This window comes from Vibrio sp. 1-Bac 57 (genome assembly GCF_037546855.1).
Lineage (GTDB): Bacteria > Pseudomonadota > Gammaproteobacteria > Enterobacterales > Psychromonadaceae > Psychromonas.
On the sequence record NZ_JALAAC010000008.1, the window covers coordinates 1 to 115,343 of the forward strand.

General features: G+C 38.6%; 89 protein-coding genes and 1 pseudogene. 49 read left to right on the plus strand and 41 right to left on the minus strand.

Going from position 1 to position 115,343, the window contains the following annotated elements; all coding sequences use genetic code 11:
- The coding region (locus MT391_RS07030) for a hypothetical protein (RefSeq protein ID WP_499497315.1) at positions 1–487 on the plus strand (487 nt) is incomplete at its 5' end.
- 343 nt (positions 488–830) lie between these two features.
- Here the strand turns inward: MT391_RS07030 and xdhC are convergent.
- From xdhC to xdhA, 3 genes are read right to left on the minus strand one after another with little or no spacing between them, the layout of a single operon-like run.
- Positions 831–1,730, minus strand: coding sequence for a xanthine dehydrogenase accessory protein XdhC (xdhC, locus tag MT391_RS07035; RefSeq protein ID WP_499497316.1), 900 nt, complete (start codon positions 1,728–1,730; stop codon positions 831–833).
- Positions 1,720–4,098: a xanthine dehydrogenase molybdopterin binding subunit gene (xdhB, locus tag MT391_RS07040; protein WP_499497317.1), complete on the minus strand. Its 2,379-nt coding sequence runs from the start codon at positions 4,096–4,098 to the stop codon at positions 1,720–1,722. Before xdhB ends, xdhC begins: the two co-directional genes overlap by 11 nt.
- Positions 4,085–5,608: a xanthine dehydrogenase small subunit gene (gene xdhA / locus MT391_RS07045; protein ID WP_499497318.1), complete on the minus strand. Its 1,524-nt coding sequence runs from the start codon at positions 5,606–5,608 to the stop codon at positions 4,085–4,087. The genes xdhB and xdhA overlap by 14 nt, the downstream gene beginning before the upstream one ends.
- Before the next feature lie 219 nt (positions 5,609–5,827).
- Here xdhA and MT391_RS07050 point away from each other — a divergent pair, with 219 nt between their 5' ends.
- Together MT391_RS07050 and MT391_RS07055 are read left to right on the plus strand one after the other, a co-directional pair.
- Positions 5,828–6,895: a BMP family ABC transporter substrate-binding protein gene (locus MT391_RS07050; protein ID WP_166368494.1), complete on the plus strand. Its 1,068-nt coding sequence runs from the start codon at positions 5,828–5,830 to the stop codon at positions 6,893–6,895.
- A 129-nt stretch (positions 6,896–7,024) separates the two neighbouring features.
- Positions 7,025–7,714, plus strand: coding sequence for a TetR/AcrR family transcriptional regulator (locus MT391_RS07055; protein WP_499497319.1), 690 nt, complete (start codon positions 7,025–7,027; stop codon positions 7,712–7,714).
- 122 nt (positions 7,715–7,836) lie between these two features.
- Here the strand turns inward: MT391_RS07055 and MT391_RS07060 are convergent, their stop codons facing one another.
- From MT391_RS07060 to MT391_RS07095, 8 genes are all read right to left on the minus strand, one after another.
- Positions 7,837–9,216, minus strand: a complete 1,380-nt coding sequence (locus MT391_RS07060; RefSeq protein ID WP_499497320.1) for a TRAP transporter large permease — start codon at positions 9,214–9,216, stop codon at positions 7,837–7,839.
- Positions 9,213–9,779 (minus strand): TRAP transporter small permease subunit, encoded by a 567-nt coding sequence (locus MT391_RS07065; RefSeq protein WP_166368500.1) that lies wholly within the window; start codon positions 9,777–9,779, stop codon positions 9,213–9,215. The genes MT391_RS07060 and MT391_RS07065 overlap by 4 nt, the downstream gene beginning before the upstream one ends.
- Before the next feature lie 197 nt (positions 9,780–9,976).
- Positions 9,977–11,023, minus strand: a complete 1,047-nt coding sequence (locus MT391_RS07070; RefSeq protein ID WP_499439492.1) for a TRAP transporter substrate-binding protein — start codon at positions 11,021–11,023, stop codon at positions 9,977–9,979.
- 177 nt (positions 11,024–11,200) lie between these two features.
- The gene (locus tag MT391_RS07075) at positions 11,201–12,181 is read right to left on the minus strand and encodes a DMT family transporter (protein WP_499497321.1); all 981 of its coding nucleotides are present in this window, start codon (positions 12,179–12,181) and stop codon (positions 11,201–11,203) included.
- A 73-nt stretch (positions 12,182–12,254) separates the two neighbouring features.
- A complete protein-coding gene (locus MT391_RS07080) occupies positions 12,255–13,049 on the minus strand; it encodes an HAD-IIB family hydrolase (RefSeq protein ID WP_499497322.1) in 795 nt (264 codons plus the stop codon).
- Positions 13,050–13,103: 54 nt separating this feature from the next.
- Positions 13,104–14,387: a TRAP transporter large permease gene (locus tag MT391_RS07085; protein ID WP_166368508.1), complete on the minus strand. Its 1,284-nt coding sequence runs from the start codon at positions 14,385–14,387 to the stop codon at positions 13,104–13,106.
- A gap of 8 nt (positions 14,388–14,395) precedes the next feature.
- Positions 14,396–14,905, minus strand: a complete 510-nt coding sequence (locus tag MT391_RS07090; protein WP_166368510.1) for a TRAP transporter small permease — start codon at positions 14,903–14,905, stop codon at positions 14,396–14,398.
- Positions 14,906–15,133: 228 nt separating this feature from the next.
- Positions 15,134–16,162, minus strand: coding sequence for a C4-dicarboxylate TRAP transporter substrate-binding protein (locus MT391_RS07095; protein ID WP_166368512.1), 1,029 nt, complete (start codon positions 16,160–16,162; stop codon positions 15,134–15,136).
- Positions 16,163–16,475: 313 nt separating this feature from the next.
- Here MT391_RS07095 and MT391_RS07100 point away from each other — a divergent pair, with 313 nt between their 5' ends.
- Positions 16,476–17,189: a glycerophosphoryl diester phosphodiesterase gene (locus tag MT391_RS07100; RefSeq protein WP_499497323.1), complete on the plus strand. Its 714-nt coding sequence runs from the start codon at positions 16,476–16,478 to the stop codon at positions 17,187–17,189.
- Positions 17,189–17,920 carry a DeoR/GlpR family DNA-binding transcription regulator gene (locus MT391_RS07105; RefSeq protein WP_499497421.1) on the plus strand — a complete coding sequence of 244 codons (732 nt, stop codon included), beginning with the start codon at positions 17,189–17,191 and terminating at the stop codon, positions 17,918–17,920. The genes MT391_RS07100 and MT391_RS07105 overlap by 1 nt, the downstream gene beginning before the upstream one ends.
- A 141-nt stretch (positions 17,921–18,061) precedes the next feature.
- Here the strand turns inward: MT391_RS07105 and MT391_RS07110 are convergent, their stop codons facing one another.
- The 8 genes from MT391_RS07110 to MT391_RS07145 form a co-directional block, all read right to left on the minus strand.
- On the minus strand, positions 18,062–19,675 hold the full coding sequence (locus MT391_RS07110; protein ID WP_499497324.1) for a glycerol-3-phosphate dehydrogenase/oxidase: 1,614 nt from the start codon (positions 19,673–19,675) through the stop codon (positions 18,062–18,064).
- 402 nt (positions 19,676–20,077) lie between these two features.
- Positions 20,078–20,881, minus strand: a complete 804-nt coding sequence (gene phnE / locus MT391_RS07115) for a phosphonate ABC transporter, permease protein PhnE (RefSeq protein ID WP_166368518.1) — start codon at positions 20,879–20,881, stop codon at positions 20,078–20,080.
- A complete protein-coding gene (gene phnE / locus MT391_RS07120) occupies positions 20,881–21,678 on the minus strand; it encodes a phosphonate ABC transporter, permease protein PhnE (RefSeq protein WP_499497325.1) in 798 nt (265 codons plus the stop codon). The genes phnE (MT391_RS07115) and phnE (MT391_RS07120) overlap by 1 nt, the downstream gene beginning before the upstream one ends.
- Entirely contained in the window at positions 21,666–22,436 is a 771-nt protein-coding gene (phnC, locus tag MT391_RS07125; protein ID WP_028868552.1) for a phosphonate ABC transporter ATP-binding protein, read from the minus strand. The genes phnE (MT391_RS07120) and phnC overlap by 13 nt, the downstream gene beginning before the upstream one ends.
- 174 nt (positions 22,437–22,610) lie before the next feature.
- Positions 22,611–23,642 (minus strand): phosphate/phosphite/phosphonate ABC transporter substrate-binding protein, encoded by a 1,032-nt coding sequence (gene phnD / locus MT391_RS07130; protein ID WP_166368522.1) that lies wholly within the window; start codon positions 23,640–23,642, stop codon positions 22,611–22,613.
- Positions 23,643–23,895: 253 nt separating this feature from the next.
- The gene (locus MT391_RS07135) at positions 23,896–25,263 is read right to left on the minus strand and encodes a sigma-54-dependent transcriptional regulator (RefSeq protein ID WP_499497326.1); all 1,368 of its coding nucleotides are present in this window, start codon (positions 25,261–25,263) and stop codon (positions 23,896–23,898) included.
- Positions 25,250–27,127 (minus strand): ATP-binding protein, encoded by a 1,878-nt coding sequence (locus tag MT391_RS07140; RefSeq protein WP_499497327.1) that lies wholly within the window; start codon positions 27,125–27,127, stop codon positions 25,250–25,252. Before MT391_RS07140 ends, MT391_RS07135 begins: the two co-directional genes overlap by 14 nt.
- Positions 27,128–27,868: 741 nt before the next feature.
- Positions 27,869–29,452: a BCCT family transporter gene (locus MT391_RS07145; RefSeq protein ID WP_499497423.1), complete on the minus strand. Its 1,584-nt coding sequence runs from the start codon at positions 29,450–29,452 to the stop codon at positions 27,869–27,871.
- Positions 29,453–29,768: 316 nt separating this feature from the next.
- Here MT391_RS07145 and MT391_RS07150 point away from each other — a divergent pair, with 316 nt between their 5' ends.
- Genes MT391_RS07150 through MT391_RS07160 form a run of 3 tightly spaced genes read left to right on the plus strand, consistent with a single transcriptional unit; the run spans position 29,769 to position 33,324 of the window.
- The gene (locus MT391_RS07150) at positions 29,769–30,893 is read left to right on the plus strand and encodes an aromatic ring-hydroxylating oxygenase subunit alpha (protein WP_499497328.1); all 1,125 of its coding nucleotides are present in this window, start codon (positions 29,769–29,771) and stop codon (positions 30,891–30,893) included.
- Between the two features lie 14 nt (positions 30,894–30,907).
- Positions 30,908–32,356 (plus strand): NAD-dependent succinate-semialdehyde dehydrogenase, encoded by a 1,449-nt coding sequence (locus MT391_RS07155; RefSeq protein ID WP_499497329.1) that lies wholly within the window; start codon positions 30,908–30,910, stop codon positions 32,354–32,356.
- 14 nt (positions 32,357–32,370) lie between these two features.
- Positions 32,371–33,324, plus strand: a complete 954-nt coding sequence (locus MT391_RS07160) for a PDR/VanB family oxidoreductase (protein WP_166368532.1) — start codon at positions 32,371–32,373, stop codon at positions 33,322–33,324.
- Here the strand turns inward: MT391_RS07160 and MT391_RS07165 are convergent.
- On the minus strand, positions 33,319–34,209 hold the full coding sequence (locus MT391_RS07165; RefSeq protein WP_166368534.1) for a helix-turn-helix domain-containing protein: 891 nt from the start codon (positions 34,207–34,209) through the stop codon (positions 33,319–33,321). The genes MT391_RS07160 and MT391_RS07165 overlap by 6 nt on opposite strands.
- A gap of 13 nt (positions 34,210–34,222) precedes the next feature.
- Positions 34,223–35,167 (minus strand): LysR substrate-binding domain-containing protein, encoded by a 945-nt coding sequence (locus MT391_RS07170; RefSeq protein WP_166368536.1) that lies wholly within the window; start codon positions 35,165–35,167, stop codon positions 34,223–34,225.
- 87 nt (positions 35,168–35,254) lie between these two features.
- On the opposite strand from MT391_RS07170, the gene MT391_RS07175 reads away from it, so the two are divergent.
- Positions 35,255–36,340 (plus strand): tartrate dehydrogenase, encoded by a 1,086-nt coding sequence (locus tag MT391_RS07175; protein WP_499497330.1) that lies wholly within the window; start codon positions 35,255–35,257, stop codon positions 36,338–36,340.
- A gap of 156 nt (positions 36,341–36,496) precedes the next feature.
- Here MT391_RS07175 and MT391_RS07180 read toward each other — a convergent pair whose 3' ends face one another.
- Positions 36,497–37,600: an ABC transporter ATP-binding protein gene (locus tag MT391_RS07180; RefSeq protein WP_166368540.1), complete on the minus strand. Its 1,104-nt coding sequence runs from the start codon at positions 37,598–37,600 to the stop codon at positions 36,497–36,499.
- Between the two features lie 389 nt (positions 37,601–37,989).
- Between MT391_RS07180 and MT391_RS07185 the strand changes: the two genes are divergently transcribed.
- The 3 genes from MT391_RS07185 (at position 37,990) to MT391_RS07195 (ending at position 41,068) form a co-directional block, all read left to right on the plus strand.
- Positions 37,990–38,916 (plus strand): carbohydrate ABC transporter permease, encoded by a 927-nt coding sequence (locus tag MT391_RS07185; RefSeq protein ID WP_166368542.1) that lies wholly within the window; start codon positions 37,990–37,992, stop codon positions 38,914–38,916.
- Positions 38,916–39,767: a carbohydrate ABC transporter permease gene (locus MT391_RS07190; RefSeq protein ID WP_499497331.1), complete on the plus strand. Its 852-nt coding sequence runs from the start codon at positions 38,916–38,918 to the stop codon at positions 39,765–39,767. Before MT391_RS07185 ends, MT391_RS07190 begins: the two co-directional genes overlap by 1 nt.
- A gap of 71 nt (positions 39,768–39,838) precedes the next feature.
- Complete coding sequence (locus MT391_RS07195) at positions 39,839–41,068, plus strand: ABC transporter substrate-binding protein (RefSeq protein WP_499497332.1); 1,230 nt, start codon at positions 39,839–39,841, stop codon at positions 41,066–41,068.
- Between the two features lie 838 nt (positions 41,069–41,906).
- Here the strand turns inward: MT391_RS07195 and MT391_RS07200 are convergent.
- The 3 genes from MT391_RS07200 to MT391_RS07210 form a co-directional block, all read right to left on the minus strand.
- Positions 41,907–43,376 carry a tripartite tricarboxylate transporter permease gene (locus tag MT391_RS07200; RefSeq protein ID WP_166368548.1) on the minus strand — a complete coding sequence of 490 codons (1,470 nt, stop codon included), beginning with the start codon at positions 43,374–43,376 and terminating at the stop codon, positions 41,907–41,909.
- Positions 43,377–43,384: 8 nt separating this feature from the next.
- On the minus strand, positions 43,385–43,831 hold the full coding sequence (locus tag MT391_RS07205) for a tripartite tricarboxylate transporter TctB family protein (RefSeq protein ID WP_166368550.1): 447 nt from the start codon (positions 43,829–43,831) through the stop codon (positions 43,385–43,387).
- An 80-nt stretch (positions 43,832–43,911) separates the two neighbouring features.
- On the minus strand, positions 43,912–44,847 hold the full coding sequence (locus MT391_RS07210) for a tripartite tricarboxylate transporter substrate binding protein (RefSeq protein WP_166368552.1): 936 nt from the start codon (positions 44,845–44,847) through the stop codon (positions 43,912–43,914).
- A 572-nt stretch (positions 44,848–45,419) separates the two neighbouring features.
- On the opposite strand from MT391_RS07210, the gene MT391_RS07215 reads away from it, so the two are divergent.
- Positions 45,420–46,145: an IclR family transcriptional regulator gene (locus MT391_RS07215; RefSeq protein WP_499497333.1), complete on the plus strand. Its 726-nt coding sequence runs from the start codon at positions 45,420–45,422 to the stop codon at positions 46,143–46,145.
- A 323-nt stretch (positions 46,146–46,468) separates the two neighbouring features.
- Here MT391_RS07215 and MT391_RS07220 read toward each other — a convergent pair whose 3' ends face one another.
- Genes MT391_RS07220 through MT391_RS07230 form a run of 3 tightly spaced genes read right to left on the minus strand, consistent with a single transcriptional unit; the run spans position 46,469 to position 49,220 of the window.
- Positions 46,469–47,107: a 2-dehydro-3-deoxy-6-phosphogalactonate aldolase gene (locus MT391_RS07220; RefSeq protein ID WP_499497334.1), complete on the minus strand. Its 639-nt coding sequence runs from the start codon at positions 47,105–47,107 to the stop codon at positions 46,469–46,471.
- Positions 47,094–48,035 carry a 2-dehydro-3-deoxygalactonokinase gene (locus MT391_RS07225; protein WP_499497335.1) on the minus strand — a complete coding sequence of 314 codons (942 nt, stop codon included), beginning with the start codon at positions 48,033–48,035 and terminating at the stop codon, positions 47,094–47,096. The genes MT391_RS07220 and MT391_RS07225 overlap by 14 nt, the downstream gene beginning before the upstream one ends.
- A gap of 39 nt (positions 48,036–48,074) precedes the next feature.
- Positions 48,075–49,220, minus strand: coding sequence for a mandelate racemase/muconate lactonizing enzyme family protein (locus MT391_RS07230; RefSeq protein ID WP_499497336.1), 1,146 nt, complete (start codon positions 49,218–49,220; stop codon positions 48,075–48,077).
- A gap of 326 nt (positions 49,221–49,546) precedes the next feature.
- Between MT391_RS07230 and MT391_RS07235 the strand changes: the two are divergent.
- From MT391_RS07235 to dgoD, 5 genes and pseudogenes are all read left to right on the plus strand, one after another.
- Positions 49,547–50,097: pseudogene (locus MT391_RS07235) on the plus strand (aldehyde dehydrogenase family protein).
- Positions 50,098–50,488: 391 nt separating this feature from the next.
- Complete coding sequence (locus tag MT391_RS07240; protein ID WP_499497337.1) at positions 50,489–51,505, plus strand: TRAP transporter substrate-binding protein; 1,017 nt, start codon at positions 50,489–50,491, stop codon at positions 51,503–51,505.
- Between the two features lie 61 nt (positions 51,506–51,566).
- Positions 51,567–52,130: a TRAP transporter small permease subunit gene (locus MT391_RS07245; RefSeq protein ID WP_499497338.1), complete on the plus strand. Its 564-nt coding sequence runs from the start codon at positions 51,567–51,569 to the stop codon at positions 52,128–52,130.
- Positions 52,123–53,445, plus strand: a complete 1,323-nt coding sequence (locus MT391_RS07250; protein WP_499497339.1) for a TRAP transporter large permease — start codon at positions 52,123–52,125, stop codon at positions 53,443–53,445. Before MT391_RS07245 ends, MT391_RS07250 begins: the two co-directional genes overlap by 8 nt.
- 451 nt (positions 53,446–53,896) lie before the next feature.
- Positions 53,897–55,045 carry a galactonate dehydratase gene (dgoD, locus tag MT391_RS07255; RefSeq protein ID WP_499497340.1) on the plus strand — a complete coding sequence of 383 codons (1,149 nt, stop codon included), beginning with the start codon at positions 53,897–53,899 and terminating at the stop codon, positions 55,043–55,045.
- A gap of 289 nt (positions 55,046–55,334) precedes the next feature.
- Here dgoD and MT391_RS07260 read toward each other — a convergent pair whose 3' ends face one another.
- Both MT391_RS07260 and MT391_RS07265 read right to left on the minus strand, forming a co-directional pair.
- A complete protein-coding gene (locus tag MT391_RS07260) occupies positions 55,335–56,054 on the minus strand; it encodes an exonuclease domain-containing protein (RefSeq protein ID WP_499497341.1) in 720 nt (239 codons plus the stop codon).
- Entirely contained in the window at positions 56,054–57,898 is a 1,845-nt protein-coding gene (locus tag MT391_RS07265) for a DUF294 nucleotidyltransferase-like domain-containing protein (protein WP_499497342.1), read from the minus strand. Before MT391_RS07265 ends, MT391_RS07260 begins: the two co-directional genes overlap by 1 nt.
- Positions 57,899–58,234: 336 nt before the next feature.
- On the opposite strand from MT391_RS07265, the gene galE reads away from it, so the two are divergent.
- The 4 genes from galE (at position 58,235) to galM (ending at position 62,614) form a co-directional block, all read left to right on the plus strand.
- Positions 58,235–59,245, plus strand: a complete 1,011-nt coding sequence (gene galE, locus MT391_RS07270) for a UDP-glucose 4-epimerase GalE (protein WP_499497343.1) — start codon at positions 58,235–58,237, stop codon at positions 59,243–59,245.
- A 67-nt stretch (positions 59,246–59,312) separates the two neighbouring features.
- Positions 59,313–60,368, plus strand: coding sequence for a UDP-glucose--hexose-1-phosphate uridylyltransferase (locus MT391_RS07275; RefSeq protein ID WP_499439210.1), 1,056 nt, complete (start codon positions 59,313–59,315; stop codon positions 60,366–60,368).
- A gap of 18 nt (positions 60,369–60,386) precedes the next feature.
- Complete coding sequence (galK, locus tag MT391_RS07280; RefSeq protein WP_499497344.1) at positions 60,387–61,544, plus strand: galactokinase; 1,158 nt, start codon at positions 60,387–60,389, stop codon at positions 61,542–61,544.
- A gap of 11 nt (positions 61,545–61,555) precedes the next feature.
- Positions 61,556–62,614 (plus strand): galactose-1-epimerase, encoded by a 1,059-nt coding sequence (gene galM, locus MT391_RS07285; protein WP_499439495.1) that lies wholly within the window; start codon positions 61,556–61,558, stop codon positions 62,612–62,614.
- Positions 62,615–62,678: 64 nt separating this feature from the next.
- Here galM and MT391_RS07290 read toward each other — a convergent pair whose 3' ends face one another.
- Entirely contained in the window at positions 62,679–63,686 is a 1,008-nt protein-coding gene (locus tag MT391_RS07290) for a substrate-binding domain-containing protein (RefSeq protein ID WP_166368618.1), read from the minus strand.
- Between the two features lie 365 nt (positions 63,687–64,051).
- Here MT391_RS07290 and MT391_RS07295 point away from each other — a divergent pair, with 365 nt between their 5' ends.
- Entirely contained in the window at positions 64,052–66,154 is a 2,103-nt protein-coding gene (locus MT391_RS07295) for an alpha-galactosidase (RefSeq protein WP_499497345.1), read from the plus strand.
- A 257-nt stretch (positions 66,155–66,411) separates the two neighbouring features.
- Positions 66,412–67,842: a pyruvate kinase gene (gene pyk / locus MT391_RS07300; RefSeq protein WP_499497346.1), complete on the plus strand. Its 1,431-nt coding sequence runs from the start codon at positions 66,412–66,414 to the stop codon at positions 67,840–67,842.
- 68 nt (positions 67,843–67,910) lie between these two features.
- Here the strand turns inward: pyk and MT391_RS07305 are convergent, their stop codons facing one another.
- Together MT391_RS07305 and MT391_RS07310 are read right to left on the minus strand one after the other, a co-directional pair.
- On the minus strand, positions 67,911–68,978 hold the full coding sequence (locus MT391_RS07305; protein WP_499497347.1) for a LacI family DNA-binding transcriptional regulator: 1,068 nt from the start codon (positions 68,976–68,978) through the stop codon (positions 67,911–67,913).
- 247 nt (positions 68,979–69,225) lie between these two features.
- Positions 69,226–70,998 carry a solute:sodium symporter family transporter gene (locus MT391_RS07310; protein ID WP_166368626.1) on the minus strand — a complete coding sequence of 591 codons (1,773 nt, stop codon included), beginning with the start codon at positions 70,996–70,998 and terminating at the stop codon, positions 69,226–69,228.
- Between the two features lie 664 nt (positions 70,999–71,662).
- Between MT391_RS07310 and MT391_RS07315 the strand changes: the two genes are divergently transcribed.
- From MT391_RS07315 to MT391_RS07390, 16 genes are all read left to right on the plus strand, one after another.
- Complete coding sequence (locus tag MT391_RS07315) at positions 71,663–72,994, plus strand: PqiA/YebS family transporter subunit (protein ID WP_499497425.1); 1,332 nt, start codon at positions 71,663–71,665, stop codon at positions 72,992–72,994.
- A complete protein-coding gene (gene pqiB, locus MT391_RS07320) occupies positions 72,984–74,633 on the plus strand; it encodes an intermembrane transport protein PqiB (protein ID WP_499439220.1) in 1,650 nt (549 codons plus the stop codon). Before MT391_RS07315 ends, pqiB begins: the two co-directional genes overlap by 11 nt.
- Positions 74,633–75,193, plus strand: a complete 561-nt coding sequence (locus MT391_RS07325) for a PqiC family protein (protein ID WP_499497348.1) — start codon at positions 74,633–74,635, stop codon at positions 75,191–75,193. The genes pqiB and MT391_RS07325 overlap by 1 nt, the downstream gene beginning before the upstream one ends.
- A gap of 431 nt (positions 75,194–75,624) precedes the next feature.
- Positions 75,625–76,563: a LysR family transcriptional regulator gene (locus MT391_RS07330; protein WP_166368632.1), complete on the plus strand. Its 939-nt coding sequence runs from the start codon at positions 75,625–75,627 to the stop codon at positions 76,561–76,563.
- 341 nt (positions 76,564–76,904) lie between these two features.
- Positions 76,905–78,884 (plus strand): TonB-dependent receptor domain-containing protein, encoded by a 1,980-nt coding sequence (locus tag MT391_RS07335; RefSeq protein WP_166368634.1) that lies wholly within the window; start codon positions 76,905–76,907, stop codon positions 78,882–78,884.
- A 109-nt stretch (positions 78,885–78,993) separates the two neighbouring features.
- On the plus strand, positions 78,994–79,914 hold the full coding sequence (locus tag MT391_RS07340) for a siderophore ABC transporter substrate-binding protein (protein WP_499497349.1): 921 nt from the start codon (positions 78,994–78,996) through the stop codon (positions 79,912–79,914).
- A gap of 72 nt (positions 79,915–79,986) precedes the next feature.
- The gene (locus MT391_RS07345) at positions 79,987–80,943 is read left to right on the plus strand and encodes an ABC transporter permease (protein WP_499497350.1); all 957 of its coding nucleotides are present in this window, start codon (positions 79,987–79,989) and stop codon (positions 80,941–80,943) included.
- Entirely contained in the window at positions 80,936–81,886 is a 951-nt protein-coding gene (locus tag MT391_RS07350; protein WP_499497351.1) for an iron chelate uptake ABC transporter family permease subunit, read from the plus strand. The genes MT391_RS07345 and MT391_RS07350 overlap by 8 nt, the downstream gene beginning before the upstream one ends.
- Before the next feature lie 11 nt (positions 81,887–81,897).
- Positions 81,898–82,656 carry an iron ABC transporter ATP-binding protein gene (locus tag MT391_RS07355; protein WP_499439230.1) on the plus strand — a complete coding sequence of 253 codons (759 nt, stop codon included), beginning with the start codon at positions 81,898–81,900 and terminating at the stop codon, positions 82,654–82,656.
- Between the two features lie 557 nt (positions 82,657–83,213).
- Complete coding sequence (locus MT391_RS07360) at positions 83,214–83,948, plus strand: ribonuclease activity regulator RraA (RefSeq protein WP_166368644.1); 735 nt, start codon at positions 83,214–83,216, stop codon at positions 83,946–83,948.
- Between the two features lie 123 nt (positions 83,949–84,071).
- Positions 84,072–85,037, plus strand: a complete 966-nt coding sequence (locus tag MT391_RS07365) for a Bug family tripartite tricarboxylate transporter substrate binding protein (RefSeq protein ID WP_166368646.1) — start codon at positions 84,072–84,074, stop codon at positions 85,035–85,037.
- Positions 85,038–85,088: 51 nt separating this feature from the next.
- Positions 85,089–85,571, plus strand: coding sequence for a tripartite tricarboxylate transporter TctB family protein (locus MT391_RS07370; RefSeq protein ID WP_166368648.1), 483 nt, complete (start codon positions 85,089–85,091; stop codon positions 85,569–85,571).
- 3 nt (positions 85,572–85,574) lie between these two features.
- Positions 85,575–87,086 carry a tripartite tricarboxylate transporter permease gene (locus MT391_RS07375; RefSeq protein ID WP_166368650.1) on the plus strand — a complete coding sequence of 504 codons (1,512 nt, stop codon included), beginning with the start codon at positions 85,575–85,577 and terminating at the stop codon, positions 87,084–87,086.
- A gap of 64 nt (positions 87,087–87,150) precedes the next feature.
- On the plus strand, positions 87,151–88,728 hold the full coding sequence (locus MT391_RS07380) for an aldehyde dehydrogenase (NADP(+)) (protein ID WP_499439233.1): 1,578 nt from the start codon (positions 87,151–87,153) through the stop codon (positions 88,726–88,728).
- Between the two features lie 96 nt (positions 88,729–88,824).
- Positions 88,825–89,766 carry a 2-hydroxyacid dehydrogenase gene (locus MT391_RS07385; protein ID WP_166368654.1) on the plus strand — a complete coding sequence of 314 codons (942 nt, stop codon included), beginning with the start codon at positions 88,825–88,827 and terminating at the stop codon, positions 89,764–89,766.
- A 316-nt stretch (positions 89,767–90,082) separates the two neighbouring features.
- Positions 90,083–90,793 carry a FadR/GntR family transcriptional regulator gene (locus MT391_RS07390; RefSeq protein ID WP_166368656.1) on the plus strand — a complete coding sequence of 237 codons (711 nt, stop codon included), beginning with the start codon at positions 90,083–90,085 and terminating at the stop codon, positions 90,791–90,793.
- 338 nt (positions 90,794–91,131) lie between these two features.
- On the opposite strand, the gene MT391_RS07395 is transcribed toward MT391_RS07390, so the two are convergent.
- The 6 genes from MT391_RS07395 to MT391_RS07420 form a co-directional block, all read right to left on the minus strand.
- On the minus strand, positions 91,132–92,085 hold the full coding sequence (locus MT391_RS07395) for an NADPH:quinone reductase (protein WP_166368658.1): 954 nt from the start codon (positions 92,083–92,085) through the stop codon (positions 91,132–91,134).
- 183 nt (positions 92,086–92,268) lie between these two features.
- Positions 92,269–93,222: an alpha-E domain-containing protein gene (locus tag MT391_RS07400; RefSeq protein WP_166368660.1), complete on the minus strand. Its 954-nt coding sequence runs from the start codon at positions 93,220–93,222 to the stop codon at positions 92,269–92,271.
- Between the two features lie 4 nt (positions 93,223–93,226).
- A complete protein-coding gene (locus MT391_RS07405) occupies positions 93,227–94,678 on the minus strand; it encodes a circularly permuted type 2 ATP-grasp protein (protein ID WP_499497352.1) in 1,452 nt (483 codons plus the stop codon).
- A 45-nt stretch (positions 94,679–94,723) separates the two neighbouring features.
- The gene (locus MT391_RS07410) at positions 94,724–95,602 is read right to left on the minus strand and encodes a transglutaminase family protein (protein ID WP_028868041.1); all 879 of its coding nucleotides are present in this window, start codon (positions 95,600–95,602) and stop codon (positions 94,724–94,726) included.
- Positions 95,599–98,118, minus strand: a complete 2,520-nt coding sequence (locus MT391_RS07415; RefSeq protein ID WP_166368664.1) for a circularly permuted type 2 ATP-grasp protein — start codon at positions 98,116–98,118, stop codon at positions 95,599–95,601. Before MT391_RS07415 ends, MT391_RS07410 begins: the two co-directional genes overlap by 4 nt.
- Before the next feature lie 113 nt (positions 98,119–98,231).
- Positions 98,232–101,543: a transglutaminase family protein gene (locus MT391_RS07420; RefSeq protein ID WP_499497353.1), complete on the minus strand. Its 3,312-nt coding sequence runs from the start codon at positions 101,541–101,543 to the stop codon at positions 98,232–98,234.
- 957 nt (positions 101,544–102,500) lie between these two features.
- Between MT391_RS07420 and MT391_RS07425 the strand changes: the two genes are divergently transcribed.
- The 5 genes from MT391_RS07425 (at position 102,501) to MT391_RS07445 (ending at position 108,519) form a co-directional block, all read left to right on the plus strand.
- On the plus strand, positions 102,501–103,391 hold the full coding sequence (locus MT391_RS07425; RefSeq protein ID WP_499497354.1) for an SHOCT domain-containing protein: 891 nt from the start codon (positions 102,501–102,503) through the stop codon (positions 103,389–103,391).
- A gap of 69 nt (positions 103,392–103,460) precedes the next feature.
- Complete coding sequence (locus tag MT391_RS07430) at positions 103,461–104,708, plus strand: zinc-binding metallopeptidase family protein (RefSeq protein ID WP_499497355.1); 1,248 nt, start codon at positions 103,461–103,463, stop codon at positions 104,706–104,708.
- 159 nt (positions 104,709–104,867) lie between these two features.
- The gene (locus MT391_RS07435) at positions 104,868–106,241 is read left to right on the plus strand and encodes a PepSY-associated TM helix domain-containing protein (RefSeq protein ID WP_499497356.1); all 1,374 of its coding nucleotides are present in this window, start codon (positions 104,868–104,870) and stop codon (positions 106,239–106,241) included.
- 183 nt (positions 106,242–106,424) lie between these two features.
- On the plus strand, positions 106,425–107,426 hold the full coding sequence (gene gntR / locus MT391_RS07440) for a gluconate operon transcriptional repressor GntR (RefSeq protein WP_499439498.1): 1,002 nt from the start codon (positions 106,425–106,427) through the stop codon (positions 107,424–107,426).
- A gap of 208 nt (positions 107,427–107,634) precedes the next feature.
- Positions 107,635–108,519, plus strand: coding sequence for an AEC family transporter (locus tag MT391_RS07445; protein WP_499439247.1), 885 nt, complete (start codon positions 107,635–107,637; stop codon positions 108,517–108,519).
- On the opposite strand, the gene MT391_RS07450 is transcribed toward MT391_RS07445, so the two are convergent.
- Complete coding sequence (locus MT391_RS07450; protein WP_499439249.1) at positions 108,514–109,041, minus strand: gluconokinase; 528 nt, start codon at positions 109,039–109,041, stop codon at positions 108,514–108,516. The genes MT391_RS07445 and MT391_RS07450 overlap by 6 nt on opposite strands.
- Positions 109,042–109,491: 450 nt before the next feature.
- Between MT391_RS07450 and MT391_RS07455 the strand changes: the two genes are divergently transcribed.
- From MT391_RS07455 to gnd, 4 genes are all read left to right on the plus strand, one after another.
- Complete coding sequence (locus MT391_RS07455) at positions 109,492–110,508, plus strand: TRAP transporter substrate-binding protein (RefSeq protein ID WP_028868048.1); 1,017 nt, start codon at positions 109,492–109,494, stop codon at positions 110,506–110,508.
- 61 nt (positions 110,509–110,569) lie between these two features.
- Positions 110,570–111,127, plus strand: coding sequence for a TRAP transporter small permease subunit (locus MT391_RS07460; RefSeq protein WP_028868049.1), 558 nt, complete (start codon positions 110,570–110,572; stop codon positions 111,125–111,127).
- A complete protein-coding gene (locus MT391_RS07465) occupies positions 111,120–112,442 on the plus strand; it encodes a TRAP transporter large permease (RefSeq protein WP_166368679.1) in 1,323 nt (440 codons plus the stop codon). Before MT391_RS07460 ends, MT391_RS07465 begins: the two co-directional genes overlap by 8 nt.
- A 169-nt stretch (positions 112,443–112,611) precedes the next feature.
- Positions 112,612–114,114 (plus strand): NADP-dependent phosphogluconate dehydrogenase, encoded by a 1,503-nt coding sequence (gene gnd, locus MT391_RS07470; RefSeq protein ID WP_499497357.1) that lies wholly within the window; start codon positions 112,612–112,614, stop codon positions 114,112–114,114.
- A gap of 191 nt (positions 114,115–114,305) precedes the next feature.
- Here the strand turns inward: gnd and MT391_RS07475 are convergent, their stop codons facing one another.
- Complete coding sequence (locus MT391_RS07475) at positions 114,306–115,175, minus strand: DMT family transporter (protein ID WP_499497358.1); 870 nt, start codon at positions 115,173–115,175, stop codon at positions 114,306–114,308.
- Positions 115,176–115,343: the final 168 nt, after the last annotated feature.

The following is a 115,343-nucleotide window of genomic DNA, read 5'->3' on the forward strand; positions in this document are numbered from 1 at the left end:
GCTTTTACTCAAGGAGAGAGTTATCGAATACGCAGAAGAGTTCTCAAAACCGGAAAAATACAAAAGGATATTTTTATTTCTTTTGCTCGGTGTGCTGTGCCTAATAATTAATGAAAAGTGGTATCTACCTTTTCTTAATTGGTATGTAGATACTGTTCATTGTCACACACCGTTCGGTTACTCTGGAATTTCAGTTATGTGGTATTCGTTATTTGTAGGTATACCGCTCTTCGGTGCTTTCATGATTGGTATTGTTACTGTTCCAATTGGCTATAAAGGTATTATTCATAAACAGTTTCCCCCCAAGGGAATGAAAGTGTACAAGCCCACGAAAATCCTAAGAGGCTGGAAAGGTAATTTAAAATCGGTATTTCATCTATTAATACCAACCTTCTTAATATTGTTTTCTATTTGGGGCTACTTTCAAGTTGACCAAATGCCGCACGAAGTACCCGAAGATTTTGACTATAGCGTATGTAAAAGCTAATCGGGTAGCCGGAGGTATCTAACCTCCAGCCCCTACACCACCCTGTATGCGGCTTCGCACTGGGCGGTTCATCTTATGATGAATAGTGAATATTAATCCACAAGTCCTTTAATGAGATCAAACCTTGTCTGGCTAAAAACGCATTACTGACCGCTATATTGATCCCTTTGGTTTTCGAACTACGACAAGGTCCTTTACTGGTACTTTTTATAAACCCATTGACACAGGTTCCTTTGGCTAATAAAAGGAACGTAAGGCGTCACAAGGGCAGAATACCAAAGCCTACCATTAAGGTTAATGACTGGACGAGCGCAGACGAGTTATATCGAACAGCACGAAAAAATCACCCCACCTTACTTTTATTACTTTGTAATGCGCTTAATTGCACTAGGTTACTTTGTAGTGTTTTCCATTCTTTTCCTTGTTGCTTCGGTAACCCTACTTGCACACTTTGGTATAACTCAACCAACTGCCCTGCTATTGAAATGGCAACTTCCATTGGTAATTTACCTGATACTTCTTTTAGGCCAACAGGACAAACCATAGTTTGGACTTGAGCGTCAGTGAAGCCTCTTTGCGATAAACGGTATTGAAACTTCTTCGCTTTAGTCTCTGAACCAATTACCCCTAACCATAATGAATCGGCACGTTTGATAATGGCTTGCGTTAACGAAAAATCTAATTGATGGTTATGCGTTAAGATTAAAGAAGCAGTGTTTTTTACTGCATTGTTAACTTGATCCACAGGGGCTTCATCAACCACTTTTTTGACGTTGCTTGGTATATGCTCTGGAAATAGATCTGCGCGGCTATCAATCCAACGTACGCGTATTGGCAGCTGACCTAGCATAGGTATCAAGGCTTGTGCTACATGACCTGCACCATAGATATCTAAGTGCATATTGTCGCTAGCAAAGACTTCAAATAATACTAACACTTGGCCACCACAGCACTGTCCGAGACTGGCCCCTAGTTGAAAGTTTTCTACTTCCTGACAGGTTTCTCCCTGTGTTATCAATTGTCGAGCATGTTTAATCGCTTTAAACTCTAAATGCCCACCACCAATAGTCACGTAGATATTATTTTCACTCACCACCATTTTAGTGCCACTGGCACGCGGTGTTGAACCTGCCGCACCTAATAGCGTAATAATGACGTAGGTTTCGCTACCCTGCTCAAGTTCAGTGGCAGCTTGTAACCAACTATGTGTATGCAAACCTTGCATTGAAATATTAAGCATCATCAACTCCTTGTTGGCCTTGTTTACTGCCCTTTTCTTTGTGATCTTGCAACCACTCTTGCGCCACTTGCACAGCACCTAAAATACATTCAGCTGTTGCTGGCGTGTTTAAGCTTGGTGCAAATTGATAATCAGTGATACTGGCGACGGCATTTCGCAACGCACTCCACACGCTAATTCCTAACATAAAAGGAGGTTCGCCGACGGCTTTAGATTTAAACACGGTTGTCGCTGGGTTTTGTGAATCGTAAAGCGTGACATTAAATTCTGCAGGTGTATCGCCTATCGCTGGAATTTTATAAGTGGCAGGTGCGTTACTGGCCAACTGACCTTTATCATTCCAACTTAAGTCTTCAGTGGTTAACCATCCCATACCTTGAATAAAGCCACCTTCAATCTGTCCAATATCTAATGCTGGATTAATCGAGTTACCGACATCGTGCAAAATATCGACTCGTGTGACTGAGTTTTCTCCAGTTAACACATCGACTTCTACTTCACTCAATGCAATTCCATAAGCGTAATAAAAGAAAGGATTACCTTCTGCTTTTTCACGGTCGTAATAGATTTCAGGGGTGGCATAAAAGCCAGTGCTAGAAAGTGAAATACGGTTTAAATAAGCAAGATTAATTAATTCTGGAAAGCTGATTTGCCCTTTTTCATGGATCAACTGATTATTCACTAACTGTAAACTGTCGGCTTTTACTGCAAAGTGCTCGCTAGCAAAGGCGAACAATCTTTCTTTGATCGTATTCGCTGCGTTTAATGCCGCCATACCGTTTAGGTCGGTTCCACTTGATGCAGCGGTGGGCGAGGTGTTGGGCACTTTATCGGTACGTGTTGCATTGACTAATACATGTTGCATATCGATGGAGAAAGCCTGTGCCACTATTTGTGCTATTTTGGTGTGTAAACCCTGCCCCATTTCCGTACCGCCATGGTTAACATGAACGGAACCATCGGCATAAATAATCACTAGTGCACCGGCTTGGTTTAAATGCTGTACGGTAAAGGAAATACCAAATTTAACTGGTGTTAATGACAACCCTTTTTTAATGATTGGAGAATGTCGATTAAAGCTTTCAATACTGGCTTTACGAGCCCAGTAATCGGCCTCTACTTCCATTTTTGCAATCATATCCTGAAGAATAAATTGCTCTACTTTTTGTTTATAAGGAGTGATATCACGACCAGGCGTATACAGGTTAAGCTTACGAATCTGTAATGGGTCTTTACCAAGGTAGTAAGCAATATCATCAACAATTTGTTCTGCGACAATCATGCCCTGCGGACCACCAAAACCTCGGAATGCGGTATTACTAACGGTGTTCGTTTTACAACGGTTACCATTAATATGTGCGGCAGGATAATAATAAGCATTGTCAGCGTGAAACAATGCACGGTCTACAATTGCATCGGATAAATCTGCGGAGTAACCACAGTAACCATTGATATCGATATCAACACCGGTGATAAGTCCATCATCATCAAACCCTACTTGATAGGTGTTGTAAAATGGATGACGTTTGCCCGTTACTTTAAAATCATCGCCTCGTGCTAAACGAATTTTAACACTTTTACCCGTATAAAAAGCGGCCAGAGCAGCCAGACATGCCCAAGGTGCAGCCTGCGTTTCTTTTCCTCCAAAACCACCACCCATACGACGCATTTCTACGGTGACATAATTAAATGGTTTATTAAGAATTTTTGCGACTAAGTGCTGCACTTCAGAGGGATGTTGGCTTGACGATTCAATAAACATGCCACCATCTTCCGTTGGCGTGGCAGTGCTCACTTGCCCTTCTAAATAAAAATGCTCTTGCCCACCCACGTAGAGTTCACCATTAATTTGGTGCTTGGCGTCATTAATCGCTTGTTTTGGCTCACCTCGATGTAATGCATGTGGAGGGCGCACCCAATGTTGCTCAGCCATCGCTTGTTTAATATCAAGCACAGCCGCTGTCTCTTGATATTCAATTTTCACTTTTCTAGCAGCAGTGCGAGCTATTTGATAACTGCTTGCGACTACCAATAAAATAGGCTGACTATGATATTCAATTTTGTCATGTGCCAATAATATATCGCCACTAAATACAGGACTGACATCATTTTTACCCGGTATATCCTTGGCGCTATAAATATCCACCACACCTGTTACTGACAACGCATCGCGTGTATCGATGGAAACAATATGGCCACAGGTAATTGTTGATAACACAGGGTAGGCATGCAAACTGTTTATTGCTTCGGGTTTATCATCAATATAAATGGCCTTGCCAGTGACCTGTTTAAGTGCACTTTCATGCGCAAAAGATTGGCCAATCGCATTCTTTGCAAGGCCACTTGGTTTATCTGTTTTAAAGTGCCTCATGATGGATCCTTGTTTGAATGGCGCTGCTAATTTGCGTATTTTGTTTTAATTGAATTTTACCTAATGCTTGAAACCAAATACGGTCAAAGAGATTTTTACTAACTTGAAGACGGTAAGTAGAAGAAGCACGGACGTCGGATAACGGCTGGAAATCGACATCTATCTGCTGCGCAGCATGCTGTAGATTTTCTAGATTTAAGATTTGACCATTTAGTGCTTTGGCAACATTTTTAGCCAGTGCTGGCGTTGCAGCCATGCCACCCATTGCACATCTAACATTGTGCATTTTATCGTTATCCAATTGATAACTTAAAACTAAACATACAGCGGAGATATCATCTTCTATACGTTTCGATATTTTATGACAGCTTAATTGCAATGTAGTCTCACGCTTAGGAATATGGATTGCAACGATCACCTCATCATCAGCTAATTGTGTTTTGCGATAATCCATAAAGAAGTCGGCCAATGCAATCACACGTTGTCCACGACAACTCTGTAACTCAATGTTAGCGTTGAGCGCAATAAATAGCGGAGCAGGATCGCCAATGGGTGAAGCATTAGCAATACTGCCACCTAGCGAACCTGCATTTCTAATTTGTAATGATCCTAGGCGTTCAAACAGTTCATGGGATTCTGGGTAAATTTCACAAAACCGCTCTAAAAATTCGCTATAAGGTAATGCAGCCCCAATATGTAAACCTTGCTGATCTTCATTAAACTGCATTAATTCAGGACAGTAACGTACTGAGATAAGTTTATTGTTATAACTAAGGCGCTGACTGAACTCTACCGATAAATCCGTTGCACCAGCTACAAATTGAGCCTGAGGATGTGATGCTTTTAAGGCACACAACTGTGATAAATTCTGTGGTAAATAAAAATGTTGATCACCCTCTTCTAACATTGGAATTTGATTTGCTAACAGGGTTTTTTTAAGCGTTTCTGTTAATACGCTCACCTGTTGGCTAAAACGATGATCTTGGTGTGAAATATTTTGTGCAGCCTGCTTTGGATAGCTAAAGCACTTTTCTGCGGCTTTTAAAATAGGTTGATAACCAGTACAACGACATAAGTTACCACCTAGCGCTTGAATAACCGCTTCTTTACCTGGGTATTGATTATGGTTCATGTACAAAGCAAACAAACTCATAATAAAACCGGGCGTACAGAATCCACATTGAGAACCATGGCACTCGACCATCGCACGTTGTACTGGATGTAAATCTTCTAGCGTGGGATCGACTTTAGTCGTGAGCGCTTCCACCGTGATTAGATGCTTACCATGTAAGTTGCCCACCAGCATTAAACAAGCATTAATGCTTTTGTATTGCCATTGGCCATTAATGAGATCGCCAACCACTACCGTACAGGCACCACAATCTCCTGAAGCGCATCCCTCTTTGCTTCCTGCTCTCCCCATATTGGTGCGTAACCAGTCTAAAATGCTCAGACTTGGCGCAAACGATTTCAGTTCAATCATTTCGTTATTAAGTAAAAACTGAATCACGTAAACCTCCCTTTACTAACTGAGCCTTTGTTTATAGGTCCTTAGCATTATTAATTGTAGAACATTAAAAAATTTTAAATGCATTTGACCACTTGGTCAGTTTCTTGCTCTGCATACTATGTACCAACCTTGATTCGTGTTCAAAAAATGGTATTTGATATGGAACGTCATTAAGCAGTTTTTAATGCAAAACAAAAAATCGATATATGGAGAATAAATATGAAAAAGATTTTCAAAATGTTGTGTTTAACCCTGACCTTGGGTTTCTCTGCATTTAGCCACGCCGAAGAGCCATTAAAAATAGGGTTTGTTTACGTGAGCTCAACGGGAGAAGCAGGTTGGACCTACACACATGACCAAGCACGGCTTAACCTAGAAAAAGTATTTGGCGATAAAATTAAAACAACGTTTATCGAAAATGTTGCAGAAGGGCCGGATGCTGAACGAGTGATCACACAACTTGCACAAAGTGGTCATAAATTAATTTTTACCACTTCTTTTGGTTACATGAACCCAACACTTAAAGTAGCTAAACGTTTCCCAAATGTTCGCTTTGAACATGCAACGGGTTATAAACGTGCTAAAAATGTCGGCACTTATTTCGACCGTATTTATGAAGCAAGATACTTAACAGGTGTGGTTGCAGGTTACATGACTAAATCAAACACCTTAGGTTATATCGGTGCGTTCCCTATTCCTGAAGTAGTGCGTGGTATTAATGCATTTACACTAGGTGCTCGTTCAGTAAAACCTGACCTAAAAGTAAAAGTAGTATGGGTAAATACTTGGTTTGACCCTGCAAAAGAACGTGAAGCAGCAAACAGCTTGATCGACCAAAAAGCCGATGTTATTACTTTTCATACGGATTCTCCAGCAGCAGTACAAGCAGCTGAAGATGCAGGTGTTTATGCCATTGCTTACCATTCAGATATGAGCGATTACGGTCCAACAGCACAGCTCACGGCAGCGGTTCATAACTGGGACAGCTTTTACGTTAAACGTGTGCAATCAATTATGGATGGTACTTGGAAATCGGAAGATGTTTGGGAAGGTATTGGGTCAGGTATGACACAAATTGCCCCTTTCAATAAAGCTGTTCCACAGGATGTGGCAGATAAAGTAAATGCATTGTCAGCACAAATTGTCAGTGGTGCATTCCACCCATTCACCGGCCCAATCAAGGATCAGTCTGGCAAAGTAATTGTACCTGCCGGCGAAGTGATGAAAGACGGTGATTTATTACGTATGGATTATTATGTTGAAGGCGTTGATGGCAAACTAAAATAGCCCTCATTCTTCTTAACATTATAAATAGATGGGATTTAAGATTATCTAAATCCCATCATGTTAAGCATCTATTACATCTTTAAATGCGTCAGTTATTAACATAACAACCCTAAAGAGTGCTTCCTAGTTATGAACAAGACAATTAAAAAATCGGCTCAAAAAACAGGACAAAAAAGAGTAATACATGAACGAGGAAAATTAGTTGATATACGTAAAGATAATGTAAAACATATTTTAGCAGCCGCTGAAAAAATATTTGCAGAGCGCGGTTATCGAGGAACCACTGTTTTAGCAGTCGCACAGGAAGTAGGTTTACCAAAGGCCAATATTCTTTATTACTTTAAAACCAAAGAAGGTTTGTATAAAGAAGTCATGAGCCAATTATTAAAGCTATGGATGGGCAGCATGAATGAAATGAATGAGCACTCTCACCCTAGAGATGCTCTGCCGGTTTATATCGCCAATAAAATGCGTCAATCCCAGCAACATCCCAATGCATCACGTATTTTTGCTGCAGAGGTCTTACATGGTGCACATTATCTTCGTGCGCCGTTAGAGGCAGAATTAAAAGAACAATATGAACAGACCTGCCAAGTATTCCAAAGTTGGATCGATAAAAAATGGATGGATCCGATGAATCCGCAACATTTATTGTTTATGTTATGGTCCAGTACACAGGCTTATGCAGACCATGGTTTACAAATAAGTATTCTAATGAAGAAAGAACAGCTAGAAGAGCAAGACTTTGAACAAGGCGTGCAATTATTAACACAAGTGATTTTAAAGGGCTGTGGTGTTAGCAATAAAAATAACGATTAGTAGTAAAAATAACGAAGGAAAATAGACTGCTCTCTTTACGAATCAACAACAAATAAAAAAGCGCTCTTTATAAAAGAACGCTTTTAAAGTTTAAGCAGAGTGAAAGCCAGTGACTAGCTTTTTTAACCGTACACTAATTCAGGTAACCACGTTGCCAGTTGCGGGTAATAAGCAAGCAGCCCAATCACCACTATTTGAATCCCGATAAAGGGAATAACACCGCGATAAATTTGTGGCGTTGATACCGAGTCGGGCGCGACACCACGCAAATAAAACAGTGAGAATCCAAAGGGGGGTGTTAAGAACGACGTTTGTAAATTTAACGCGATCATAATACCTAACCAGACAGGATCAATGCCCATTGCTAGCAAGATAGGGGCAACAATTGGGATCACAACAAAAGTGATTTCAATAAAGTCTAAAAAGAACCCCAATAAGAACATCACTAACATTACTAAAAAGACTGCACCAAATACACCACCCGGTAAGTTAGTTAAAAACTCACGCACTAGGTCGTCACCACCAAAACCTCTAAATACCAATGAGAAGATAGAAGCGCCAATGAGTATCATAAATACCATTGAGGTTACTTCAGTAGTGCTGCGTAACACTTTCTGTAATACAGGAAAGGTAAGTGTGTTCTTAAGTTTAGCGAGAATAATCGCGCCAATAGAACCCACTGATGCAGCTTCTGTTGGTGTTGCGATACCGCCAAGAATAGAGCCTAGCACTAAAACAATTAACCCAATTGGCGGAATCAATACGGTTAGTACTTGCATCCACAGTTCTCTACTTACCTTACGTTCATCGGCAGGGATCGGCGGAACTTTTTTAGGGGCAATAATAGCAATGGCGATAATATAAAGCGCATATAAGCTGACTAATAAAATACCAGGAAGCAAAGCGCCTAAAAATAGGTCTCCTACGGTGACACTTTCAGGAGAGAAAATACCTTGGTCTAATTGCGCTTGTTGATAAGAGGATGAAATAACATCACCCAATAACACTAAGACAATAGAAGGGGGAATGATTTGTCCTAAGGTGCCCGATGCACAAATTACACCCGTTGCAACTTGTGGAGAATAACCACGCTTAAGCATGGTCGGTAATGCTAACAAGCCCATAGTTACAACCGTTGCACCAACAATCCCAGTACTAGCGGCTAATAACATACCAACAATCAGTACCGATAAGCCGAGACCACCTGGTTTGCCACCAAAAACTTGGCCCATGGTATCTAATAGCTCTTCCGCTATTTTAGACTTCTCTAACATCACCCCCATAAATACAAATAAGGGGATCGCTATTAATAGATCATTAGCGAGAATACCTTGAATACGATTAGGAATAGCCTCTAAAAAAACACTATCAAAGGTATCTGTTGCAAAGCCAACTAAAGCAAACAATAAAGCAGATCCTGCTAGCGCAAACGCAACCGGATAACCAATCAATAAAATGATGAAGGCAAAAGCAAATAACCACAGAGGAATAAATTCGATCATAGTCCATGCTCCTCTTCAGTTACATCTAATGCCAACACGTGTTGTTCATATCCTTTAATAATTAATATCGCTTTTAAGCTTTCAGCAATGCCTTGAATGATCATTAATACCGGCATTAATAAAATCGTAGACTTAAACAGGTAACGTGCATCCACTCCACCCGCTTCCTGTGAACCTTCTAATATTTCCCAAGAGGCAGCCACATATTCCCACGCGATATAGAAGATAAAGACACAGGTTGGCAGTAATAAAAATAGGAAGCCTAATAAGTTAACCCAGGCTTTTTTCTTTGCGGAGGCAGGTCGGTAAAATATATCAACACGGACATGAGCACCTTTGAGCAAGGTGTACCCCATACCTAACATGATCACATAGTTATGGAAGTAACTAATAGATTCTTGCATAAATACAGAGCCAGTATTAAAAGCATAACGCATAACAACGACGGTGAAGGTAATCAGCACAATCGCTAAAACAAACCAAGAGACAAAACGACCTAACCAATCACTGAAACGATTAATGTTCCTGATCATGGCTATTAAAGAAGGGGATGGTGTATCCATACAAAATTCTCAATCTACAAACTAAAAGAAACGGCGCAGTGTGACTATTAATCTAATGTAATCCAGTACATTACGATTCAATAAAATATCACGGCCGTTATTATGACGTTAAAACAGAAATTAATCCTATTCAATAAAGGTATTAAAAACACTTTAATGAACAGGATTAACATTGAGAGTAGTGAAATAGGGGCTAACTACTCAGGACTTCTTGCATTTAAGTAAGCTTTTTCTGAAATATCATGCCATTTAATAACTTGATCTCGATAAGCTTTATAAGATGCATAAACTTTTTTGCTCATTTCATCTTTTTCAGACTCTTCTTTAACCACTTCTTCTGACAAGGTTTTTAATTTAGCTAACACATCTTTTGGAAAAGGTAATAACTCAACACCACCTTTACTCATTAACTGTCCAAGTGCCGCATGATTACGCGTTGTGAAATCGGCTAACATATCTGCATTAGCAATTTTTGTTGCATTTAACACAATCGATTGCAGATTTTCAGGTAACCCTTCTAATGCTTTTTTATTGATCAGGATTTCCATTGATGAACCTGGCTCATGCCATCCTGGGTAGTAATAGTATTTAGCTGCTTTGTTTAAACCAAAAGCTAAATCGTTATACGGACCAACCCACTCCGTCGCGTCAATAGTACCCGATTGTAAAGCAGGGAAAATTTCGCTACCCGGTAGCAATACAGGTGTACCGCCAGCACGTTTTAAAACTTCGCCGCCTAAACCCGGTATACGCATTTTTAAGCCTTTAACATCGGCTAAACTATCGATACGTTTATTAAACCAACCACCCATTTGCACACCAGTATTACCGCCCGGCATAGGCACAATACCGAAAGGTGCATAAGCTTCATGCCAAAGTTCTAACCCACCTCCACTATATATCCAGCCATTCATTTCTTGCGCCGTTAAACCAAAAGGTACTGCGGTGAAAAACTGTCCTGCAGGTACTTTACCTTTCCAGTAATAGGCTGCACTGTGGCCTAGTTCTGCGGTACCACGAGAGACTGCATCAAACACTTCTAATGCACCCACTAATTCTTTTGCACCATAAACTTTAACTTGAATTCGTCCATCACTCATCTCATTAATGAGTTTCGCTAATTCATTTGCCCCTGTCCCTAAACCTGGAAAGTTTTTTGGCCAAGTTGTTACCATTTTCCACTTATATTCTGCTTTAGCGGCATTGGCCATAAAAGGCGTTAATAACGCCCCTGCCATCGTCATTCCGATCGCTAATTTTGTAATTATTCTTTTTAACGGCATTCTAAACTCCTTGAATGGTAACGATTGTTTATAGTGCTATATTTTCCAATGCACCACTTATCTGTAATAAAGTCTTTAGGATGTTAATGAAATGCTAACAAGTAGCAAATAAATCATCCCTTAAGTATCGATTTATTTTCAACTTTTTGACATACCTCTAGCCTGAGTATTGAATTTAAACAAAACAGCCAGTTTATTGGCTGGTAGCAGCGCGAATAACATGCCTAACAGAGAGCACACACCGCCTGCAATATGGAACCAAAATATGGATTCATCAAGAAATATAATCGCCAATACAGCCCCAAATAAAGGCATTAAGGTGATCGATAATGATGCACTTTCCGCCCCTAGTCGTAAAACCCCATTAGTCCAGAATATATAGGCAAGAATGGATGGGAACACCCACAAATAAGCAAACAAACTGATGTGTTCAAAAGAAGGTAAATAAAATTTAAAAAATACAGCTTCAATGGCATAGGCGACTATCAAGAAAGGCAGCCCCAACATGATCAATAGATACAGCACATTAATAGACGATAATTTAAGTGACAACTTTTTCAACAACACAGTAAACAATGCCCACACCACCACAGCGGCAATCATCAATAGATCACCCTGACTGAATTTAAGGCTCAATAAATGTAGCAACTGCCCTTTTGTTAAAATCAGTAACACCCCTAATATTGAGATCACCATACCAAGGAATTGCATCAAGCGAGGACGATTACCCAAGACGCGCCATGCCATCAATAAAGTGGCAATCGGAATAAGCGTATTAATAAGGGTAATATTTACTACGGTGGTAAAGTTAGCGGCCAAATAAAGTAAGCTGTTATAAAATACGATACTTAATATCGCTAGCCCTGTTAACGCCGATAAATGTGGGCGGATCATTGCCCAATTTTTTATCACTCTAGGTAAGCAAAAAGGCGTCAGCAATATAAAAACACCGAACCAACGGAATAGATTCATCGCAATAGGCGCGACTTCAGGCATATAACTTCTCGCTAAAATAGCATTAATGGCCCAAAACAAATTGGTCATTAACAAACCTAAAAAAGCCATCCATAAAATACGATTATTAGTCGTTGTAGTATTACTCGCCGCTCTGTTAGTCAATGTTTACTCCGTAGGGATGATCTATAAGTGCTATGAACCTATCAAAGCAATAATCGTAACAGTGAATGCATTGTTAAGCTAAGTTCTTTATCGCTAATAACTGTTTAGTAAACTCAGCAAAACCATAACCACCTGGTTCAGTCATAATGAATTCCGGATGATGTAAAAGCCTTTCCCAGTAATTTTTGATATTAGCGACACCCACACTTTTAGGTAAAGCAGCGAACATGAATTGATCATTTAAGGAGTCTCCCACATAACAAGCCTGTGCAAGTATCTCAGAGGTTGATAAGCCTTTTTCCTGCAAAAACTGAAACGATGTCGCTTTTTTTGAATGATCTCCATACCAGCTATTAATATGGATTGAGCTTGCCGTTGCATTAGCACCCAAGGCTTTAATTTTAGACACAACTTCTTCAATAATAGGCGTAGCAACAGGGTCGCGATTTTGACCGATATCAATCGCAACTTCACACAAGCGATAAGACTGATCCAATGTTAAACCAAGGTCAGGGTAATCCGCTAAAATGCTAGTAACTTGCTCTTTTAAGGTGGCTTGATTTTGTGCAATTTGTTGAAGAGGAAGCCCTGACTTAAGGATTAAGTTACCCGCTTCCTTTTCCATGATAAAGGCACCATTTTCGCCAATCACGGCATCAACTGGCCACAATTGTGCAATATGGTCACACCACCCCGCGCAAGCGCCTGTGACAGCAACCACTTTCAGCCCAGCCTGTTGTAACGCAGCTAGCGCGATTAAGGTCTCTGGTGGTAGTTGCCCGTGCCAGGTTAATGTGTCGTCAACATCTGTTAATACCCATTGCACCTCTTTCCAATCATTGGTTAAGGTGTTTTTTAATTGCTTCATTGTATTTCCTTAAGCATCTATAACGCTTATCTATTAATGCTTATTTATTCATGTTTACAGCAAGTTAGGTAAGAACATTACTAAACCTTCCGAGTACGTTAAAATCATTAACACGGTTAATAATGCTAATAATAAAGGTGCAACTTCTCGTACAAAATCAGTCAGTTTTACTTTAAGAATTGAGCAAACCGTAAACATCATGGAGCCAAAAGGTGGCGTAACACCTCCTATCATAATATTAACAATCACGATGATCCCAAAGTGCACGGGGTTCACCCCAAGATTAAGTACTGCCGGTAGTAATAATGGCGTAAGAATAATCATTGCAGCGCCACCTTCAATAAACATACCCACAATCAACAACAGTAAATTGATCAACATTAATAGAACTAACTTGTTATCGGTGACTAAGATTAATGCAGAGGCAACGCTCTGTGGAATTTGTTCCAAGGTCATGTAATAACCAAAGATCATCGCACCGATAATAATGAACATGACACTACTGGTACCTTGCACCGTCTCTTTAAAAATAGCAGGAAAATGTGTCAGCTTTAACTCGCGATAAACAAATAAACCAATGATTGCACACAGTAAAACTGCGATCGCACCTGCTTCTGTAGGTGTGAATAAACCAAAGCGCATGCCTAAAATAATACCGAAGGGAATCAATAAAGCTGGAATAGCTTTACCTAAATAATGAAGCCTTTCTTTGGCTGGTGCAGGCTCAGATCTTGATGGGGCATACTTTCTACGTCTCGCTATAATTGCGATCGTCACCATTAATGATAATGCCATCATAAAAGCAGGCACATAACCTGCGATGAACATTTCATGTACTGAAACATTGGCTAGCAAAGCATAAATAATCAAATTAATACCCGGTGGAATAACTGGGCTAATACTCGATGATGCCGCTGTAATTGCAGCGGTAAAGGGTAAATCGTAACCTCGTTTAGTCATTTCTGGTGCAAGTATTTTCGATTGCATGGCTGCGTCTGCATTCGCAGATCCCGAAATGCCTCCCATTAACGTACTTAAAGCCACATTCACATGCGCCAAACCACCGGTTTTATGACCGATCAATGAATCCGCCAAAGATAACAAACTGCGACTAATGCCGGAATAATTCATTACCGACCCCACCATAATAAAGAAGGGGATCGCTAATAGCGGAAATGAGGAAGCTGATGAGATGAATCGTTGCATCACTAGCGTCACAGGGATCGAGGTATTAATAAATAAAAAATAAACCAACGAAGAAGCTATTAAAGAAAATGCAATCGGTACATTTAGCAAAAACAGAGAGAACAAAATAATAATAGGAAGATAGATTTCCACTGTGTCACCTATATGTCTGACTGCGACGAGGAAGCGTCGCTAGATTGCTTAGTTTGTGCGGGTTGCCTAAGCTGCTTAATATCTTTGAAAATAAAATTGACGGTATGAATCGACATCAAAGAGAAACAAAGAAATAGCACACCATTAATAGTGAAGTAGGACATGCCCATCACCGGAGTCACTTTATTAGACAGCATCATGTAATCGTAACTTAGGTAAGCAAGGATCAAATTTATTGCCAGTAAAAAAACTGAAATGACTATATTGAATGGAATTTTTGCTTTTTCAGGCAATAGCGCAATGATCACATCTACGCCCATATGTAGCTTATGTTTGTAACAAGAACTAATACCAAAATAGACAGACCAAATAAAGCAAATAACGGCTAACTCTTCACTCCACGGAACAACAAAACCAAAACCATAACGTAGGATGACATTAATAATGACCATCAAAATGGTAATGGAGATAGCAACTGATGCTAAGATTTCTTCAAAATTTTTAAATAAGAAGCCCATGACTTCTCCTACTCGTTAACCCATTGCAACACTGAAAAGCAACTAGGTTGGTGATACTTTGTTTTGCTTAAAAACACATAACTAATGCGAATGACACAATAACTATTACAGGCAAAAAAGATGCTGCTTTATCGTTAAAACAATAAAGCAGCATTATTTTTTAATATTTAACGGTGGCACTCAGTCTTAGTGATTAAAGGCCAGTTAAATATGATGACTTCATTTCGACTATTTAGCTGCTCGAATTGTTTCCAACTCTGCACCAATTTTACTACGAATATCACTGCTCCATTCTGGGAACTGGTTATAAACGTCAGCAGTTAATTTACTAAATTCAGCGCTATCAACTTCGTTAAATTTAACACCTAACTCTTCCAGTTTTTGCGTGTATTCAGCATCAAGCTTAACTAGTTCTTTCGTATTTGAAATGGCACCAGCGGCAAACTCTTCATTAACAATTTGTTGTTGTTCCGGTGTAAATTTGTCCCATAATGTAGGTGAAATATACAGACCAACAGTACCTAAGAAATGTTTAGTTAAAGACATATTTTTAGCGACTTCATACATTTTAGTTGAGTACATTGTTAAAATTGAACCTTCAAGACCATCTACAACACCTTGTTGTACACCAGCATAGGTTTCAGGGAAAGGTAATGATGCAGGTGCAGCGCCCATTGATGCTAATGTGCTAATAAATAATTGGCTACCTGGAACACGAATACGCATGCCAGCCATATCAGCAGAGTTTTTAATCTCTTTATTAGTGATCATGTGACGGAAACCAAACATGTAATCGGCATTTAATACTTTGATCCCTTTTGCTTCTACTTGTGCTGTTAAATCAGCAACTAATTTTGTATCCATCATGGCAAGGTATTCATCGTAAGAGTTGTATAACATAGGGCCAGCTAATGCAGCAAAATCAGGCACGTAATCGCCTAGGTAGCTTAAATCTTCAACCGCAATCCAATCTGCACCATTAACAACTTGCTCAAGATTATCTTTATAAACAGGTAACTGGCCACCTGGGTAAACTTTAATATTAATGCCACCATCGGTACGTTCGCGGATTTTGTCCGTCGCTTTTATTAATTCTTGAGTTAGTAACTCATTTTGAGTAAAAACTAAACTCATGTTGATGTCGATTGGCTCAACTTTTTTTGCAACGTCTGCGCTTTTCGTTGTATCAGCAGGTTTTTCGCCACAACCAACAAGCAATGCAACAGCTGTTAATACGGTTCCGATTACCTTTATCATAAATAGTACCTTTGTTTGTAAAGTTAGTTTTAATAAATGAGTTTGTTTATTAAAACAAAAAAATAGTGAAATAGGTTATATGTGCTTTTTTGTTAACCCACACAACATTATTCATATGAACATTTGTAGAATCATATGAAAATGATTATCGTGCAAATAGTAGGTTACAAAAATGTAGACCTGAACGTATAAATACCACTGAATTGTTAAGTTAATATGACAGCCTGTTGTATTTTTAAGCCTTTTATATTTTCTAAAATACATTATCATCAACAAAGTCATTAACGTTCAAATGAACATTACAGGTGGATTTATGATTGCAGGTCATCGTGGTGCAGCGTCGCTAGCACCAGAAAATACATTAGCTGGTTTCAAAAAAGCTTTACAGTCTGGTGCAAAATGGATTGAGCTTGATACGCAATTGAGTGCCGATAACACGCCCGTCATATTCCATGATGAGACAGTGGATCGTTGTACTAATGGCAAAAATAAAGTCGCAGACTTAACGCTTGAGCAGTTACAAGCATTAGATGCAGGTAGCTGGTTTTCCAAGGAGTTTGCAGGAGAACAGATTCAATCTTTAGAGCAAACGTTAGCCTTTTTTATAGCTAATGATTTATCTATGAACCTAGAAATCAAAATTCATCATGATCATCAAGTACAACCTTTAGTCGATAAAGTGGCAGAAGTGTTGGAAAAAATGAACTTCCCCCATGACAAATTAATCATATCTAGTTTTTCAACATTAGCATTAACGCACTGTCGACAAGTAATGCCAACGATTCGCCTCGGTTATATTACCGAACATGAACCGCGAGCAACATTAGCAAAATTAAAACCGATCAATTTATACAGCCTGCATATTGATTACAAAATATTAACCGAAGAGATGGCCAAAGAAGTCATACAATCAGGTCTAAAATTAAATATTTGGACGCTTAATGATCTTCAGCAAGCGAGTAAATTTAGAGCTTGGGGAGTTGAGATGATCATCACTGACAAACCTGATCAGTTTGCTCAAGCATGATAAAAATAAATGCGCGCCAACAAAATATTCTCGCTCGTTTGAGGCAACACGAAGATATTCAGATTGATACTATGGCTGAATATTTTCAAGTTACCACTCAAACCGTTCGCCGTGATGTTAACCAACTGTGTAAAGCTGGCTATGCGCGGCGTATTCACGGCGGTGTTGGTTTGCCAGTACTACTCACTAATACCAGCTATCAACTGCGTAGCGACTTGCAGTTTAATGTGAAAGACACGATCGCGAAGAAAGTCGCCGACTCGATTCCCGATGGCGCAACCATCATGATGGGAATAGGCACCACAGTGACTCGTATTGCTTATTATTTAAAAACCAAAAATCGAGTGATCACCAACAACTTGCAAGTAGTGAAGATTTTAGAGTCGAACCCTGAAATTGAAGTTTATATTGCCGGCGGGTTATTTAGATCTCAACAACAGGATGTGGTGGGTCATAGTGTGTTAACGTTTTTTGATGGCTTTGAAGCAGATATTGGCATCTTAGGCTGTGCCGCCATCACTGAAAGTCATATTGCGATGGAACATGAAACCGCTGAAGCAGAGTTATCACAAAGTATTTTACAAAACTCACGACAAACCTGGTTAGTGGCGGATGCGAGCAAATGGTCAGGTTCCGCTTCAGTGAAAATAGCTTCATTAGTAACATTTGATCAGATCTATACTAATCAAACTAACCTACCCCAAGATTTACCTATCACTGCAATCGAATAAAATTGCATTAAACTAAGAATCATTTTTATTCTGCTAAAGTTTTTATTCTTTTAAAAAACAAAAAACCACTACGCTTGGTAGTGGTTTTATTAGCTTAAAGCTTTAGTTAATTTTCAATCTAAGAAACTAACTTTCGCGCAATTAATTTCGGTTGAATGAAACCGCGTTACGGAACTCAGTAACTTTCTGTTGTGCCTTGTCGCCAAATAAACGTTCACTAACAGCTTCCAGCCCTTCAGCATTATCTAAGAGTTCTTTACGGATCACTAATGTTGCTTTCGAGCGGCGACGTAGTAAATCATCAAGATTAACCACCATCTCATTCTCAGTAACCCAATCAATTTCAGCCCAAGTAAACTCTGTATGCTCAAGAGCAAGTTCAGCTTTACTAGGATCTTGCTTGATTGCTTCAAGTAAAACAAAAGCATCTTCACCGTAACGGCGCCAGAAACGACTTGATAAAGGCTCTAATGCACCTTTTGGTGTTAATTTATCAATCTCCACCATTGCGCTCATAAATTTAGCTTTAACTGAATCAGCTGGTTCACCATACCAAAGTGAATCATTCTTTTTCATTGGAATGGCTAGATCTTTAACGATATCAGCCACTTCATCACCAACATTAATACAGTCAGTTAATTTACCACCAAAGATACTAATGTGTTTATCTTGCTTATTAACATCTATCGCATGCTTGCGAGATAAAGCAACCCAGTCTGCCACGCCTTCTTCAGCTTCAATCGCTAATGGTCGAACACCACATCTTTCTGCAATAATATCTGCTTTAGTTAACGGTTTATCTAACTCTAATAATGTATTAGCATTATCAAGAATAAATTGACGATCTTCGTCTGTAACTTCTGTTTTATGACTCTCTACTTGGTTATCAGTGGTACCGATACAAGTTTTTGAACCCATTGGTAATACAAAGAATAAACGTCCATCGCTTGCAAAAAAGGCCAATACACGGTGATCTTTTGAAATACGTTCAACCGTTAAATGCACACCTTTTGAAAATAAGTGATGATGTGATGTTTTCTGTTTGGTGCTTTTATTTACTTGGTCAACCATTGGTCCACAGGCATTGATCAAGGTTTTTGCTTTAATCGTAAAGGTTTCATCAGTGGTGTTATCTTTAGCATCAATAACCCATTGATTATTTTCACGCACCGCCTTAATTGACTCTACATAGTTTGCAACAAGCGCTGATTTTTTGGCAGCTGCCGTTATAAAGTTAAATACAAAGCGAGAATCATTGTCTTTTAAGAAAGCATCTGAGTACTCAAAACCTGCTTGAGCGCCAGTTACCTTAATACTTGGTTCAAGTTGTTTAATAGCATTACGTGTTAGGTATTTAGGTGCCATCGTAAATAGTCGACCAAATAACCAATAAGCTAACGTCCCCATGAATACAAACCAAACAGGGAAACGGAAACCTTTTTGAATAGTGGTTAAGAAACGTACCTCAGTCACTGATGACGGGTAGTGTTTCATTAAGTTATTACGGCTCTTACAAAGTTTATTCACTAAACGGTATTCGTGACTTTCTAAATACTTAATACCACCCCATGCAAGATTTGATGAGTTAGAGCTTGTTGCGCCAGCAAAGTCGCCTTTATCGATCAGGCCAACTTTAACTCCCTTTGCAGCCAAAGATGCAGCAGCGACAGCACCGTTGATACCGCCCCCTAAAATAAGGACATCTAACTCTTCTTCAGCTAGTTGTTTAATATTATTCGTTCTATTGAGGCTCATTTCGGAATCCTTGAATTAAATGTTCGTTCGCGCCAGTTAATGTTCACATTAGAACATAATGTTTTTCTAATTAATATGATCATTCGCACTTTACGAATAAAAAAGTGATACCTGTTCCATTAATAATGGACAGACGAAGGCAGCGATTACAATAATTAGATGAAAAACTAAATAAAAAATTAAATGAAAAAAAGCCAACTTTATGGGGTCAGTTCATAATCAGTTGGCTTTTTATAGTGTTGATTTATTGATTCGTTTCAAGTGAATGCAACCTGAAAGGTCGAGCTGAATAACTACTTACATATAACAACATAAGGCCTCCCTTTCTAAGCACACAAGAAATAAAATAAATAATTTACGTAAATAATGATTGTTCTAAACCATAAACGAGATAGTACGAAACTAGATCAAACGCTTACGGATTTGAATAGCGATAATTTCAGCAACAATAACCACTGCAAAGATACTAACAAGCACCATCGCAACTTTCTGCCATTGGAATAAGTTTTGCGCATCATTCAGTACCACACCGATACCACCAGCACCTACTAAACCTAATACCGCCGATTCACGTACATTAATATCCCATCTAAATAATACAATTGAATAAAATGCCGGCATCACCTGTGGCCAGTAACCTTTTACTAAAATACTGCCCCAAGGTGCTCCCGTTGCTTTCAAGGCTTCAATGGTGCCCATATTTACTTCAGCTAATGCTTCAGATAATAATTTACCCACAAAACCAATACTACGAATCGCGATAGCCATTATCCCAGCAATAACACCTGGTCCAAACAAGGCAATAAATAACAATGCCCAAACTAACGAGTTAATAGATCGCGTTGCTACTAAAAAGAATTGTGCAATCCAATTGAGTGTTTTACTAGGGGTTATATTAGGTGCATTTAATAAGGCTAAAGGCACAGCAAAAATTAACGTAATCAGCGTACCCAGCGTAGCAATGTGTAAAGTTTCAATTAATGCATCATGAATTGAACTAGGGTAAAACGCATAATCTAGCGGTGTCATCCGTTGAAACATATCCAGCAATTGCTCTGGTGCATCGTATAAAAACTCTTCAATCACCTCTACACTTTGCCATGACCATACTAGTGAAACCACGATCACCAAATAAACAGCAAAACGCGAAATCCTTTCCTGTAACGTAAATCTTTTCCACTCTAAATCGATACTTGAAGTTGTCATTAGAAAATCCTTCTAACTAAATTTGATAGCATTTCACCAACCAGAATAATAGCGATAATGGTAATTAAAATGGCAGAGACAAAATCGTAATCAAAGCGTTGGAAGGCTGAAAATAAAGTTCCGCCTAAACCACCAGCTCCAACGATGCCAACCATGGTTGAGTTTCTTAAATTTGAATCTAATTGATAACTTGCAAAGCCGATAAAACGCGTGAATACCTGTGGCATAACGGCGTAAATAATGACACTAAAGAAACTTGCCCCAGTCGCTCTAATCGCTTCCACCGAGTTAAATGAAATCTCTTCAATGGCTTCAGCAAATAATTTAGCGATAAAACCAATTGATGCAAATATCAGCGTTAATATCCCAGCTAACGCCCCAAAACCCACCGCTTTAACAAAAATAATAGCGATGATAACGGGATGAAATGAACGACACAGCGCAATAAACGCACGTACCGGCGCAGTGATCATAATAGGCATCATATTACGAGCCGCTAAAAGGCCAATAAACAATGAAATCACGATACCAAAAAAACTAGAAATAATGGCAATCTGTAAGCTTTCTGCCACCCCATCCATCAACAAACCAACACGAGAAAAGTCTGGTGGGAACATTCTTGTTAGCAAACGCTCACTTTCACTAAATCCTAATAAAATACGTTCTAACGATAACCCTAATGAACTGGCACTATAAAAAATATAAGCAACTACAATTAACCACAGCGCACGATTTAATAACGAGGCTTTAAATGGGTTAACCGTATTTTTAGCGCTAGATTTGGCTAATCCATCCATGACTCACCTCCATAAATGACTTTCAGATCCGCCTCACTAATATCTTCAGGTGGGCCATCGTAGTGGACTTTACCGTTGGACATACCAATGATTCGTTTAGCGTAGCGTTTAGCCAAATTTACATCATGGATATTAAGCAACACAGGGATATCATTACGTTGTGCAAAAGTTTCCATTAGCTCCATGATTTCAACGGCTGTTTTTGGGTCTAATGAAGAAGTTGGCTCATCGGCTAATAATAGATAAGGCCCTTGCATTACCGCTCTGGCGATACCTACCCTTTGTCGTTGCCCACCGGATAATCCATCGGCTCGTTGATTGGCAAAGTCAGTTAATCCAACCACCTCTAATAATTCAAAGGCATGTTTTAAATCTTCCGGTTTATAATTGCGACGCCACGCATCCCAAGAGCTCATATAACCTAAGCGCCCACTTAATACGTTTTCTAAAACAGTCAATCGCTCCACAAGATTATATTCTTGGAATACCATGCCTATGTGTCTGCGCATCTTGCGTAATGCTTTACCTTGAAGTTTAGTTAAATCAGCACCGTCAAATAAGATTTCACCACTGCTAGGGTCATTTAAACGGTTGATACATTTTAATAATGTACTTTTACCGGTGCCTGAAGGGCCAATAATGGCTACGATGCCAGATTCATTAATATCAATATTTATGCCTTTAAGGACAGGTTTACCGGCGATATATTCATGATGAAGATCGTTAATTTTAATTGCGTTAGAACTTGTAGATGCCATGGTGACAATTCCTTGTATCAACAGAAATGCTAAGTAATACCAATCGAATTTAATAAAAGATCTATTTTGATGCCAAGGAAAAGTGATCAAAAAAGGCATAAATGAACGGATAATTCGTTAGATTGGTAAAATAGGCTGAAGCTCGATTTTCAGCCTATTACTTAGATAGTTTTATTATTTTTCAGCGGCTAAAGCTGCTGCTTTTTTTGCGGCTTTTTTAGCAGCATTCTGTTCTGCTAACTTTTGTAAACCAGCTTTTGTATAAGCCGTGCCAGTAGCATGCGCGATATCGCGGATCACACCCCAGTCTTCTTTATAAGTAATAGGTGCAAATCTATCTGCTCCTTTAAACGTGGCACTCATTTCCGGTGTAAAGCGGTAAGTTGAGAAGGCACTTTCTATTTTTTTAACAAGCTCAGGGTTAAGATCATTTGCGTAACCAAATGCAGAAGTTGGGAATTTTGGACTGCGGTAAATAATTTTAATGTTTTCATCATCAACACGGTCCGCAGCTACCATACGATCGTAAACATCTGAAGCGACTGGTGCAGCATCGTAATCGCCATTAAACACGCCTAAAATAGATTGGTCATGCTTACCTGAATACAACACTTTATAGTCTTTATCTGGCACGATACCTAAGGCAGGGAATAAAGCACGAGGTGCTAAGTTGCCAGAGTTAGAAGAAGCAGAAGTATGTGCAACCTTTTTACCCTTTAGATCTGCCATTTCATCAATGCCACTGTCTTTTCGAGTAATGGTGATCAAGTTATAACCTTGAAAACCTTCCGCGGTGCCTTTTACAGCGATCGGAACATAACCCGCTAGATTAACGGCATAACCTGTTGGCCCCGTAGAAAATCCTGCAATATGTAAACGCCCTGAACGCATTGCTTCAACTTGTGCAGAATTAGAGTGTACTGTGTAATAAACAACACGCTTGCCTGTCACTTTACTGAGGTGTTCTTGGAAGTCTTTGAAAGCATCTTTATAAACAGCGGGATCTTCAACAGGTGTGTAAGTAAATACTAAAGTACTTGGGTCTCGCCACTGTTCAGGATCTTTAGGAGAATCTGCCACTAAATCATTATTTTCATCACAGTATCTATCATCTAATACACCGCGGTTTGTACACTCATCAGCAATCGCTAATGTCGGCACAGTTAACGCGCCTGCGAGTAGTAATCCTTTGTATAATTTATTCATTTTACTTCCTTTTAGTTATGAGATTGTCATGCTCGTATCAGGTTATCTATTGGTCTGCTCTGAAACTTATTACAATGTCGCAGAGGTATTGGCCAGACATAAGCTATTGAGCAGGCATAACCTATAGCAAGCCAAGTGCCAATATAAAAAACAGATATTAATCAATAGCTTGAATAAAATACAAATAAAAGACTCTATTTTTTGAGTCAATAAAGTCAACTAAATTAATGCTTTCAAAGGAAGAATGGGTCACTTATGTCTCTTTTGTTGCGCTCACTCTAAAGTCAAATTTGTTGATGTTATATTTTTTTAACTTACGGTATAGGGTTTTTCTAGGCAGGTTTAATTGCTCTGAAGAAGCATTAATATTACCTTCTGATTTTGCTAGTGCTTCTAATAACAATGCTTTTTCATAGCCTTCCATTTGTAGGTCAAAATCAAATCCTTCAGGCTCTGTTTCTGAGGTTGTTTTCTGTAGGTTAAAGCCTTGCCCATCAATACCTAAAACAAACCTGTCTGCGACATTTCTCAGCTCTCGAGTATTACCTGGCCAATCATGCATATTCAGAGCACGTAATTGCTCACACAATAAAATAGGCGGTTGAGTTTGAAATTTTTGACAGGATTTTTTCACAAAATGACAAAATAGCGGGTGCACATCCTCGACCCGTTCTTTTAATTTAGGAATATTAATACTGGCCACATTTAAACGATAAAACAGATCTTTTCTGAATAGCCCTTGGTCACTGAGTTCCTCTAAATTTGCTTTACTCGCCGCTACCACCACTATGTTTACAGGGATCAATTGATTACCACCAACACGTTCAACGACCCTTTCCTGTATCACTCGCAATAGCTTTATCTGCACTGAAATAGGCATGCTTTCAATTTCATCTAAAAAAAGTGTTCCATTATTCGCTAGTTCAATTTTCCCTATTCGTTGCTTGCTGGCATTGGTAAATGACCCTAATTCATGTCCAAACAACTCGCTTTCAATAATACTTTCCGTCATTCCGCCACAATTAATGGCCACAAAAGGTTGCTCTTTTCGTGCACTAAACTGATGTAAAGCATTGGCGACAACCTCTTTCCCAGTGCCCGTATCACCATTGATAATGGTATCTACCCCTGTTTTTGCCAGCACTAATATTTGTTGTCGAATCTGCTCAATACTGCGTGATTCACCAATCACAAATTCTTCAATAGTGAGCGAAGAGTTGTTTTCAACCGCATCATCAATGCTTTCAAACTGGCGTTTAGCAAATGCATCATTCAATTTAATAATTAAATCAGAAGGCACTAGCGGTTTTTCTAAAAAGTCGTAAGCACCATTTTTTATGGCTTGCGTTGCCATCGGAATATCACCGTGTCCACTCATCAATAACACCGGCAAATTAGAGGCACGTTTATTGATAGCATCTAACAAGGTCAAGCCGTCAATATGCGGCATTTTCACATCGCACAACACCACACAATGACTGTCAGATTTTATAGAGCGCAGCGCTAATTTAGGGTCAGTAAATGGCAAAACGTCAAACCCTTCTAGTTCAAGCATTTCAGTTAATGCTTCAATTACATCGATTTCATCATCTATCAGCACCACTACTTTAGTATTTTGCATGGTTAATACACTCCCCGTTGAGTTTCTTCAATTCAATGGTGAAGGTTGCCCCTTTCCCTAGTTCTGATTGCACAGACAAGTTGCCATTGAAATCTTTAATAATATTAAACGTAATTGATAAACCTAAGCCCAACCCCTTACCGACCATTTTTTTACTGAAAAAAGGATCAAATATATACGGTAAATCTTCACTGATAATGCCAGCCCCATTATCTTTGACTTTAATGCAAAGTAACTGCTCACTTTCAGTAAGATAAATAGTAATATGTGGGTCTTTTACACCTTCCACCGCATCCAAAGCATTGGCGATAATATTAACCATCACCTGTTCCAAACGAATAGCATTAGCCCATACAAAGTAATCATCGAGTACGGTATAGCTGATCCTACATTTGCCATGGTCGATACGGCTTGATAACAGCTCTAACGCCTCATTAATCACCTCATTAACACTCACTTTTTCAAGTTTTCCATCGGATTTACGAGCAAATGACTTAAGGTGTTGAGTAATAACCGAGGTTTTAGCAATTAACTTTTCTATTTTACATAGGCTATTTTTTACCTTATCCAGTTGCTGCCTTTCCAACCAAATCGACGCGCTGTGTAAGTGGCTATTAACCGCCGTCAAAGGTTGATTTATCTCATGGGTGATACCGACACTAAGTTCACCTAATGCAGCTAATTTCCCTGATTGCACTAATTCATTTTGTAGTAATATGAGTTGTTTATTGGTCTGTTCGAGCTTCTGTGAATTGGCTTGAAATAGCAGCACATCTTTGGCCATTTCAGTTATTTCATCACGCCCTTTGATTTGTATTTCAGTATCTAATTTTCCAGATGAAATTAAGCGCATGCTCGATTGTAAGTTACGAATACGTTGTAGAATATTATTTCGAACATAAAACCAAGAGAAAAAGACCGCGGCGCCTAAACTGAAAAATGAAACCAACAGTGCTAATTTCATATTCTGTAATAGTCTTTTTTCCGTCGAATCTATTTCTGAGTCGACTTGCTGATTAACACGCTTAGCGTAACTTTCTACTTGCACCGCCAGTTGATGTAACTGTAAACGGCTGTTACCCCACAGGAATTTCTGTTGATAATGTAAATCGATCTGTTGGTTCTTTAATTCAAATAATTTACCCTGCCGAGACATCATGTTATTAATAAATAAAAGACGTTTATTAAGTGCTTGCTCAGTGACTTCTAATTGCCCTGATTGCCATAACTCCCACCAATTACTACTCACTCTTTCTAAACGTAAAATAGTGTCGTCCAATTCGTTAAATGTCAGGTCGTTATACAGTTTTTCAGCTAAGCCAAATTGGTAATGTAATAACCTTCTTAATTCGTTGTGATTAATAGCGCGCTTTTTTGTTTCACTTAACTGCGATAACCATTGATCCGTTGCAATCAAAAATGGAAATAATCCACTTAATAAATCTTTAAATCGTGTATTTAGCACCTGCATTTTGACTTCATTACTGTATAGCAGACTTAAGTTATAATTAATTTGATTGATTAGGTTTTTAAAGTATTGATTGTAATCGGGGAAGTTAACCATCAACTCACTCATAGTAGAAAGTGAACTATCTATTTCTTGCATTGCTTGGTCACGTTCTTGATCTGACTCCGCAGAAAGAATAATAAAAGAAGTAGAAATAATGACACGAGCAAGGTCATTAAGGCGTGCCGCTTCTTCTAAAGAAACCATATCTTCCTGTTGGATTTCAGTCAGCTTACTCAAGGTTTCATTAAAAGTAGAATAGGAAACACTTGATACTAAAATGGCTGAAAAAGCCAACACACTGAAAGCACAAACAAGCCTAAACCCGATACCAAAATATCTTGCTTTTGCTTTCATTAAATTTCACCTCTCATTAATTTATAAACTGTATTTATAACCCTTAGCATTTCTCACCACTTATCTTTCATTTTCCGAACACTTAATGTTTTTTGCTTTCAATAACGATTAACCAACCAAATAACTAAGTCAGTTAATAACAGCAGTCGATATAAGCAATTGCGCTTATTATACGAATCTAGGATAGGAATATTGATGCAGTTTTAACGAGGAATTAGATTGATAATTAAGACTTTTATTCGGAGAGGGTAGCGCTAAATAACAAATAAAGAGTCATTAAAACCGCACAATAAATACCTAAACACCTGACCAATATTGATCTAGGTAAACAGAGCAACTAGCAACAACAAGATTACACTTGATTAACAAAGATTAAACATCACAAACAAGAAAACACGTGTTCGAACACGTTAAATGAGCAAAAAGGAACACGAATGTGACCTAGGTTTAATGACATGCTTGTAGTCGAGCTGTAGTGGTTATTTAATGGCAGTATAATGATGATGGAGTCGCGGTTTAGCTACGTAGTTATTGTTTGAGGGCTATTACAGATTTTTAGTGTAAGTTGCTTTTCTTACTTGAATTCAAGAAGAGGAAAATAACACTGCAACGTCATTTTGATTTTTAATCATTTAAATCGAAGAGGGTATTTTTAACATCAATAGCTGATAGGTTAGGTTGTCGCTCCGCCTATTTAAATAAACGGCTTTCCTTAGAAAGCCGTCATAATGCAATAGTACTTTACACTTTTACTATAACGCAGTCTTTTTCAGCCTCACCTTTAAAGATAACGGATTTAGCTTGTAACTCATCAGGAAAGTCTTCTTTAACCATTTTAAAGAAAGCTAAAATCATCATAATAATAACGGGAACCATAGGTAAAGCGACAATAATAGTAGAGGTTTGTGCTGTTTTTAATCCCCCTACTGATAATAATCCCACCCCTACAAAGGCAAGACAAGCAGTCCAAAATAGGCGGTTAATACGACTTGGTTCTTCTGTAACATGGAGCTTTTTAGACGTCACTAACGCTAACGTATAAGCAGATGAATCAACAGTGGTCGCTAAGAAGATAAAGCACAATAATATAAATAGAGGTAATACTACTGCTCCAGCTAAGGGCAATGTATTAACAATTTGCGTCACAGCTGCGGGAATACCTTCATTATTTAAAATCCCCTCAACATCCAATATGCCATTAAAATCTAAGTGTAAAGAGTATCCACCCCAAACGGCGAAGAATACACATGTACCAGCAGAGCCCCATAAAACACCATTTAATATAAACTCTTTTATAGTGCGCCCTTTTGAAATGCGAGCTACAAAGATACCCATCATAGGCGCATAAGCAATCCACCAAGCCCAGTAGAAAATTGTCCAACTTCTTGGGAAACTGTCATGTACAACAGGAGAGGTCCATGTGTTAACACGGAAAAAGTTATCTAAAAATAACCCAAAACTATTGGCATTAAGGTTTAAAAGAAAGATAGTTGGACCAGCAATGAAAACAATAGCAAGTAATAGAAATGCTAAACCAACATTAACGTTAGACAAAATCTGAATACCTTTACCCAGCCCTTTATAAACAGACCAGCCGATCAAAATAATCCACACGCCTAAAATGGCCATTTGCAACCCAAAGGATTCTTCAATACCAAAAGCGCTATTGATCAATGTTGAAGCAAGTGGAACAGACAATCCCAACGACGTTCCTACGGCACCCACAATTGATAAAATAACAATTAGATCAATTGTTTTACCAAGAATTCCATCAACTAAATTACCTAAAATTGGTCGGCACACCTCACTAAATTTCATGATAGGAATGCGTCGAACATAAAAATTGTAGGCCATAGGAATGGCGGGCAACAAATAAATAGACCAAGGTACTATTCCCCAGTGTAATAATGGGTACATAGCTCCCCACTCAATCGCCTTTGCACTACCTTTTTCGATCCCAAAAGGTGGTGAAGACATAATATAAATAGGCTCAATAAACGCCCAATTACATAATGAAATACCGATTCCAGCACAAAAAAGCATGGCAATCCAAGAAGCTTTACTAAACTCAGGGTGATCTTCCTCTCTACCCAATTTAATCCGTCCTATACGACTAAAAGCTAGAATGAACATCACAAAAAAACAAACAAGACCAATACTCAAATAAAGCCAACCAAATTTACTCGTTGTCCAATTAAAAAGAGTATCGACTATTTGAGAGCCGGCCTCTGGTTCAATAGCGAGGTATGAGCAACTCGATATAATTATTATCATTGCGGGTATAAAGAGCGTGTAGTCAATATTGCTGGATCCATTTTTTATCATCACATTACTATCCTTTCATCAGTAGAGTTTTTGTTAACTAATACTTAACATTAAGTGTTTAAAATCTAATCCTGTCAATACAAAAAAAGGAGATAAAAAACATAACAAACTTAAAGAAACACACATAACACTATGTTTTAAAACAATTAAAAAACAAGATCAACATGTTATAAAAGTGTTAAATATGAGTTAAAATTGTTTAAATTGTGATCGACAATTGTTTCCTGCAAGTTTACATTAATATGTTATTGATCGGATTTAATTTAAGATATAGCCTTCACGTAAACCTGAAGTTAACAAAACCAATAAGGAAACAATGATGCGTCCATTAACTAAATTGAATAAAGAAGAATATACCGATATCGAAAATGCATGGACCATCCCTGCACAGTACTACACCGATGAAAGTATCTTTGAGTCTGAAAAAGAGAAAATATTCGCTAATTCGTGGGTTTGTGTAGCACATAGCAGTGAAGTAAAAGAAAAAAATTCATATATTACTCGCGAGATTATTGGCGAGAACCTTATTGTTGTTCGTGGTAGAGATAATATCTTGCGTGGCTTTTATAATGTCTGCCCACATAGAGGACATCAGTTATTATCAGGGGATTCTGGTAAAGCAAAAAATGTGATTACGTGCCCTTATCACTCATGGGCATTTAAGCTTGATGGTGAGTTAGTACATGCAAATAACTGTGATAATGTTGAAAATTTTGATAAAGATTTATCTAGTTTAGTCTCTTTCCATGTTCAAGAGTTTGCAGGTTTTATTTTTATTAATTTAAGTGAAACGCCTAAGCCGATAGAAGATCAATTAGTAGGTTTAGAAGATAAAGTATTTGAAGCATGTACTGTAGTAAAAGACCTCAAATTAGCGGCTCGTTTTGTAAGCGAAACGCCTGCGAACTGGAAAACTATCGTTGATAACTATATTGAATGTTATCACTGTCCAACTAATCACGTGAGTTTTGCTGAGTCTGTAGATGTTGGAGATTATGAGCATACCTTGCACCAGAATTGGACACTACAAGTAGGTAAAGCAAAACCTTCTGAATCCTCATACAAATTTGATGAGTCCATCGTAGATCCTCGCTTTAGTGGCTTTTGGATTTGGCCTTGCACCATGTTTAATATGCCCCCTGGTGGCGATTACATGACCGTTATTTATGAGTTTCCAATGAGCGCAGGGAAAACATTACAATATTATGATATTTATTTTCTAAATGAGGAACTTACAGAAGATCAAAAACGTTTAGTGGAGTGGTACAAAGATGTATTTCGCCCAGAGGATTTACGCTTAGTTGAGAGTGTTCAAAAGGGATTAAGCTCAAGAGGCTATCGTGGTCGAGGCCGTATTATGACAGATAAACAAAGAAGTGGTATTAGCGAACATGGTGTCGCACATTTCCATCAAATTCTTGTTCAACAACATTTAGATTAATAAAGGACTTTGCAATGAACATACTTCAACAACCAACACTTTTTAAACAGTCTTGCTATGCCGGTGGTAAGTGGATCTCTTCGAGCAATGTTATTAATGTAACAAACCCAGCAAATGGTGAATTAATAGGCACGATTCCAAAGTTATCAGATCAACAAATAATAGACACAATTGAACAATCTCAGCAGGCAATGCAAAAATGGAAACAAGAAACTGCAAAATCTCGCTCAATTATTTTACGAAATTGGTTTAATTTAATTGAAAGTAATATTGATGATTTAGCATACATTATGACCATGGAACAAGGTAAACCGTTGCATGAATCACGTGGTGAAATTAAATATGCAGCTTCATTTATTGAATGGTTTGCAGAAGAAGGTAAACGTACTTACGGTGAAACTATTCCCCAAACCATAGGAACAAACCGCCTCACAACAATTAAACAACCTATTGGTGTGTGTGGTGCAGTTACTCCATGGAACTTCCCTGCTGCGATGATCACTCGAAAAGCGGCACCAGCAATGGCTGCAGGGTGCAGTATTATTATAAAACCAGCTTCTGAAACGCCTTATACTGCTCTAGCCTTAGCAGAGTTAGCAGATCAGGCTGGGATCCCTGCAGGTATATTTAATGTAGTAACGGGCGAGTCGAGACAAATTGGTGAAATACTTACATCGCATTCTCTGGTTAAAAAGTTTTCATTCACAGGATCCACCCCTGTTGGGCGACAACTATTAAAGCAATGTGCAACAACGATTAAAAAATCTTCAATGGAATTAGGCGGCAATGCTCCTTTTATTGTGTTCGATGATGCAGATATTGATAAAGCGGTAGAAGGAGCAATGATCGCAAAGTTTAGAAACGGAGGACAAACTTGTGTTTGTGTAAACCGTCTATATATCCATGATGCTATCTATGATCAATTTGTCAGTAAATTCATGGATAAAGTTAGTAATCTTAAAGTAGGCAATGGACTTGATGAAGGCATTGATATTGGCCCGATGATCACGTCTCAAGCAATTAAAAATATGCAAAGCTTACTTCAAGATGCGCTAGACAAAGGGGCCAAACTCGCTCCTTTATCTATTTCAACACCTGACCATGCTAACTATATGAGTCCACAAGTACTATTAGATGTTGACCATAGTATGAATATTGTACATGAAGAAATTTTTGGACCTATTGCTTCAATCATCAGGTTTAGTACTGAAGAAGAAGCACTTGAACGGGCTAATGATACGATTTACGGTTTGGCTTCTTATTTCTATACCAATAATATTAAACGAGTTTACCGCATGTCAGAAAATTTAGAGTACGGCATGATAGGTATTAATACTGGATTAATTTCAAATGAAGTATCTCCATTTGGCGGTACAAAACAATCAGGCTTGGGCAAAGAAGGCTCTAAATATGGTATCGAAGATTACTTAGAGGTTAAATACCTCTGCTTAGATATAGCGTAATAACAGAGGTTTATATGGAAGAGAAAGCAAAATTAGTAGTAACGGTTACTGAATGCAAGTTGATCAGTGAAACAGTTAAATACTTTCAATTTGAGTTAATTGATGGCTCTTTACCAGAGTTCTCACCTGGCAGTCACGTGACAGTATCGATGCAAAATGGGGAATTACAACGCTCATATTCTTTATTAAGCGCACCTACAAACACACGCTTTTATGCGATTGCAGTCCACCTTAATGAAACCTCAAAGGGTGGCTCACATTATATGCATAACAATGTAAAAGTGGGTGATACTTTAGATATTTCTGAGCCTGAAAACTATTTTCCCTTAGTAGAAAATAGTACAAAGAAACATATTCTAATTGCGGGTGGTATTGGTATTACTCCATTTCTTTCATATCTACATACGCTACAAAAAGGAGCGTTTGACTTTGAATTACATTATTGTTTTCGTCAGCCAAATACCGCAGGCTTTATATCAGAGTTAAAAGAGCAGTTAGGCGATAAGCTATTCTTGTATAATGGCGCACAACAACAAAGGATTAATATAGCTGAGCTAATGTCTACTATTCCTGCAGATAGCCATTGCTATGTATGTGGTCCAGATTCTCTGATTGATGAAGTCATTGAGAGAGGCAAAAAGTCATTTGACGATGAATATATTCACTTTGAAAAGTTTACTGAAAGTATTCAAACTGGCCATGCTTTTGATGTGCATTGTAAGCGATCTAACATTACGCTTCGAGTAGAAGAAGATATGTCTATCCTCCAAGCATTAGAAGCAGATGCACGTATTAATATTGAGTGTCTATGCCGAAATGGTGTTTGTGGAACCTGCGAAACAACTATCTTAGAAGGTGAAGCAGAGCATCATGATCTTTATCTATCAGAAGAAGAGCAACAAGAGCAATCTACTATGATGGTATGCGTGTCTCGTGCTCGCTCTGCTCGACTAGTTCTCGATTTATAATTGTTCAAAAACTAACATCAAATAAGGTTGTTTATTCTGCTCATGATAACTTGCAATAATAGTTGAATGATCAAATTCGTATCGCATATTTGATGCCACTTGAAGTTGCTCCACTAGTTTTTGTTCAGCTGCAATAAAGTGATAGATTTTTGTTTGCAGTTTTAGATAGGAGATCTCTGGCTTTTTGTCATGATAGTTTGTGGCCAGAATTTCTCCTTCTTTATCGGTAAATACAACAATTTTAGGGATGTACTTCAATAGCGTATTAAAATAGTGTTGTGTTTTTTGCAAATTAATTTCAGCTTCCTTACGCACTGTATTATCAAGGCTGATACCAATCAATTTTGTTATTTTCCCGTTACGGCCCCTAACACCTGTAGCACGAGAGGTTATCCAACGAGAAAGTCCATCTTTAGATATTTTAAAATCAATTTCATGTGCCCCGCCATGCTTAATAATATCTTCATAGTTACTATTTAAGCGTTGCTTTGTATTTTCATCCATCAAACTCCAAAAATCGCTATTAGAGGTAACGTTAACACCATAAACTTTTTCAACATTGTCAGAATAAGTGGCAGTATCATTAAACAAATCCCACTCCCAAGTTACAATTTCACCAGTACTATGCAGTATATTTAACTCATTAATTTTCTTGGTAGAAATGGGGTGCATTTCCTCACTAGGCGTTCCATATTTAAGCCATATTTGATCTACTTTTAAAAAGTCAGCTAACTGTTCTAGATTATTATCATCGATTTTGCCGTCTTTAGTCCATTTGTTGACTGCAGTACGAGAAATATCTAGCATTTTAGCAACTTTTATTTGCGTTATTTTTTTATCTTTAAGTAACTTAACAAAACGTTGATTGAACTGTTCAGTGCTCATGAAAGTTATAACCTCAGGTAGCTGGTATATTTAAATCAGACTGAATTTGAGTCGCTAAAAACTGTTCAAATTCAATTAAAAATGTCCGTAGATTGGCGTTATGACTGGTTTTTTGGTGGTAAACAGCATAAACGTTTGCCTCTTGTTTCCATTGAGGTAATAGCTGAATAAGCTGTCCTGACTTCAATTCTGCTTCAACATCCCAAATTGAACGCAATATAATACCCTGCCCTTCTTGACACCATAACTTGGCTACATGGCCATTATTCACAATTAATTCAGTGTTCGGCATGATAACCACAGACTCACCATGACAACCTAATTTCCAACTCCCAAATAAGGTATCGCGCTCTCTAATACCAATGCAAACATGCTTTGACTCAAGATCTGATGGATGTATTGGTTTGCCATGTTGCTCTACATAACTAGGGCTCGCACATAGGATTCGGTGGTTATTAGCTATTTTTTTGGCGATATATTGTGGGGGAAATGAGCCACCGATCCGAATATCTAGGTGTAGATTGTCTTCTATAAGATCAGAAGGTTTGTCATTTAAATATAAATCAATATTTAGCTGTTGGTATTTTTGTTTTAAAGCTGCAATAAAATGACTTAAAAAAGTGGCCCCAAATCCTGAGCTACAACCAACACGGATTAAGCCTTTAGTTTCAATGGCTAGCTCTCGTAGTTGAGCTTGCATTTTATCCAGTTGGATTAATAGCTGTTCAGATGTGTTGAGTACAATTTTCCCCTGCTCAGTTAAGTGTACAGATCTAGGTGCACGAAAGAATAAAGTAACCCCAACATTATCCTCTAATAATTTAATGCGCTTTGAGATATATGCAGGTGATACGCCTAGTTGGTCTGCCGCAATACTAAAGCTTTCGCAATGAGCCGCAACACTAAACACTTTTAAATCTTCTAAAGAGGGTAATTTGTTTACATTTTGTAATCTCATACTTTACACCTTGGCACTCCTTAGTTAAGTCGTTTCATTCTATTATCTTTCGAACGAATAAAATCATTATATAGTAAAGGATTAATTATGAAAGAATACAATATAGCAGTAATAGCTGGCGACGGAATCGGTAAAGAAGTGATTCCAGAGGGAATTATTGCTCTACAGGCAGCAGCAAAATTACATGGCGTTAACCTGAAGTTTACTTATTTTGATTGGTCATGTGAAACCTATCATCGAACAGGACGTATGATGCCTGAAAATGGTATTGAACAATTAAAAGCTTTCGATTCTATTTATTTAGGTGCAGTTGGTTACCCTGGTGTACCAGATCATATTTCCTTATGGGGCCTTTTATTACCAATAAGAAAAGAATTTGAACAATATATAAACTTACGACCTGTGCGATTATTTGATGGAATTCCTTCACCGCTAGCAAATAAAAAAGCAGGAGACATAGACTTTTATGTGGTTCGCGAAAATGTGGAAGGTGAATACTCGGCGATTGGAGGCATACAATATGAAGGTACTGAAGATGAGTTTGTATTACAGCAAAGTGTATTTACACGAAAAGGAACAGACCGAGTTTTAAAATATGCCTTTGAACTAGCACAAAGCCGCCCTAAAAAACACTTAAGCTCAGCCACTAAGTCAAACGGTTTATTTCATTCAATGCCTTACTGGGATAGTCGAGTGAAAAATATGGGAGAACAGTACCCTAGTGTCAATGTAGATCAATTTCATATAGATATTTTCACTGCTAACCTTGTACGTATGCCCGAGTTTTATGACGTCATCGTCGGCTCTAACTTATTCGGTGATATTTTATCTGATTTAGGACCCGCTTGTACTGGCACCATCGCGATTGCCCCTTCTGCCAATATAAACCCGGACAAACGATTTCCATCAATGTTTGAACCAGTCCATGGGTCTGCACCAGATATAGCTGGCCAAGGTATTGCAAACCCTATCGGGACTATTTGGGCTGGAGCAATGATGATGAAACACCTAGGGGAAACAGATATACATGACCTCATGATCGATGCTATTGAAAAAGTAATTAAAAAACAACAGTGTTTAACAAGAGACATGGGAGGAACAGCCAGCACTCGTGAGCTCGGACAGGCAATTACAGACCAAATTAGCCAATTAAACATAACTGCATGTGCTTAAAAAAGTGTTATGACAAAGGGGTGTTAACAGTGACTTAATACCCCCCCCCCGTTAACGTAAATAAAAATGCCTCGATATAAGTAACTTATATCGAGGCATTTTTGGTAAACGGTAAAAGTAAGTTTTAAGTAAAGTACTAAAATAACAGCCTAAACATCACTTGGATTCATAATCACGCAGTGACAGCCCTTCTTGGTCAAATAAATGCAGGTCAGACTGCTCTGCGTATAAAGACATTTTATCGCCTCTATTCACTTGTTGATCCGAAGGAATGTGCACAATAAAATTATCATTGCTCTGATAATGCCCAAATAGATAAGTACTATTACCTAAGCGCTCTACGTTGTTAGCCAGAAATGATAGCGTCAGTGCGTTTGCTTCTGTAGCAGCTAGTTGCATATGTTCCGGTCTGATACCCAACTTAACTTGGTCGCCTTTTTGGCAATTGCTTGAATGCGTATTAATCAATACCGACTGCCCATCAGGTAAGCCGACGCTAACTTGAGAGCCGCTAACATCAAGTAATGTTGCACTAATAAAGTTCATTTTAGGAGAGCCTATGAATCCGGCAACAAACTCATTACCAGGACGGTAATACAGTTCCATTGGACTGCCAGTTTGCTCCACTCTACCATCTCGTAATATGACAATTCGATCTGCTAGGGTCATGGCTTCAACTTGATCATGGGTAACATAAACCATGGTATTACCCAGTTGCGAATGTAAGTTAGCTATTTGCAAGCGCATCTCAACACGTAACTCAGCATCTAGATTAGATAATGGTTCGTCAAATAGAAACACTTCAGGGTCACGAACGATGGCTCTTCCTATTGCAACACGTTGACGTTGGCCACCCGATAGTTCTTTTGGTTTACGATTTAATAATGGCTCTAATTGTAAAATATCACTGGCTTTCTTAACTTGCTTTTTAATCTCACTTATCTCAACGTTTGCCATTTTTAAAGCAAACCCCATATTCTCCTCAACCGTCATATGCGGATAAAGTGCATAGGATTGAAATACCATGGCGACTCCGCGATCAGCAGGTTCTACGTTGGTGACATCGATGTCTCCAATAGAAAGTGTGCCACTAGTAATATCATCAAGCCCAGCAATGAGACGCAATAGGGTAGATTTACCACAACCAGAGGGACCGACAAAGACAGTAAACTCACCTTCTTTTATTTCTAAATCAACACCATGGATAATTTCGGTTTCTCCAAAGCGCTTAACAACCTGATGTAATGAAATTGCAGCCATGACTAATTACCCTCTTAAGAACGTGTGATGAAAACCGAGTGCGAAGCGAAAATAATGTTTGCGAAAACGCTCAATCAAATGAATTTACGTTATCGCAACTTTCCTCGTGCAGATAGTCCAGAGTACATTAAATGTGATCTATAAAAATACAATTTATAATAAGTTTGATTGGGATCTCACTGTTATTTTTGAATTATTTCCACATAAAAAAGGAGAGAGACCAACCTCCCAATTTTTAATTTTTAAACTGAAATCGTGAGTGAAAATGTTTACCTTATTAGGGTGATTAGCTAGGCTTATTTGAAATAAGTAGAAATAAAGGCTTGAAATGTATTGCGTAAACATAAACGCAATTGATGATTATCTGATAACAATATGATGGAGCAGATATGTTGCAGCAATCAACAGCCAAAACAAATGGAATTCAACGACCAAAGCGCTTACCAACACCAACACGCAGAATATCCAAACAGTGGGTACCTTGGATATTTATGGCACCAGCCTTAATATTATTCAGTCTCTATGTGCTCTATCCCATCGCTGATAGCTTTATGCTTAGTTTTTATAGTTGGGATGGTCTTGGCGATAAAACTTGGATTGGTTTCGATAATTATATTCAGTTGTTTGACTCAGAAAGCTTCTGGACGGCATTAAAAAATAATATTCTTTGGATGATATTGTTTATGTTAGCCCCGCCGATCGGGTTAGCAATCGCACTGTTTTTAAATCAAGACGTGGCCGGTATACGTTTAGTTAAAGCCCTCTTTTTCTTTCCATTTGTAATTTCCCAAGTAGTTATAGGATTAGTTTTTTCTTGGTTTTATGATCCTAATTTAGGGTTGCTGAATACCATTTTAGATGTTTTTGGTTTTCAGACCATTGCCTTACTGTCTAGCGAAGAATATGTCACCTACGGCATTATCGTTGCGGGTTTATGGCCACAAATAGCGTACTGCATGATTTTGTACCTCACAGGATTAAATAGCCTCAGTCCCGATCAAATAGAAGCGGCACGCTTGGACCGCGCAAAAGGTTTAAAAATGCTGCGTTATATTATTTTACCGCAACTATCACCTGCAACATTTATCGCTGTCGTCGTGACCGTGATAGGTGCACTACGTTCCTTTGACTTAGTGGCAACCATGACAGCCGGCGGACCATGGGGAAGTTCCACAGTACTCGCCTACATGATGTATGAAGAATCTATATTCAATTACCGTATGGGTTATGGCGCTGCCGTTGCCGTTGTGTTGTTTTTGATTATGGCTGTTTATATTGCCTATTTCTTAGTTAATATGTTGAGGAGTGAAAGATAATGTATCCGACACCGATAAAACATGCTTCACCGTTAACCAACATCCTTTATCGAATTTCACTACCGATAACTATTTTATTATGGTTAATGCCTTTAGCAGCGGTAATGATGACTTCGATACGATCCATTCAAGATATTAACCAAGGTAATTATTGGGGTTGGCCCACCAGCTTTAACTTCATTGAAAACTATAATATGGTTTTTCAATTAACAGAGATGGGACAATATTTACTTAACTCCATGATCATCACCCTACCTGCCGTACTCGGTGCGGTCGCTTTATCAACCTTAGCGGGTTTTGCTTTAGCCAAGTATAAATTTAAAGCAAATATTTGGATGTTGGCTATTTTCATTGGCGGTAACTTTGTTCCTTTTCAAATTTTAATGATCCCAGTACGAGACCTCACTATCTCTTTAGGTTTGTATGATACTCACATGGGATTAATCATGTTTCATGTAGCTTTTCAAACCGGCTTTTGTACGCTCTTTATGCGCAACTTTATCGTAGGTTTACCTAATGAGTTATTAGAGTCTGCACGGGTTGATGGCGTTAGTGAATTTAAAATCTTTTGGTATATTGTTTTACCCTTAGTACGCCCTGCACTTGCAGCACTTTCTGTACTTATTTTTACTTTTATTTGGAATGATTACTTCTGGGCATTGGTATTGGTACAAAGTGATACCGTGCGTCCTGTGACGGCTGGCCTAAGTTCATTGCAGGGCCAATGGCTAGCGTCTTGGAATCTAATTTCAGCGGGTGCAGTCGTGGCCGCATTGCCACCTGTAGCACTCTTTTTTGCCATGCAGCGTCACTTTATTGCAGGGTTAACACTCGGTGCAACCAAAGGGTAATAGCGATCATATAGATCAAATTTAGATAACCATTGGCGACAAGATGCTGCCATTACTTACAAGGAAAAAATATGAAAAAGTTCAATACAATATTGGCTGCTAGTGCGCTTTCCGTGACGCTATCATCCATGTCTTATGCTGGTAACTTAGTCATCAATTCAGATGCTTCAGATCCAGCACCAAAAGCGGCATTTGGTGAAATAATCACTGCCTTTGAAAAAGAAAATCCAGATATTAAAGTAACTTACAATCTTTATGACCATGAGGGTTATAAAACCACTATTCGTAATTGGTTAGTTACGTCACCACCAGATGTTGTATTTTGGTATGCAGGTAACCGCATGAAGGCATTTGTGGACAAAGGCTTATTTGAAGACGTATCCGATATTTGGAATGCTAACGATATGCACCAAGATTTTGCCAGCTCTAAACCTGCGATGACCATAGATGGGAAACAATGGGGTGTGCCTTATACCTATTATCAATGGGGTATTTATTACCGTAAAGATATCTTTGATAAATATGGTATTGCTGAACCCAAAACATGGGATCAATTCCTTGCAGCTAGTGAAACACTGAAAAAAAATAATATTGCACCCGTCGCGATTGGTAGTAAATATCTTTGGACTACGGCCGGTTGGTTTGATTACATTAATTTACGTGTCAATGGCTTAGATTTTCATATGGATCTAATGGATGGAAAAATACCATACACTGACGAACGTGTGAAAAATACTTTCAACACATGGAAACAGATGGTTGAACCTGGCTATTTCCTAGAAAACCATGCCACTTACTCTTGGCAAGAGGCACAACCTTTCTTATACCGTGGTGAAGCGGCAATGTATTTGATCGGTAACTTCATTACCCCTAACTTCCCAGCAGAGTTAGAAGGTAAAATGGCCTTCATGCAATTCCCAGTGATCAACCCAGAAGTTGGCATGGCTGAAGATGCGCCAATGGATACCTTACATATTCCGTCAAAAGCAGCAAACAAAGAAGATGCACGTGCTTTCCTCGCATTTATGGCAAGACCTGAAAACCAAACCTTAGTTAACAAAGCGCTATTACAGATCCCACCGAATAAAAAAGCAAAAGCAGTTGATAATCCTTTCCTAAATAAAGGGGTTACCATGCTTAATAATGCCGATGGAACGGCTCAGTTCTTTGACCGAGATACCGATCCAGGTATGGCTAAAGAAGCAATGAAAGGTTTCCAAGAGTTTATGGTAAAACCAGAGCGACTTGATAGCATTCTTAAACGTTTAGAAAAAGTCCGTAAACGTACTTTTAAAAAATAGATCACAAGATGCTAAATAACTAAACATTTGATAAATAAACATTAAATAATTAGCTAACTAGGCACTATCCCTAGCGTTACTACTTAAAAAAGGAGCTGTTAATACCAGTTCCTTTTTTTATGCGGCCATCAAAATAATGCAATGTAGTAGTATTTTCACCTCTACCAATGATAATTAACTAACCTCAATTCTGCTTAATGGAAGTGGAATTATATTGAAATCATAAGATTATATTTTGGGGCTATACCGTTCTGTTAGTTTTGCGTAGTTCAAGGCGAGTTATTACTTGAATTCAACAAGCAATAACTGGTTATTGAGAGGTAATTTAACGAAGAAATAAGCGGAAATAAGAGTGTTGTATCGCTTTGCTTATACAGAACTGAAGTTAACTAGATGACTAAAAATTAAGAAGGGGTTAAGGAGGTAAGACCTGATAAGTAAAATGGCTAAAAACGACTACTACAGCTACTACCACTGAACCGAAACTGAAACGGCTAATTTAAACCAGTAGTGCCTCGACCGTTAACAAACGGACTTATAACAGGACACTACGGTCTTTTTTACTAACTAGCCAGCCACAATATATGGGCTAGCGATACTTACCTATTAATCATCAAGATGCATATGCTATCGCCAACACCACACTCAAACGAGGTATACCTGCAATGACCTTACGGGCAGCTAACTACGATAACCTTCTTATTTTACAAATAAAGATTATCGAATTAACACCTCATAGAGCAAGTCATGGAGTAAACACCTTTGCGTTTGTAATACACCTTTGCTCTTGTAATAAATGATGAATGGCATTTTATTGCCTGTTTTTTAACAATTTCTATTATCTGCTTTTTAATAATTTCTTTTGTAGCATAGGTAAAAACAAAGATACGATTATTAATATAAAGAATACCCAACAAATACCAGTAGAAAGGAAAGTACCATAATCCCCTCGCCCCATTAATAGTGCCCTTCTAAAATTACTTTCAGCCATAGGTCCAAGAATCAGTCCTAATATAATAGGTGATGAGGACATTTCTATTTTTTGGAAGAAGTACCCAAGAATGCCAAAAAATAACATAACAATCACATCGAATATATTGTTAGCTAAAGCATATGAACCGACAAAACATAAAAGAAAAATGGTAGGAACCAATATTGACTTTGGAACCGATAAAACCTTGGTAAATAACCGAACGCTGTTTAAACCTAATACCAACATACAAACATTAGCAATCAATAAACCTATAAAAATCGCATATACAATTGGGCCATCGTTTTGAAATAATAAAGGACCAGGCTGTAAACCTTGCACTGTCAGCGCACCTATCATAATAGCAGCAACCGCATCGCCGGGAACACCTAGCGTTAACATTGGTATAAGCGCCCCACCTGTCACACCATTATTGGCAGCTTCAGGTGCTGAAATCGCTTCAGGCAACCCTGTACCAAATTTTTCAGGATGTTTAGACATACTTTTTGCTTGGCCATAGGCGATAAACGAAGCGATATCAGCCCCCACACCAGGAATACTACCAATAAAGGTGCCTAATGAACCAAAAGCAAAACTATTTTTAATAATCACTCCCCAATCTGAACGCTCAGGGAACACTTTTGTGACTTTTCTAGTCGGCGCGGTCTTCTTAAAGATATCTTCGACGCCAACAAAGGCTTGGCTCATTGCAAAAAGACCAATCATGACTGGAATAAAATTTATGCCGCTAAAAAGATTCATATTATTAAAGGTGAAACGTAACGTGCCTGTAATATCATCAATTCCTATCGTCGCAATAAGTATCCCAAACGCGCCACTTATCAAACCTAATAGCATTGATTTCCCTGATATGCTCGAGATAACACACAATCCAAACACTGCAAGCATAAAGAATTCAGGCGCACTAAACCTTAGTGCAAATTTAGCTAGTAATGGTGAAATTAGAATCAGGAAAATACAGCTTATAGTGCCACCTAAAAACGAACTGGTAGTCGAAATACCTAGGGCACGCCCAGCCTCTCCCCTGGATGCCATTTTATAACCATCAAGTGCTGTTGCAGCAGAGGCAGGCGTTCCTGGAGTATTAAGTAAAATTGCTGATATAGAACCACCGTATACAGCACCAACATACACGCCAATTAATAATAAAATACTATGTGTTGCATCCATTCCGAAGGTTAAGGGTAAAACTAAAGCAACCCCCATTGTGGTCGTCAGGCCGGGAAGGCATCCAATGCACATTCCTCCTGCGACACCTAATACGATATATAATAAAACAGAGGGTTGTAATACCAAATTTAATGCTTCAGCTAACATATCAACTCCTAAAAAAGCACACCAAATCTAAATGGCACTTTTAAAACATAGTGGAAAACACAATAAATAACTGCGGTGATAGCAAAGGAAGAAATAACTCTGAAATACCATTTATAACTACTAAACCATGTAATAAAGCCATATAACATTACGAAGGTTGATACTGCGAACCCAATAAAAGTCATCGCTATCAAATATATAACTAAAGAGATCATTGATAGATAAACTCTAACTTGCTCTTTCCCAGCGATACCTAGTGGTTTTTTATCCTTATCATTAAAAGATTTAATAGCGACGGTGATTGCAGAGAACAGCATAATTAAAGATATTAATATTGGCCAAGTTCCAGGACCAGGAACACCTTTTCTTGAAGCGGGTAGTTCAAGGGCGAACGCAATAATGAATAGTGATAAAGTGATAAAAACACCTGCTAATACCAATTTTCCTTTTCTCATATAATTCTCACTTAAATCTTTTATGAAGCATTACAACAGAACAAGTGATAAGTCTGCTGTAATGCTTTGTTATTTTAAAATTATAAAGTTGAAATTAGGTTTTTATAAAAATCATCTTCTCTTTTTAATTTCTTAGCGAAACCTTCAGAGTCAATGATTTCAATATCATTGTTAGTATTTTTCATGAATTTAATAAAAGTATCTGTTTCAGCTGCTTTTAAGATTGATTTAGTTAAAAAATCTACAGTTGCTGTTGGCGTACCCACTGGTACTGCATAACCTCTCCATGTACCAATCACCACATCGTAACCAAGTTCAGTTGCAGTAGGCACATTAGGGGCATCAGCTAATCTGTTTGGCGCTAATACTGCTAACGTTCTTAATGCACCTGCTTTTACTTGAGATGCAACTTCTGCATAAGAAACAGAAACAGCATCTAAATGATGACCAAGTAGTGAGGTAACTGCAGCAGAAGAGCCTTTAAATGGTACATGCGTAAATTCAACACCGGCAGATTGCTCCATCCCTGCACCAGCTAGGTGCCAGATAGAACCAGTTCCTGAATTACCAAAAAGTAAATTGTTCGATTTAGCATCTTTTAATAGGTCATCTAACGTTTTGTATGGAGAGTCAGAAGGGACTGTAATTGCAGCATAACCTGAGTTAACAATTGCCAAAGGAATGAACTGTTTATAATCAATATCGCCACCATTTCCAGTATGTGGAAGCATCACTAACTCTGGTGCAACCATAGTAATAATGCTCCCGTTTGCTTTCGAATGCATACCATATGACATACCAACTGAACCTGCGCCACCAGTTCTATTTTCTACCGCTATTCCATCAGGGAACTCAGGTTTTAAAGCTTCAGCTAATGCTCGACTTACACTATCTGAGCCACCACCAGCAGAGTACGGGACAATAATTTTTACAGGCCCATCAGGGTAAACATCTTTAGCAGATGCACCAATGGTAACTAATGATAATAACAATAAAGACAGTAATGATTTTTTCATGTTAATTCCTTTTTTGATTAATACTTTTATTACTAAATGATAAAAAGCCATTTTAAAATTAAAGTAAGCTTTTGAATTTAAAGTAATATACAGTTTTAGGGTTAAAGGTTTTAAACTAAAAACCTATTTTTTCACAGGAGAAATATTAGCCTATGACAAGGTTAGGAACTACATAATAAAGCCCAGAAAGGGAAATATCCCACCATCTGGTATCTTCTATTTTGTGTGATCTTGGAAGGAGTAATTTTTATGATATTGTGCAAAATTAATACAAATATGTTTAAAGTATTAGAAATATTAAGATTAAAGCATCTAAAGTTATCTTAAAGTTTTTTATTAGATCGCAGCTCAAATGTCGACCTGGTATCGATTAAAAATAATGGATTTTTATAAACTTATTTATGTAGAGAATATTTGCGGCAACACAGATCTAATTTCTTAAAAAGGATACAATTTTTGATCAAAATCCCACTATATAGAACTTTATATCTCGTATATAGAACTTTAATCATACTCACATTTTTTTATACAAATTAGTGTAATTATCGTTCCTAATAAAAAGGGACCCAGCAATGACTACTAATGCTAGAAATCAATCACTTAATAAAGCTATCTTAGTTGTTGATGCCGTAGCTGACGGTCATCGTCACCTTAAAGGTATTTGCGACCATCTAAATTTACCAAAATCTACTGTGCACCGAATTCTATATGGGCTCATTGAAGCTCGATATATTCGAGATGTGAAAGGGATCGGTTTAGTACTTGGCACTAAAATGATTCAATTAGGTAATCGAGCACAAAGAGATATGCCATTAAAAGAGATTGCACACGGTTACCTTTGCGAGTTAGCAGAATTAACTAATGACACCGTGCACTTGGGGATCAAAGATCGAGACGAGATTTTTTATCTAGATAAGGTACCGGGAAACCGCGCCATTCAACTTCGTTCACAAATAGGTGATCGACTTCCGCTAGCAGGTACAGGTGTTGGTAAAGCCTTGATGATAGATATGCCAAAGATGGAGTGGAAACGCTTAATTGACAAAGAAAAGCACTTAGATACAGAGCTAATGATTACGAGAATGGAAAAATATGCAAAACATGATTACACATTTGATTTAGAAGACAATGAAGAGCTTGTTCGTTGTGTCGCGGTTCCTATCCGTAATAAATATGGCAACATTATAGCAGCCATTTCAGTCACCAGTATTAAGCCTTATATGTCTGATGCCAGAATGATTGAGTTAATTGATACGATTACTATCTATAGCAAAAAAATATCTGAAAAACTAAATTAGCGTGAATAAAGTGAAAATCACAAAGGAGCATTAATTTTAAAGAGTAAGGCAACTCTCCTATCGAGAACCTCAAGTATTATTAATAAACAAGCACTCATTTAGCAGCTGACATTTTAATTTTTTATAAGTCACACAGAGAAGCAATTTAAGTAAAGAAGATGAAATAAGAGGATTAATTAGATGACAAAGAGACGCTACTAAAAATTAAAAAGACACATTAATTTAAAATATAAGATATTGTTTATTAATTAAAAATAAATTTTATAGGCTAGGTAAACTAGCCTATAAATAGTTCAATTAAAATAAACTATTTGATTCTTTTTTTAATTAAGACTTTCATTATAAGCAGCAACAAATGCTTTGGCATTATTACGAATTTCATCATCACTCATGGACGGAGAATATAAAGCAGATCCTAAACCAAAGCCTAATGCACCCAGATCTAAATAAGGTTTCATACTTTCTATGGTTGAATTGATACCACCAACAGGCATACAAATTGTCTTCGGTGGAAGTACCGATTTTAATGCTTTAAACCCATCTAAACCCAACGCGGAAACTGGGAAAATCTTTATACCAGTTGCGCCAGCAGCCAAAGCGGAGAAAGCTTCTGAAGGTGTAACAATGCCAGGGAATACTGCGCAGCCTGCTGCTGCAGATAAATGGACAACTTCTTGATTAAAATTAGGTGTTACCACTAAGTTGGCACCCGTCGCAATCACTTGTTTCGCCTGTTCGCCGGTTGTCACTGTACCTGCACCGACTAAATATTTATCTCCAAATTTTTCAACTAACTTCTTAATGCTCTCAAGCGCATTTGGGCTATTTAATGGTACCTCTATCATAGTGAAACCTTCACTAATTAGGATTTCCGTCACGCGTATTACTGCATCTGATTCTACCCCTCTAATAATTGCAATAAGAGGTAAATGGTCTTCTAACTTAAACTTATTTTTTAACATTATTAATCACCTTCTTTAGTTCTACCATGCCCCTAATGAAACAATTATCACCATTAACATAAGTATTTTTTATACCAAACTCTGAACAAGCAAGTTGGTAAGAACGGCATAGATTTTCACTCCCAACCAAATAAAGATGCTCATCCGTTTTATTCATCGTATTTTTTAATGCGCTTAACTCTTTGCCTATTAACATGCCTGACAAATACTCTAATACCTGATCATCAGACAGGTTATTAAAGAGTCGATGGGTTCTAACCAAAAATAATGCATTACTTAGCAGCCCTGATTGCCCTTCATTAAGCCCGCGAATGAATGCTTTCCCAAGATCATGAGACTGAGGTAGTTCAGATAAACCACGACCTAAAATCGAATGCTGGGACAATATAGAGTAGAGTTCACCTGTCATATAAGTTGAAAATGAGCTTAATTTCCCATTTTTTATAATCGCATGTTTACTATGAGTGCCTGGTAATATTGATAAAAAAGAAGAAGATTCAAGCAAATAAGAAAGGCCAATTAATTGGATTTCTTCACCACGCATAACATCATATTGATCACCGTTCGATTGATGGCTAACCCCGGGAAAAATAACAGCCGACGCCCCCCACGGTAATAAAAATTGATAAGCAGTTGAAGCAAGGTTAATTAAGTCAACGGGCGTTGCTTGATAACTTACATCATGCCATCCTTGTTTAGAACCAACCATACCCGCCATGAAAATAGGCAAATGTTTAAACTCCGCTAACCACCCTGATAATATTTCCTCCAGTTGCTTTGCAAACTCTCCCTCTTTAACTTGCAGTAGACCTAATTTTTCTTCTTTTTTATCAACAACGTTATTGTTTGCATCCATAGCGAATACTCTAAAATTAGTTGTTCCCCAGTCTATGATCAACCAACTTATTTCTCGTTTGTTTAAATTCATTTCAGACCCTTTAATTAAAGTGAAAATAATTTTATTAACTTAATTCTCCTTATATTTGTCTATGATTTCTCTATTCACTTCGACACCAATACCCGGTAATTTAGATATCTGCACTTTGCCATCTTTTAGCTTGATCCCATCAAAAATAAGATCCGTTCTAAATGGGTGAGACGATTGATCAAATTCAAGCATTGGTTCAAGGGGATTAAGAGATAATGGCGTGGCAGGAATGGAAGCAATAAATTGTAAAGATGCGGCGATACCAATACCAGACCCCCAAACATGAGGAATCATCATGGTATTGTGCGCTTGAGCCATTGCAGCAATTTTTTTACATTCTGTAATACCACCTGAAGAACATAAATCTGGCTGAACAATGTCTAGTGCGCTAGCAGCAAACCAAGGACGATAACCAGTTTTACCAAAAATTTGCTCACCTGCGGCAATATAAGTTTTAGATAAGTTTTTTATCTGTGCATAACCTTGCAGATCTTCAGGTGCTAGTAGCTCTTCGAGAAAGTAAGGATTAAACTCTTCCGTTTCTTTTATAATTCGACGTGCAGCACTAACATTATAAGCACCATTCGCATCGGCCATAATCTTAATATCATTACCAACAGATTCGCGAATTGCTTTAATGAACTTGATATCTTGTTCAACACCAAAGCCAATTTTTAACTTAAACGCAGAAAAACCTTTATCTACATATTGCGCAGCTTCTTCTATAGAAGCTTCTGGATATTTAGCGTTAGCAATACGATAAAACCCCGTTGCATAGGGTGTAACTTCGGTTCTAAATGCACCACCAATAAGAGCATGAATAGGTTTATTTACTGTCTTACCCATAATATCCCATAGTGCAATATCAACACCACTCATCGCATTGACTGCAGCGCCACCTTGGCCATATGGACGGGTGTGGTTATACATTTCTTCCCACAACACCTCGACGTCAAAGGGATTTCTATTCAATAATATTTTTTTAAATATATGACTAATAAATGCAGCAGCAATATGTGGGGACTGTAGTCCATGACATAGAGATTCCCCCCAGCCAGTTACACCTTCGTCGGTAACAATTTCAATAATAAGTGAGCTTCGTTCATGTACCCATCCTTGTGAGAAATAGAAAGGTTGATCAAGAGGCACTGATATAGCGTGAGGAATAACATCTATGATTTTCATTTCATACTCTTCCAATTGATAAATTTATTGTTGGCTTATTATGTAAGTCAATATTATGGAGAGATGATAGTGAAAATATTGAGATCTAACTACCAATAAACCATCGTAAGAATACATTCCCACATGATGGAACAAATCAGTTTTTTGTTAATGAGTTGGTATCAATTTTAATATTCCATCATATGGGAGAAAACAAAAACCAAATAGGAAAAATGACTTCATTGGCTTATGCTAGAACGCTAAAGATTATCTACTGATGCAGTCCTATAACACTTGACCACTGCAGTTTATTACAAGAGGATTTGAATATTATGAAATATCAAAAAATGTATATTGATGGTGTTACTGTGGTATCGCCACAACAAATTGAAATTGTGAATCCCGCGACAGAAAATGTGATTACGAAGATATATAGCGCAGATAAAGAATATGCTCAAAAAGCATTAGATGCAGTAAAGAAAGCACCAAAGCCTTGGGCGAATACACCGATATCAGAGCGTGTAGCATGGAGAGAAAACTACAACATGCAGTCATAGAAAATGAAGAACTATTACGCCAGAGTGTACATGAAGAAACAGGAAAGACATGGGCCGGTACTGAAGAAGACTATCAATCATTAGTGGATAGTTTAGGATTTTATTCCGAAGAGATTCAACGCCACGGTGTTACCCAAATTCCAGATATAGCAGGAACTCATAAACATACACTAAGTATTAAGCCTGTAGGTGTTGTAGCTTATTTATCATGGGGTTTTCCATTATTAAATCTTGGATTTAAGTTAGGTCCTGCAATGGCAACAGGCTGCCCGATTATATTAAAACCTTCATTAAAATCTCCCTTGTCAGCATATGCTTTAGGCTATATTGTGAACGAATAGGTCTCCCTTCTGGCATTGTTGTAATAGATAGCACTGTATTAATGCCGGATCGCTTCATAAGTAACAACAACTCCCCCAGCATCAAGCAATGCTTCAATATCACGAAAGCTAATGTAAAACGATGATAAAGCCAAACTGTATGGCTGATTATTTGGGTAGGATAACGATAACCTGCATAGGTATTTTAGTTTTTCATCAGCAGATTATCGCATAATTGATAGAGCGGCAGTTAAGTTGACAGTGCCCACATTCCCATAAAAGTTCCACATTACGGCATTATGATATAAGACCTAGCAACCATTACTAGTATCACAAATTTTGCTGCTTACTTTTAATATACTACGCTGGTTCAACACACTATATGAAATAACAATTTAACAAGGAATGATAAATGATAAATATTAATAAGGCATTATTAGCCGGTGTGATTGCCGGTATTTTTTCAACTTCTGCTCTAGCAGCAGATTTTGTATTTAAAGTTCAATCTTCAGACCCTTCAGGGGAAAAAAGCTTTCAAGTCCAACAAGCCTGGGCAGAACGTGTTGGTGTAATGTCAGATGGAAGAATTGATATTAAATTATTACCTGTAGGCAGTGTTGTTAAGCATACTGAAACACTAGGTGCTATAAAAATGGGCGTGCTGGACGGGCAATTCACATCAACTAGTTATTTTTCAGGTCAAGATCCGGCATTTGGTTTACTGGGGAATACGGTTGGTGCTTGGTCTGATACGACGCAATTGTTACAATACATGAATTACGGTGGCGGTAATGAGTTGATGACTGAGTTATATGCCCCATATGGTGTAAAATTTGTTGGTGCATCAACAACAGGTGTTGAGTCATTTGTTTCATCAGTACCAATTGATGGTGTTGCTGATTTAAAAGGACTTAAATTACGTGCGCCTGAAGGGCTTGTACAACAAGTATTTGCCGCCGCTGGTGCAGCACCAGTAAATTTACCTGGTTCAGAAGTATTTACTGGCCTGAGCAAAGGCGTTATTGATGCTGCCGATTACACGGTATTTTCAATTAACCAAAAAAATGGTTTAAACGATATCGCACCACATCCAGTACAACCAGGATTTCATTCTTTACCATTAATCGACTTTTCAGTAAGCCAAAAGAAATGGGATAAATTACCTGCGAACTTACAACAAATTTTAATTACTTCGGTACGTGATTTATCTTACGATCTTACGACTCAACTAAAAATGGCGGATCAAGCTGCACTTAAAGTTGCTCAAGCGAATCCAGATATCACCATTCATAACTGGTCTGCTGAAGAACGTAAAAAATTCCGAGCCATTGCACAAACTCAATGGGAAGTATTTGCTAAGCGTTCTCCAAATGCTCAAAAAGCTTACTTATCAATAACTAAGTTCTTATCTGAAAACGGACTACTGTAATTCACCCTCTCGTAATCCTAATCAAGGGTCGCTGTACCCTTGATTAATCTGGAAATTCGTTATGTCTACTAAACAATCAGAAAAGCAGAATCAAGTACCTGAAGATGAACAACCGCGCAATCTTTTGGATGCGGTGATCATTAAAATAGGAAATACTTTGAGTCTGCTATTTATTTTCACTGTGTTGATCTCTTTTTATGAAGTGGTTATGCGTTATGTATTTAATTCTCCAACCATTTGGGTTCACGAAACCGCATCATTTATTGGTGGCTCATTGTTCGTAGTTGGCGGCTTATATGCGTTTGCATCTAATAAGCATGTACGAGTCGTTCTGATCTATGATGTTGTTACTCAACGTACTCGTCATTTCCTTAACCTCGTGCATAACATCGTTGGTATTACGTTCTCTGGTTTTATGACATATGGGGCTTATACATTAGCCGAAAGTGCTTGGTTTTCACCCTTTGGTGAATTACGTTTAAATACCTCCGGCAGTGCTTGGAACCCTCCCTTTCCTGCACTTCTAAAGGCGATTATTTTATTCTCTTTTTGTATTCTTACTATTCAATTTATCTTGCATTTGATTGCAGAAATCAAAGAGCTAAGGAAGCATAATAATGTTTGATTTATCTGCTATCGGTATAGGCTATGGTAGCCTATTGATGTTATTTTTGATGATTGCTTTGTTACTGACTGGTATGCAGTTAGCGTTTGTAACGGGTTTTGTAGCTTTATTTTTTACCCTAGGTTGGTTTGGCATTGATGCATTACCCCTCGTTAGTAGTCGTTTATATAGTTTTGTTGATGGTTATATATTTCTAGCTGTGCCCATGTTTGTTTTAATGGCTGCATTATTAGATAGGTCGGGTATTGCTCATGATTTATTTGAAGCAATGAAAATTTTCGGTAAACGAGTACGTGGCGGTGTCGCGGTTCAAACTCTACTTGTTGCTATTGTTTTAGCTTCTATGTCAGGTGTTATCGGTGGAGAGACTGTTCTCTTAGGTATTCTTGCTTTACCGCAAATGCTCCGCTTAGGCTACAATCGTAAGTTGGCTATTGGAGTAACTTGTGCCGGTGGTGCACTAGGGACTATGTTACCACCCAGTATTGTATTGATTATTTATGGATTAACGGCCAGTGTATCTATTGGTGATTTATTTAAGGCCTCGTTCTTACCTGCTTTTATCCTTGCCATCTTCTATATTCTTTATGTGTTGATACGTTGTAAGTTGAACCCTTCCCTTGCTCCGGTTCCAACGGCTGAAGAGTTAGCCGAAGATGCCAAAAATCAGCCCAATTTTTTCAAAGCGCTACTTTTTCCTTTGCTATCAGTAGCAGTGGTTCTTGGTAGTATTTATTCGGGCATTGCATCGGTAACTGAAGCGTCTGCATTAGGTGTAGTTGGTATCATGATCAGCACCTGGATTCGTAAAGAATTGAATTTTGCAATGCTTAAGGATGCTGCAATCGCAACCATGAAAACCTGTGGCATGATCATGTGGATCGGTATCGGAGCAAGTGCATTGGTCGGTGTATACAATCTGATGGGCGGTATTGATTTTGTTGAAATCACAATATTGTCACTCAGTGGTGGTGATGCAATGACTACATTACTAATTATGATGCTGGTATTATTCGTCTTGGGCATGTTCCTCGATTGGGTTGGTGTTGCGTTATTAACAATGCCTATTTTTGTCCCCATCATTATCGGGCTGGGTATGGATCCAGTTTGGTTTGGTGTGGTTTTCTGTCTTAATATGCAGGTTTCATTTCTTTCTCCTCCTTTTGGACCCGCAGCATTCTACTTAAAGTCCGTTGCACCAAAAGATATCAGCTTAGGGGAAATATTTAGTTCATTGGTTCCATTCATTGGATTACAAATACTCACCCTTGGGTTAGTTATTGTCTTCCCGGTGTTAGCGCTATGGTGGCAATGATGAAAGTAAATTAAATGAACCGATAGTATCAGTGGTTATTTATAATCAATGATACAAAAAGTATAACGGCTCTACTGAAAGTTGAGCCTATAAATATTATTGCGGGATGGATCTCGCATACTTAAATAAATATATGAATGCTTGAACTTATCTAAAAATAATGTCCATCCGATAATTAGCAACCTAGTAGAACGAAACACAAGAAAAGTTAAGGGAATTGGACTCAATTGAATGACGCGCGTTTGCTTATTTTAGTGAAAGTTAAAATGCAATAAAACTATTTAAAGCTGGAATAATTACACCTCTTCTTTTCAAAGCTAGGTGAGTAATATTTCATATATATCTGAAACTAATTCCAGGGTAAGTAGCATTAAATTAGATAAACAGTCAGAAAACAAACTTATTACAAACTTATTACAAACTTATTACAAACTTATTTTAGAGGCTTTAAATGAAAATTATCGGTTTTGAGACATATACAGTGGCACCTCGTTGGGGTTTTTTGAAAATTATAACAGATGTTGGTCTTGTTGGCTGGGGTGAGCCTTGTTTAGAAGGGCGTACGCATACTGTTCACGCATGTGTTGAAGAGATGATGGAATACCTCATAGGAAAAGATCCCCGTGATATCGAGATGCATTGGAATTATTTATACCGTTCCACTTTCTATCGTGGAGGGCCAATTATGATGAGTGCCTTAGCGGGTATTGACCAAGCACTTTGGGATATTAAAGGGAAGGCTCTTGATGTGCCTGTTTATCAACTCCTTGGAGGGAAATGCCGTGAAAAAATTCGTACTTATTCATGGATTGGTGGCGATAGACCCGATGATGTTGTGCGCATGGCTAAAGAGAAGCAAAAAGAAGGTTTTACTGCCATTAAAATGAATGGCACCGATGAGTTAAACTTCCTCGATAAGCACAGTAAAGTTGATGCATTACTAGACCGAGTTCAATCGATTAGAGATGCAGTAGGCAAAGACTTCGGCATTGCTGTTGATTTTCATGGTCGAGTGCATAAAGCAATGGCTAAAGTTTTAATGAAAGAACTTGAACCAATGAATTTGATGTTTGTTGAAGAGCCCGTTCTTGCTGAACATTTTGATGCTATACATGAAATAGCTCAATATGGAGCGATTCCAATTGCCACGGGAGAGCGTATGTTTTCACGTTGGGAGTTTAAGCACTTATTACAAAGGGGCGGAGTCGATATCATTCAGCCCGATGTGAGTCATTGTGGTGGTATAACCGAAATGAAAAAGATTGCTTCAATGGCAGAAGCTTATGATGTTGCACTTGCTCCTCACTGTCCTTTAGGTGCAATAGCACTCGCCTCTTCCGTTCACATCGACAGTAGTTGTCAAAATGCCATTATTCAAGAGCAGAGCATTGGTATCCATTATAACAAAGGTAATGACGTACTTGATTATATTAACAACAAAGAAGTGTTTAATTTCGAAGCAGGTTTCTGTTTAAATCTTGAGGGGCCTGGGCTGGGCATTGATATAAATGACGCCTTTATGCAGGAGCAAAACAAAGCAGAAATAAAGTGGCGTAACCCGCACTGGAAAAATGAAGATGGATCTTTTGCAGAATGGTGATTTTCAATCATGAACTAACTTAAAGCTGAGGGATCCCCACAAAAAATCACAAGCTACCTAACCGTATTACTAGGTTGGGTAGCTCATGTAGAACCCAAATATTGATTTGTGGCGGGTATATACGTTTTTATTTAATTAAAACTTTCAACGTATAACAGCCCCATACTTAAAGTAAAACAGTCTCATACTTAAAGTAAAATAACGTCAAAAAAGTAATCCTCCTTCCCAACACTTTATTTACTAACTTACTTACTACACATCATATTTTATACAAATTAAACTTTATTGTTTATTGACTCATTTCATATAACGTTTCAAGGGTGACTTGCCGATCTCGGTACATATGCGCTATTTGTGCAAGTAATAGTTCAGCGCTAGCAACTGAGTCAACCAAGGCATTATGAGCTGTATATTGAGGTAAGTTATAGCGTTTCCTGACCGCTGAAAGCCGATTATCTTGGGATATTGTGTTGCCTCCCGTTTTTGCAGTTTTCCACTCTTCTATTTTCATCGTATCAATCCACATCAAAGGTAACTCAGGGATCCCTAAGAATTTTTGTGCATAAAAGTCTAGAAAGTTTTTTTCAATCACTTTGCCATGCACCACTAATATTTTACCTTTGCTGGCATTCAGTAAAGTATTAATCACTTGCTCAAGAGGAACGCCATCATTTTGGATCATTTGCGGTACGATTTGATTGATAACCGCTGTCTCATGATTAATGTCTTGGCTATTACGAATGTAATAATGTTGCTTACATCCAAGGTCGATTTGCATATTTACAATTTCTACCCAACCAATACTAATAATATCGTTTTTGGCTGGCTCAAAACCAGTGGTTTCAAAATCAACAACAAGAAAAGGCAGCGCCTTAAACAGTGTATTTTTATCGAGTAATGGCTGACTTAAATTCAAGCTAACTTCATTAGGAAGACTCGATATTAAACATTCTGCGCGTTTAGCCGCCAATTCTTTCCAATAATTCTTTTTTTTAAAAAAGCGACGCATTAGCTAAATCTCATCTTCGTATATTGTTGCCAATCATCAATCAGACGGAAAGCATCTTTGATGTGTTTACGCTCGAAACTACCAAAATAATCAGGATTTATCTTACTACTTGGTATCTCGCCTTTATTGAGCATATCCACTTGATAAGAAAAACGGAAACTTTTAAGAAAGTTATACGCACTGATGATATTTTTTAAGGTTGCATCATCCATCAGCCCCGCTTTATTGACTGCAATTAACCTGTCAGTGGTATTACAAGCATCAGACTTAGCTGATAGCGCATAAATTCTCGCTAAATCGACAATAATATTAATGCCATAACGTTTTATATTAAGTGTTTTTTCATTATGTTCATTCTTACTTAATACCAGATTATGGAAAATCCCTAAAGGTGCACGATTTTCTGCTGCATCACGTATTAATTTACTCAAAAAAATACGGCTAGAAAGCATTTCTTTAAATTCATTTACCAAGGTTGTTCTGTATTGGTGGTTCCCATATATAACCCTAGTATCAAGAAATACGCTAAGGTTCAAAAGGCATTCGTATTCCGGATTGCGGATCCACTTTTTAAAATATTCTTGCCATACAGATAAAGGTTGGCACCACTTCGCTGTTACCGCCATAAACTTACCAGGACAAAGTTCATAACCACACAAGTCGAGCCCCTTAGTGACGACCATAGCAAGGTGACGAAAATACACTTTATCTTTTGCTGTCGCCTCATTCGATAAAATAATCGCACTGTCCTGATCAGACAAAATATGCGCCTCTTTACGCGCATGAGAGCCAGATACGACCCAAGAAAACTCACAGGGCACAGGGCCAAGTCGGTCAATGGCAATATCAATTAAACGCTGATTCACAGCATCCATGATCGTACTCAAAATAGTAGTGATTAAGTCTGCAGGCACTTTATCATTGACCAATGATTGAAAAATACGGTCACGTTCAGGCATGTGTTCTGCCAATTTATTTTCACTAGTTGATTTTTTTATTTTATTAATCAGATAAATAGCTTCAATACGCTGATTTTGAAAAAGTTGATTTAAAGATAACAAACCCAGTACTTTACCATGTTCGACAATGGGCAAATTTTGAATATTGTTTTCCATCATGCAGATAGCAGCATCAAAAACACTGGCCTTTGGAGAAATAGTACTTGGTAGTGCACTCATAATCTCACTAACTGTCGATTGTGTGCTTTTCTCTTCCGCAATTACTCGCCCAATAAGATCCGTGCAGGTAACAATCCCAACTAACTGATTATCCTTTTTTACTATTAAACAAGATGCATCGTTATCTCGCATAACTTTAGCTGCTTGCGCAATGGAATCGTCACTATTAACTTGCGAAAATTGTTCACTGGCTACTTGTTCCACGCGATTAAAAAAAGAGTTCTGACTAATATCAGACCAACTTGACTCAAGTGCTGAATGGATCCGGTCTTCCGGTTTGGCAGTAAAATGTTGTGCATATTCGGGATATTGAGATTGAATATAATAAATAGTTTTGGCCGGCACTAAATAAAGTAATGTATTGTCAATTGCCTCTATTTGATAGCGCGCTTCGGAGTTAGAAAATAAACTAAAACCAAATACATCATCCTCTTCAAGGCGCCCTCTTAGGCTACCGTCAACGCATCGCTGTTCAATAGCACCTGTTTTGACAATAAACAAATAGTTATCTTGTTCCGATGAAGGCGGTGGGATCACCTCTCCTTTGGCAAGATAAACGATCTTAATTGTCGCACTTACTTTTTGAAGTAATGCTTCGGGTAAGCGACTGAATGGATCGATATTAGCGATAAACGATTCAATATTTGGAATAAGTGTTTCTGACATAATACAACCATTAAGAAATAGACAATATAGTCATATTTATAGCATACAATGGAAACGTTTACACAATGCTTTTTATACAAAATAGCCTCAATTTTGGTCTATTTCAGACTATTAATGCTTATTTTATAAGCAATACAATTGTTATAATTAACCTAATAATCAAGCGAATAAAAAATATAAAGCTAAAAAAACTAACTTTATTGAGGGTGTAGGTAAGTAAAAAAACACTTCAAAAATAAAGTGTAAACGTTTACACTATGCGTATTGGATCACTTTTTTTCAAAATATTAATTGTTATTATTTATCTTAATTGAATAGCTATAGGAGCAGTTTGTCATGAAAGTTCTCGTTACTGGTGGTATGGGGTATATAGGCAGTCACACCTGTGTACAAATGTTACAAGCTGGCCTAGAGCCGATTATTGTTGATAATCTTTGTAACAGTAAATTAGCCGTGTTAGATCGTATTGAAGCGCTGACAAAAGTGCGCCCAACATTTTATCAAGGTGACGTTCGCGACCAAGCATTTCTAGATAAAGTCTTTAGTGAACATGATATTCAATCTGTTATTCATTTCGCCGGCCTAAAAGCGGTGGGCGAATCAGTAGCGAAGCCTTTGGAATACTATGATAACAACGTTAATGGATCCTTAGTACTAGCACGTGCAATGCGCACTGCAGGTGTAAAAAGTATTGTTTTTAGCTCTTCTGCAACGGTTTATGGCGACCCAACAAGCGTGCCTATTACAGAGGACTCACCTGTTGGTGCAACAACTAATCCCTATGGTCGTAGTAAATATATAGTGGAATGTTGCTTCTCTGATTTTTATGATTCTCAGCCTGATTGGAGCATTACGCTACTACGTTATTTCAATCCTGTTGGCGCGCATCCTTCTGGCTCTATGGGTGAAGATCCACAGGGGATCCCTAATAACTTAATGCCTTTTATTGCACAAGTTGCCGTTGGTCGTCGCGATAAACTGTCTGTATTTGGTGATGATTACTCAACGCCTGATGGTACTGGTGTCCGTGATTATATTCATGTTATGGATCTTGCCGATGGTCATATCGCTGCATTAAATGCGGTCGGCCAAAAATCTGGATTACATATTTATAACCTAGGGACAGGTAATGGTTCTAGCGTCATTGAGATGGTTAATGCCTTCAGTGAAGCTTCAGGCAAAGAGATCGCCTATGAAATTTGTCCACGCAGGCCGGGTGATATCGCAGAATGTTGGGCAAGTACCAGTAAAGCTGAACAAGATTTAGGGTGGAAAGCCAGCCGTAGCATTATGGAAATGACCGCAGATACTTGGAATTGGCAGTCAAAAAATCCACAAGGCTATTAATAATTATCCCAAATGTTAGGTGTTGAGTAAGCAATGCCTGACGTTATAAATAGGAACTAGAATAACTATGTCTGATATTAAATTTAATCCAATTGATCATCCACATCGCCGTTATAACCCATTAACAGGACAATGGATCCTAGTTTCTCCACACCGTGCGAAACGCCCGTGGAGTGGACAGGATGAGAAACCATCAAACGTGCAGCTACCAAGTTACGATAAAGATTGTTTCTTATGTGCTAATAACACACGTATTTCTGGTGATAAAAATCCAGACTATAAAGGTACTTATGTTTTTGCTAACGATTTTGCAGCATTAATGACGGATTCGCCTGAAGCGCCAGAATCTGAAAACCCATTATTTAAAACCCAAGGGGTACGTGGTTTAAGTCGTGTGATCTGTTTTTCACCGGACCACAGCAAAACCTTACCAGAACTACCAGTAAACAAAATTCGTGGCGTTATTGATACGTGGAACGAGCAGATTGAAGAATTAGGTAAAGATTATGTTTGGGTGCAAGCTTTTGAAAATAAAGGCGAGACAATGGGTTGTTCACAACCGCATCCACACGGTCAAATCTGGGCAAACAGTTTCCTGCCTAATGAAATTGAACGCAAAGAAAAACACCTTAAAGAATATTACGACCAACAGGGTTCAAACCTGTTACTTGATTATGTGCAAGCTGAAATGAAAGACGGTGAACGTACCGTTGTTGAAACAGAGCATTGGATTGCTGTTGTTCCTTATTGGGCTGCATGGCCATTTGAAACCATGTTATTACCAAAAACAGCGATTCGCCGCATGAGTGAGCTTTCTAGTGAACAACGTGATGACCTTGCCGTTGCGATCAAGAAATTAACCAGTCGTTATGACAATCTATTCCAGTGTTCTTTCCCTTATTCAATGGGTTGGCACTATGCTCCCTTCTTTGAAGCAGGAACGGATATTGACCATTGGCAATTACATGCCATTTTCTATCCACCACTACTACGCTCTGCGTCAGTTCGTAAATTTATGGTGGGCTATGAAATGTTGGCTGAATCGCAACGCGATCTCACCGCAGAACAAGCCGCTCAGAAGTTACGTGATGTCAGCGATGTTCACTACAAAGAACAACAATAAGGGACGGAGATTTACTGTATGCCAAGCACTCACTTAAAACAACGCGCAGCAAACGCATTCCAAGATGTATGTGGTTATCCTGCAACAACATTTGTACAAGCGCCCGGCCGCGTTAACCTAATCGGTGAACATACCGATTACAATGACGGTTTTGTTATGCCATGTGCCATTGATTATCAAGCCGTTATTGCCTGCGCTAAACGCGACGATGGTGTGATCCGTTTGATTTCGGTGGATTATGATCATGTTCAAGATTCATTTGTTGTTGATCAAGAAATAAAACCAACTGAAGATAAACTATGGGCTAATTACATGCGTGGAGTGGTTCATTTCTTAAAAGAAAAGGGCTACTCACTTGGCGGCGCAGATATTGCTATTACTGGTAATGTTCCACTAGGCTCTGGTTTAAGTTCTTCAGCTGCACTTGAGGTAGTTACAGGTCAGGCCATGAAAGCGCTCTATGAATTAGATGTTACTCAGTCTGATTTAGCACTTATTGGCCAAGCATCTGAGCATAATTTTGCAGGTTGTAAATGTGGCATTATGGATCAGATGATTTCTGCCTGTGGTGAAAAGAGCCATGCACTATTGCTTGATTGTCGAAGCCTAGAAACAAAATCTGTGCATATTCCCGAAGGTGTTAGCATTATGATTGTTAACTCTAATGTCACGCATAGCTTAGTTGATGGAACCTATAATGCACTGCGCGAACAGTGTGAAGAAGCTTCTCGTTTGCTTGGTAAAGTGGCATTGCGTGATGCAACGTTAGCAGAATTAGATGCATCAAGTATTGAAAAAGGCTCAGATGTTTATAAGCGTGCACATCATGTTATTTCTGAAAATGAACGTACTGTTGCCTGTGCTGATGCACTAATTGCAGGTGATTTACAAAAAGTCGGTGAATATATGTATGCTTCGCATGCTTCTATGCGTGATGACTTTGAAATTACTGTGCCAGAGATTGACTATATTGTTGAAGTATTAACTGAAGCATTAGGTAACAAAGGTGGTGCACGCATGACTGGCGGTGGTTTTGGTGGATGTTGTGTTGCTTTGATGCCAACAGAAATGGTGCCTCAAGTTCAGGCAGCTATTGAAGCTAAGTATCAAGCAAAAACAGGCATTAAAGAATCTATTTATATTTGCACACCACAAAATGGTGCAGGCGTTATTTAATACGAAAGGTAATCATCATGTCGAATACACTTTTTAAAACCATGACTGAAGAAGTCGCTTTTGATGGTCAACCTGCAAAATTAGTTAAATTGCAGAATAAAAATGGCCTATCGGTTATTTTTATGGACATCGGTGCAACTTGGCTGAGTTGTGAAGTACCCGTTGCCGATCAGCAGCGAGAGGTTTTATTAGGTGTATCTACAATGGCTGATTTTAAAAAACAAGGCACCTATTTGGGTGCGACAGTGGGCCGTTTTGGCAATCGTATTGCAGATGGGCAATTTAGTATTAATGGTTATCCCTACCAATTATCAATCAATCAAGATGGTAATACACTGCATGGTGGGGTTGATGGTTTCGATAAACGTCGTTGGGAAATAGAACAGCAGACGCAAGGGTTCGTTCGCTTTGCTCTTGTATCAGAGGATGGTGACCAAGGTTTTCCAGGGCAATTACAAGTATCAGTATGCTATCAATTAACCGATGATAATCAGGTTATTATCAGTTATCACGCAATCACTGACAAACCCACGCCAATTAACCTAACTAACCATGCTTATTTTAACCTTGCCGGTGCTGAATCAGGTGAGGACTGCAGAAATCATAGGCTACAGATAGATGCAGACCATTACCTGCCAACTAATAAAGTCGGAATTCCACTCGATGGACCTGCTTCTGTAGATAAAAACAGCTTTGATTTCCGTCAGCCTAAAGTCATTACAAGTGATTTTCTGACCGAGCCACAACAGCAATTAGCAAAAGGTTATGACCATGCTTTTTTGCTTAACAAACCTTGCCAACAAGGTGCCCGTGCAGCATTGCTTAGTAGTGCAGATAATGATCTGTCACTAGAGGTATTTACCAATAAACCTGCGCTGCAACTTTACACTGGGAATTGGTTAGAAGGAACGCCTAATCGCAATGGTGGAGAGTATCAAGACTATGCTGGCATAGCTTTAGAGACAGAGTTTTTACCGGATGCTGTCAACCATCCAGAATGGCAGCCTAGCGCTATTTTACAAGCGGGACAAGAATACCATTATCAAACCACCTATCGATTTATTACTTGAATTCAAGCAAACAAAAAACTGCACCAAGAGCAGTAATTTTCCTGCTCACTGCACCCAATTATATTCACTCTGCGTCATGCTTGCTAACCGACAAACGCTTCACCAGTGTCGGTGAAAAAATACGAGTTTCGGGAGTATATTGTTCTTTTTTAGCAAGTTTAAGTGCCAGTTCTGTTGCTTGTTTAGCCATAATCTCAATGGGATAATTAATGGTTGTTAATTTAGGATGAACATAACGGGAAATTAAGCTGTTATCAAAACCTATTAACGATATTTTTTCAGGTACCGCAATATTATTTTCTTCCAGTGCGCTAAGTACACCAGCAGCCATAAAATCGTTGTAAGTTAACACCGCACTAATTGGGATATTTTTAGATAACAATTCGATCATTGCAGATTTACCGCCTTGATCATTGCTATCTGCAGCGGCAATATATTGCATTGGTGAAGGTAAATTATGGTCCTTCAAAGCCTTTAGATAACCAGCTTGGCGTTCCGAAGCATCATCAATTTGATGATTAGAGTTAATATAAGCAATATGCTTATGGCCATTATTAATCAGAAATTCCGTCGCCATATAGGTCCCTTGAAAATTGTCAAAGGCAATACAGCGATCCGCAATTTCAGGAATATATCGATTAATTAATACTAACCCCGGCACTTCTTTAGCAAAACCAATCAACTCTTCTGCACTTAATGCTTTAGCATGAATAATAAGCGACTCTCGGCAGCTATTAATCAACAGCTCAATCGCTTCTCGTTCACTATCGGCGTCATGGTAACCATTGCCAATTAACAGATGTTTATGATTTTCCCGTGCAACTTGATCCGCTGCTTTGATTAAAGTACCAAAAAAGGGATCTGAAATATCACTCACCAACACGCCAATAGTATTAGAGTTTTGGCTGACCAAAGCGCGTGCGTTAACGTTAGGACGATAGCCCAATTTTTTCATAGCACACTGCACTGCACTGATTGATGATTTCCCTGCTTTAGGGGAATTATTTATCACCCTTGATACAGTCGCAATGGATACACCAGCTTCTCTAGCTACATCTTTAATGGTTGCCATTTGATTCTCTTAAAAGAAGTTTATTTAGTTTCATTATTGCAATCATTATAACGTTATCGATACTCAAAATCAGAAGATGTTAACGTTTCCAATTTTTTAATTAAAAAATATAAAAATAAAGCCTGAAAATTAACAGACTCTAATCGTATTAACAGATTTTATGTTACAAAAGACTTATCATTTACTTTAAAGTTAAACAAAAGTTCAACCCATGTTTTCAAAAACAATTGGTTACATAAAATCTATTGTTTCATATCACATATACCAACTTAAAGGCTGACAAAACCTTTAAAAGGTGACAATCTAACCATAATGTTTACGCAAACAACTTACTTTTTCAATATTCTTTACGTACTGGAGATAAAATGAGCGAAATTATTCACCTAACGAGTAAAAATTGTAGCCTAATAATCAAGGTTGATCGCACTCCTGAGGTGCTACATTGGGGCGCAAAAATAAGTCAGATTGACCCTGATATTATGTTATCTACTGAGCGCCCTATCTCTCAAGCGCGCCTTGATGTTGATGTTCCTTTGTCTTTATGTCCTGAGTTAGGCAGTGGGCACTTTAATGCGCCAGGTATAGAAGGTCATCGTAATAGCCATGATTGGGCACCGGTTTTTTCAGTAATCGATCAAGTAGTTACAGATCAATCTGTCACCTTCACATTACAAGATGATGTTGCCAAACTACAATTAGATATTGAGCTGAAGCTTGATTTTGAAAGCGATGTTGTGCAAAAACGTGTAACCGTCACTAATGTTGGTGAAGGAAAATACCATCTCACCAAGCTTTCTTCTACGTTACCAGTGCCAAACCATGCGAATGAATTAATGACTTTCTACGGTCGCTGGACACGAGAATTCCAAACTCACCGTCAATCATTCTCACACGGTGGTTTCATGCAAGAAAACCGCCGCGGTAGAACCTCTCATGAAAACTTTCCTGGTTTATTCGTTGGCACGGATCACTTTACTGAACAAAATGGACAGGTTTGGGGTTTTCACTTAGGTTGGAGCGGTAATCATCAACTACGTGCTGATGTTAAAAGTGATGGTCGTCGTTTTGTACAAGCAGGTGAATTACTGCTGGCGGGTGAAACCGTTCTTGAACAATCACAAAGCTATACAACGCCTTGGTTATACGCAACTTACAGTGCCAACGGTTTAAATGGTATTTCTGAACATTTCCACCACTTTGTACGCAACAATATTTTAAAATTCCCCGTTGATAAACCACGTCCAGTGCATCTTAATACGTGGGAAGGTATCTACTTCGAGCACGATCCTGAATACATAATGAAAATGGCAACTGAAGCTGCTGTTATGGGTGTTGAACGCTTTATTATTGATGATGGTTGGTTTATAGGTCGAGATGATGATCGCACGTCGTTAGGCGATTGGTATTTGGATGAGAAAAAATATCCAAATGGTTTAGAGCCTGTTATCGAACACGTTAACAATCAAGGCATGGAGTTTGGTCTGTGGGTTGAACCAGAGATGATTAGCCAAGACTCAAATCTTTACCGTGCACATCCTGATTGGGTATTAGAACTTAAGGGTTATCATCAACCATCGGGTCGTTGGCAGTATCTGCTGGATCTACAAAATCCAGATTGTTTTAACTATTTATTTGATCGCCTTAATGATCTACTCACCACCTACAATATTTCATACTTAAAATGGGATATGAACCGTGAGTTAGTTCAACCAGGTCACGAAGGTAAACCTGCGGTAAACGGCCAAACTAAAGCATTATATGCATTATTAGATAAATTATTAGCAGCGCATAGTGAAGTAGAAATTGAGTCTTGTTCATCGGGCGGTGGTCGAATTGACTTTGAAATCCTTAAACGTACTCATCGTTTTTGGGCATCAGATTGTAACGATGCGTTAGAGCGTCAAGCAATCCAACGTGGTATGAGCTATTTCTTTCCTCCAGAAGTAATGGGATCACATATTGGGCCTGAAGAATGTCATTCAACTAATCGTCGTCACCATATCAATATGCGTGGTATTACTGCGCTAGGTGGCCACATGGGTGTTGAATTAGACCCAGTAAAAGTACCTGAAGATGAAAGACAAGCATTCGCTAAGTACATCGCGTTACATAAACAATACCGTGAATTATTGCACAGTGGCCGTAGTTTCCGTTTAGATACTCCCGATAAGCGTCAAAACATCTACGGTGTACAAAATGAAAATGAGATGTTGTTGACTGTTTGTCAGCTAACCATGCCTGATTATGCATTGCCATCGCCACTGCGTATTAGCTGTATTGATGCAAATGCACAGTATCAAGTGCGGATAGTTGAGATGCCAGAGACTAGCTTCCAATTAATGAAACAGCGTCCGCAATGGTTAGACAAAACATTAACCTTAAGCGGTGAAAACATTAAAGAAATTGGCTTAACACTACCAATCCTTGACCCTGAATCTGCACTCATGCTTTCTGTTAAAAAAATCTAAGCCCCTCTTTATGTCGGCTAACTATATCAATCGTTAGCCGACATAAATTAAATCTAGCAATTCAAACTAATCATTAAAGCTAATAATTCAAGCTAAGAGTTCAAACTATCATTTTAGAATTTGACTTCAAACCGTAAGATAAATCAGCGAATATGTTTATAGCAACTCCTAAGATGAGTACAATAAACACACAATACAGGGTACCCTGAATAGCGATTTTTTACCTTCATGAGAAAATATATTAATAAGGAATTCACATGACTAGACGTACAAAAATAGTGACAACACTAGGTCCAGCAACTGACCGCGATAATAACCTAGAAAAAATTATAGCCGCAGGCGCCAATATGGTGCGTATGAACTTTTCACATGGTGAGCCAGCGGATCATATAAAACGTGCCAAAGAAGTGCGTGAAATAGCCAAACGCTTAGGCATTGAAGTTGCCATTATGGGTGATTTACAAGGTCCCAAGATCCGCGTTTCCACCTTTAAGGAAGGAAAGATTCAACTTGCCGTAGGTGATAAGTTTATATTAGACAGTGATATCGACAAGGGACAAGGTGATCAACAAGCAGTAGGTTTAGATTACAAAACATTGCCACAAGAAGTAGCAGCAGGCGATGTCTTATTATTAGATGATGGACGTATCCAACTGATTGTTGAAAAAGTCACTGGCAACCAAGTTCACACAACCGTTTCTATTGGTGGCACTTTATCAAATAATAAAGGGATCAATAAAAAAGGCGGTGGTTTATCGGCAGCTGCGCTAACACCAAAAGACAAAAAAGATATTATTACTGCTGCTGAAATAGGTTGTGATTACCTAGCAGTTTCATTCCCACGCAATGGTGAAGATATTCACTATGCTCGCCGATTAGCAAAAGAAGCGGGTTGCCATGCTAAAATTGTTGCTAAGGTAGAACGTGCAGAAGCAGTAGAAACACAGGAAGCATTAGAAGATATCGTTAAAGCTTCTGATGTGGTGATGGTAGCACGTGGTGATTTAGGCGTTGAAATTGGTGATGCTCGATTAGTTGGTGTACAAAAAAATATGATCCGTACTGCTCGCCGTTTAAATAGAGTCGTGATCACTGCAACACAAATGATGGAATCGATGATCAGCGCGCCAATGCCGACTCGTGCAGAAGTGATGGATGTCGCTAATGCCGTATTAGATGGTACAGATGCAGTGATGTTATCGGGCGAAACAGCGGCAGGTGAGTATCCTCTAGAAACAGTTAAAGCCATGAGTGACGTTTGTATCGGGGCAGAAAAGCACCCGAGTATTAACATCTCAACCAATCGCATGGATTGTACCTTTGATGACCCAACTGAAGCATTAGCAATGACAGCCATGTTTGCGGCAAACCATACGGTTGGCATCAAAGCGATCATCGCTTTAACAGAGTCAGGCAGCACACCATTATTAATGTCACGCTTAAGCTCTGGGTTACCAATTTTTGCACTTTCGAGTAGCACCCAAACTCTTAATTACTGTGCTTTATATCGTGGTGTCACACCGATTAGGTTTAGTTCGACTGCAACCAATAACAGTGATTATGTTCGCAACGCAATTGATACATTAAAAAATGCGGGTTACCTAAAAAGTGGCGATCTTATATTGATTACTCATGGAGATGACCATTCTGCAGGCTCAACGAATACCTGTAAGATCATAAAAGTGTAAATCACCAATATTGATAATCTTAGATATATCCTTTAATTAGCAGTTGGCTTAACAGGATATTGAACAGATTAATCAAGCAGTTGTTCACATTGTTTGAGTAATGCACGCAACTGCTGCTTATCACTCAGGTTCTTTTGGTAGTCCTGAGTGCTTTTTCTTTCAATAACTTCAGTGACAATAGATTCTTGCTTAAACTCAGCATCAGACTCCTCTTCCATGCTCAACGCCATTAAAACACTACGCTCTCCGATCAATAAAAAATCTTGTCTAATCGTAGTTAGCGGTGGAGAAAAATACGCACTATCTGCCGTGTCATCAAAACCAATAACAGACACTTGCTGTGGAACGCTCAAGTTAAACTCATTTAATGCTCTTAACACCCCAAGCCCCATCTGGTCACTTCCCACTAACACCGCATCGAAATGGACACCATTAGTCAATGCGTGATGCGTATGCAAATAACCACTATCCGCTTGCCAATCACCTTCAAATTGGCTGATAACTTTAACATCAGGATATTCATTAAGCACATCTGACCATCCTTTTAGACGTTGTTCAGCAGCACTTGAGTAAAGTGGACCAGTGATGATTAAAAAATGTTTTCTTTGTAATGAGATCATCAATTCAGCAGCTTTCTTTGCGCCCTCATAATTAGCACCACATACGATATTAACTTGGCTATCAAGTGGCACATCAATAAATACAAAATGAATACCAACATAACGTTCGATTAATATTTCTGATTCTTCTTTGCTGAGCGGAATATTCATGATGATAAACTCTACTCGCTGAGATTTTAGTTCATCTATGGCCGCCGTAATTTTATTCAAGGAGTGCGTCGAAACCACCGCTAACGAGGTCCCATAACCTAACTTTCTTGCCTGTTTACGGATACCATTGGCAATCAATGATGCACCATGCAACAAAATATCAAGGGTCACAACGCCAATCATATTTGATTTAGCACGGCCTAATATCTGCGCGCCTTTATTGGGAATATAACCAAGTTCTTTAATCGCAGCATTCACTTTGATGCGTGTTTCTTCAGCCACATTAGACGAGCCATTAGTGACACGAGAAACAGTTTGCGTCGATACATTCGCTAGTTTAGCAACGTCTTTAAAAGTTACATTCATAATCTCTTTCCATCTCTGTTAATGTGAATACTAAGCACATAATAATAGCCTCACTTCCTTGTTACGCTAAACAAACTTCCTAGGCGGGAATAGGTTTTATCCAACCAGACCTTCATTTTACACACTTATTAAAAAAGAGGACATTCATCAGATTAAGGTTTTTGATTCTAAGCAGATTAGGTCATTTTTAAAACGAAAAAAGCAGAGTTAAATAACTCTGCTTTTGGGAAGGGTAAAATATTACCTATTATTTAGCAGATAACGCTTCCATTTCGCGCATGCTTTTATGTTTTGTTTTAATTCTGAAGTACATACCAACAAGAAGAACCAAACCAACGATGCCGTAAATAACCATCAAGCCTTTATCTCCAGTAACAAGACCAAGGTCAGAGAATACAATGTATGCACCTAATACCATATAAAGAATGATACCTGAAGCTTCAAAGCGGAATGCCCAAGGTGTGATATCAATATTTTCGTTAACAGGCATTACGTAGGCAGTTTCACGAGGACGCAATTTACCGATAACATACATAATTCCACAACAGATAACGAATAGTACCGCTAGTTGATGGAAGAAATGTAACTCTGCAAGCGGTTTAAGTGGGCCTAATGAATCTTGGAATTGAGTTGGTGTAAACTGAATAATACCGTAAGCAACCACGAAGAATGCTAACGAAACTTTTGCAGCAACAGCAGGCACATACTTGGTTAAGTAACCCATGAATACGATAGTAAAGATTGGCACACTAAATAGACCAGCAAGACGTTGCAATAGATCGAATAGACCATTTGGTGCATACATAACGAATGGGGCAATAACAACTGATGAGATTGCAATTAACACACCAAATATACGTCCTTTATGTACTAACTCTAGGTCAGAAAGCTTGTTTTCTTTATCAAAGAAAGGCTTATATACATTTAGCGTAAACAGCGTTGTTGATGAGTTCAATACACCGTTAAAGGTAGATAGAATTGCACCGAACATCGCTGCGATGAAGAAACCTACTAATGGTTTAGGCAATACTTCGCCAACTAAACGTGTGTACATCGTATCTGCTTCAAACGCTTGTCCAGCAGCATCGGTAGTACCAAACATATGATAAGCAATAATACCTGGGATGATTAAGAATAACGGTGTAATTACTTTAATCGCACCGGCTAAAATAACCCCTTTTTGACCTTCTTTAAGATTCTTTGCACCAAGAGCACGTTGAATAATCGCTTGGTCAGTACCCCAGTAATATAAGTTAACAAGTAATAAACCCGTAAACATAGTTGAGAATGGTACGTTCGGATCATCTGATGCACCAACAGCTTGTAATTTATCTGTTGCTTGGGTTGTGATTATTGTAAAACCGTCCATGAAGCTACCATCACCTAGGACATAAAGACCAAAGATAGGGATCATCAAACCACCAACAATAAGACCAACACCATTCATACTATCTGCAATAACAACGGCTTTTAAACCACCGTAAATAGCGTAGAACAAACCTAAAAATCCGATAATAGCAGAGATAAGTAACACCGACTGGAAGCGGTCAATACCTAGTAGCGCTTCAACATCAAAGATACCACCGATTACCATTGCACCAGCATAAAGCGTGTTAGGTAATAAGTTAATAACGTAACTTAACAGGAACAGAATCGTTACAAATTTCTTTACCGACATGTCATAACGCGATTCTAAGAAATCAGGAATAGTTGTTATCCCCTGCTTCAAGTAACGCGGCACTAGAAACAGTGCAATGATGACTAGGGTAATACCCGATGCTACTTCGTAACCCATTACAGACATGTTGCCTTTGTATGCAAGTGCGCTCATGCCAACAAAACTAGTCGCTGAAAGGTTGGTAAGGATTAGTGAACTTGCAATAAGACCACCTGTTAAACTACGACCACCAAGGAAGTAGCCATCTTTAGAGTCATTTTTATCTGCCTTTACACGAGTCCATGTGACAAAAACCACAAGGCCGGTAAAGAACAGAAATGACAAAAGAATTGTTATTGGCATGATGTTTCTCCGGTTTATTTAAAGTAATAAGGAAGTTTGCGAATGTTTCCGTAAACATTGGTAAATATAATAGCACCCTTCACGATAGTGTCTCTTTTATAAAGGACGGATTGAGAGGCAGGTCACTTTCAAAAATTGCATAATGAGATCCATATAACGTTAAAAATGATTGCGTAAACATAAGTGATTGATATGTGAAATTACAGCGCAAAAAGAGATAAATTATCGATTACCTCTTAATTGTTACTTTCATCGCGAGAAAGTGCTTTTATGAGGAAAAAACACGATTTCATGTTTTTGAGAACATAACTTAATATTGTTGACGACATGAATTAATATTCTTGAAAATATAATTTAATATGGTTGAAGGCACAGCTTAATGTTATTGAAAATATAATGCAGCTAATTGGTAGGATTAACGCTAAATACAATAGTTCTGTTATTATGTTGCTTAGATCTTCACCTTTATGCCTATAATCTGTTCACCTCACGTCTTACTGACTTTTACACCTTAGAGGGTGATGGGGATATACCCACCAGCAGTTTTAAATTAACCAGTACCAGTTTCAAATTAACCATTAGCAATTTTAAATTAGCCAATAGAAAAATAAGTGAGCCCATCAATAACGTGACAATAAACATCAACAAGACACCAGTTAATTTAATGATCCCTTGTGAGGAATGCGGGTTAGTTGTAGCTGTGCCTAAATTACACCAAGCGCAGAAAGCACACTGCCCAAGATGCGCGCACATGCTGACACAAACTATCGCTAAACCTCATCAAACAGCGATCGCCTATGCATCGGCCTGTTTGCTAATGATGATCCTCAGTGTTAGTTTCCCATTTATGTCATTTTCAGTGCAGGGATTGACGCAACAAATAACCTTGCTTCATGCAGTGCAAATGCTCGATCAATTTCAAAATTCATTACTCGCCTTGTTGTTATTGGCCACTGTGATTGTATTACCGACCCTGTACATCAGTTCAATGCTGTATCTATATTTTATGGCGGCCAAAAATAAGCCGAACCTCGTTGTAAAATCATCGCAAAAGCATATTAAGCGACTCTGTAAACTGTTGCTAAAAATAGAGCCGTGGTTGATGGTTGATGTATTTTTATTGGGTGTATTAGTCAGCCTTATAAAAATTTCGTCACTGGCAGATATTAGCCTCGGTTATTCATTTTTTGCATTTTGCATCTATACCGTATTGGTTGTTAAGTGCGTTTCTTTAGTTGATAAAAGTTGGCTCTGGGAACAATTTATTCCTTCGATACAGTTCAAAAAAGATTATCAAGGTGATACTCATCATTCCAACACCCATCTTAACTGCCATGTATGCCACCAGATAAATCCTCAACCGATAACCAATAATCAAACCTGCATTCGTTGTGACAGCACAATACATCCCTTTAATATGCAAGCAAACTTGCAAAAAGTATGGGCACTATTATTCACAGCCATTATTTTTTATTTACCCGCGAACCTGTACCCGATAATGTACACAGTCAGCCTAGGTTCAAGCAGTCCCTCGACTATTATGGAAGGTGTCATTGTATTGTGGCAATTAGGATCTTACCCGATTGCAGCCGTTATTTTCATTGCTAGTGTCTTTATCCCCTTAGTAAAAATATTTGCTCTGTGTTGGCTTTTCATCAGCGCAAAAAATATGCACACTTTGTCTAATAAAGATGCAATTCAAAAACTAAAGGTGTATCGAATAACTGAATTTATTGGTCGCTGGTCGATGATAGATATTTTTGTAGTGGCTATATTAGTTGCACTTGTGCAATTACAAAGTTTAATGGCAATCTACCCCGGACCCGCTGCACTTTCATTTGCGATTGTGGTTATATTTACCATGTTATCGGCGATGTTATTTGATTCAAGAATGCTTTGGCCTGATAGCAGCAATAAAAACCTAGAAATGCACAGTGAAATAAAAGGTTCCTCTCACTTAACCAATGATACAAAAGAGATAAAACATGACGAGTAATAGTACTCAGACAGAAGCTAATATAAAGAAACAAAACTCAATATCAGCGATATGGATTGTGCCAATAGTTGCTCTGGTCATTGCCCTATGGATGCTATTTCAATTTATTAATAATAAAGGCCCTGAAATCACTATTATCATGCCCACTGCAGAAGGCATTAATATTGGGAAAACAGAGATAAAATCCTTAAATGTAAAAGTAGGTATGGTTACCGATATCACGCTCAGTGAAAACTATGATCATATAAAAATCAAAGCGCAAATGAATAAAGATACCGAGCGAATGCTTAATGATAAAACACAATTTTGGGTGGTCAAACCAAGGGTTGGCAGTGCAGGAATTTCAGGTTTAGAGACGATCTTATCCGGTGCTTATATTCAGATTCAGCCCGGCGAATCCACCACAAAAAAACTCGATTTCACTGCGTTAGAGTTGCCTCCTATTACTCCTCTTAGCAGTAAAGGAGTACGCGTTTTATTAAGTCATGATAAAGCAGGAAAGCTAAATATAGGGGATCCAGTCAGCTATCAAGGTTTTACCGTCGGGCGCGTAGAAAAAACATCTTTTGATTTAGCAGAAAAAAAAGCGCTGTATCAACTGTTCATTTTTGAACCCTATGATGGTTTGCTTCTTTCCGGCTCACAGTTTTGGCTCACCTCAGGTATTGATGTAAAACTGAATGCCGATGGTTTTAATGTGCAAGTCGACTCGTTACAAAGCCTACTATCCGGAGGGGTGACTTTTGGTATTCCTGCGGGAGAAGATGTTGGACAACCCTTTGACGATGAATTAGTTAAACTGCCTCTCTTTGATAATTATGAACAAGTGAAAGAAGGACTTTATAAACAATACGTTAAGTTTATTATGGAATTTGATGAAAGCATTCGAGGTTTGACTGCAGGTGCTCCCGTAGAGTATCGGGGTATACGTATCGGCACCGTATTAGAAGCGCCCTATGATGTCGCCTTTTCTGAAAATAATGCATCATCAAACAAAATTCAGATTTTAGTAAAACTCGAACTAGGTAGGCTGTTTGATAAAGGTAGCAACATTTCCTTAAACACATTCCAACAAGCCTTTGAACAACACTTTAAAAATGGCTTAAAAGGGAAACTAGAAACAGGTAATTTATTAACCGGTGCTTTATTTGTTGATACTGAATTTGATGCACCTGAGCCAAACTTCAAGATGACAGAAGTTGGTAAATACAATGTGTTTCCAACAAAAAAAGGCGAATTTGCAATGGTTCAACAGCAACTTTCATCATTATTTAACAAGGTCAATGATCTACCTTTAAATGATGCCGTCGAGTCAATGGCACGATCAATGAATTCTTTAGATAAAGCCTTAGTATCAGCCAATACTACCATCAAAAACTTAAATGGTTTGGTTTCTGAAGAAGCAACTCAAAACCTACCGGCAGATATTCAAACTAGTTTAAAACAGCTACAAAAAACATTAGATGGGTTCAGTCCGAACTCAGTAATGTACAATGATTTAGAGCAAACAATGAAAAAGTTTGAGCAAGTCATGTCTGAATTACAACCTGTTTTGAAACAAATTAATGATAAACCAAATTCACTTATATTTGGCACAGGCACCGTACAAGATCCGATCCCAGCGAAGAGAGTAAATTAATGAAAATATGGCTTACGTTATTCACCCTCTTTATCGCGGGGTGCAGCAATACTGCAATACAACAAGATTCATTGTTTTTACTACCAGTGAATAGCACTGAAGTCGTCGCCTCTAAAAGTGCACCGATTGTAGTAGTTAAAACAAATTTGGATGAGTATTTAGATCAAGTTGGTTTAGTGTATAGGGTCTCTGATACCGAAGTAATATTAGCCAAACATAATCGCTGGGCACAAAAAATATCCGCGCAAATTAATCAACAAATGATACTTAATCTACGGGCAAAACAAAGCGCTTACTGGCCAGTGCAATTAAACGCAGCAATGGTTTTGAATAATCAACCGCAATTACACCTCTCTCTCTCTAGATTCAATGGCGTATATACCGGTAATGCTGAATTAAGTGGCGAGTGGTTACTGATTAATTCACAGGGTAAGGTTATTCAAAGTGACAATTTCGAAATAATCAAACCGCTAAAAAGTGAAGGTTATCAACAATTGGTGATTGCACTTGCAGAAGGTTTAGATGAATTGGCATCACAGATTGCAAAACAAATAAATTAATAGCTCACTGTTATAAGTTCACAGGGACTCCAAAGTAACATAACCATCAAATATTCAAAGCCAGTGATTATTGGCTGTCATTGTTAACCACTCACCACCCTATAGCGTAGATTATCGATAGTTTCATGGATAATGCCTGACACATTCGACAAACCCTAATGAGAATGGTAACGATACCTTTTACTATTTAAAAGTTAAGAGTAAGTCGCTATAATCGATACTAATCCCATTAAGTATGCGATCAAATATTGGGCATAGATTACGTCAAAGAATAATTTTCTTTACAAAATTTTTGGCCTAAGTAGTGAAGTATTTCAAGCACTGGAATAAAAAGTTGAGCCGTAAAATGGGTATAGGTTATAGGTGCCGTTTTAATTTTTTATCAATCAACTAGTCACACTAACTAAGCAAACTATCAATTTAAGCGAACTATGAATTTAAACCAAGTCGACCTCAACTTACTGCTGCTCTTAAAACAGCTTCTGAAGGAAAAACACGTCACTAATACGGCATTAACACTTAATATGAGTCAATCGTCGGTGAGTCGTGCGCTGTATAAATTGCGTAAGCTGTTCTCTGATCCATTATTAGTAAAATCCAGTAATGGTTATGCGTTAACGCCTAAGGCAGAAACCATTAAACGTGATTTAAATACGGTGCTTACTAGCTTAGAAAAGTTGATCGATGGCAATGAGTTTTTCCCATCAAGCAGCGAGAAAACTATTCGTATTTTTGGACTAGCGCCGCAAATGGATATATTGCTACCGAAATTAGTTAATATATTGAGAGATAGAGCTCCACAAATGACGCTCGATGTGGATACGGTATCCAAACCACACTTTACTGGCCTGATCTCCGGTGCACATCATTTTATTATTACTAACCAAGAGCCGCCAGCTGCTGACCAAGACTTATATCGTCAACATTATTTAGACCGTGATTTTCGTTTAATTATGTCTGCTAACCATCCCTTAGCAGATGCTCCTCTTGATGCAGAAAAATTACGCAATTGCCAATTTGGACAAGTTTCACTACAGGGAGACAAAAAATTATCCATTGAACCACGCTTTAAAGCCTTAGGTATAACAGGTGACAATGGCAAAATAGCGACCCCTGTACGTCTTAATAATTTCTCATCTGCTGCTTCCATTGCAGCCAACTCAGATATTATTTTTCACCTTCCAACGGACTACGCCCTACAGGCAGCAAAGTCGCACAACATAGTTTGTAGAGAGGTGCCAACAAACCTACAACATCCTACCAAGCGACTCTATTTATACTGGCACAAACGTTATCATCAAGATCCTATGTGTGTGTGGTTTCGTTCAATCATTACCGAGATTAGCAATCTAGAAAATAAGTACTTATAAAACAATTTTTTAGTGGAAAAATTATTAACAAACTAAAAACTAAAAACTAAGCGACGATTATTCAGAAGATCCATGCCACTGTAAGCTTGATAATTTAAATTAGTCCATAGTTCCAAAGTGACATAAATTCCAAAGTGGCATAACTACCATTAACTAAGTGAAAAATCGAGCACTCACTAAGTAACATAAGGACCATTCATAAGCTGCATAATAGCTATCCAGAAAATGAATATGAGAATGATTGCTTTTAACATCACCATCAAGTCTAATGATAACCATTATCACAAAGGCAATGTTAAACCGACTTATTACTCATCATTATTTCAGGACGAGATAGAAAAATGAAAAAATCTGCACCATTTCAACGTAAACGCATCGCAATAATTATTAGCTCATTATGTTCAAGTTTAGCCTTTTCTGTACAAGCAGAAGAACCAAAGGTGAGTACTTACGAAACGGTTGAGGTGTGGGGAACACAAATCAATAATGATAGCTCGCTATTAAGTAATGATATTGAATCTAAGCAGGCAGATCATCTCAGTGACTTGTTACGTGACCAACCGGGTATCGATGTGGGTGGTTCACATGCACTTAATCAATCGATTAATATTCGTGGTGTTACCGAGTCTGACTTAAATATTACGATCGATGGTGTTGATCAAAGTAACAACGTATTTCACCATGTTGGTAACCTATTAATTAATCCAGATATTATTAAAGCGGTTGACCTGAAATTAGGTAGCAACTCTATTATTAACAGTGGTCTTGGGGGGGGGGTTGCCTTTGAAACCAAAGATGCTGATGACCTATTAAAAGACGGCCAAAAGTTAGGAGCAAGAGTTTACGGTGGTTATGCAGATAACGATTACTACACCTACTCTGGCACTGTCTACTCTCGTTTAAATGACCACTTTGATATGCTCGCTTATTACAGCGCGATAGATCGTAACAACCCTGATGACGGTGATGGCGTAGAACAAGTGGGTCAAGAAGGAAAAATGCAAAATGTACTGCTTAAAGCAGGTTTTGATATTAATGATTCAAATCGTTTAGAGCTAAGTTACGATTATTATAATGATGATGGCGATTACACTATCAAATCTAATTTAGGCGCTGGTTACAGCCATGATAATTTGATTTATCCGATTGAATATACACGTGAATCAATTGCATTAAATTATGAATTATCGCTAACCAATACAGAAGTGCACTCTACTCTGTACAGCAACGAAATGAATTACAACCCAGATCGCCGCGATTACGGTAGTACAAACGACGAAGGGATCACCAATAACATTGGCTTTAAAGTATTAGCAGAAACTTATCTTGAAACCGCAAGTATTGAACATACTGCTCGCTACGGTGTTGAAGGCCAGCAACAAGAGTCAGAGAAAAAAGTTAATGGCAATCGTTCGGGTGAGAAAGAATCAATCGATAGCTATGCAGTTTATGTTGAAGACGAAGTACAGTTAACTGAAAAATTATCTGTCACACCGGGTGTGCGTTACGATCATCATGCCATGGATGCTAACTCTTCTAACGATACTTTCAAAGAAACCAGCTTTGCATTAGCAGCTAAATACCTGATTAATGATCAATGGACTGCACGTGCTAGTGCCACTGAATTATTCCAAGGCCCTTCATTACCAGGTTCATTCCTAAGTGCTCCAGAAGTTATCAACGAAGACTTAAAAGCTGAGACAGGTGTTAACTATGAGTTAGGTTTATCATTTGAACAGCAAAACTTAGCAGGATTAGATAGCGTCGGTTTCTCTGTAAGTGTATTTGAAACCAATATCGATGATTACATTGATAACTCAACAACGGGTAAAACAGGCCTTGAAAACTTAGGTGACGTACAAATCCGTGGTGTGGAGTCTTCAATTAACATGCGTCAAGGTGAGTTTACAAGTCGCTTAACTTACGCTCATTCTGATTCTAAATATACCTCAATCAATGCCAATGCAACGGGTGCGCCGACTAAAGGTCAAGCCTTAACTAATGAAGTGGGTGATAGCTTCTCTTTAAACCTAGGTTATGCCATCCCAGCATTAGATGTATCACTTAATTGGACCAGTATGTTGACCTTAGATTTGCATAAAGATGTTGACGCTGATGTCGCTAAAGAAGGTTACGATGTACATGACCTTTCTATTCAGTGGACTCCAAAACAAGTGGAAGATTTAACCATTACCGCTGGGCTTGAGAATATCTTTGATGAAACTTATGCGTCACATGCTTCATACAATAATTCCATTAATGGTTACACCGATTTTGAACCAGGTAGAACAGTGAAATTAACTGCATCTTACCTCTTTTAATTGAAAAAATGGTCTCGATAACTTTGCAACCATTATAGTAAATACAACCCAGTTTAATCACTGGGTTGTATTCGTAATAGCTCCACACTAAAGAATAGGAATAAAGAACATGACCTTTGCTAAAAATGTTTTTCACGGATTATTAAAAGTAATACTGTTAGTGGTTGTGACCAGCCCTGCTTTTGCTACCACTTATGAACACAGCCTAGGAACCGTAGAGATAAATGGAGTGCCAAAACGAATAGTTGTATTAGGATTCGGTAGCTTAGACTTTGTGGATGCACTCGGTGTTACCCCTATCGCGATGCCAAAAAGCCTACTGCCAACCACACTAGAAAAATACAAAGCAGATAAGTATGTCGACACAGGCACGTTGCAAGAAGTTAACTATGAGACTCTGTTTACGCTAAAGCCTGATTTGATTATCGCTGAAGGACGAATGGCTAAGCTTTATCCTGACCTTGCAGCGATTGCACCTACTTACCTATTTCAGGTAGAAGCTAAACACTACTGGGAGTCAACACAAAAACATTGGCTTAACCTAAGTAAAATATTAGGAAAAGAAGAAAAAGGTGCGCAGCTTATCGCCGATATACAAAATCGTATTGATAAAATAAAACAAAAAACGCAACGTACTCCTTTAAAAGTACTCACTGCTATGAGTAATGGTAGTAATATCACTTCATTTAGTCCAACCAGTCGATTTTCATTTATTTATGATGAAGCTGGCTTTATGCCATCAACTTCTACCAATGTCGCTTCAAAAAATCATACTCACGGTAACTTAATTTCCTTCGAATATATTGCAGATGCTCAGCCTGATGTGCTGTTAATACTGGATCGAGACCAAGCTATTGGCAAAGCAAGTGGCCAAGCACAACAACTATTTAATAACGCATTGGTGAATTCAATCCCTGCTGCAAAAAATGGCCGTATCATCTACCTTGATACTACAGCTTGGTACTTAGCGGGAGGTGGTTATCGATCAATTAAACAGATGATATTCGACCTTAATAATGCCATCCGTTAACGATTAAAATATGAACGGCTTGATAGGTTTGCTTAAACTCGCAACCTTTCAAGCTCTTCAATGTAGATAATAATGAAGTTTACCCACTTTTTCGCTATTGCCATTTTACTGGCTCTTACCTGCGCATCACTAATGGTCGGCGTTGCTGATTTTTCATTGAGTGACATATTCCACGCGGATCCACACGCTCTTAGTATATTAACAACCAGCCGCTTACCACGATTATTAGCAATTATGTTAGCCGGAGCAGGGTTAAGTATTGCAGGTTTGATCATGCAGCAGATTGTACAAAATCGATTTGCAGCACCTTCCACAACCGGCACCATCGATTGGGCAATGTTTGGTTACATGGTCGCATTGGTTGTATTTGCAGAGATGAGTAGTTGGATTCATTTATTAATTATTTTTGCATTCTCAGTGTTTGGCACCATCTTGTTCATACATTTTTTACAACGCTTGAAGTTTAAGAGTACGGTGATGGTGCCCTTAATTGGCATTATGTACGGCAATGTTGTTTCTTCCATGACTACCTTTATCGCCTACAAATACGACTTAGTTCAATCCTTAAATTCATGGACAGTGGCCAATTTTGCTTCTGTATTACGCGGTAACTATGAATTCCTTTATATCGCCCTACCTGTTGCCGTCTTAGCCTATTTTTATGCAAATAAATTCAGTGCTGCCAGCGTTGGTGAAAGCTTTGCAAAAAATATAGGGTTAAATTACCAGCGTATCATCATGATTGGCGTTATTTTAGTGGCACTGCTTTCTTCTTCAGTGGTAATGATTGTAGGTATGATCCCGTTTTTAGGGTTAATTGTGCCTAACATCGTTTCGCTATTTATTGGTGACAATATGCGTCGTAACCTGCCCTGGACTGCTTACGTTGGTGTGGTGCTTGTACTGAGTTGTGATATTTTAGGCCGCCTGATTATTTTCCCTTATGAAATCCCTATCTCGATGATCATTAGCCTTTTAGGTGGTGCTGTGTTTATTTATCTGATCCTACGGGACAAGTCTAATGCGTGATCCTATTAAGCTATTCATTGTCGGCGCTATTGCATTTATCATTTGCGCACTTTTTTTAGGTAAAGGGCTTACGGTTGATAATTATCAGTTTTTCTTATCACGCCGGATCCCAAAAGTATTGGCCATTATTTTATCAGCAATGGCGATTGCCTCTTCATCTCTGATTTTTCAAACCGTCACCAATAATCGAATCCTTACCCCTTCGATACTGGGATTTGATTCCTTGTATGTCATGATCCAAGTTTTATTAGTGGCTGTATTCGGTGGTTTTAGTGCAGTTGTCATTGATAGTGAAATGAACTTTTTACTATCAACTAGCATCATGACATTTTGCTCGATGGTCTTATTTCATTTTTATTTTAAAAGCCGACAACGCAACATATTCACCCTGTTATTAATTGGCGTAGTACTCAGCAGTCTGTTCAATAGTGCGACTGGATTCTTTGCCATGGTCATTGATCCCGATGAATTTACCTATATTCAAGATTCAATGTTTGCCAGCTTTAACAATATTAATGCAGAGCTAGTTTACTGGTGTGTAGTGCCGCTTTTACTGTGTTTTGCTTATCTAATGAAACTCGCTAATAAACTAGATGTCATGTGGTTAGGCATTGATAACGCAACTAGCTTAGGGGTAAATACACAGAAGTTAACCATGCATATCATGTTTGTTATCACTTTAATGGTTTCAATTTCTACTGCATTGATCGGCCCAGTTTTATTTTTGGGCTTAATTGTAGTGGCATTAACACGACAATTATTTCGGACTTATCAACATCGATTTCTACTACTCGCAAGCGCTCTAGTCTCTATTGTGATGCTTGCTGGCGGGCAATGGATGGTTGAAAACCTATTTAATTTTAATACCACTATTAGTGTCATCATTAACTTCCTCGGTGGTGGTTATTTCCTATTTTTATTAATGAAACATAAATTTGATTAAGGTCTAGTCTCGTGATCACAGTTAGCGGATTAAGTAAAAAATATAACGATAAATACGTTGTAAGCAATGTCGATGCCCTTTTCCCTCTGGGTAAAGTGACCAGTATTATTGGCCCTAATGGCGCAGGTAAAAGCACCCTACTATCAATGGTTAGCCGTTTAACAGAAAGTGACGCAGGGCAAGTCATGATTGCGGACAAACCATTAAATCAGTGGGACAGTGCAAGTTTAGCAAAACGATTATCGGTATTAAGACAATCTAATAATATTAATATGCGCTTTACTGTACGTGAGCTAGTTGCATTTGGCCGTTTCCCTTATTCGCAGGGCAGACTCACAAAAGAAGATAATAGCTTCATTGACCGAGCAATGATTAATTTGGACATTACTCACTTGCAGGATCGCTATATTGATCAATTATCCGGCGGGCAACGACAAATGGCCTTTATCGCGATGGTTGTCGCACAGGATACTGATTATGTTTTTCTTGATGAGCCCTTGAATAATCTTGATATCAAACACTCGGTAGATATCATGAAAACACTAAAGAAATTAGCAAAAAAACACCATAAAGCAGTGGTCATAGTGATCCATGATATTAACTTTGCATCTTGTTATTCCGATAATATTATCGCCATGAAACAGGGACAACTCATTAAAAGTGGTACGGTGTCAGAAGTCATTCAAGAACAGGTACTCAGCGAGATCTATGAAATTCCCTTTAAAGTACAGGAAGTAGAAGGTAACCGTATTTCGCTTTATTATAGTTAAGTATTTTTTAAGGCAGAAAATGATTAAAAATGCTTATCTATTTCAACAAATGTCTACGCCTACCTAATAACATAAATTTAAATCAATGATTTTCAAGAACCAATAATTGAATAAAAGCAGCAATTACTATTACAGCTTTTATTCAGTTATTGGTCGATCTCACCCTCGATATATCCAAAAAGTACAATAATTTTCACCAGCAATATGAATGCGAATAGTCGATTAATATAATATTCCCCCTTAAAATAGTTGTAATAATGTGTAAAAACAATAAAACAACAAAATTCCTAATATAGAAATTTATTATCTATCCTTAAATTTCACTATAAAAATAAATAAATTTAAAATCAACACGTTAAATAAAATAAAAACAATTATCATTATGAATAATCGCTTAGAAATAAGGATAAAAGGCAAACATGCGCAATATCTCATTATTTAAGAAAGTGAGATATCGCGCCTAAATTAGTAAATATTAGTAATAATTAGTTTGAATTGTTGTTTTTTTAGTCATATCTTATTAATGGTCAAACGTCATATACACAAGGGGATTATTAATGAGTAATGTAACTAGTATTCAAGAATTAGATGAACAAGTAATAAACAGATTTCGTAAAGTTTCTACCGCTACTTTACATACCGCTCTTTTTAAAAGAGGGTTCCGTAATACCTTCATCCAGAATGTCAGCCGAGTTAACAAAAAGAAAGTAAAAATGGTTGGGCAAGCATACACATTGCGTTACATACCAGCTCGCGAAGACCTTGATACGGTTGCCGCTTTCAAAGATCCGCAACATCCACAAAGGGTCGCAGTAGAAACCGTGCCAGAGGGCATGATCCTCGTTTCAGACTGCCGCCAAGATGCCTCAGCAGCAAGTGCAGGCAGTATTTTATTAGCTCGATTAGAATTTAGAAAGTGTGGTGGTTTTGTATCGGATGCTGGTATTCGCGATTTTGATGATTCATCAAATATGGACTTACCTATTTTTTGTGCCAAACCTAGTGCCCCTACCAATTTAACCAAGCACCACGGTGTTGAACTTCAAGTACCTATCGGTTGTGGCAGTGTTGCTGTTTACCCTGGTGACGTATTAGTCGGCGATGGTGATGGTGTAATGGTTATTCCACTTGAAATTGCTGAAGAAATATCACTTGAAGCAGCTGCGATGGAACGTTTTGAAGCCTATGTGATTGCTAAAGTACGCACTGGCAGCAAAGTCATTGGCCTTTATCCACCAACAGACAAAGTATTAGAAGAATATAACCAAGCAAAATTAGCTGAGGCTAATTAATTCAAACAAGCTTTTCATTTATTAGTACAAACAGTGACCAATATTAAACCGAGTGAATAGTTTATTTAAACATTTCACTTATTGTTTGATTATCAACCGTTTTATAAAAAAAGGAAAATAGTTATGTTATACAAAGGATTAAAAAACAAACTTATGTGCGCATTGGGAGCTTGTATTCTTAGCTCTTCAGTCATAGCAGCAGATTTCCCATCACGAGATATTCGTCTCATTGTTCCATGGGCAGCAGGTGGTGGCGCAGATGGCATTTCACGTAAAATTAGTAATATTGCAGAGCAAGAATTACCTAAATCTATTTATGTTGAAAATATCAATGGAGCCGTTACCGCAACCGGTTTAATGCAAATGACGCGAGCACGTCCAGATGGTCAAACAATTGGTATTTTAACCTATGACAGTGTGATCACTTTGCCACGTGGAAAAATGGTACCCGGTTACTCTCTGGATAAAATGTCACTGATTGCACGCATCACAAAAGAAGCTGATTCCATTGTTGTTTCTAAACAGTCCGGTTTTAACAGCTTTGAAGAGTTGATTGCGGCGGCAAAAGCCAAACCAAATACAGTACGAATTGGTGTTGCTCCAAAGGGTTCAGGTCCTTACTTAGCGGTACATCGCTTAGAAAAACTCACCGGTGTTAAGTTTAACGTTATTACTTACCCTGGTTCATCAAGTGCAGAAACAGAAGCATTATTATCAGGTGAGCTTGATGGTGCAATTTCAAGTTTAGGTGATTTCAGCGGCATCATTGAATCAGGTGACGCTAAAGGAGTTATTGAATTAGCCTCTGAGCAGAATCCATCTTTCCCAGATGTCCCACCAATCAGTACCCTCGGTTATGAACTAGAAACAGGTAGCTTTATATTATTAGCCGCGCCCAAAGGAACGCCTAAAGACACCATTGCTATTATTGAAAATTCATTCAAAAAAGCTTACGACAGCACTGAATTTCAAGAGTGGATAATGAAAGTGGGTGTTACACCTAGCTGGTTAGGATCTAAAGATGTGCAAGCCTGGATTGACGAACTTCAATCTAGCACGTTCAAAGAGATGGATGCATTAGGTCTATAAGGACTTAGTAATATACGCCTCACGTAAATACGAGGCGTAAATGGAGGGGTTATGCTTTTAAACAAGAATGTAGTATTTCATTTTTTACTTTTTTTTCTATCAGTCGGATATTTTGTCATTGCGATCAATTTAGGGGCTCCATTTGCTAATAATGGATTGCAACCATCCTCTTTTCCTTTGCTTATTGGTCTTTTTGCAATGATGTTCAGTTCAATTTTGCTGTATAGAGAAGTGAAATTAATGAAAAGTAAGGCTTCTTCTTTAGAAGACGACACTCAAACAGATAATGCTTTATCAGGGAAAGGCCGATTTGCACCACTTGCGGTGATGTTATCAATCTTTTTATATATTTTGCTATTTTCACCTTTAGGGTACTTTTTCTCATCTATTTTGTTTGTTTTATCAATCATTATTATTTTTTCATCACTGGAAAAAGTGCTTCAAAAAATAGTGATATCAACAATTATAGTCTCCTTTGGATATCTGGTATTTGAACAGATGTTTGGTGTAAGACTTCCGACGTTATGGGGATAGACCATGGAATTTATTAATCTTGTTTTAGGTAGTTTTTCATTATTGCTGTCTCCTCAAATTCTTCTTTATGTGGTTGCAGGGTTTCTGATTGGTACTATCTTTGCCTCAATTCCAGGATTAACGGCAACACTTGCATTAGCACTTTTACTACCACTTACCTACAGCCTTGACGTATCCACTGCACTAATGGCATGTGCCAGTATTTATATGGCAGGTATGTGTGGAGGGAGTATTACAGCAACCACCATTAACATTCCAGGTGCACCTTCATCGATGATGACCGCTTTGGACGGCTACCCGATGCAATTGCAAGGCAAAGGGCCTTTAGCTTTAGGTCATGCAGCTTTTGGCTCTATGGTCGGTGGAGCATTAGGCGCAATATTACTAATTGTACTCGCCCCCTTTGTAGCTGAGGTTGCGCTATTAGTTAAAACAACGGGTAAATTTTCACTATTAGCCTTTGCAATTGTAGTCATTGTGATTGCACAGCGCGGCAAAGTAGTTAAAGCGGGTATGGCTGCCTGTATTGGTTTAATGCTAGCAACGGTCGGGTTAGATGCAATGGAGCCAATGACTCGTTTCACTTTTGGTTCTAGCGAACTCACTGCCGGTCTCGATTTAATGCCAATGATTATAGGTACATTTGCAATCAGTGAAATCCTGATCCAAGCAAAGTCCAATGGTTGTGCTGAAAAAATGGTTGAGGCATTAAAGAAAGTAACGATATCTCGTCGAGACTTTATTCCACCTTTATCTGAAATACGCAAAATAGGGGTAATGTGCTACCTAAAATCTAGCCTTATTGGATATGCAGTAGGAACATTGCCTGGCGCAGGTGGTTCAATGGGTAGTTTCCTCGCTTATGCGGAAACAGTACGTACTTCTGATGAACCTGAAACCTTTGGTAAAGGTAACCCGAAAGGCATTGTCGCATCTGAAAGTGCTAATAATGCGGTATGTGGCGGTGCATTAGTGCCCATGTTGACCTTTGGTATTCCGGGTGACCCAGTGACAGCTATTATGTTAGGTGTATTAGTGATCAATGGTATCCAACCAGGTCCACAGTTGATGGTAGGACAAGCCGAATTGATCGCGCCGATGTTAGCTTCATTACTGTTTAGTGCATTAATATTGATCCCATTAACCTTATATTTACTTGGCCCATACTTTATAAAAATAGTCGCAATCCGCAAAGACGTTTTGTACGGCATCATTGCTTTATTAGCCGTGGTAGGTAGTTACGTTGCGACGTTCTCAACATTTCAAATGATGATGTCATTAATCATAGGTATCTTAGCTTACTACTTAAGAAAACATGATTTCCCTGTCATCACTTTACTTCTTGGATTTATCCTTGGCCCCAATTTAGAAGAATTTTTAAGACGCTCATTATCATTATCAAATGGTAACCCGATGACCTTCTTTACTAATTATGACAGCCTATTTTTTGTCATTTTAACTTTGATCTTTGTGTACTTCTTAGCGATAAAGAAACCATTAAAGAAACCTTTTTAGGCTAATTCATCAATTAAATAAGGCTCTGAAGAGCTCAATATATTAAATACTTAGGAGAACAAAAATGGAATTAACTGGACGACTATTAATAGGTAAAAAAAGCGTCGCTATTGCTGAACCAGAGATTAGAGCAATTAACCCTGCGACCGGTGAGTTGTTAGAGCCAGCTTATTATTCAGGCGGTATTGCTGAGGTCAACCAAGCATGTGAATTAGCGACACAAGCCAGTATCGAATTTCGTAATACTTCTTTAGAAGAGCGCGCTGTATTTCTCGAAACAGTGGCAGAAGAAATAATGGCCATTGGTGACCCACTAATAGAACGAACAATGCTTGAAACTGGACTACCTAGAGCGCGCATTGAAGGTGAGCGTGGACGAACCTGTGGGCAATTACGTTTATTTGCTTCAGTAGTACGTGCAGGTGAATGGCTAGATTTACGTATTGACCCTGCGATGCCAGATAGACAACCATTACCTCGTCCGGACTTGCGCTTACAAAATATAGCATTAGGTCCAGTGGCGGTGTTTGGTGCAAGTAATTTCCCATTAGCATTTAGTGTTGCAGGTGGTGATACTGCTTCTGCATTTGCAGCGGGTTGCCCTGTCGTGGTCAAAGCGCACTCAGCTCACCCAGGCACCTCTGAAATGGTAGGCCGAGCGATTCAATCTGCCGTTGCTAAATGCGGTTTAGCAGAAGGTGTGTTTTCTTTATTATATGGTTCGGGAAATGAACTTGGACAAGCATTAGTAAGTGACTCACGTATCAAAGCCGTAGGTTTTACAGGGTCGCGTAGCGGAGGCCTAGCATTAATGAATATTGCGCAATCTCGTCAACAACCGATCCCTGTTTATGCAGAGATGAGCAGCATCAATCCTGTTTTCTTATTGCCTGAAGCACTTCAAGCACGCTCAACTCAGCTAGGTGAAAGCTTTATTACTTCATTGGCGATGGGTGCAGGACAATTTTGTACCAACCCTGGGCTAGTTATTGCGGTCGGTGGAAAGGCACTTGAAGATTTTTTAACAACAGCAACAAAAGCAATTAATAATGTAGCTGCCCAAACCATGTTAACACCAGGCATTCATCAAGCTTATCAACAGGGCGTAAGCGCATTAGCTAATAACAAAGCAGTCAAATCACAAGGATATGGAGTTAGCAGCGAGCAACCAAACGGCTGTCAGTCAGGGCTATTTGTCACTACTGCTGAAGATTTCTTAAAAGATGAAACACTACGTGATGAAGTATTTGGTTCAACGTCTTTAGTGGTTGAATGTAAAGATATCGAGCAAATGCTGTTAGTCGCTACTGGGCTTGAAGGGCAATTAACGGCGACGTTACAAATGGATGATTCAGATCTAGAGGTGGCTTCTGCATTATTGCCAATACTAGAAGAAAAAGCAGGTCGAGTAATGGTAAATGGTTGGCCTACAGGCGTTGAAGTTTGTCATGCAATGGTACATGGCGGCCCCTTCCCTGCAACATCGGATTCACGAAGCACTTCCGTAGGTAGTGGTGCCATTCAACGCTTTTTACGTCCTGTATGTTATCAAAACTTACCACAGGCATTGCTTCCAAAAAGCCTTCGAGATGATAATCTAAATACTACATCTCATTTATTAGACGGTAAACGTATCAATTAAAAACTTTATGGTCATACTAAAGCCTGATATTTATCAGGCTTTTATCCGTTGTATTCTATTTTAAATCAAGCATGGACCCTATCAAGGAATATATTAATGAAACCAAATATATTGGTACTTCGCGCTCTTGAAGCAAAACAAATGGCCATACTCGAGCAGAATTTCACACTACATTTTTTCAACATTACTGCCCCCGTAAAGCAATTACCTGAACAAGTTGCGGCATCCATTATCGCGATAGTCACTAGCGGTACAATTGCTTTAACTAATGAGCTTATTGATCGATTACCTGACCTTAAAATCATCTCATCATCAGGTGTGGGCTACGATGCTATTGATATTGAATTATGCAATAAACGCGGTATTAAAGTATGTAATACTCCAGGATTAATGACAAATGACACGGCTGATTTAGCCATAATGTTGATTCTTGCAACTCGTCGTAGATTAATGTTCGGTGACCAATGGCTACGCAGTAATCAATGGGCAGAAAAAGGGCCAATGCCTTTAACCTCTTCATTGTCCGGAAAGAAGCTAGGTATTGTTGGCTTAGGTCGAATAGGCCAAGCTATAGCTACTCGGGCGCAAGCAATGCAACTAGAAATTGCTTACTTCGGTCGTAATAAAAAAAACAATTGCGACTATCAATATGAAAGCCAATTAATCGACCTTGCTAATTGGGCTGACATTTTAGTCGTTTGTTGCCCTGGTGGTAAAGATACCGTCGGACTTATTAACAAACAAATACTTATTGCGCTAGGGAAACAAGGTACTTTAATTAATGTAGCAAGAGGTTCGGTAGTGGATCAGACGGCCTTAATAGAAGCGCTTGCTAACAATACCATTGATAGTGCGGGGCTAGATGTTTTCACTGAAGAGCCTTGTCGTGGTGATATTTTTAAAGGTTTACATAATGTTGTTTTATCACCACACCACGCTAGTGGAACGGTGGAAACTCGAGCGAATATGTCGCAAATGGTTGTAGATAATTTAGAAGCCTATTTTTCTGGGAAAGCTTTAATAACACCCGTTAATTAAATAAAGTTAATCCAAGATAATGATCGGAAAATAATGACCGATAAATAATGATCGGCAAATAATGTGCAGTAAACAACTGGCTACGATCAATAAATATTAATCAATACAATGATATAATTTTTATTTAAGAAAGCTAATAGCAAACACTGATGGAAACGTTAACACTATTATCGTTTGTGTTAACCATCAAGATTGCTCTGTTGCGCAGTGGAATTAGCATTACAATACTATCAACACCTTAAAGGTAATTCTTAGTACTGTGCTAGAGTCAATAAAGAATAAAATAGCTTAACCGCTGGACGTTGGAAAATAACTTATGAGCAAAACTAATCACCTACCCAAAAGCCACCAACAATCATTGGGTGCGATCGTTTATGAACAAATACTGACGGCTATAATAGAAGGGGTTTATGAACTCAATACAAAACTTCCCGCAGAGACCCAATTATGTAAAGACTTTAAAGTTTCTCGCCCTATTCTTCGCGAAGCTTTAGCACGCCTTCGAGAAGATGAGTTAATTACTTCACGCCGTGGCTCAGGTAGTTATGTAATAAAAAAACCTGACAGTGATGTGTTAAAATTCTCTCCTCTTTCTAGCATTGCAGATATCCAACGCTGTTTTGAATTCCGAGCTAACTTAGAAGCTGAAGCAGCAGGATTAGCGGCAAGCAGAAGAACTAATATACAGCTTGAAGCCATTCTAGATGCCTATGAGAAAATAAATGTTGCTAACGCTTCCAGTAAACTGGCTACCGATGAAGATTTCAGTTTTCATTATGCAATTATCGATGCAGCCAATAACTATTTTTATAGTACCGTTCTGAAATCATTGGAAAAAAGTGTCAAAGAAGGAATCAATATCACCAGAAACTTATCGTTACGCCATCCTCCTTCTCGATTAGAGCTTGTACAACAAGAACACCTAGCAATTGTAGATGCAATAAAAGCAGGGGATGCAATAGCAGCACGAGATGCAATGAAGAGCCATCTTAATAATGCGCGTACTCGTATGTTTGATGGGGTTTAAGGAGAGGATTTAAGGGGTAGCTTTTGAATTCTCTCATTAACAGTATTTTATAGGCTGTGCTTTTATCCATATTCTATTCTGAAGTATAGAATCAACTAGCCAGGTTACAGCAATAAGTTAAATAACCTCAGTTCTGGAGAAGTATAAAAATTTGCACTTATGATCTGAATCCAAGAAATTCAAGAAAGAAAAATGATCTGATATTACGTTTTAATCCTTAAAAACTAAGCAAGCATCATTAGTAAGCAGATCATTAATTATAGAATTACTCTTTTTCTGAATAACTAAGTACATATTATGAGAATCTAGCTAAATACTTATCTATTCAGAACACTTAATTACTCTTGAACGTTAATAACAATATTACCCGTTGCGCCAGAGCCCATCACTGCAATATGCGCCTCCGTTGTCTCTGCCAATTCAAAACGTTTCGCAATGACGGGGCTAATATCGCCTTTTTCAGCAGCCGTAAACAAGGCTTCATGTATTAAGGTAACTTGTTCAGGACTTGCATTTGCTAGCGCTATGCCCATTACACAAGCATCTTTAGCCATCAAATCACGCGGATTGATTTGCACTTGACCGCGACTACCAATGACTACTACCCTGCCATTAACATTGAGTAGAGGTAAATCATCACCTAGATTTTGATTAGCAAGCATTTCTAAAATAATATCGACTGCGCCTGCCTCTTTTACACTTTGGTAATGTTCAGGATCATGATGATTCACCACCAGATCTGCACCTTGCTGCTGTAATAATGCTCTGCCTTGTTCAGAACTCGCACTAGCAAAGACTTTACAACCAGCTGCTTTAGCTAACTGCAAAGCCGCTAAACCAACACCACCACTAGCGCCATGAATAAATACCGTTTCTCCTGCCTGGCAATTTGCACGAATAAACAAAGCTCGCCAAGCGGTAGCATAAGGAGTACCAAGGCAAGCACCTTGCTCAAAGCTAAGGCTATCAGCTAAAGGAAAAACTTGAGCGGGTGTTGCTAATGCAAACTGTGCGCTGGTACCTGTTTTAGAACCAGAACAATAAACGCGCTGACCAACCTTAAAACCAGTGACTTGACTCCCTAACGCAGTAATAACACCGGCGCCATCTTTGCCAGGGGTGTGAGGAAAAGTAGCGGTATAACCATTGCTTCCAGCAGCGATATAAGTGTCAACAGGGTTAACCCCTGACACTTTAACTGCAATTAAAATATCCTCATCTGTAACGCTTAAGTCAGCACATTGAGTCAATAAAAGTGGGTCGCCATGGTGATGAATTTGAATCGCTTGCATAAAATAATCCTATTGGTGCGGAATAAAGGGGGCTAATACTTAAATGAATGTTTCGAAAACAGAAAACGAGCAAAGCGCTTGGCAGTACCCGTGTCGATTTTTATCTGAAAAGTGAGTAGTAGGCGTAGGTACCTTGCACTTTATTGAACACACAAGGCTCGCCCACTGCTTTAATAAAATGACTTATTCAGCCGCTTCAGTTTCAATTAATTCAGGTGCTTTTAAGAAGTACAGTTCAGCGAGCTGATTATGTACACCAGCTAATTTAAGCTGTATTTTATCCACATAATCATGCAGATCACCATTCTTTAGCATTCTCACATCTTCATTTTTTAAACTATCACATACTTGATCAATGAGCTTAATTAATTCCTCAGAATGAATAACCGGCTCCATCATTTTTCTTAATTCATTTAGACAAAATAAAATCGAACGAGGGAAAACCTCACTATGCATTATAAACTCAATTACATCGGAACGTTGAACACGTACACCCATTTGTTGACGATACATTTGATAAGCACTCATTGAACGTAATAAACTGATCCATTGAATGTTTTCAAAGGGTTTACCTACTTCATTAGTGATCAGCGTAGCGGATCGAATGTCTAAAATACGTGAACTCATGTCGGCGCGTTCTATCATTAAACCAAATCGGCTAAACGTATAACCGTGATCATGGTTAAGAGTGGCATCTAAAGTACCAAAGATCATATGCGTTGATTCGATGATCTTTTTTAAGTAAGCAAAGCGTCCGCGCTTGCTCAGCCCTTCGTTTTGATTATCTTTGACATAATAATATAAAGAGTTTATTTCTTCCCAAACGTCTCTTGGAATAACATCTCGAATAGTACGCGCATTCTCTCTAGCATTAATGACAGAATTGAGGATAGATGAATTATTATCGTAACCGATTAATAAATAACGCAATGCTTTTGGTTCTGAAAAGTCAGTATGATTTTCTTGGTAGGCTTGACGCATACCAATAATATCAATTAAAGGCTCCCAACCAGTGCTCACCCCTTTAGGTAGATCCATGATCAGCATATTATTAACATTAATTAAACGCGCTACGTTTTCTGCACGTTCAATATAGCGAGACACCCAATATAAAGTTTCACATACTCTTGATAGCATATTATTACGCCTCCTCGTCAACAATCCAAGTATCTTTACTACCGCCACCTTGTGATGAATTCACCACCAGCGATCCTTTGTTCATAGCAACACGTGTTAATCCACCTGTAGTGACCTGAGTATCATGCCCAGATGATAAAATAAACGGCCTTAAATCCACATGTCTTCCATCGGGTTCAACGCCATCTAATGTTGGCACTGTGGATAAGTCTAATGTCGGTTGAGCAACCCAATTACGAGGATCTGCTTTAATTTGAGCAATGGTTTCTTGTTGTTCTTTCTTGGTTGACTTGGGACCAATTAACAAACCATAACCACCTGATTCATTTGCGGGTTTAACCACTAATTTATCAATGTTTTTAATAACATGATCGCATTCTTTTGGATCCAGACACTTGTACGTAGGCACGTTCGCTAGTTTCGCATCTTCGCCTAGGTAATATTTAATCATTTCAGGCACATAGGCATAAACTACTTTATCATCGGCAACGCCGGCACCTGGAGCATTTACTAATGCAACATTGCCTTTTGCCCAAGCACGCATTAATCCAGGTACACCTAATTGAGAATCCGGCAAAAATGCTTCGGGATCTAAAAATAGATCGTCTATACGACGATAAATAACATCAACACGCTGCAAGCCAGTGATGGTACGCATATATACGCAATCATCTTTCTCTACGACTAAATCACGACCTTCTACTAACTCGCAACCCATCTCTTGTGCTAGGTAACAATGTTCAAAATAAGCTGAGTTAAAAACACCTGGCGTTAAAACAACTACTTCAGGCTTATCCTGTGGACGAGGTGACATAGCTGCTAACATATCAAATAATTGAGACGGATAATCATCAACAGGTAGGATCGAGACTTGTTCAAATAATTCAGGGAAAACACGCTTCATTACGGATCGGTTTTCAAGCATATAAGAAACACCAGATGGGACGCGTAAGTTATCTTCTAAGACATACATGGTGCCGTTGCCATCACGTACTAAATCAGAGCCACAAATATGTGCCCATATTTTGTTAGGAGGGTTAACCCCTACACATTGCTTGCGAAAGTTAACTGACTTTTCCAATAGACCTTTTGGAAAAAAACCATCTTTTATTATTTTTTGGTCATGGTATAAGTCATCAATAAATAAGTTAAGCGCCTCGACGCGTTGCTTTAAACCGACTTCAATACCTTGCCATTCTTTTTTACCAATGGTGCGTGGAATAATATCAAAAGGCCAGGCTCTATCGATCATGTTACCTTCATCGTAGACGGTGAAGCTGATCCCCATTTCTTTAATCGCTAAATCTGCAACTGCACGTGCTTTGACTAACTCTTCATTTGATAAACTCGAAAAGAACTGAGCTAATTGATTGCCGTGTAATCTCACGTTCCCTTTAGCGTCAATTAATTCATCAAAAAAACCATTTGTTTGATACGCTTTCCAATCAATTCCCATACACTTCTCCGCCTTTTGATTATTAACTCATATAAGATATTAAAATTACTCTAATCGAATCATATCTACCGCAACGTCTAGCAATTGAGATCCGCCACCAAATACAACACCTTTTAAAGGAGTGACATCGGAAAAATCTCGTCCTACTGCTAAGGTGATATGCTGGTCTGTGGGTACTACATTATTGGTGGGATCAAAATCAACCCACCCAAAATTAGGCAAATAGACGGCAAACCAAGCATGGGTTGCATCAGCGCCTTCTAATTTTTCTTCACCTTCGGGCGGCATGGTTTCAATATATCCACTAATATATCGCCCCGCTAACCCAACACTTCGTAAACATGCGAGCGCAAAGTGTGCAAAATCTTGGCAAACGCCCCTTTTTTGTGCAAAAACAACGCTTAATGGCGTACTTATTGTTGTAAAACCTGGGTCATAATAGAACTCATGAAAAATTCGTGCCATCAAGTCTTTACAACCTTCAATTAAATTCACATCGGGTGCAAATGACACCAGCGTATATTCTTTTATTCCTTTCTCCAGTGGTGTGAGCTGAGAAGGTAATACAAATTCTGAAGCTCTTAATAGCTCCATGGTGTTAGCACTTTCCAGCAAATCTCGTACTTTTATCCATAACATATCAAAACCATTTATATTGGCTTTGGCATCTGTTAATAGCTCAACCTCACTGGTCATGGTGACCTTAAGTGTCTTATGTTGTGTTGCAACCTCGAAAACTGTCACGTTATTATTAAAATAATCAGTAAATTGCTGTAAATAACTGGGCGGTGGAGAGATATCAATACGGCTATGATGACAGATTTGCCCGCGATCAGTTTTGGGTGTCAAGCGAGCTTGATTCTGGCATATACTGACATAGTCAGCATATTGATAAGTCGTTGAATGTTTTATTTTATATTTCACGATTGAGCTTGCTCAATGTTGGTCCAATTTAATTTATGGGACGTTTTAGTATGTGTGAAGTATTGTAATAACAATACATCACAGAAAGTATTCAAGTTCATTCGAATATTATGACTGAACTCTATCAATTGTTTACGTTTGCCATCTTCTGCTTTCTGTAGGTAATCTTTTTCAGTCAAATAACAAGTAGTTTTAGACAGCAAAATTGCTTTCTCGTGGGCGGCAATTAAACCCGGTCTACGCTTGGTCGGTAAATGCTGACAAAGCTGATTAATTTGCTCTAGTTGGAACAATAACGAACGAGGGTACTCGGCATCTAACAATAACAACTCTAAACCAGTGCCAATAGTTTGGTACATACGATAACGACGTTTATGCGTAATTAAACTGACTTGGCAGCTCAATACTGCTTCTAACAACCCTAATTCTTTAGGTGTATCCATCTCATCGGTTAACAGCGCTGAACTTAAAGAAGTAATTTGAATACTGCGTTCAATACGGCGACCAATCTCCAATAAAAACCAGCCATTACTATTAGGCATACAATCTGCAATCGAGCCATTAAAAGCCATGATTGAACCGATCACTTTATCTAATATACTTTGCATGGCACGTGTTGAGATATCTCGAGTAGTATTTCTTAACTGTTTAACTTGGTCATTAATATCATCAATCATGCGTCGACTATCATGCGATAATAACTCCCTCGTTTGCAAAGCAGTATTCGACAAGTACTTAAGTGTATTAATAATACTCCCAGCACATTGTTCATCGGCTAATAATTGAAATGCAACTTGCTTGGATAAAAGCGGGTCAAAGCCCTCTAATTTAGGTTCCTGTTCAATGTAAGGGTAAACAATATGCTGCGACTTAATCGCGTTGGAGAAGCGCCCGACAATACTATGTCGTATTGGATCGGGGTAAATAGCCAACTCAGTATACCTATCAATGAAGATTCGCAAAATACGCACCGTATTCTCGCACCGCTCTAAATAACGTCCGAGCCAAAATAGATGTTCAGCAGTACGGCTAGAGATAACGCCTTCTAACAATGCAACATCGGTTCTTTTCTTGATCGGTGGAGGCAATACAACGGCTTCTAGATCGACATCACTCGCTGTATTTATCCAAGTATCTTTGATCCAGCCTGAAACATTAGGATCATTACTAATCTCATTGGAAAAGCATAATGCCGAAGGTAATATTTCAACCCCATGCTCAGTGGTTAAGGCGTAACACCTAAAAACAACTGGTTTAGATATTAGCTTGCCATTGTCCCAAAAGGGCGCGGTACTAAAAACAGGTTTATCTTGAAAATAATATTGTTCAGGTTTTGCACTGATCAGCGCTTTTATTTTCTCAGCATCGACACTGCCATCAAGTTTCAAACTTCTATCTTTATAACTTGCTAACTCTAATCGCGACCAATCTAAGTCTTTAGCTTTTTCAACATCATAGTAATTAGGTTCGGCAATCATCAATGGCTGCTTTAAAAGATGTTGCGATAAATGCGTTAAATTACATTGCACTGCAGGCGAAGATAAAACACCACTTCCAAATGGATTTAATACCTTAACAGCACCTTCTCGTACTGCTTGTAATAAACCTGGGATGCCATGTAAGGAATACTCTGTTTGCTCTAAAGAGTCGATACTGCGATCCGGCACCCAACGCACTATCACGTTAATTTTACCTAATCCCTGTAGCGATTTTAAACACACCTCGCCGTTACGTACCGTGAGGTCTGCGCTCTGTACTAGGGTATAACCAAAATAAACGGATAAAAAGGCATGCTCGTTATAGTTAGGATCATCGGTCCCTTGGGTTAAAATAACCACCCGAGGATCATCCATATATTGAGTATATTCATTGATCCCTTCTTGAAATATTTTCAAAAAGTTTTTGATTTGCTGAACGTTACAATCAGCAAACTCTTCAGCCATAACACGTCTGGCGATAATACGGCTTTCAACTAACAATCCCATCCCTAATGGGCATTGGCAATGATCCGCTAATACTTTGAATTCGCCCGATGGTGCCCGGTAAATATCCAAAGCGGTAAAAAATAACTTCACTTCATTGCTTGGTAAGCTAAAGCCCTCTCTTAAATAATTACTATTTTGATATAATTGTTGCGCAGGGATATGACCTTCAAGCAACAATTTTTGTTCGCCATAAATATCCTGCTGAATAGCATTTAAAAGTACAGTTCTTTGTTTAATCCCTTCTTCTAAAAAGGTCCACTCTGACTTAGAAAACATAAAAGGAAGCGGGTCAAAATGCCAGCGCTGATTGCTTTCAGGTTGCGTATTGCCATTTTGTAATAACTGGCTTATTTCAACAGCACGACTACTCAAATCTTCCGCAGTTAAATTGCCTAAACGCTTAAATAAAGTATCCCAATGTTCAGGATATCGTCCACCATGATTAGCCAGCTCATCGTGAACATGGACCTTATTTAAATACAGAGACAGCCATTTAGGTAAGGCCGACATGGTGTGGTTTTTTATATACAATTTAACATTGCTCCGGTTTATCAAACATCATGATCAGCAGTCATTAGCTTCGAGACCATAAAATCACTCTACCTTAAACAATCGACAGGTAGAGTGATTAATGTCGCTGTCTTTTATTTAAAAGCAGGTTGGCGACGTAAATCCAAGGTATTTGGATAATCTTGGTTAACACTTTCTTCTTCTGGCACCACAAATTCACTGATTGAATTGGCCACTTGGAAGCTGTGTGTCACCGCTGATGGGCTCCAACTTGGTTGATCTGAAGGCAATAAAGAAGGTGTATGACCATGCTCCCAGAATCGAGCCACCCTTCTTCCTTCCGCTTCAAACGCATTCACCGGTAAAGTTTCAGGATTACGTCCACCAGCATGACTCACATGATAAACAAAACCACCCAAAGAGCGTCCTTCCCAAGTATCAATTAGATCAAACACCAGAGGAGCATGTACCCCAATAGTTGGATGCAAAGCCGTTGGTGGTTGCCATGCACGGTAACGAATACCTGCGACACGCTCATCTTTGGCTTTGCCTTTCACCACTTTAAGCGGAACGCGGCGGCCATTACAAGTCACTATATAACGGTCACTCATAGTCCCTTGAACTTTTATTTGCACCCTTTCTAAAGAAGAATCCACGTACCTTGCAGTACCTGAAGCACTGGCCTCTTCACCGAGTACATGCCACGGTTCAATCGCAGTTCTTAATTCCAAGGTAATATTATCCAACTCACGGGTACCACAAACAGGGAACCTAAATTCAAAGAATGGGTTTAACCAACTGAATTGGAATGCAAAACCTGATTGTTGTAAATCACGACATACTTCTGCCAAATCATTTTCAACATATTGCGGTAGTAAGAATTTATCATGTAGCTCAGTACCCCAACGAACCAATGGTTTGTGGTATGGTTTTTTCCAAAACCAAGCTAATAAGGTACGTAGTAATAACATTTGCACCAAACTCATTTGCGAGTGAGGTGGCATTTCAAAGCCCCTAAATTCCACAATACCCAAACGCCCTGTTGCAGAATCTGGCGAATATAACTTATCAATACAGAACTCGGCACGGTGTGTATTACCGGTTAAATCAACCAATAAATTACGTAATAATCGGTCAACTAACCAAGGTTCTGGAACCTCGCCTTCAGGCATATGTGAAAATGCAATTTCTAATTCATATAACACTTCATCGCGAGCTTCATCAACACGAGGAGCTTGGCTTGTTGGGCCAATAAATAAACCAGAAAATAGGTAAGATAACCCAGGATGATGTTGCCAATAGGTGATAAAGCTTCTTAAAATATCAGGGCGACGTAAGAATGGGCTTTGATCTGGCGTTTCACCACCTAAGGTCACATGGTTACCACCACCGGTCCCCGTATGACGACCATCGGCCATAAACTTATCGGTCCCTAAACGCGCCTCTTTGGCTAACGCATATAAGGTAGTCATTCTTTCAACTAACTGATCCCAAGATTTAGAAGGGTGAATATTCACTTCAATTACACCTGGATCAGGCGTTACCGCATATTTTTCAACACGGCTGTCTTTAGGTGGGTTATAACCTTCAATCACCACCGGCATAGATAATGCTTTTGCTACCCCTTCAATGGCAGTCAATAAACCTAAATAATGTTCAAAATGGCTAGTCGGCGGCATAAAGATATATAAACGACCATCTCGCACCTCTAAGGCCATCGCCGTTTTAATCATCTCTTGACCAATAAAGCCTTTTTTCAGCTTTTTAGGTTTAGAAAATTCTTCAGGAATATCAAAGGGGTCACGGTCAATAATATTACTTGTCCACTCCAAGCTATCTAAAGGTAAGCGATAACCCAATGGAGATTCACCTGGCAATAGGAAACAATGCCCGCGCGTAAATTCCCAAGTACAAGATTGCCAGCAATTTTTACCACCATTCCATTGTAATGGCAGCACATAACCGACTGGTTTTTCTATGCCTAGCTCCATTTTTTTCAAAAAGCCTTGGCGGCTCATGGCATGTAATAATTCAGGCTGTTTAGGGCCAACTTCAGTAGGTAAAGAACCTTCTTGCCAGAGGTGATAAAGAATATCTTCATAGGCAGTGGTCAATGCTTTTTTACCTAAACCTAACGCATCACTCAGCTTTTCAGCAAATTTCTTGGTATCTGTATGGTCTAACTTGTAGTCTTTATTGGGATCCGCTAATAAATTTGCATCTTTCCATAGAGCTACACCATCTTTGCGCCAGTAACACGCGTATTGCCAACGAGGTAACGGCTCACCTGGATACCATTTACCTTGTCCATAATGGGTAAAACCGCCTTGCGTGAACACCTTATTCATTTCTACAAATAAGTTTTGCGCTAACTGACGTTTTTCTTTACCGTCGGCTTCCGTATTCCATTGCGCATGTTCCATATCATCAATGGAAATGAACGTAGGCTCGCCACCCATAGTTAAATGAATACCTTCTTCATCGTAGGTTTTATCAACATGCTGACCTAAACGATTAATGGCAGACCACTGCGCTTCTGAATAAGGCTTAGTCACACGTGGGTCTTCATGAACACGCGTCACTTTATTGTAAAAGCTAAACTCTGATTTACAGTCGTCAATACCACCGGTAACTGGTGCTGCAGAACTTGGTTCAGGCGTACAGGCTAATGGAATGTGTCCTTCTCCCGCAAATAAACCTGAGGTAGGATCTAAACCAATCCAACCCGCACCCGGAATGTAAACTTCCGCCCACGCATGTAAATCAGTAAAGTCTTCTTCAGGGCCACTCGGGCCATCCAGTGATTTTTGGTCAGAAGTTAATTGGATTAAATAGCCAGAAACAAAACGAGAAGCTAATCCTAAATGACGGAATAATTGTACTAACAACCAAGATGAATCACGACAAGACCCAGTTTTTTTACTCAGGGTTTCATTGGCGGTCTGCACTCCGGGTTCCAAGCGAATGCCATACCCTACTAACTCATAAATGGCCTGATTAACCGCCACTAAAAAATCTACACTGCGAAGCGGCTCTTTAGGTTGTAGCGATGCAACTAACGCTAGCATTTTAGGGCTGGCTTTACGTTTTTTTAAATAGGGTGCTAATTCTGACTTTGAAATGCTGTCATAAACAAATGGAAATTCTTCTGCATATTCTTCTAAAAAGAAATCGAAGGGGTTAATGACCGTCATCTCTGCGACTAAATCGACGGTAAAACTGAACTCTGTGGTGGGTTGGTTAAATACGACGCGGGCTTGATAATTACCGAAGGGATCTTGCTGCCAATTAATATAATGATCTTCAGGTAATATTTTTAAGGAATAACTTTTAATCTTGGTGCGGCTATGAGGTGCAGGGCGTAAACGAAATATATGCGGCCCCATGTTAACAGAACGGTCATATTTATATTCAGTGTGGTGTGAAATACCAACAGTAATTGTCATCGACTAATCCCCTTTCATAAATTACAGCTATATAGATAACATGAAAATCTTTCTTAGTATTGTATTTTGTGCAAAATTTATTCCACTTACTTCAAACATAAAAAATAAAGGTTTTAAGTTAATTAATCGGTCAAATAGCACAATTAAACAGCGAATATGTTCAATAATGGCTTTTAAAATAACCAAGATTTTTAGAAATGGTGCAGTGATGCACTAAAATAGCCCTTAAAAATCAAATAGAATAAAAATATTTTTGGTGGAAAAACCAGCGCTAGAACAGAAAAAACGATACATACAGGATTATATTTCATCTTTACCTCATCAAAGCACTATCACCGCTAATATCTTTAAAAGTAAAAAAATATTAAATAAGCGTTAATGAAATTAACATCATTTATACGTACAAAAAACACAATTGAACAGTGTTTAATCACACATGTTTGAGGCAAATAACATTTAAATACTTAATTCGTATCGAATATAAAAATCAATTTTAATTAAATATAAAAATAATGAAGACAACTTTATCCATATATCTTTTTATTTAAACCATCAAAAAGAAACAATTAAATAGATGAAAAAAGCGATCTAAATAGTTCGAAAAAGTCTAACTTTTGAAGATATGTAGGGATCATAAAAAACACTACCTGTAATAGCTTTTTCCATCATTCAGAGATCTTAAGTCTTTATTAAAAAAGAGATTAATTTATATTAAAAAAAAATAAAAAAGAGTATCCGATAAAGCTGCTAAGAAGCTCAAGAATGATGCTATGATAGTGCATCTTTTAACCGCCACCTTGCGGTTAAACAAACGACCTTAAGATATAATCAAGCGGTATTCAGTATGAGTAATATAGGCAGGATGTTTATTAAACACCCTATTACACAACAGACGCTAATTCAGCCTTTTTCTTTGGCTATTCACTCCCACTCAATTTACAAAAAGGGCATATTATTATGCAAAAACTAACCAATGTTGGTGAAAACCTCGTTAATGATATAGCGTCACGTTATGGCTTAAGTCACGGTGCAGTGACTCACATGTTAGTTGCAGTGAATAATGGCGGCGGCTCTATGGCACAATTCAACTGTCCTGAATTAGGTGGTTCTGGACAATGGATGCGCGGTGGTATGACCATGGTCGGCGATATGTTTAATAACGCCCTAAAAACAACCGTCGACAATTTATGTAATGAGCTAGCAAACATACTCAGTAACAACCAAATTTTTCCAGAAATTCCAGCAGGAACACCTGGCAGCAATCAATGGTGGCCAAGTAACCTCGGCAGTCCATTTAGCAGCGGCGCTCAAAACAATATCCGTTATGCGGTTTTTCCAAATCGCCTAGCAGTGGAATTGAATGGCCAGGTATCTGTCTATGACACATTAGACCACAACATTGGTGGCGTGAGTCAACAGCAAGGTAATAACACTTCTCTGACTTTCAATAGCCAATGGGGCACCATTAATGTAAGTAGTTTGCCTTTAGTCACAGGTCAACCATTACCAACAGTAGCAAACACTAATTTTGCAGATGTGGCAGCGCCAGCTGTGAATAATACGAATGACAACATGCAAAAAAATAACAACTTTAACAATAACAACGACCTAAACAGCAATACTAATAACAGCAACAACCAACAACAAACAACAAATAGTAATCAAGACAGCAATTACTCGGCTAATTCAAACAACAATAACAACAAACAACCGGTAGATCAGAACAACCAAAAATCTATTACTCAAACGCTTGAGATCATAGAAAAATTATCACAACTGCATGAGATGGGCGCATTAACTGATGATGAGTACAATACTAAAAAATCGGATTTATTAAGTCGCATCTAAGTAAGTGTATTTCAGCAAGTTAAAGTAATAAATATGCTTGCTTTACATTTTTGTTAATAGAGTATTTATATGAAAACATTTCAATGTGATTGCGCAGAACAACCTATATTGTTTTTTGAAAGCAGTCATTGCCTCGTTTGTAACAGAACCGTAGGGCTTGATGACAACTTTGATCAAGTAGAGCCCTATGAACTTGATGAAACAACAGGTACATTTTTTAAAGCGGTTGCACCAACTATCCATTATCAAAAATGTGATAATAATGCCCAATTTGAAGCTTGCAACGGCATGGTTAATTTAAGCACATTTGTACCCGTTGAAGGCAAAGATGAAGTGTTGTGTTTTGCTTGTCGTTTTAACGAAACCGTACCTGACTTGAGTATTGCTGAACATATTCCGTTATGGAAAAAAATGGAAGTAGCAAAACGTCGTGCGTTATATACCTTAAAAGCCCTCTCATTGCCGCTCAATACAATCGCTCAAGACCCAGACAATGGGTTAAGCTTTGATTTTATTACCGACCGTAATGTTAATGACCACTTTACTAGCCCATTAGTCGGCCAAGAAACCGTGTTTACCGGTCATGATTGTGGTCATATCACCATCAATCTAGCCGAAGCCGACGACGTTTCTCGCTCACAAACAAAAGATGCGATGGGTGAACGCTATCGTACATTGCTAGGGCATTTTAGACATGAACTAGGGCACTACTACTTTGACCAATTAATTGTCCATACTCCAGAAAAGCAGCAACTATGTAAACAATACTTTGGTGATGATCAGCTCGATTATCAAGAAGCCCTAGACCAGCATTACCAACATGGTGCACCAAAAAATTGGCCAGAACATTATATTAGTGAATATGCCACTATGCACCCTTATGAAGACTGGGCAGAGACTTGGGCGCATTATATGCACATCATTGATACGCTAGAAACAGCACAAAATTTTTCCATTACCGGCTCAACATCTGGTGAACAAGCAGATTCTGATGAGGTAGGGGAATTAAACTTACCACAAGATGCTTACTTTTTTTCAGGGCAAACAGCGATCAGTAATATTCTAGATACGTGGGTCGATTTTTCAGTGATCCTCAACTCTTTAAACCGAAGCATGGGATTAGCAGATGCCTACCCTTTTGTATTAACACAAGCTGTGCGCACTAAGCTGTCCTTTATCCACCATGCAATTCATCATAAATTGCATTTATTGCCTGCACTCACGCACAAGACAATACAAAAAAAAATAAAAAAAGCAGCTCCTAAGGTAACTCCTGTAGCAGTACCTAAAACTGTCCCTAAGCCTCTTGTATCTTAATCATAACTTCTAACCTTTAGTTAATTGATAATGCGGCTGTATAAAGCCGTATTATCAATACAATAAATTTCCCCTTTATTAATCTACTAGCCATCTATTTATCACTCCCTGTATCATCCCGCCGATATCAGCAAAGACAAAGCCATAAGAGAAGTGATCATGTCATCAAAAAATAGTAATCCAACCTACGCCTTATGTGACTTCATTAAATGCTTACACTTTTATATAGGGTTATTGATTGGACCGTTTATTTTTATCGCTGCTTTGACGGGCACCCTATATGTATTGTCTCCTCAAATTGAACAAATAATTTATAAACAACAACTCACAACCAATAGCCAGGTTCATGGACTGGAACAGAGCCAATCCCACTCATTACAGGCACAAGTGACAGCTGCTCGAGAAAGCTTAGAAAAGCCTTTACAACTTAAAGCATTGCGCCCATCACCTGCTGAAGACCAAACCACCCGTGTATTATTTATCGATCCCGCATTAGACCGTTATCGTGCCCACACCGTCTTTGTCGACCCTGTCACCCTAAACATTCAAGGCAACTTACCAAGTTACGGAACAAGTGGCATTTTACCCTTTCGTATCTATCTAGACTTTATGCATAGTGATTTATTACACGGATCAGTAGGCCGTTATTACAGTGAATTAGCTGCGTCATGGATGTGGGTGGCAGCTGTATCAGGGATATTTTTATGGCTACAATTAGGTCGTCGTCGCAACATAAAAACCACCAGCCAAAAGCAAACAAAAAACACTAAGAATGGTTTCATTCGTTCACGTACACGCCATGCTAATATCGCTATCTATATTAGTCTCGGTTTAATTTTCTTTTCAGCAACAGGTTTAACCTGGTCGAAATGGGCTGGCGCTAATATTTCACAGTTGAGACAAGATATAGGCTGGATAACACCTAGCGTTTCTCGCCAATTAAGCACACCAAGTATCAATCTAAATACAAGGTTATCGGCTCAAGATAATCAATTTGATCAAATCTTATTGGCTGCCCGTAAATTTGGAATTGATGCCAACAAAATAGAAATAATCCCATCCAATAATAATAAATCAGCTTGGTTGGTACGTGAAATTGATCATAGTTGGCCAACACAAGTCGATTCCGTTGCAGTGGATACCGCTTCAATGACGGTGATTGACCATGCTGAGTTTAAAGATTTCCCACTCATTGCAAAACTGATCCGCTGGGGAGTCGATGCACATATGGGCGTATTATTTGGTGTCATCAATCAACTCATATTGGCCGCTTTTGGGTTCGCATTATGTGCAATTATTATTTACGGTTACAAAATGCTTTGGCAACGTCGTCGCAATAGCAAAGACAAACAAAACACCCTTACCGGAGCTTGGTTAAAACTCAGCAAAAACACTCAAATAACCCTCAGTGTAATAACCATCATCCTAGGTTATGCCTTACCCTTAATAGGCGTCAGTTTATTTTTGTTTTGCATGATCGATCTACTACGTTGGCGAAGCAGTAAGCTCACTTTAAAAACAGCAAAAAACTAGAACAACACGATCACATAACCATCTGAATAATATAATTATTATTTTAAAATCCTTTAAACTACGTACTTCATGTTTTTTGTTACCGGTTAACACTTTTTATTATTTGTCTATGCCAAGTTGATTAATATTGTGGCATCCACTAACAAGTATTGTTATGTTACAGGTAACATTCCATAGGCTATGATTATGAGCAAGAAAAGAAGACCTACCCTGCAAGATGTCGCTAACATTGTTGGCGTAACTAAAATGACTATTAGTCGTTACCTGCGAGACCCGCAGCAAGTCTCCTCAGAGATGCAAAAAAAGATATCACTTGCGGTAGAAGAATTAGGTTACATACCTAATCGTGCGCCAGATTTACTGTCTAATGCAAAAAGCCATGCCATTGGTATCTTAGTGCCCTCTTTAACCAATCAAGTATTCTCTGAAGTGATTCGTGGTATTGAACGGGTGACTGAAGCAGCAGGTTACCAAACCATGTTTGCCCATTATGGATACAGTGCAGAACTAGAAGAAAAACGTATTAGTTTTTTATTGTCTTACCATATCGACGGTTTAATTCTTTCTGAAAGCCATCACACCCCAAGAACGTTAAAGATGATTGAAACAGCGGGTATTCCAGTGATCGAAATGATGGATGTAGCGTCACCGGCCATTGAGCAAGCAGTGGGTGTTGATAATCTCGAAGCGAGTTATCAGATGGTTTCCGCGATGATTGCAAAAGGTTACCAACATATTGTTTATTTAGGTGCACGTTTAGATACTCGAACCAAATTAAGACAGCAAGGTTATGAAAAAGCGATGCGAGAGCATGGCCTTAGTTGTAAAAGTATGATGACTGAAGCGGCTTCTTCATTTTCACTTGGCGCTGAACTATTAACACGCACGCTGGCTGCACACCCACAAACAGATGGGTTGTTTTGTACCAATGATGACTTGGCGATCGGGGCTATTTTTGAAGCACAACGAATGGGCTTAAAAATTCCTGAACAGATTGCAGTTGCTGGTTTTCATGGTCACGATATAGGGCAATCTATGGTACCTAAGTTAGCTACAGTGGTAACGCCGCGTGAAAAAATAGGTCAAGTCACCGCGCAACAGTTGATTGCACGTTTGGCAGGTGAAGCGATCACCGAAGCTGTGATTGATTTAGGGGTTGAGATCCGCCATGGTGAGAGTATTTAATCTCAACTTGGAATAGTTAAATAAGGAATTACATTGCAAAATACCCTCGATGCTAGCTTTATGCTCTAGGTTATAGATTAAGTGATGTTTTTCCTAAACGATTAAAAAATTAAATGATTCCTTAATAGGTTTGCTTTGTGGTTTTATCTGCGCAGCTATTTCGTCTATCAGTATGGCGGTCAACTTCCACTACGGTTGAATTATTATTATGTTATTACGCATTATAGAAATTTTATTCCCTATGTTTATGGTCGTATTGGCCGGTTATATTTGCGCGCGCCGTACTTCGATCGACATGGCACCGATTAATAAATTAAACCTCGATTATTTTGTGCCTGCTTTGGTATTTGCTTCTTTGGTGAATATGCCTTTAGGCAGCAAGCAGGTTAATTTGATTACTGCGAGTGTAATTGCGGTGATATTACCTGGCCTTTTGATTGCTATGTTATGCCGTTTCTATCATTGGAATGTGAAGGTTTGGGTACCTCCGCACATGTTTCGCAACAGTGGTAATTTAGCGATCCCGCTTTTTGTTTATACCTTTGGTGAAATTGCTAAAAGTGATGCGGTATTATTGATGATAGTCGCAACCTGTATACAATTCACGCTGGGCATTGTGATTATCAGCGGTATTAATAAACAAGGTATCAAGCAATTGTTAACCATGCCGATCATGTATGCGACTGTGATTGCACTGGTATTGAATTTAAGCGATGTAACTATTTGGGCGCCGGTATGGGAAGCCGCTAATTTACTCGGTGAGAGCGCGATCCCTTTGATGCTTTTTTCATTAGGTAGCCAATTGATTTATGTTAATCGTTCGGGGGTTAAAATTGGTTTAGTGAGTACCGCAACTTCCCTATTAAGCGGCGCGATCACCTTTACGGTGATCTATTTATGGGTACCTTTAACTCAACTACAGCTACAAATGATGGTGTTCTTTACGATGCTGCCACCAGCGGTAATGAATTATTTACTCGCAGAGCGATACCAACTGAATGCTGCGACAGTGGCTTCTATGGTATTGTATGGCAACCTCTTATCGGTGTTAAGCATGCCGCTACTGTTATGGTTTGCTTTAACTATTTTATAAATTTAGGTTTTGCGTCGCTTCAATACAACGCTGCACCACGGCTTCGGCACTGCCATCGATATCGATTTTAATGACGTTCACTTCATCTTCAGTGGGTAACTCTAATGCCTCGAACTGACTTTTTAATAAAGTCACCGGCATAAAGTGTCCTTGACGATTTTGCATACGTTGTAGCACAAGTTCAAAACTGCCGTGTAACAATAAAAAAGTCACTTGATTGTTATCTTCACAAATTAATTGGCGATATTTTTGTTTTAACGCAGAGCAGACGATCACCGCATTTTCATTCTTTTTCTCAATACTAAAAGCCGCATCTCGAATTCTTTCTAGCCAAGGAATACGGTCTTGATCATTTAATTGCTGACCAGAAGCCATTTTTAAGATGTTAGCTTTAGGATGCAGGTCATCACCATCAATGAATTTTACATTTAATGCTTTTGCCAGCGACTGACCGATTGATGATTTACCACTGCTTGCGACTCCCATTATTATCAATACCGCACCACTAGGTAGTTTATTCATCCCGCTCCCCTATCCATCTTGCTTATGTTGATCAAGTTATATGACTAATATTTTTAAAAACAATATCACGTTACGGGTAACATGTTACCCGTAACGTCTAATAATGTGAACAGTACCCCAACAATAAAAAACGCTCACTAGGTCCTATTTGTAATGTTCACACCATGTAAACTTGCTTACTTAACAAACTAAATCAACAATTAAATTATTTAATTTCAATAGGATAGAGATTAAAAGCAGCACTTATGAATAACAATAAAAAAGCCAAAATAAGTGCTAAAAAATGATCTTTATCAAGAATGAGGTTAATATCTGCTTATAAATTTGTGATCAAAAACACGAAAAAATTAGGCAGTTACCGGTAACATGCGCTTCAAGTTACCGGTAACCTATTTGTAACTGGACATGATTAATTTGAAATTTACACTTATTGGAAAAAGGAATCTCAACATGAAAAAGCTTCACAAATCATTACTCTCGGGTGTTATTGCAGGCCTGTTATCGACTTCTGCAATGGCGGCTGATTTTGTGTTTAAAATTCAATCGTCAGATCCTTCTGGTGACAAAAATTTCCAGGTACAACAAGAATGGGCTGATCGTGTAGAGAAGATGTCTAATGGGCGTATTGATATCAAGTTATTGCCCGTTGCAAGTGTGGTTAAACATACTGAAACATTAGGTGCAATTAAAATGGGCATTTTAGATGGCCAAATTACTGCAACTGGTTATTTCTCAGGTCAAGATCCAGCCTTTGGTCTAATTGGTAATATGGTCGGTGCATGGTCTGATACAACACAGCTTTTACAATATATGAACTACGGTGGTGGTAATCAGTTAATGACTGAGTTATACGCGCCTTATGGTGTTAAATTTGTTGGTGCATCAACTACCGGTGTTGAATCATTTGTTTCTAAAGTACCGCTGAATGGTGTCGCTGACTTAAAAGGACTTAAACTACGTGCCCCAGAAGGCTTAGTACAACAAGTTTTTGCTGCGGCTGGCGCGTCACCAGTTAACTTACCAGGTTCAGAAGTATTTACTGGGCTAAGCAAAGGCGTTATTGATGCAGCTGATTACACTGTATTCTCAACTAACCAAAAAAATGGTTTAAATGATGTGGCAACACACCCTGTTCAACCTGGTTTTCACTCATTACCTCTGATCGATATTTCAGTAAGTCAGAAAAAATGGGATAAATTACCAATGGATCTTCAAGAGATCTTAACGGTATCTGTACGTGATTTCTCTTACGATATGACGACGCAGTTAAAAATTGCCGACCAAGCAGCGATTAAAGAAGCACAAGCAAATCCTAATATCACTATTCACGACTGGTCTGCTGAAGAGCGTAAAAAATTCCGTAGCATTGCCCAAGGTGAGTGGAAAACATTTGCAGCTCGCTCGGATAACGCCGCTAAAGTATATCAATCGGTGACTACCTTCTTAGCAGAAAACGGTCTGTTATAAGCAATAATCTCAACTTAATCGCAAGGGTTGCCTAAACCCTTGCTTTATCTGGAAGCCTCTTATGCCTACCAAAAAAGTCATGCCACAACCTCAAGAAGATGAGCAACCTAAGAACAAACTTGATGCTGCCATTTTAAAAGTAAGTAACTGGCTGAGTATGTTGTTTATTTTCACTGTCTTTATCTCTTTTTATGAAGTGGTGATGCGTTATGCATTTAACTCACCAACTATTTGGGTGCATGAAACGGCGTCTTTTATTGGCGGTTCGTTATTTGTGATTGGTGGATTGTATGCCTTCGCATCTAACAAACATGTGCGTGTAGTGCTTATTTACGATGTTGTTTCTCAGCGTACCCGCCATTACCTTAATTTATTACACCATATCATCGGTATTATTTTTTCTGCATTGATGACTTATGGCGCTTATACACTGGTTGAAAGTGCATGGTTTTCTCCACTAGGCGAACTGCGACTCAATACTTCAGGTAGTGCGTGGAACCCTCCTTTCCCTGCACTCTTAAAAGCGGTTATCTTTATTAGCTTTTGTATTCTTACCATTCAATTTTTATTGCATTTGATTGCCGAAATCAAAGCGCTAAGGAAACACTCTCATGTTTGATTTATCTGCAATTGGCATCGGCTATGGTAGCTTATTAATGCTGTTTATGATGATAGCGCTACTGTTAACCGGTATGCAGCTAGCATTTGTGACGGGTTTTGTTGCACTCTTTTTTACCGTGGGTTGGTTTGGTATCGACGCACTTCCTTTGGTAACTAGTCGCCTCTATAGTTTTGTAGACAGTTATATTTTTCTTGCGGTGCCAATGTTTGTATTAATGGCCGCGTTATTAGACCGCTCCGGCATTGCCCATGATCTATTCGAAGCCATGAAGTTATTTGGCAAACGTTTACGTGGTGGTGTTGCGGTACAAACTTTATTGGTTGCGGTTATATTAGCGTCAATGTCAGGTGTTATCGGTGGTGAAACGGTATTGCTTGGTATATTAGCGTTACCACAAATGTTGCGCTTGGGTTACGACCGTAAACTAGCTATAGGTACAACCTGTGCAGGCGGTGCTTTAGGCACTATGTTACCTCCAAGTATTGTACTTATTATTTATGGTTTAACCGCCAGTGTATCTATTGGTGACTTATTTAAAGCCTCTTTTGTACCTGCATTATTATTGGCTATTTTTTATATTCTATATGTATTAATACGTTGTAAATTAAACCCTGCTTTAGCCCCTTTACCTACGGCGGAAGAACTCGCGGAAGATGCTAAAACACAACCTAACTTTTTTAAAGCCTTGTTCTTCCCATTGTTGTCAGTGGCAGTGGTACTTGGCAGTATTTATAGTGGTATTGCATCGGTTACAGAAGCCTCTGCATTAGGGGTTGTAGGCATTATGTTAAGTACTTGGATCCGTAAGGAGCTTAATATTTCAATGCTACAAGATGCCGCTATCTCAACCATGAAAACCTGTGGCATGATCATCTGGATAGGGATTGGCGCCAGCGCATTAGTGGGTGTTTATAACCTGATGGGTGGAATTGATTTTGTAGGCGACACCATACTAGCACTTAGTGGCGGTAGCCCTACAACAACACTGCTTATTATGATGGCTATTCTATTAGTATTAGGTATGTTCCTTGATTGGGTTGGTGTTGCGTTATTAACTATGCCTATTTTTGTACCAATTATTGTTAGCTTGGGCATGGATCCTGTTTGGTTTGGTGTTGTCTTCTGTTTAAATATGCAGGTCTCATTCCTTTCTCCTCCTTTTGGGCCGGCTGCTTTCTATTTGAAATCAGTGGCACCTAAAGATATTAGTCTGGGTGAGATATTCAGTGCACTAGTGCCTTTCATCTGCTTACAAGTATTAACACTTGGATTGGTCATTATTTTCCCAATCTTAGCCCTGTGGTGGAGATAATCGCGTTAAAAGTCGCCATGTTAAAAATAGCGGTATTATAGATAATAACGTAGAGCTAATAACGTAATAACAGAACGAAAAAATAATAATAAAGATGGCCTAATAAGAAGCAGAATAAATAAGGCCATCGAGCCATAAATCAGGCGTTCATTTAAATATTGAGGTTTTAATGCAAGTACAAAAAGATATTGCCGTGATCGGCTTGGGTGTAATGGGTGCGAACATGGCACTAAACTTAGCCGAGCGTGGGTTTTCTGTGGTCGCCTTTGATACCAATCCACTACGCAGCCAAGCGCTACTAACGCAACATCAGTCATTAACAGCGGCACCATTACAAACGGTGCAAAATCTAACACAATTAATGGCACAACTTACTACGCCTCGCCGTATTGTATTATCTGTTCCAGCGGGCCCTATCGTTGATATTATTTGCCAAGATCTAATTGCTGCCGGCTTAGCACCCGATGATGTAGTGGTCGACACGGGTAACAGCCAATGGCGAGATTCCATTACGCGTCACCAAGCTTATGTGAATAAATTCCATTTCTTTACCTGTGCTACTTCTGGTGGGGAGCAAGGTGCACGTTTTGGCCCCTCATTAATGCCCAGCGGTGACAAAGCTGCATGGCAGCAATTAAAACCGATGTGGCAAGCTATCTCAGCAAAAGTGGACCCAGTAACAGGGGCTGAAATTGCACGTACTCATGTTGAACAACCTCTACCTGAAGGCGAGCCCTGTGCTGAATACATTGGTCCAATTGGATCTGGGCACTTTGTGAAAATGGTACATAACGGTATTGAATACGCTGATATGCAAATGATTGCCGAGACAGTTCAATTCATGCGCCAAGTATTAGCCATGTCTGCCGTTGAAGTTGCTGATATCTTTAGTCAGTGGAATAAAGGCAAGCTACAAAGTTATCTGATTGGCATCACCGCTGATATTTTACGTACGGTTGATCCTAAAACAGGCCAACCTATGGTTGATGTGATTCTAGATCAAGCCGGCCAAAAAGGCACCGGTAACTGGACAGCTCGTGAGGCTTTGGAATTAGGTGTACCTGCGAATGCGATTGCAGCTTCGGTATTTGCACGCTGTTTAAGCACACAAAAGAAAACACGTACTATTGGTGCATCACAATTAGCCGGACCAAAGGTACAAGCAAAAGATAAAGCACTATGGATAGATAAATTAGCAGACGCTTTATATTGTTCAAAAATATGCAGTTATGCACAGGGTTTTGAGCTGATGTCAGCTGCGGACAAAGAATATAACTGGCAACTTGATTATGTGGTGATTGCTAAAATTTGGCGTGCAGGCTGTGTTATTCGAGCCACTTTCCTAAATGATATTGCCGAGGCTTATCAAAGCCAACCAAAACTTCCCAACTTAATGCTTGCAGAGCGATTTAGTAACGACCTTGCTAAAGGACAATTAGCATGGCGACAAGTATTGACCGAAGCAATCGGCCAAGGCTTACCAATGTTAACCACCAGCTCAGCGATCGGCTATTATGATAGTTATCGTGAAGCGGACTCGTCAGCAAGTTTAATACAAGCAATGCGTGATTATTTTGGCAGTCATACCTATCAGCGTAAAGATCAAGATATTACACAGCATTTCCATTTTGATTGGCACTTTGGTCAAGGCGAGCAAACACTTAATCATTAATCTGTATTAAAGATGACTTTGCAAGGAAATATGCTTTGCAAAGTCATCACTTCAATTTTTATTCCTTTATTTTAACGCTCTTATTTTCTTATTTTAATTCTCTTTATTGTGCTCACCATTATTTTATGAGCATACAACGTATTAATAACAACCCTGTCATCATCCATCGGCTATGCAATCATTTATACGATTTATCGTGAGTTATAACTTGCATAAGAATACGCCAAACAAGCGCTGACAATAATCGCTAAACCTACGACTTGAAATAGCTGAAATGTTTGTTCAAAGAAGATAGCTTGTAGTAAAGCGGCAATAAATATATTTAAATAAAATATAGGAGCAAGTTCTGCGCTAGACAGAGATCGTTGGTACGCTTTCGTTCTGAATAATTGTGTACCAACACTCAATGCTCCCATTAACACGATCACTGCCGCGTAAGGAAACAACCAATAAGTAAATTCAGAAGTGGATGACTCCATTAATAACGTAGCAATAGGCAACACTAATATCGCCGCAATTAAAAAACTAACGCCATTAGTCATAAAGGGATTTAATTTAATTTGACTGGATTTGTACATCGATACCTGCGAACAAGCATTAAAAAAGCCCGCTAATAACCCTAGCAACATGCCCCACTGAAACTGCACACCGTTAATCACTCCAGATTGCACAATAACGCCAAAAAATGAAAAGACTAATGTCAGCACTATCGGCCTAGATATTGTGGAGCCATATAATATCCTTTCAATAATGGGGATAAACAGTGGGCCAGTGCTAAATAAAACCACTAACTCAATCAGGCTTAGTTTCGATAACGATAAAAAGAAGCAAAACTGCGTTAACGCGATAAAAATAGAACGTTTGCCGATCACCTTTGTTTCAGCGAAGGTTGGAAGTCTCGCTCTTAATATAAAAGCAGTACCTAACATAATAATCGCAGGGATCGTTAAACGGGCCATAAGTAATACATTGATAGGTACAATATGCTCTAAGTACTTAGCAAGAAAGCCACTTAATGATAAACATACAGTAGAGAGAAGCATTAATAAAAGAGGTGACATTAAGCTTGATACCTATTGTGATTGTAAGATGTGGAGCGCTTTAAGCAGGATAATCTACTATTAGATATTTAAGCACACGCAAGTCAGGAAGAGGCAATATAATAAACTATTAAAGGGAGTGAAAGTGATTATTAATGTTATTAAACAATATGCTATAAATACAATAAA

Excerpts from the sequence above, each read along its gene's own strand:
- xdhC (WP_499497316.1), bottom strand. The coding sequence starts at position 1,730 with ATGATGCTTAATATTTCAATGCAAGGTTTGCATACACATAGTTGGTTA.
- xdhB (WP_499497317.1), bottom strand. The coding sequence starts at position 4,098 with ATGAGGCACTTTAAAACAGATAAACCAAGTGGCCTTGCAAAGAATGCG.
- MT391_RS07050 (WP_166368494.1), top strand. The coding sequence starts at position 5,828 with ATGAAAAAGATTTTCAAAATGTTGTGTTTAACCCTGACCTTGGGTTTC.
- MT391_RS07055 (WP_499497319.1), top strand. The coding sequence starts at position 7,025 with ATGAACAAGACAATTAAAAAATCGGCTCAAAAAACAGGACAAAAAAGA.
- MT391_RS07060 (WP_499497320.1), bottom strand. The coding sequence starts at position 9,216 with ATGATCGAATTTATTCCTCTGTGGTTATTTGCTTTTGCCTTCATCATT.
- MT391_RS07065 (WP_166368500.1), bottom strand. The coding sequence starts at position 9,779 with ATGGATACACCATCCCCTTCTTTAATAGCCATGATCAGGAACATTAAT.
- MT391_RS07070 (WP_499439492.1), bottom strand. The coding sequence starts at position 11,023 with ATGACGATGGCAGGGGCGTTATTAACGCCTTTTATGGCCAATGCCGCT.
- MT391_RS07080 (WP_499497322.1), bottom strand. The coding sequence starts at position 13,049 with ATGAAGCAATTAAAAAACACCTTAACCAATGATTGGAAAGAGGTGCAA.
- MT391_RS07090 (WP_166368510.1), bottom strand. The coding sequence starts at position 14,905 with ATGGGCTTCTTATTTAAAAATTTTGAAGAAATCTTAGCATCAGTTGCT.
- MT391_RS07095 (WP_166368512.1), bottom strand. The coding sequence starts at position 16,162 with ATGATAAAGGTAATCGGAACCGTATTAACAGCTGTTGCATTGCTTGTT.
- MT391_RS07100 (WP_499497323.1), top strand. The coding sequence starts at position 16,476 with ATGATTGCAGGTCATCGTGGTGCAGCGTCGCTAGCACCAGAAAATACA.
- MT391_RS07110 (WP_499497324.1), bottom strand. The coding sequence starts at position 19,675 with ATGAGCCTCAATAGAACGAATAATATTAAACAACTAGCTGAAGAAGAG.
- phnE (WP_166368518.1), bottom strand. The coding sequence starts at position 20,881 with ATGACAACTTCAAGTATCGATTTAGAGTGGAAAAGATTTACGTTACAG.
- phnE (WP_499497325.1), bottom strand. The coding sequence starts at position 21,678 with ATGGATGGATTAGCCAAATCTAGCGCTAAAAATACGGTTAACCCATTT.
- phnC (WP_028868552.1), bottom strand. The coding sequence starts at position 22,436 with ATGGCATCTACAAGTTCTAACGCAATTAAAATTAACGATCTTCATCAT.
- phnD (WP_166368522.1), bottom strand. The coding sequence starts at position 23,642 with ATGAATAAATTATACAAAGGATTACTACTCGCAGGCGCGTTAACTGTG.
- MT391_RS07135 (WP_499497326.1), bottom strand. The coding sequence starts at position 25,263 with ATGCAAAATACTAAAGTAGTGGTGCTGATAGATGATGAAATCGATGTA.
- MT391_RS07140 (WP_499497327.1), bottom strand. The coding sequence starts at position 27,127 with ATGAAAGCAAAAGCAAGATATTTTGGTATCGGGTTTAGGCTTGTTTGT.
- MT391_RS07145 (WP_499497423.1), bottom strand. The coding sequence starts at position 29,452 with ATGATAAAAAATGGATCCAGCAATATTGACTACACGCTCTTTATACCC.
- MT391_RS07150 (WP_499497328.1), top strand. The coding sequence starts at position 29,769 with ATGATGCGTCCATTAACTAAATTGAATAAAGAAGAATATACCGATATC.
- MT391_RS07155 (WP_499497329.1), top strand. The coding sequence starts at position 30,908 with ATGAACATACTTCAACAACCAACACTTTTTAAACAGTCTTGCTATGCC.
- MT391_RS07160 (WP_166368532.1), top strand. The coding sequence starts at position 32,371 with ATGGAAGAGAAAGCAAAATTAGTAGTAACGGTTACTGAATGCAAGTTG.
- MT391_RS07165 (WP_166368534.1), bottom strand. The coding sequence starts at position 34,209 with ATGAGCACTGAACAGTTCAATCAACGTTTTGTTAAGTTACTTAAAGAT.
- MT391_RS07170 (WP_166368536.1), bottom strand. The coding sequence starts at position 35,167 with ATGAGATTACAAAATGTAAACAAATTACCCTCTTTAGAAGATTTAAAA.
- MT391_RS07175 (WP_499497330.1), top strand. The coding sequence starts at position 35,255 with ATGAAAGAATACAATATAGCAGTAATAGCTGGCGACGGAATCGGTAAA.
- MT391_RS07180 (WP_166368540.1), bottom strand. The coding sequence starts at position 37,600 with ATGGCTGCAATTTCATTACATCAGGTTGTTAAGCGCTTTGGAGAAACC.
- MT391_RS07185 (WP_166368542.1), top strand. The coding sequence starts at position 37,990 with ATGTTGCAGCAATCAACAGCCAAAACAAATGGAATTCAACGACCAAAG.
- MT391_RS07190 (WP_499497331.1), top strand. The coding sequence starts at position 38,916 with ATGTATCCGACACCGATAAAACATGCTTCACCGTTAACCAACATCCTT.
- MT391_RS07195 (WP_499497332.1), top strand. The coding sequence starts at position 39,839 with ATGAAAAAGTTCAATACAATATTGGCTGCTAGTGCGCTTTCCGTGACG.
- MT391_RS07200 (WP_166368548.1), bottom strand. The coding sequence starts at position 43,376 with ATGTTAGCTGAAGCATTAAATTTGGTATTACAACCCTCTGTTTTATTA.
- MT391_RS07205 (WP_166368550.1), bottom strand. The coding sequence starts at position 43,831 with ATGAGAAAAGGAAAATTGGTATTAGCAGGTGTTTTTATCACTTTATCA.
- MT391_RS07210 (WP_166368552.1), bottom strand. The coding sequence starts at position 44,847 with ATGAAAAAATCATTACTGTCTTTATTGTTATTATCATTAGTTACCATT.
- MT391_RS07215 (WP_499497333.1), top strand. The coding sequence starts at position 45,420 with ATGACTACTAATGCTAGAAATCAATCACTTAATAAAGCTATCTTAGTT.
- MT391_RS07220 (WP_499497334.1), bottom strand. The coding sequence starts at position 47,107 with ATGTTAAAAAATAAGTTTAAGTTAGAAGACCATTTACCTCTTATTGCA.
- MT391_RS07225 (WP_499497335.1), bottom strand. The coding sequence starts at position 48,035 with ATGAATTTAAACAAACGAGAAATAAGTTGGTTGATCATAGACTGGGGA.
- MT391_RS07230 (WP_499497336.1), bottom strand. The coding sequence starts at position 49,220 with ATGAAAATCATAGATGTTATTCCTCACGCTATATCAGTGCCTCTTGAT.
- MT391_RS07240 (WP_499497337.1), top strand. The coding sequence starts at position 50,489 with ATGATAAATATTAATAAGGCATTATTAGCCGGTGTGATTGCCGGTATT.
- MT391_RS07245 (WP_499497338.1), top strand. The coding sequence starts at position 51,567 with ATGTCTACTAAACAATCAGAAAAGCAGAATCAAGTACCTGAAGATGAA.
- MT391_RS07250 (WP_499497339.1), top strand. The coding sequence starts at position 52,123 with ATGTTTGATTTATCTGCTATCGGTATAGGCTATGGTAGCCTATTGATG.
- dgoD (WP_499497340.1), top strand. The coding sequence starts at position 53,897 with ATGAAAATTATCGGTTTTGAGACATATACAGTGGCACCTCGTTGGGGT.
- MT391_RS07260 (WP_499497341.1), bottom strand. The coding sequence starts at position 56,054 with ATGCGTCGCTTTTTTAAAAAAAAGAATTATTGGAAAGAATTGGCGGCT.
- MT391_RS07265 (WP_499497342.1), bottom strand. The coding sequence starts at position 57,898 with ATGTCAGAAACACTTATTCCAAATATTGAATCGTTTATCGCTAATATC.
- galE (WP_499497343.1), top strand. The coding sequence starts at position 58,235 with ATGAAAGTTCTCGTTACTGGTGGTATGGGGTATATAGGCAGTCACACC.
- MT391_RS07275 (WP_499439210.1), top strand. The coding sequence starts at position 59,313 with ATGTCTGATATTAAATTTAATCCAATTGATCATCCACATCGCCGTTAT.
- galK (WP_499497344.1), top strand. The coding sequence starts at position 60,387 with ATGCCAAGCACTCACTTAAAACAACGCGCAGCAAACGCATTCCAAGAT.
- MT391_RS07290 (WP_166368618.1), bottom strand. The coding sequence starts at position 63,686 with ATGGCAACCATTAAAGATGTAGCTAGAGAAGCTGGTGTATCCATTGCG.
- MT391_RS07295 (WP_499497345.1), top strand. The coding sequence starts at position 64,052 with ATGAGCGAAATTATTCACCTAACGAGTAAAAATTGTAGCCTAATAATC.
- pyk (WP_499497346.1), top strand. The coding sequence starts at position 66,412 with ATGACTAGACGTACAAAAATAGTGACAACACTAGGTCCAGCAACTGAC.
- MT391_RS07305 (WP_499497347.1), bottom strand. The coding sequence starts at position 68,978 with ATGAATGTAACTTTTAAAGACGTTGCTAAACTAGCGAATGTATCGACG.
- MT391_RS07310 (WP_166368626.1), bottom strand. The coding sequence starts at position 70,998 with ATGCCAATAACAATTCTTTTGTCATTTCTGTTCTTTACCGGCCTTGTG.
- MT391_RS07315 (WP_499497425.1), top strand. The coding sequence starts at position 71,663 with ATGATCCCTTGTGAGGAATGCGGGTTAGTTGTAGCTGTGCCTAAATTA.
- pqiB (WP_499439220.1), top strand. The coding sequence starts at position 72,984 with ATGACGAGTAATAGTACTCAGACAGAAGCTAATATAAAGAAACAAAAC.
- MT391_RS07325 (WP_499497348.1), top strand. The coding sequence starts at position 74,633 with ATGAAAATATGGCTTACGTTATTCACCCTCTTTATCGCGGGGTGCAGC.
- MT391_RS07330 (WP_166368632.1), top strand. The coding sequence starts at position 75,625 with ATGAATTTAAACCAAGTCGACCTCAACTTACTGCTGCTCTTAAAACAG.
- MT391_RS07335 (WP_166368634.1), top strand. The coding sequence starts at position 76,905 with ATGAAAAAATCTGCACCATTTCAACGTAAACGCATCGCAATAATTATT.
- MT391_RS07340 (WP_499497349.1), top strand. The coding sequence starts at position 78,994 with ATGACCTTTGCTAAAAATGTTTTTCACGGATTATTAAAAGTAATACTG.
- MT391_RS07345 (WP_499497350.1), top strand. The coding sequence starts at position 79,987 with ATGAAGTTTACCCACTTTTTCGCTATTGCCATTTTACTGGCTCTTACC.
- MT391_RS07350 (WP_499497351.1), top strand. The coding sequence starts at position 80,936 with ATGCGTGATCCTATTAAGCTATTCATTGTCGGCGCTATTGCATTTATC.
- MT391_RS07360 (WP_166368644.1), top strand. The coding sequence starts at position 83,214 with ATGAGTAATGTAACTAGTATTCAAGAATTAGATGAACAAGTAATAAAC.
- MT391_RS07365 (WP_166368646.1), top strand. The coding sequence starts at position 84,072 with ATGTTATACAAAGGATTAAAAAACAAACTTATGTGCGCATTGGGAGCT.
- MT391_RS07370 (WP_166368648.1), top strand. The coding sequence starts at position 85,089 with ATGCTTTTAAACAAGAATGTAGTATTTCATTTTTTACTTTTTTTTCTA.
- MT391_RS07375 (WP_166368650.1), top strand. The coding sequence starts at position 85,575 with ATGGAATTTATTAATCTTGTTTTAGGTAGTTTTTCATTATTGCTGTCT.
- MT391_RS07380 (WP_499439233.1), top strand. The coding sequence starts at position 87,151 with ATGGAATTAACTGGACGACTATTAATAGGTAAAAAAAGCGTCGCTATT.
- MT391_RS07385 (WP_166368654.1), top strand. The coding sequence starts at position 88,825 with ATGAAACCAAATATATTGGTACTTCGCGCTCTTGAAGCAAAACAAATG.
- MT391_RS07390 (WP_166368656.1), top strand. The coding sequence starts at position 90,083 with ATGAGCAAAACTAATCACCTACCCAAAAGCCACCAACAATCATTGGGT.
- MT391_RS07395 (WP_166368658.1), bottom strand. The coding sequence starts at position 92,085 with ATGCAAGCGATTCAAATTCATCACCATGGCGACCCACTTTTATTGACT.
- MT391_RS07400 (WP_166368660.1), bottom strand. The coding sequence starts at position 93,222 with ATGCTATCAAGAGTATGTGAAACTTTATATTGGGTGTCTCGCTATATT.
- MT391_RS07405 (WP_499497352.1), bottom strand. The coding sequence starts at position 94,678 with ATGGGAATTGATTGGAAAGCGTATCAAACAAATGGTTTTTTTGATGAA.
- MT391_RS07420 (WP_499497353.1), bottom strand. The coding sequence starts at position 101,543 with ATGACAATTACTGTTGGTATTTCACACCACACTGAATATAAATATGAC.
- MT391_RS07425 (WP_499497354.1), top strand. The coding sequence starts at position 102,501 with ATGCAAAAACTAACCAATGTTGGTGAAAACCTCGTTAATGATATAGCG.
- MT391_RS07430 (WP_499497355.1), top strand. The coding sequence starts at position 103,461 with ATGAAAACATTTCAATGTGATTGCGCAGAACAACCTATATTGTTTTTT.
- MT391_RS07435 (WP_499497356.1), top strand. The coding sequence starts at position 104,868 with ATGTCATCAAAAAATAGTAATCCAACCTACGCCTTATGTGACTTCATT.
- MT391_RS07445 (WP_499439247.1), top strand. The coding sequence starts at position 107,635 with ATGTTATTACGCATTATAGAAATTTTATTCCCTATGTTTATGGTCGTA.
- MT391_RS07450 (WP_499439249.1), bottom strand. The coding sequence starts at position 109,041 with ATGAATAAACTACCTAGTGGTGCGGTATTGATAATAATGGGAGTCGCA.
- MT391_RS07455 (WP_028868048.1), top strand. The coding sequence starts at position 109,492 with ATGAAAAAGCTTCACAAATCATTACTCTCGGGTGTTATTGCAGGCCTG.
- MT391_RS07460 (WP_028868049.1), top strand. The coding sequence starts at position 110,570 with ATGCCTACCAAAAAAGTCATGCCACAACCTCAAGAAGATGAGCAACCT.
- MT391_RS07465 (WP_166368679.1), top strand. The coding sequence starts at position 111,120 with ATGTTTGATTTATCTGCAATTGGCATCGGCTATGGTAGCTTATTAATG.
- gnd (WP_499497357.1), top strand. The coding sequence starts at position 112,612 with ATGCAAGTACAAAAAGATATTGCCGTGATCGGCTTGGGTGTAATGGGT.
- MT391_RS07475 (WP_499497358.1), bottom strand. The coding sequence starts at position 115,175 with ATGTCACCTCTTTTATTAATGCTTCTCTCTACTGTATGTTTATCATTA.